117 protein-coding genes and 4 tRNA genes (1 of these 121 running past the window's edge) are annotated in these 111,545 nt (G+C 67.4%); 38 read left to right on the top strand and 83 right to left on the bottom strand.

What is annotated here, in order from left to right:
- Positions 1–302: the 5' portion of a hypothetical protein gene (locus AB0I35_RS27950; RefSeq protein ID WP_357399315.1), read on the bottom strand. 340 nt of this gene lie to the left of the window's left edge; 302 of the gene's 642 nt are visible here — the first part of the coding sequence; it begins with the start codon at positions 300–302; its stop codon lies off the left edge, out of view.
- Between the two features lie 243 nt (positions 303–545).
- Here AB0I35_RS27950 and AB0I35_RS27945 point away from each other — a divergent pair, with 243 nt between their 5' ends.
- Positions 546–1,202 (top strand): hypothetical protein, encoded by a 657-nt coding sequence (locus tag AB0I35_RS27945; RefSeq protein ID WP_357399314.1) that lies wholly within the window; start codon positions 546–548, stop codon positions 1,200–1,202.
- 411 nt (positions 1,203–1,613) lie between these two features.
- Here the strand turns inward: AB0I35_RS27945 and AB0I35_RS27940 are convergent, their stop codons facing one another.
- Positions 1,614–2,183 carry a hypothetical protein gene (locus AB0I35_RS27940; RefSeq protein WP_357399312.1) on the bottom strand — a complete coding sequence of 190 codons (570 nt, stop codon included), beginning with the start codon at positions 2,181–2,183 and terminating at the stop codon, positions 1,614–1,616.
- A 199-nt stretch (positions 2,184–2,382) separates the two neighbouring features.
- On the bottom strand, positions 2,383–2,694 hold the full coding sequence (locus AB0I35_RS27935; RefSeq protein WP_357399323.1) for a suppressor of fused domain protein: 312 nt from the start codon (positions 2,692–2,694) through the stop codon (positions 2,383–2,385).
- A gap of 688 nt (positions 2,695–3,382) precedes the next feature.
- Here AB0I35_RS27935 and AB0I35_RS27930 point away from each other — a divergent pair.
- Positions 3,383–4,153 carry a transcriptional regulator gene (locus tag AB0I35_RS27930; protein ID WP_357399311.1) on the top strand — a complete coding sequence of 257 codons (771 nt, stop codon included), beginning with the start codon at positions 3,383–3,385 and terminating at the stop codon, positions 4,151–4,153.
- Positions 4,154–4,218: 65 nt separating this feature from the next.
- Here AB0I35_RS27930 and fusA (AB0I35_RS27925) read toward each other — a convergent pair whose 3' ends face one another.
- The gene (gene fusA, locus AB0I35_RS27925) at positions 4,219–6,297 is read right to left on the bottom strand and encodes an elongation factor G (RefSeq protein ID WP_357399310.1); all 2,079 of its coding nucleotides are present in this window, start codon (positions 6,295–6,297) and stop codon (positions 4,219–4,221) included.
- Between the two features lie 260 nt (positions 6,298–6,557).
- Here fusA (AB0I35_RS27925) and AB0I35_RS27920 point away from each other — a divergent pair, with 260 nt between their 5' ends.
- Positions 6,558–6,986, top strand: a complete 429-nt coding sequence (locus AB0I35_RS27920) for a PPOX class F420-dependent oxidoreductase (RefSeq protein WP_357399308.1) — start codon at positions 6,558–6,560, stop codon at positions 6,984–6,986.
- 41 nt (positions 6,987–7,027) lie between these two features.
- Here the strand turns inward: AB0I35_RS27920 and AB0I35_RS27915 are convergent, their stop codons facing one another.
- The 8 genes from AB0I35_RS27915 to hppD form a co-directional block, all read right to left on the bottom strand.
- On the bottom strand, positions 7,028–7,837 hold the full coding sequence (locus AB0I35_RS27915) for an alpha/beta hydrolase (protein WP_357399307.1): 810 nt from the start codon (positions 7,835–7,837) through the stop codon (positions 7,028–7,030).
- A gap of 150 nt (positions 7,838–7,987) precedes the next feature.
- Positions 7,988–9,178 carry an elongation factor Tu gene (gene tuf / locus AB0I35_RS27910; RefSeq protein ID WP_357399305.1) on the bottom strand — a complete coding sequence of 397 codons (1,191 nt, stop codon included), beginning with the start codon at positions 9,176–9,178 and terminating at the stop codon, positions 7,988–7,990.
- Between the two features lie 114 nt (positions 9,179–9,292).
- Positions 9,293–11,395: an elongation factor G gene (gene fusA / locus AB0I35_RS27905; protein WP_067485174.1), complete on the bottom strand. Its 2,103-nt coding sequence runs from the start codon at positions 11,393–11,395 to the stop codon at positions 9,293–9,295.
- Between the two features lie 33 nt (positions 11,396–11,428).
- Complete coding sequence (rpsG, locus tag AB0I35_RS27900) at positions 11,429–11,899, bottom strand: 30S ribosomal protein S7 (RefSeq protein ID WP_067485171.1); 471 nt, start codon at positions 11,897–11,899, stop codon at positions 11,429–11,431.
- A gap of 1 nt (position 11,900) precedes the next feature.
- The gene (gene rpsL / locus AB0I35_RS27895; protein WP_056814220.1) at positions 11,901–12,275 is read right to left on the bottom strand and encodes a 30S ribosomal protein S12; all 375 of its coding nucleotides are present in this window, start codon (positions 12,273–12,275) and stop codon (positions 11,901–11,903) included.
- A gap of 272 nt (positions 12,276–12,547) precedes the next feature.
- Positions 12,548–13,105 carry a DUF3558 domain-containing protein gene (locus AB0I35_RS27890; RefSeq protein WP_357399304.1) on the bottom strand — a complete coding sequence of 186 codons (558 nt, stop codon included), beginning with the start codon at positions 13,103–13,105 and terminating at the stop codon, positions 12,548–12,550.
- Positions 13,102–13,629, bottom strand: coding sequence for a DUF3558 domain-containing protein (locus AB0I35_RS27885; RefSeq protein WP_357399303.1), 528 nt, complete (start codon positions 13,627–13,629; stop codon positions 13,102–13,104). The genes AB0I35_RS27890 and AB0I35_RS27885 overlap by 4 nt, the downstream gene beginning before the upstream one ends.
- Positions 13,630–13,660: 31 nt before the next feature.
- The gene (hppD, locus tag AB0I35_RS27880; RefSeq protein WP_357399302.1) at positions 13,661–14,803 is read right to left on the bottom strand and encodes a 4-hydroxyphenylpyruvate dioxygenase; all 1,143 of its coding nucleotides are present in this window, start codon (positions 14,801–14,803) and stop codon (positions 13,661–13,663) included.
- A gap of 131 nt (positions 14,804–14,934) precedes the next feature.
- Here hppD and AB0I35_RS27875 point away from each other — a divergent pair, with 131 nt between their 5' ends.
- Positions 14,935–15,483 (top strand): Lrp/AsnC ligand binding domain-containing protein, encoded by a 549-nt coding sequence (locus AB0I35_RS27875; protein ID WP_357399300.1) that lies wholly within the window; start codon positions 14,935–14,937, stop codon positions 15,481–15,483.
- Positions 15,484–15,527: 44 nt separating this feature from the next.
- On the opposite strand, the gene AB0I35_RS27870 is transcribed toward AB0I35_RS27875, so the two are convergent.
- The 3 genes from AB0I35_RS27870 to AB0I35_RS27860 form a co-directional block, all read right to left on the bottom strand.
- A complete protein-coding gene (locus AB0I35_RS27870; protein WP_357399299.1) occupies positions 15,528–16,634 on the bottom strand; it encodes a winged helix DNA-binding domain-containing protein in 1,107 nt (368 codons plus the stop codon).
- A gap of 67 nt (positions 16,635–16,701) precedes the next feature.
- Positions 16,702–17,676: an NADPH:quinone oxidoreductase family protein gene (locus AB0I35_RS27865; RefSeq protein ID WP_357399298.1), complete on the bottom strand. Its 975-nt coding sequence runs from the start codon at positions 17,674–17,676 to the stop codon at positions 16,702–16,704.
- A gap of 53 nt (positions 17,677–17,729) precedes the next feature.
- Positions 17,730–19,427: a serine/threonine-protein kinase gene (locus AB0I35_RS27860; RefSeq protein WP_357399297.1), complete on the bottom strand. Its 1,698-nt coding sequence runs from the start codon at positions 19,425–19,427 to the stop codon at positions 17,730–17,732.
- A 157-nt stretch (positions 19,428–19,584) separates the two neighbouring features.
- On the opposite strand from AB0I35_RS27860, the gene AB0I35_RS27855 reads away from it, so the two are divergent.
- Positions 19,585–20,355, top strand: a complete 771-nt coding sequence (locus AB0I35_RS27855; protein ID WP_067485874.1) for an acyl-ACP thioesterase domain-containing protein — start codon at positions 19,585–19,587, stop codon at positions 20,353–20,355.
- A 99-nt stretch (positions 20,356–20,454) separates the two neighbouring features.
- Here AB0I35_RS27855 and AB0I35_RS27850 read toward each other — a convergent pair whose 3' ends face one another.
- The gene (locus AB0I35_RS27850) at positions 20,455–22,113 is read right to left on the bottom strand and encodes an FAD-dependent oxidoreductase (protein ID WP_357399296.1); all 1,659 of its coding nucleotides are present in this window, start codon (positions 22,111–22,113) and stop codon (positions 20,455–20,457) included.
- 117 nt (positions 22,114–22,230) lie between these two features.
- Between AB0I35_RS27850 and AB0I35_RS27845 the strand changes: the two genes are divergently transcribed.
- A complete protein-coding gene (locus tag AB0I35_RS27845; RefSeq protein ID WP_357399294.1) occupies positions 22,231–22,722 on the top strand; it encodes a histidine phosphatase family protein in 492 nt (163 codons plus the stop codon).
- A 1-nt stretch (position 22,723) separates the two neighbouring features.
- Here AB0I35_RS27845 and AB0I35_RS27840 read toward each other — a convergent pair whose 3' ends face one another.
- On the bottom strand, positions 22,724–22,924 hold the full coding sequence (locus AB0I35_RS27840) for a hypothetical protein (RefSeq protein ID WP_067485129.1): 201 nt from the start codon (positions 22,922–22,924) through the stop codon (positions 22,724–22,726).
- A 48-nt stretch (positions 22,925–22,972) separates the two neighbouring features.
- Here AB0I35_RS27840 and AB0I35_RS27835 point away from each other — a divergent pair, with 48 nt between their 5' ends.
- The 5 genes from AB0I35_RS27835 to AB0I35_RS27815 all read left to right on the top strand — a co-directional run bounded on the left by AB0I35_RS27835 (position 22,973) and on the right by AB0I35_RS27815 (position 26,297).
- Positions 22,973–23,341, top strand: a complete 369-nt coding sequence (locus AB0I35_RS27835) for a VOC family protein (RefSeq protein WP_067485872.1) — start codon at positions 22,973–22,975, stop codon at positions 23,339–23,341.
- An 86-nt stretch (positions 23,342–23,427) separates the two neighbouring features.
- A complete protein-coding gene (locus AB0I35_RS27830) occupies positions 23,428–23,889 on the top strand; it encodes a MerR family transcriptional regulator (protein WP_357399293.1) in 462 nt (153 codons plus the stop codon).
- Positions 23,886–24,896, top strand: a complete 1,011-nt coding sequence (locus AB0I35_RS27825; protein ID WP_357399292.1) for an aldo/keto reductase — start codon at positions 23,886–23,888, stop codon at positions 24,894–24,896. Before AB0I35_RS27830 ends, AB0I35_RS27825 begins: the two co-directional genes overlap by 4 nt.
- 100 nt (positions 24,897–24,996) lie before the next feature.
- Positions 24,997–25,311 carry a GNAT family N-acetyltransferase gene (locus tag AB0I35_RS27820; RefSeq protein ID WP_357148432.1) on the top strand — a complete coding sequence of 105 codons (315 nt, stop codon included), beginning with the start codon at positions 24,997–24,999 and terminating at the stop codon, positions 25,309–25,311.
- Positions 25,308–26,297 carry a pirin family protein gene (locus AB0I35_RS27815; RefSeq protein ID WP_357399290.1) on the top strand — a complete coding sequence of 330 codons (990 nt, stop codon included), beginning with the start codon at positions 25,308–25,310 and terminating at the stop codon, positions 26,295–26,297. The genes AB0I35_RS27820 and AB0I35_RS27815 overlap by 4 nt, the downstream gene beginning before the upstream one ends.
- Before the next feature lie 33 nt (positions 26,298–26,330).
- Here the strand turns inward: AB0I35_RS27815 and AB0I35_RS27810 are convergent, their stop codons facing one another.
- A complete protein-coding gene (locus AB0I35_RS27810) occupies positions 26,331–26,810 on the bottom strand; it encodes an SRPBCC family protein (protein ID WP_067485115.1) in 480 nt (159 codons plus the stop codon).
- A complete protein-coding gene (locus AB0I35_RS27805; protein WP_067485870.1) occupies positions 26,807–27,139 on the bottom strand; it encodes a metalloregulator ArsR/SmtB family transcription factor in 333 nt (110 codons plus the stop codon). The genes AB0I35_RS27810 and AB0I35_RS27805 overlap by 4 nt, the downstream gene beginning before the upstream one ends.
- Before the next feature lie 125 nt (positions 27,140–27,264).
- On the opposite strand from AB0I35_RS27805, the gene AB0I35_RS27800 reads away from it, so the two are divergent.
- Both AB0I35_RS27800 and AB0I35_RS27795 read left to right on the top strand, forming a co-directional pair.
- Complete coding sequence (locus AB0I35_RS27800) at positions 27,265–28,518, top strand: FAD-dependent oxidoreductase (RefSeq protein WP_357399288.1); 1,254 nt, start codon at positions 27,265–27,267, stop codon at positions 28,516–28,518.
- Positions 28,519–28,687: 169 nt separating this feature from the next.
- Complete coding sequence (locus AB0I35_RS27795; protein WP_357399287.1) at positions 28,688–29,314, top strand: hypothetical protein; 627 nt, start codon at positions 28,688–28,690, stop codon at positions 29,312–29,314.
- Between the two features lie 79 nt (positions 29,315–29,393).
- On the opposite strand, the gene AB0I35_RS27790 is transcribed toward AB0I35_RS27795, so the two are convergent.
- On the bottom strand, positions 29,394–29,924 hold the full coding sequence (locus AB0I35_RS27790) for a CGNR zinc finger domain-containing protein (protein ID WP_357399285.1): 531 nt from the start codon (positions 29,922–29,924) through the stop codon (positions 29,394–29,396).
- Positions 29,925–29,962: 38 nt separating this feature from the next.
- Between AB0I35_RS27790 and AB0I35_RS27785 the strand changes: the two genes are divergently transcribed.
- Positions 29,963–30,946 (top strand): DMT family transporter, encoded by a 984-nt coding sequence (locus AB0I35_RS27785; protein ID WP_357399284.1) that lies wholly within the window; start codon positions 29,963–29,965, stop codon positions 30,944–30,946.
- Positions 30,947–31,156: 210 nt separating this feature from the next.
- Here the strand turns inward: AB0I35_RS27785 and AB0I35_RS27780 are convergent, their stop codons facing one another.
- The 5 genes from AB0I35_RS27780 to rplJ form a co-directional block, all read right to left on the bottom strand.
- Entirely contained in the window at positions 31,157–35,110 is a 3,954-nt protein-coding gene (locus tag AB0I35_RS27780; protein WP_357399283.1) for a DNA-directed RNA polymerase subunit beta', read from the bottom strand.
- A gap of 111 nt (positions 35,111–35,221) precedes the next feature.
- The gene (locus AB0I35_RS27775; RefSeq protein ID WP_357399282.1) at positions 35,222–38,722 is read right to left on the bottom strand and encodes a DNA-directed RNA polymerase subunit beta; all 3,501 of its coding nucleotides are present in this window, start codon (positions 38,720–38,722) and stop codon (positions 35,222–35,224) included.
- Positions 38,723–39,247: 525 nt separating this feature from the next.
- On the bottom strand, positions 39,248–40,327 hold the full coding sequence (locus tag AB0I35_RS27770; protein ID WP_067485076.1) for an ABC transporter ATP-binding protein: 1,080 nt from the start codon (positions 40,325–40,327) through the stop codon (positions 39,248–39,250).
- Positions 40,328–40,556: 229 nt separating this feature from the next.
- Positions 40,557–40,943 (bottom strand): 50S ribosomal protein L7/L12, encoded by a 387-nt coding sequence (gene rplL / locus AB0I35_RS27765; protein ID WP_067485073.1) that lies wholly within the window; start codon positions 40,941–40,943, stop codon positions 40,557–40,559.
- Positions 40,944–41,003: 60 nt separating this feature from the next.
- Entirely contained in the window at positions 41,004–41,534 is a 531-nt protein-coding gene (gene rplJ / locus AB0I35_RS27760) for a 50S ribosomal protein L10 (protein ID WP_357399281.1), read from the bottom strand.
- Between the two features lie 411 nt (positions 41,535–41,945).
- Here rplJ and AB0I35_RS27755 point away from each other — a divergent pair, with 411 nt between their 5' ends.
- On the top strand, positions 41,946–43,556 hold the full coding sequence (locus AB0I35_RS27755) for an MFS transporter (protein WP_357399280.1): 1,611 nt from the start codon (positions 41,946–41,948) through the stop codon (positions 43,554–43,556).
- Between the two features lie 69 nt (positions 43,557–43,625).
- Here the strand turns inward: AB0I35_RS27755 and rplA are convergent, their stop codons facing one another.
- From rplA to AB0I35_RS27705, 10 genes are all read right to left on the bottom strand, one after another.
- Positions 43,626–44,339, bottom strand: a complete 714-nt coding sequence (gene rplA / locus AB0I35_RS27750) for a 50S ribosomal protein L1 (RefSeq protein WP_067485065.1) — start codon at positions 44,337–44,339, stop codon at positions 43,626–43,628.
- A gap of 76 nt (positions 44,340–44,415) precedes the next feature.
- A complete protein-coding gene (gene rplK, locus AB0I35_RS27745; RefSeq protein WP_067485062.1) occupies positions 44,416–44,850 on the bottom strand; it encodes a 50S ribosomal protein L11 in 435 nt (144 codons plus the stop codon).
- A 236-nt stretch (positions 44,851–45,086) separates the two neighbouring features.
- Positions 45,087–45,896: a transcription termination/antitermination protein NusG gene (gene nusG / locus AB0I35_RS27740; protein WP_357399322.1), complete on the bottom strand. Its 810-nt coding sequence runs from the start codon at positions 45,894–45,896 to the stop codon at positions 45,087–45,089.
- A gap of 112 nt (positions 45,897–46,008) precedes the next feature.
- Positions 46,009–46,389, bottom strand: coding sequence for a preprotein translocase subunit SecE (gene secE / locus AB0I35_RS27735; RefSeq protein ID WP_067641871.1), 381 nt, complete (start codon positions 46,387–46,389; stop codon positions 46,009–46,011).
- A gap of 31 nt (positions 46,390–46,420) precedes the next feature.
- Positions 46,421–46,493 (bottom strand) — tRNA-Trp (locus tag AB0I35_RS27730).
- 218 nt (positions 46,494–46,711) lie between these two features.
- Positions 46,712–47,785: a fused (3R)-hydroxyacyl-ACP dehydratase subunits HadA/HadB gene (locus AB0I35_RS27725; RefSeq protein ID WP_357399278.1), complete on the bottom strand. Its 1,074-nt coding sequence runs from the start codon at positions 47,783–47,785 to the stop codon at positions 46,712–46,714.
- A 112-nt stretch (positions 47,786–47,897) separates the two neighbouring features.
- The gene (gene rpmG, locus AB0I35_RS27720; RefSeq protein ID WP_019049401.1) at positions 47,898–48,068 is read right to left on the bottom strand and encodes a 50S ribosomal protein L33; all 171 of its coding nucleotides are present in this window, start codon (positions 48,066–48,068) and stop codon (positions 47,898–47,900) included.
- Positions 48,069–48,104: 36 nt separating this feature from the next.
- A tRNA-Met gene (locus AB0I35_RS27715) sits at positions 48,105–48,180 on the bottom strand.
- A gap of 59 nt (positions 48,181–48,239) precedes the next feature.
- A tRNA-Thr gene (locus AB0I35_RS27710) sits at positions 48,240–48,312 on the bottom strand.
- Between the two features lie 229 nt (positions 48,313–48,541).
- Positions 48,542–48,624: transfer RNA gene (locus AB0I35_RS27705), tRNA-Tyr, on the bottom strand.
- A 177-nt stretch (positions 48,625–48,801) separates the two neighbouring features.
- Between AB0I35_RS27705 and AB0I35_RS27700 the strand changes: the two genes are divergently transcribed.
- On the top strand, positions 48,802–49,293 hold the full coding sequence (locus AB0I35_RS27700) for a YajQ family cyclic di-GMP-binding protein (RefSeq protein ID WP_067485050.1): 492 nt from the start codon (positions 48,802–48,804) through the stop codon (positions 49,291–49,293).
- A gap of 4 nt (positions 49,294–49,297) precedes the next feature.
- Here the strand turns inward: AB0I35_RS27700 and htpX are convergent, their stop codons facing one another.
- Together htpX and AB0I35_RS27690 are read right to left on the bottom strand one after the other, a co-directional pair.
- On the bottom strand, positions 49,298–50,152 hold the full coding sequence (gene htpX, locus AB0I35_RS27695) for a zinc metalloprotease HtpX (RefSeq protein ID WP_357399275.1): 855 nt from the start codon (positions 50,150–50,152) through the stop codon (positions 49,298–49,300).
- 217 nt (positions 50,153–50,369) lie between these two features.
- Positions 50,370–51,392 carry a polyprenyl synthetase family protein gene (locus tag AB0I35_RS27690; protein WP_357399274.1) on the bottom strand — a complete coding sequence of 341 codons (1,023 nt, stop codon included), beginning with the start codon at positions 51,390–51,392 and terminating at the stop codon, positions 50,370–50,372.
- 144 nt (positions 51,393–51,536) lie between these two features.
- Here AB0I35_RS27690 and AB0I35_RS27685 point away from each other — a divergent pair, with 144 nt between their 5' ends.
- Positions 51,537–52,802 (top strand): geranylgeranyl reductase family protein, encoded by a 1,266-nt coding sequence (locus tag AB0I35_RS27685; RefSeq protein WP_357399273.1) that lies wholly within the window; start codon positions 51,537–51,539, stop codon positions 52,800–52,802.
- Here AB0I35_RS27685 and AB0I35_RS27680 read toward each other — a convergent pair.
- Positions 52,795–53,295 carry a DUF2505 domain-containing protein gene (locus AB0I35_RS27680; RefSeq protein ID WP_067641876.1) on the bottom strand — a complete coding sequence of 167 codons (501 nt, stop codon included), beginning with the start codon at positions 53,293–53,295 and terminating at the stop codon, positions 52,795–52,797. The genes AB0I35_RS27685 and AB0I35_RS27680 overlap by 8 nt on opposite strands.
- 40 nt (positions 53,296–53,335) lie before the next feature.
- On the opposite strand from AB0I35_RS27680, the gene AB0I35_RS27675 reads away from it, so the two are divergent.
- The 4 genes from AB0I35_RS27675 (at position 53,336) to AB0I35_RS27660 (ending at position 60,803) form a co-directional block, all read left to right on the top strand.
- Entirely contained in the window at positions 53,336–53,776 is a 441-nt protein-coding gene (locus AB0I35_RS27675; RefSeq protein ID WP_357399272.1) for a DUF3592 domain-containing protein, read from the top strand.
- Positions 53,777–53,849: 73 nt separating this feature from the next.
- The gene (locus tag AB0I35_RS27670; RefSeq protein ID WP_357399271.1) at positions 53,850–54,992 is read left to right on the top strand and encodes a glycosyltransferase family 1 protein; all 1,143 of its coding nucleotides are present in this window, start codon (positions 53,850–53,852) and stop codon (positions 54,990–54,992) included.
- Between the two features lie 27 nt (positions 54,993–55,019).
- Positions 55,020–55,733 (top strand): demethylmenaquinone methyltransferase, encoded by a 714-nt coding sequence (locus AB0I35_RS27665; protein ID WP_067641878.1) that lies wholly within the window; start codon positions 55,020–55,022, stop codon positions 55,731–55,733.
- Between the two features lie 273 nt (positions 55,734–56,006).
- A complete protein-coding gene (locus tag AB0I35_RS27660) occupies positions 56,007–60,803 on the top strand; it encodes a molybdopterin-dependent oxidoreductase (RefSeq protein WP_357399270.1) in 4,797 nt (1,598 codons plus the stop codon).
- Here the strand turns inward: AB0I35_RS27660 and AB0I35_RS27655 are convergent, their stop codons facing one another.
- Positions 60,804–61,847, bottom strand: coding sequence for an aldo/keto reductase (locus tag AB0I35_RS27655; protein ID WP_357399268.1), 1,044 nt, complete (start codon positions 61,845–61,847; stop codon positions 60,804–60,806).
- An 82-nt stretch (positions 61,848–61,929) separates the two neighbouring features.
- On the opposite strand from AB0I35_RS27655, the gene AB0I35_RS27650 reads away from it, so the two are divergent.
- A complete protein-coding gene (locus tag AB0I35_RS27650; protein WP_357399267.1) occupies positions 61,930–62,565 on the top strand; it encodes a TetR/AcrR family transcriptional regulator C-terminal ligand-binding domain-containing protein in 636 nt (211 codons plus the stop codon).
- A gap of 99 nt (positions 62,566–62,664) precedes the next feature.
- Here the strand turns inward: AB0I35_RS27650 and AB0I35_RS27645 are convergent, their stop codons facing one another.
- Entirely contained in the window at positions 62,665–63,246 is a 582-nt protein-coding gene (locus AB0I35_RS27645) for a TIGR03086 family metal-binding protein (RefSeq protein ID WP_357399265.1), read from the bottom strand.
- 135 nt (positions 63,247–63,381) lie between these two features.
- On the opposite strand from AB0I35_RS27645, the gene AB0I35_RS27640 reads away from it, so the two are divergent.
- Positions 63,382–63,636 (top strand): hypothetical protein, encoded by a 255-nt coding sequence (locus tag AB0I35_RS27640; protein ID WP_357399263.1) that lies wholly within the window; start codon positions 63,382–63,384, stop codon positions 63,634–63,636.
- On the opposite strand, the gene menD is transcribed toward AB0I35_RS27640, so the two are convergent.
- The 3 genes from menD to AB0I35_RS27625 all read right to left on the bottom strand — a co-directional run bounded on the left by menD (position 63,633) and on the right by AB0I35_RS27625 (position 66,652).
- Entirely contained in the window at positions 63,633–65,264 is a 1,632-nt protein-coding gene (menD, locus tag AB0I35_RS27635; RefSeq protein WP_357399262.1) for a 2-succinyl-5-enolpyruvyl-6-hydroxy-3-cyclohexene-1-carboxylic-acid synthase, read from the bottom strand. The two genes, AB0I35_RS27640 and menD, sit on opposite strands and share 4 nt — an antisense overlap.
- A 282-nt stretch (positions 65,265–65,546) precedes the next feature.
- Positions 65,547–65,831 (bottom strand): hypothetical protein, encoded by a 285-nt coding sequence (locus tag AB0I35_RS27630; protein WP_357399261.1) that lies wholly within the window; start codon positions 65,829–65,831, stop codon positions 65,547–65,549.
- Positions 65,832–66,205: 374 nt separating this feature from the next.
- Entirely contained in the window at positions 66,206–66,652 is a 447-nt protein-coding gene (locus AB0I35_RS27625) for a hypothetical protein (RefSeq protein ID WP_067485009.1), read from the bottom strand.
- Positions 66,653–66,793: 141 nt separating this feature from the next.
- Here AB0I35_RS27625 and AB0I35_RS27620 point away from each other — a divergent pair, with 141 nt between their 5' ends.
- The 5 genes from AB0I35_RS27620 (at position 66,794) to AB0I35_RS27600 (ending at position 71,345) form a co-directional block, all read left to right on the top strand.
- Positions 66,794–67,687: a 1,4-dihydroxy-2-naphthoyl-CoA synthase gene (locus tag AB0I35_RS27620; protein WP_356985259.1), complete on the top strand. Its 894-nt coding sequence runs from the start codon at positions 66,794–66,796 to the stop codon at positions 67,685–67,687.
- 13 nt (positions 67,688–67,700) lie between these two features.
- Positions 67,701–68,093: a VOC family protein gene (locus AB0I35_RS27615; RefSeq protein ID WP_357399259.1), complete on the top strand. Its 393-nt coding sequence runs from the start codon at positions 67,701–67,703 to the stop codon at positions 68,091–68,093.
- 232 nt (positions 68,094–68,325) lie between these two features.
- Positions 68,326–69,477: an o-succinylbenzoate--CoA ligase gene (gene menE, locus AB0I35_RS27610; protein WP_357399258.1), complete on the top strand. Its 1,152-nt coding sequence runs from the start codon at positions 68,326–68,328 to the stop codon at positions 69,475–69,477.
- A 69-nt stretch (positions 69,478–69,546) separates the two neighbouring features.
- Positions 69,547–70,524: an ATP-binding cassette domain-containing protein gene (locus AB0I35_RS27605; protein ID WP_357399256.1), complete on the top strand. Its 978-nt coding sequence runs from the start codon at positions 69,547–69,549 to the stop codon at positions 70,522–70,524.
- Positions 70,521–71,345, top strand: coding sequence for an ABC transporter permease (locus tag AB0I35_RS27600; RefSeq protein ID WP_357399255.1), 825 nt, complete (start codon positions 70,521–70,523; stop codon positions 71,343–71,345). Before AB0I35_RS27605 ends, AB0I35_RS27600 begins: the two co-directional genes overlap by 4 nt.
- 31 nt (positions 71,346–71,376) lie before the next feature.
- Here AB0I35_RS27600 and AB0I35_RS27595 read toward each other — a convergent pair whose 3' ends face one another.
- The gene (locus AB0I35_RS27595; protein WP_357399254.1) at positions 71,377–74,922 is read right to left on the bottom strand and encodes a BTAD domain-containing putative transcriptional regulator; all 3,546 of its coding nucleotides are present in this window, start codon (positions 74,920–74,922) and stop codon (positions 71,377–71,379) included.
- 113 nt (positions 74,923–75,035) lie between these two features.
- Here AB0I35_RS27595 and AB0I35_RS27590 point away from each other — a divergent pair, with 113 nt between their 5' ends.
- On the top strand, positions 75,036–75,500 hold the full coding sequence (locus AB0I35_RS27590) for an SRPBCC family protein (protein ID WP_357399253.1): 465 nt from the start codon (positions 75,036–75,038) through the stop codon (positions 75,498–75,500).
- Positions 75,501–75,522: 22 nt separating this feature from the next.
- Positions 75,523–76,392, top strand: coding sequence for a 1,4-dihydroxy-2-naphthoate polyprenyltransferase (locus AB0I35_RS27585; RefSeq protein WP_357399252.1), 870 nt, complete (start codon positions 75,523–75,525; stop codon positions 76,390–76,392).
- Here AB0I35_RS27585 and AB0I35_RS27580 read toward each other — a convergent pair.
- The 6 genes from AB0I35_RS27580 to AB0I35_RS27555 are packed head-to-tail and all read right to left on the bottom strand — an operon-like array spanning position 76,389 to position 79,691.
- The gene (locus AB0I35_RS27580) at positions 76,389–76,784 is read right to left on the bottom strand and encodes a phage holin family protein (protein ID WP_067484995.1); all 396 of its coding nucleotides are present in this window, start codon (positions 76,782–76,784) and stop codon (positions 76,389–76,391) included. The genes AB0I35_RS27585 and AB0I35_RS27580 overlap by 4 nt on opposite strands.
- 53 nt (positions 76,785–76,837) lie before the next feature.
- Positions 76,838–77,419, bottom strand: coding sequence for a Clp protease N-terminal domain-containing protein (locus AB0I35_RS27575; protein ID WP_357399251.1), 582 nt, complete (start codon positions 77,417–77,419; stop codon positions 76,838–76,840).
- The gene (locus AB0I35_RS27570; protein ID WP_067484990.1) at positions 77,419–77,640 is read right to left on the bottom strand and encodes a hypothetical protein; all 222 of its coding nucleotides are present in this window, start codon (positions 77,638–77,640) and stop codon (positions 77,419–77,421) included. Before AB0I35_RS27570 ends, AB0I35_RS27575 begins: the two co-directional genes overlap by 1 nt.
- 55 nt (positions 77,641–77,695) lie before the next feature.
- Positions 77,696–78,238, bottom strand: coding sequence for a dihydrofolate reductase family protein (locus AB0I35_RS27565; RefSeq protein ID WP_357399250.1), 543 nt, complete (start codon positions 78,236–78,238; stop codon positions 77,696–77,698).
- A gap of 56 nt (positions 78,239–78,294) precedes the next feature.
- Positions 78,295–79,380, bottom strand: coding sequence for a PLP-dependent cysteine synthase family protein (locus AB0I35_RS27560; protein WP_357399248.1), 1,086 nt, complete (start codon positions 79,378–79,380; stop codon positions 78,295–78,297).
- On the bottom strand, positions 79,377–79,691 hold the full coding sequence (locus tag AB0I35_RS27555) for a DUF4229 domain-containing protein (protein ID WP_067641892.1): 315 nt from the start codon (positions 79,689–79,691) through the stop codon (positions 79,377–79,379). The genes AB0I35_RS27560 and AB0I35_RS27555 overlap by 4 nt, the downstream gene beginning before the upstream one ends.
- A gap of 153 nt (positions 79,692–79,844) precedes the next feature.
- Between AB0I35_RS27555 and AB0I35_RS27550 the strand changes: the two genes are divergently transcribed.
- From AB0I35_RS27550 to AB0I35_RS27535, 4 genes are all read left to right on the top strand, one after another.
- Positions 79,845–80,054 carry a BldC family transcriptional regulator gene (locus AB0I35_RS27550; protein ID WP_019049435.1) on the top strand — a complete coding sequence of 70 codons (210 nt, stop codon included), beginning with the start codon at positions 79,845–79,847 and terminating at the stop codon, positions 80,052–80,054.
- 112 nt (positions 80,055–80,166) lie between these two features.
- Positions 80,167–80,358 carry a hypothetical protein gene (locus tag AB0I35_RS27545; protein WP_356985262.1) on the top strand — a complete coding sequence of 64 codons (192 nt, stop codon included), beginning with the start codon at positions 80,167–80,169 and terminating at the stop codon, positions 80,356–80,358.
- A gap of 56 nt (positions 80,359–80,414) precedes the next feature.
- Positions 80,415–81,065, top strand: a complete 651-nt coding sequence (locus AB0I35_RS27540; RefSeq protein WP_357399247.1) for a hypothetical protein — start codon at positions 80,415–80,417, stop codon at positions 81,063–81,065.
- A gap of 106 nt (positions 81,066–81,171) precedes the next feature.
- On the top strand, positions 81,172–81,612 hold the full coding sequence (locus AB0I35_RS27535) for an SgcJ/EcaC family oxidoreductase (RefSeq protein WP_357399246.1): 441 nt from the start codon (positions 81,172–81,174) through the stop codon (positions 81,610–81,612).
- 9 nt (positions 81,613–81,621) lie between these two features.
- Here the strand turns inward: AB0I35_RS27535 and AB0I35_RS27530 are convergent, their stop codons facing one another.
- The 19 genes from AB0I35_RS27530 to AB0I35_RS27440 form a co-directional block, all read right to left on the bottom strand.
- Positions 81,622–82,056 carry a DUF4189 domain-containing protein gene (locus AB0I35_RS27530; RefSeq protein ID WP_357399245.1) on the bottom strand — a complete coding sequence of 145 codons (435 nt, stop codon included), beginning with the start codon at positions 82,054–82,056 and terminating at the stop codon, positions 81,622–81,624.
- A 103-nt stretch (positions 82,057–82,159) separates the two neighbouring features.
- A complete protein-coding gene (locus AB0I35_RS27525) occupies positions 82,160–82,489 on the bottom strand; it encodes a hypothetical protein (protein ID WP_357399244.1) in 330 nt (109 codons plus the stop codon).
- A gap of 429 nt (positions 82,490–82,918) precedes the next feature.
- Positions 82,919–83,530 (bottom strand): ATP-grasp domain-containing protein, encoded by a 612-nt coding sequence (locus tag AB0I35_RS27520; protein WP_357399243.1) that lies wholly within the window; start codon positions 83,528–83,530, stop codon positions 82,919–82,921.
- Between the two features lie 143 nt (positions 83,531–83,673).
- Positions 83,674–83,886 (bottom strand): hypothetical protein, encoded by a 213-nt coding sequence (locus AB0I35_RS27515; protein WP_357399242.1) that lies wholly within the window; start codon positions 83,884–83,886, stop codon positions 83,674–83,676.
- A 129-nt stretch (positions 83,887–84,015) separates the two neighbouring features.
- Positions 84,016–84,687 carry a cation transporter gene (locus AB0I35_RS27510; protein WP_357399241.1) on the bottom strand — a complete coding sequence of 224 codons (672 nt, stop codon included), beginning with the start codon at positions 84,685–84,687 and terminating at the stop codon, positions 84,016–84,018.
- Entirely contained in the window at positions 84,687–85,016 is a 330-nt protein-coding gene (locus tag AB0I35_RS27505) for a metalloregulator ArsR/SmtB family transcription factor (RefSeq protein WP_067484966.1), read from the bottom strand. Before AB0I35_RS27505 ends, AB0I35_RS27510 begins: the two co-directional genes overlap by 1 nt.
- Before the next feature lie 43 nt (positions 85,017–85,059).
- A complete protein-coding gene (locus AB0I35_RS27500; protein ID WP_357399240.1) occupies positions 85,060–85,407 on the bottom strand; it encodes a hypothetical protein in 348 nt (115 codons plus the stop codon).
- Positions 85,408–85,433: 26 nt separating this feature from the next.
- The gene (ccsB, locus tag AB0I35_RS27495) at positions 85,434–86,393 is read right to left on the bottom strand and encodes a c-type cytochrome biogenesis protein CcsB (protein WP_357399238.1); all 960 of its coding nucleotides are present in this window, start codon (positions 86,391–86,393) and stop codon (positions 85,434–85,436) included.
- Positions 86,393–88,018 carry a cytochrome c biogenesis protein ResB gene (locus tag AB0I35_RS27490; RefSeq protein ID WP_357399237.1) on the bottom strand — a complete coding sequence of 542 codons (1,626 nt, stop codon included), beginning with the start codon at positions 88,016–88,018 and terminating at the stop codon, positions 86,393–86,395. Before AB0I35_RS27490 ends, ccsB begins: the two co-directional genes overlap by 1 nt.
- Positions 88,018–88,830, bottom strand: coding sequence for a cytochrome c biogenesis CcdA family protein (locus AB0I35_RS27485; RefSeq protein ID WP_225278516.1), 813 nt, complete (start codon positions 88,828–88,830; stop codon positions 88,018–88,020). Before AB0I35_RS27485 ends, AB0I35_RS27490 begins: the two co-directional genes overlap by 1 nt.
- Positions 88,830–89,057, bottom strand: a complete 228-nt coding sequence (locus AB0I35_RS27480) for a hypothetical protein (RefSeq protein WP_357399235.1) — start codon at positions 89,055–89,057, stop codon at positions 88,830–88,832. The genes AB0I35_RS27485 and AB0I35_RS27480 overlap by 1 nt, the downstream gene beginning before the upstream one ends.
- Positions 89,054–89,692 carry a TlpA disulfide reductase family protein gene (locus AB0I35_RS27475; protein ID WP_357399234.1) on the bottom strand — a complete coding sequence of 213 codons (639 nt, stop codon included), beginning with the start codon at positions 89,690–89,692 and terminating at the stop codon, positions 89,054–89,056. Before AB0I35_RS27475 ends, AB0I35_RS27480 begins: the two co-directional genes overlap by 4 nt.
- The gene (locus AB0I35_RS27470; protein WP_357148615.1) at positions 89,689–90,315 is read right to left on the bottom strand and encodes a histidine phosphatase family protein; all 627 of its coding nucleotides are present in this window, start codon (positions 90,313–90,315) and stop codon (positions 89,689–89,691) included. Before AB0I35_RS27470 ends, AB0I35_RS27475 begins: the two co-directional genes overlap by 4 nt.
- Before the next feature lie 101 nt (positions 90,316–90,416).
- Complete coding sequence (gene hemL / locus AB0I35_RS27465; protein ID WP_357399232.1) at positions 90,417–91,763, bottom strand: glutamate-1-semialdehyde 2,1-aminomutase; 1,347 nt, start codon at positions 91,761–91,763, stop codon at positions 90,417–90,419.
- A 166-nt stretch (positions 91,764–91,929) separates the two neighbouring features.
- Positions 91,930–92,151: a hypothetical protein gene (locus AB0I35_RS27460; RefSeq protein ID WP_357399231.1), complete on the bottom strand. Its 222-nt coding sequence runs from the start codon at positions 92,149–92,151 to the stop codon at positions 91,930–91,932.
- A gap of 84 nt (positions 92,152–92,235) precedes the next feature.
- On the bottom strand, positions 92,236–92,514 hold the full coding sequence (locus AB0I35_RS27455; RefSeq protein WP_357399230.1) for a hypothetical protein: 279 nt from the start codon (positions 92,512–92,514) through the stop codon (positions 92,236–92,238).
- 256 nt (positions 92,515–92,770) lie between these two features.
- On the bottom strand, positions 92,771–93,283 hold the full coding sequence (locus AB0I35_RS27450; protein WP_357399228.1) for a hypothetical protein: 513 nt from the start codon (positions 93,281–93,283) through the stop codon (positions 92,771–92,773).
- Positions 93,280–94,257: a porphobilinogen synthase gene (gene hemB / locus AB0I35_RS27445; protein WP_357148548.1), complete on the bottom strand. Its 978-nt coding sequence runs from the start codon at positions 94,255–94,257 to the stop codon at positions 93,280–93,282. Before hemB ends, AB0I35_RS27450 begins: the two co-directional genes overlap by 4 nt.
- Before the next feature lie 42 nt (positions 94,258–94,299).
- Positions 94,300–94,542, bottom strand: a complete 243-nt coding sequence (locus tag AB0I35_RS27440; protein ID WP_357399226.1) for a hypothetical protein — start codon at positions 94,540–94,542, stop codon at positions 94,300–94,302.
- Between AB0I35_RS27440 and AB0I35_RS27435 the strand changes: the two genes are divergently transcribed.
- On the top strand, positions 94,532–94,813 hold the full coding sequence (locus AB0I35_RS27435) for a hypothetical protein (RefSeq protein ID WP_067485858.1): 282 nt from the start codon (positions 94,532–94,534) through the stop codon (positions 94,811–94,813). The genes AB0I35_RS27440 and AB0I35_RS27435 overlap by 11 nt on opposite strands.
- 56 nt (positions 94,814–94,869) lie before the next feature.
- Here AB0I35_RS27435 and AB0I35_RS27430 read toward each other — a convergent pair whose 3' ends face one another.
- The 5 genes from AB0I35_RS27430 to AB0I35_RS27410 all read right to left on the bottom strand — a co-directional run bounded on the left by AB0I35_RS27430 (position 94,870) and on the right by AB0I35_RS27410 (position 100,354).
- The gene (locus AB0I35_RS27430) at positions 94,870–96,441 is read right to left on the bottom strand and encodes a bifunctional uroporphyrinogen-III C-methyltransferase/uroporphyrinogen-III synthase (RefSeq protein WP_067641909.1); all 1,572 of its coding nucleotides are present in this window, start codon (positions 96,439–96,441) and stop codon (positions 94,870–94,872) included.
- The gene (gene hemC, locus AB0I35_RS27425; protein ID WP_067484929.1) at positions 96,438–97,472 is read right to left on the bottom strand and encodes a hydroxymethylbilane synthase; all 1,035 of its coding nucleotides are present in this window, start codon (positions 97,470–97,472) and stop codon (positions 96,438–96,440) included. The genes AB0I35_RS27430 and hemC overlap by 4 nt, the downstream gene beginning before the upstream one ends.
- Before the next feature lie 58 nt (positions 97,473–97,530).
- Positions 97,531–98,925, bottom strand: a complete 1,395-nt coding sequence (locus AB0I35_RS27420; protein WP_357399225.1) for a glutamyl-tRNA reductase — start codon at positions 98,923–98,925, stop codon at positions 97,531–97,533.
- A complete protein-coding gene (locus tag AB0I35_RS27415; protein ID WP_357399224.1) occupies positions 98,922–99,866 on the bottom strand; it encodes a redox-sensing transcriptional repressor Rex in 945 nt (314 codons plus the stop codon). Before AB0I35_RS27415 ends, AB0I35_RS27420 begins: the two co-directional genes overlap by 4 nt.
- A 206-nt stretch (positions 99,867–100,072) precedes the next feature.
- Positions 100,073–100,354: a glutaredoxin family protein gene (locus AB0I35_RS27410; protein ID WP_225278504.1), complete on the bottom strand. Its 282-nt coding sequence runs from the start codon at positions 100,352–100,354 to the stop codon at positions 100,073–100,075.
- A gap of 183 nt (positions 100,355–100,537) precedes the next feature.
- Between AB0I35_RS27410 and AB0I35_RS27405 the strand changes: the two genes are divergently transcribed.
- Complete coding sequence (locus AB0I35_RS27405; RefSeq protein ID WP_225279203.1) at positions 100,538–101,467, top strand: HAD-IB family hydrolase; 930 nt, start codon at positions 100,538–100,540, stop codon at positions 101,465–101,467.
- Between the two features lie 137 nt (positions 101,468–101,604).
- On the opposite strand, the gene AB0I35_RS27400 is transcribed toward AB0I35_RS27405, so the two are convergent.
- From AB0I35_RS27400 to AB0I35_RS27360, 9 genes are all read right to left on the bottom strand, one after another.
- Positions 101,605–102,621, bottom strand: a complete 1,017-nt coding sequence (locus AB0I35_RS27400; RefSeq protein WP_357399223.1) for a lysophospholipid acyltransferase family protein — start codon at positions 102,619–102,621, stop codon at positions 101,605–101,607.
- On the bottom strand, positions 102,618–103,703 hold the full coding sequence (locus AB0I35_RS27395; protein WP_357399222.1) for an NAD-dependent epimerase/dehydratase family protein: 1,086 nt from the start codon (positions 103,701–103,703) through the stop codon (positions 102,618–102,620). The genes AB0I35_RS27400 and AB0I35_RS27395 overlap by 4 nt, the downstream gene beginning before the upstream one ends.
- A 186-nt stretch (positions 103,704–103,889) precedes the next feature.
- Positions 103,890–103,991 carry an AURKAIP1/COX24 domain-containing protein gene (locus tag AB0I35_RS27390; protein ID WP_003402602.1) on the bottom strand — a complete coding sequence of 34 codons (102 nt, stop codon included), beginning with the start codon at positions 103,989–103,991 and terminating at the stop codon, positions 103,890–103,892.
- Between the two features lie 201 nt (positions 103,992–104,192).
- The gene (locus AB0I35_RS27385) at positions 104,193–104,456 is read right to left on the bottom strand and encodes a helix-turn-helix domain-containing protein (protein ID WP_225278502.1); all 264 of its coding nucleotides are present in this window, start codon (positions 104,454–104,456) and stop codon (positions 104,193–104,195) included.
- A gap of 162 nt (positions 104,457–104,618) precedes the next feature.
- Positions 104,619–105,437, bottom strand: a complete 819-nt coding sequence (gene proC, locus AB0I35_RS27380; RefSeq protein WP_357399221.1) for a pyrroline-5-carboxylate reductase — start codon at positions 105,435–105,437, stop codon at positions 104,619–104,621.
- A gap of 34 nt (positions 105,438–105,471) precedes the next feature.
- Positions 105,472–106,335, bottom strand: a complete 864-nt coding sequence (locus AB0I35_RS27375) for a thioesterase family protein (protein WP_357399220.1) — start codon at positions 106,333–106,335, stop codon at positions 105,472–105,474.
- 81 nt (positions 106,336–106,416) lie between these two features.
- Positions 106,417–107,274 (bottom strand): sugar phosphate isomerase/epimerase, encoded by an 858-nt coding sequence (locus tag AB0I35_RS27370; protein ID WP_357399321.1) that lies wholly within the window; start codon positions 107,272–107,274, stop codon positions 106,417–106,419.
- Between the two features lie 31 nt (positions 107,275–107,305).
- Positions 107,306–109,033 (bottom strand): hypothetical protein, encoded by a 1,728-nt coding sequence (locus AB0I35_RS27365; protein ID WP_357399218.1) that lies wholly within the window; start codon positions 109,031–109,033, stop codon positions 107,306–107,308.
- Complete coding sequence (locus AB0I35_RS27360; protein ID WP_357399217.1) at positions 109,023–110,009, bottom strand: Ppx/GppA phosphatase family protein; 987 nt, start codon at positions 110,007–110,009, stop codon at positions 109,023–109,025. The genes AB0I35_RS27365 and AB0I35_RS27360 overlap by 11 nt, the downstream gene beginning before the upstream one ends.
- A gap of 120 nt (positions 110,010–110,129) precedes the next feature.
- Here AB0I35_RS27360 and AB0I35_RS27355 point away from each other — a divergent pair, with 120 nt between their 5' ends.
- Together AB0I35_RS27355 and AB0I35_RS27350 are read left to right on the top strand one after the other, a co-directional pair.
- Positions 110,130–110,930, top strand: coding sequence for a hypothetical protein (locus tag AB0I35_RS27355; protein WP_357399320.1), 801 nt, complete (start codon positions 110,130–110,132; stop codon positions 110,928–110,930).
- Positions 110,931–110,985: 55 nt separating this feature from the next.
- Entirely contained in the window at positions 110,986–111,315 is a 330-nt protein-coding gene (locus AB0I35_RS27350) for a hypothetical protein (RefSeq protein WP_357399215.1), read from the top strand.
- Positions 111,316–111,545: the final 230 nt, after the last annotated feature.

The raw sequence follows: 111,545 nt of genomic DNA, 5'->3' as shown, positions 1-111,545 counted from the left end.
GCGCGGTGGCAGGCAGAACAGTCCACCGGACCACTGCCGAGATGGCTTCCGCACTCCTCGCAGACGAGCTGATCAAGGGCGCCGTCGACAATCCGCCAGTCGTGTCGGTCGGGTTCGGCGGCAACGAGTTCGGCGACTTCGAGTTCACTTTCGGTCGGCCAGTCGGTGAGGAACAGGCGCCACTGCTGCTCGACGATACCGTCGACGAGGAGCCTACAGCGACCACAGCCGGGCACTCCGCCGTACTCGTAGCCGCCGCACTCCACGCACCGCGCCAGGGCAGCGCCGACAGCGGGTCTCATCCTCGTATCATCCTGCCGCAGCGCCCACCAGCGCTACTGAATTGATCTCCCGATCGAGATCTGTGGCGCCAAGCCGGTTGAACGGACGTGCAAAGGCGTTCTGAATCGCATCCTTCCAAGCTGACTTCTGCCCGGTAGTGAGCGGCAATGCCGCTGGGCGCGCGGCCACGAACGTCCGGCTTCTGCCGAGGAGCGAGCATCCCAGTACCCGCTCTTGTCGGTGCGCCTTGCAACCATGGGCGCATGGGTAGTCACTTCATCGAGTTGCGTAGCGCCAAACTCGACAACGTTCTTTCGTATTTCGGCGCAACATCATTGACCGCGAATCAGGTGCGCGTCCTTGACGCTATGAAGGAACGAGCAAGCGCCTATCAGGACACGCTCGATCACCAAGACATCTTCTGGGATCTGTCCATACCTGACGCGCTCGATCACCTGGTCCGAGGCCTGGCCGATTCGCCAGGAGAAAACGCAGGCTGCGCATATCACGCCGCGCTGCAGATCATCATCGCCAGCAGTGGTTCCGATCCCGTGGAGGTCGGGTACTTTCGCAACCCCATCTCGTACTTCTTCGAGCTGGACGAGGAACTTCAACGCTGTGGCGTGCCTCAGGAACTGTGTTCGTTCGGGTTCCTGTTTGCCGGGCCGCCGGCCGAAATCCCCTTCCACATACCGGGTTCGTTGGAGGGATACCCCGAAGTCGGCCACCTGGCACTGTCACGAGCGAAAGTTGTCGCCGATGCCTATCGGTCGGTCATCGACAAGATCGATCAAGACTTCGTCGACGATCTCACCACCCTGGTGGAGAAGTTGGAATTCGAGCACGAGACCTGGCTGAGCGGGCAGGGACGAGGTCCCAGTTGGTATGTCGCTGACACCCTCTTCTTTTCGACCGATTGACCATGTCGATCTCGGGACAAACGCACTCTTCTGCCGCTCACCGCGCGACCTGGCCAGGCTCTCCTGCACTGCGATGCCGCTTTAGCAGCCCGGCTGACCGGGTCGGTGATGGAACTGGGCCGACGGATTCTTAGGTGCTATTTGCACTGCTCAGGCGACGTGGAGTACGTAGGGTGCACACCTCACCGGGGTGAGATGTCGGTTACACCCTCCTCAAATGCCCGCCTCCGTGGGGGAAAGTCGATGCCACCTCTCCTTACGGAACATGGGCGTTGCTCTGTCGGATAGTGACGATCTTGTCCTGCAACCCACGACAGTCAGCGACGGTGACCTCTTCTGCCGCTTGTCGAGCGGTCTGAGCTGATGACCGCGCACGGCGATCCCGTGAATGGTTTTGCCATCGGCTTCAAGTCAAAATCCGGTCGCCTCTGGAGTTGCCGGAGTAAAGAGATAGTTGAAACCTCTGTCAGCGCCGGTCAAACCTTCGATCGACGTCCATGCATTCAGTGCCGCTGCGGCTTCGGGCAGGGACCGCGGACGCGGTTCGTTCTGGACGAAAATTCCACTGAACGAAAGCCAAGTCTCTGCCGTGAGTGTGGGGATGCCGAGCTGATCGATGTCCCCGAAGACTGCCACGCGAACTCGGATCTTGTCTTCCGTCTGCTCGAGGACTTTGAGGTAGACCTCGTCAAAGCAATGGTGCTCGTAGTAGTAGACACTCGCTTGAACGGGCTCGCCGAAGGTCGAGCATCTGACTTCCGCGCCAGCGAGGTGCTGCCACGTGAGACCGGCAGGCCAGGGCGCCCATTCGACAGTCAGCCCGAGAGCTGCGCGATCACCGTCGACCTCCACTTCTTCGAAGTCGAAGTCGAAGCTCAGAGTCAGTTGCGTCTCCACCCCGAATGCTCGATTACTGAAGAGCAGGCCGCTCCAAGTTCCTCCCGCAGGAATGAAGTCAGACGCCTCGAGATTTTTCCCCATGCCACCAGCATGTCAGAATCGTGCCCCCAATCGCCCGCAAGTGCCTGCGGTTCAGGCGGTCATCCGACACTCGCTGACGCCCCCTCTCGGGTATGACTCGCCACGAGCGCCGATCCGGTCGCACTATGCTGCCGCGACCCGCGCGATCCCAGGGCTACGGCACCACCCGACGAACGCACTCAACTACCGAATTGTGGGCTTACAGCAGGGAGGCGCGGTGGGGGTCCAAGGTATGCACCGCGTGGGCCTCGAGACGGTGTCCGAGTGCAGGGGTTCCCTCCGTCACGGCGTACCGATGTTCGGCGGGGATGATCGAGACCAGCCAAAGCAGTTGTACACGTTCACCATCGGGAAGTTCGCACCATTCGAGTTGCGGCCACCACGGATAGGGCAGGTTGACCATGAAGCCCTGGGCGATCGAGTCTCTCTTCCAGGGCCCTCCGGGGTTGATCAGACGGCCAGAATGTAGCGGATGACGAGTCGTCGCATGATGGTGGGCGATAACCGCCAGCGATTCAACATGCTAGGTGTTCCTCCGGCGATTGGATGATGATGATGATGATGGATTCCACCGCCCGGTGACCGACAGCGAGCGAGAAGCGGCGTGCACTCCTCCCTATCCGATACCGGCTGTCGTTGTCCCCATTCGTGACCATGTCCTCGAGGAACTCGTCAGCCGCCTCCCAAGTGCGGGAGACGGGCCGCCGACGGTTACTCGCGTGCTGAGCTGGACTCGGGCTACCGAACCGAAGTACAGGAACTCGCTTGCAGCCACGGTCTTCGACTTCGCGGACGCGACTTGCGCATTGATCGCTGTTGGCGCACTGACGTCGGATGAGATGTGACAGCATTGCCCCACATTTGCCCGAGTCATGCGGGTTCCGCCGGCAGCATGTGCTGAACCGGATCGCCGCCGACGATCTGCCCGGCGCTCGTGAGCTCGCCAAGCGAATAGACGACGGATACGGCTGGCGCGCATCGCGACATCGGCTTCGCCCTTGCCGACCCTCTGTTGGCAGCCGCTCTCCGCGAAGCCACTCCGCGCAATCCTGAACGCAACCATCCCCTGCCCGCTACCCGAATGGGCAACCACCAACGCACCGCTCGTGTGAGAGCGCGCCGCAATGCCACCTACCGTACGACCAGCCCCTGCAGTGAGACTGAACGACGAATTCTGCGGTGTTCGCTGTTCAGGCGACATGAAGTACGTAGCGTGCGCCCGTGGCCGGGGTGAGCGCCGGCTACTACACCGGCTCGAACAGGATCAGGCGGGTACTGCGTCGCCGCAGGTCATCGATGCCCTCGCGCGGGTGCTGCGGCTCGATGCCGCCGAAACCGCACACCTGCACAACCTGGCCGGACGGCCTGCGGCGCCACGGCTGACCCGCGACGAACCGGAACACGCCCATCCCCGGGTGCTCGCCCTGCTCGACGCGCTCGGTGACTCCGTGCCCGCCCTCGTTCTCGGCCGACGTGGTGATGTGCTCGCCTGGAACGGCAGCGGGCACGCGCTGTTCGCCGAACACCTCGATTTCGCCGCCCCCGCCGACCCGGTGGACCGCCCCTCGATCCCGCGTCAGTTCTTCCTCGACCCGCTCACCAAGGACCTGCATCGCAACTGGGACGAGCTGGCCCGCACCCACGTCGGTTACCTGCGGCTCACCGCGGGCCGTTACCCCACCGATGCGCGGCTGGCCGAACTCATCGGCGAATTGGCCATGCGCAGTGCGGAATTCGCGACGCTGTGGGCGGAGGGTGACGTCGCCGACTGCACCGTCGGCGCGATGCGGCTGCATCATCCGACGGTCGGCCGCGTCGATGTCGACTATCAGGTGTGGCTACAACCCGACAGCCCCGACCACCGGCTCGAGGTCTACACCGCCCGCGACGGGTCCTCGGCCGACGCACTGCGACTGCTGCGCGGATCGGTCGGCTTCACCGGTTCCGATCGTCGTCGAGGACACGACTGAGTGGACGGTCGGCGCCTTGGCGCCCTGAGTCGGTGGCGCCTGAGGAGACGCCACCGACATCTTGGTCAGCTTCCCGCGATGATCGACTTCGCGACCTCCGGTGGGACCGGGGCGTAGGAGTCGAACGTCATCGAGAAGGTCGCTCGGCCACGGGTTTTCGAGCGAAGATCGCCGATGTAGCCGAACATCTCCGACAGCGGGGTCAGCGCGCGGACGACGTGGGCGCCGCCGCGCTCGGTCAGCTCGGTGATCCGGCCGCGCCGGGTGTTCAGATCACCGATCACCTCGCCGACGTACTGCTCGGGCGTGACGACCTCGACGGCCATCATCGGTTCGAGCAGCACCGGCTTCGCGCGCGCCACCGCCGCACGCACCGCTGCCGCACCGGCCAGCCGGAACGCCAGATCCGAGGAATCCTGCACGTGGGCGGCGCCGTCGAGCAGCGTCACCAGCACGTTCACCAGGGGGAAGCCGGCGAGCGGGCCCACCGCGAGCGCGTCTTGCGCGCCCGCGTCGACCGCGGGGATGTACTCCCTCGGCACCCGCCCGCCGGTGACCTGGTTGCGGAATTCGTAGACGGCCCCGTCGTCGGCCACGTGCGGGGCCAGCGCGATCGCCACCTTCGCGTACTGCCCGCGCCCACCCACCTGTTTGCGGTGGGTGTGCTCGAGCAGATCGACGTGAGCGGTGACGGTCTCGCGGTAGGCCACACGTGGTTCGCCGATGGTCGCGTCCACCCGGAACTGTCGTTTCAGCCGGTCGACCAGGATTTCCAGATGCAGCTCGCCCATGCCGCCGATCACCGTCTGTCCGGTTTCGGCGTCGACGTGCACGGTGAACGTCGGGTCCTCCTCGGCCAGGCGAGCCAGGGCGGTGCCGAGCTTGTCCTGGTCGGCGCGAGTCCTCGGTTCGATCGAGACCGACAGGACCGGGTCGGGGAAGGTCATCGACTCCAGCACGATCGGGTCGTGCCGATCGCACAGAGTGTCGCCGGTGCCGGTGGCTTTGAGGCCGATCACGGCACAGATCTGACCCGCCCGCACCCGATCGATCGCGATCTCGGTGCTCGCGTGCATCTGGAACAGTTTGCCCAGGCGCTCCTTTCGTCCGTTGGTCGAATTCAGCACGGTGGCACCGGGTTCGACGGTGCCGGAGTACACGCGCAGATACACCAGCGTCCCGAAGAACGGATGCGCCGCGACCTTGAACGCCAGGGCCGCGAACGGCTCGGCGATCTCGGGCGCGCGATGCGCGTGCGTTCCTTCCATCGAGAAGCCGTGCACGGCAACCACATCCACCGGTGAAGGCAGGTAGTCGACGATGGCGTCCAGCAGCGGTTGGACGCCGATATTGGCCAGCGCCGAACCACACAGCACCGGGTAGGCCGTGGCGTCGAGCGTCATCCGCCGGATCGCGGCTTTCAGGACGTCGACGGCGATCGGTCTGCCGGACAAGTAGCTTTCGAGCACCTCGTCGTCGGCTTCGGCGACCGTCGCCAGCAGCGCTTCTCGATGCTGGATCGCCCTGGCCCGCAGTTCTTCCGGAATTACAGTGGTTTCGTAGCGGGCACCGTTGCCGGTGTCACCGCGCCAGCGCTTCGCGGTCATGTCGACCAGGTCGATCACGCCCTCGAAGTCGCGTTCGGCACCGATGGGCAGCTGGATCACCAGCGGGCGCACGCCGAGTCGTTCCGCGATGGTCCGCACGGTGAAGGCGAAATCGGCGCCGAGCTTGTCCATCTTGTTCACGAAACAGATCCGGGGCACACCGTAGGTGTCGGCCTGGCGCCACACCTGTTCCGACTGCGCCTCCACGCCCTCCTTGGCGTCGAACACCGCGACCGCGCCGTCGAGCACCCGCAGCGTGCGCTCCACCTCGGCGGTGAAGTCGACGTGGCCGGGGGTGTCGATGACGGTGATCTGGTGCTCGGCCCATTCGCACGTGGTCGCCGCCGAGGTGATGGTGATGCCGTGCTCACGCTCCTGCACCATGTGGTCCATCACGGCGGTGCCGTCGTGCACCTCACCGAGGGTGTGAATCACGCCGGTGTAGAACAGGATTCGTTCGGTGATCGTGGTCTTGCCCGCGTCGATGTGGGCGGCGATGCCGATATTGCGTAGGCGGGCGAGGTCGGTTCTGGTCATGGGAGGCTCCCGGCTGAGTCGGTTTCGACAATCGACGCTCGCCGGTGGGGCGTTCCGGGGGACGGCACGGGCGTCGGGTCACGCGGCGTCGCCTCGGCGCCACACGGACCCGATGCGAACTAGAACCGCGACTGCGGACGTACCGTAAACATGGACTCTTTGTACGCGGCCCGATCCGGGATTGTCGACAGGTTTTCCGCGCGGGCATAAACGCAGGTGCACAACGGTTCGTCAGAACACACCGACAACAGGAGTGGTCCATGTCCGCACAGTTCGATCCGCACGCCCTGCTCGCCGAGGCGAAGATCGGCGTCCTCGCCACTATCAAAGCCGATGGCAGACCCCAGCTTTCGCCGGTCACCCCCTACTACGACCGCGAGGCGGGCGTCATCTACGTCTCGATGACCGAGGGCCGCGCCAAGACCGCGAACCTGCGCCGTGACCCACGCGCCGCCCTCGAAGTGGGCAGCGCCGACGGCTGGTCCTGGGCCACCGCCGAAGGCACCGCCCAACTCACCGGCCCCGGCACCGACCCACACGGCCCCGAGGTGGAAGCCCTCGTCGCCTACTACCGCGCCGCCGCGGGCGAGCACCCGGACTGGGACGAATACCGCGAGGTGATGGTCGCCGACCGCCGCGTCCTGATGAAGATGACGGTCGAACACATCTACGGAGCCAAGGTCCGCTGAGGCCGTCGCGCGTCGCACTGCGCGCGCCCCGGCCTGAACGACTATGTCGCCGAGAGGAATTCGGTGATCTCGGGGGCGAAGCGTTCGTGTTTGATCGCGCCCATATGGGTGGTGTTCGGGTAGATGACGAGGCGGGCGTCGGGGATGCCTTCGGCGGTTCGGCGGAAGGTGGACTGGGGGTAGAACTCGTCGCGTTGGCCGCCGATGACCAGAGTGGGGGCGGTGATGTCGGCGAGGCGGTCGGTGACGTCGAAGGCGTCTTCGGCCAGGACGAAAGCCAGGGTGTCGGCGGGGTTCTTCGGGCGCATCAGCGGGTCGGCCAGCCAGGCCAGCGCGCCGACGAAACCTGCCTTGATCGGTGACTCGATGCCGACTGTCGCCATGTGATGCAGCGCCCGTTTTCCTTCGGCCGCGGCCGTGGCGTACTTCAGCTGCGAAGCGCGTGCGGGATCGGGCAACTTGCACCCCGACGACGCGATCACCAGCCTGCGCACCGCTGACGGGTGATCGGCGGCCAATTGCAACGCCACCGACCCGCCCGAGGAAATCCCGAGCACATCCACCGGCTCACCGAACTCGTCCCGCAGCGCCTCCGCATGATCGCGCGCGATGTCGGCCATCGACGTCCCCTCCGCCATCCCCGGCGCCCGATTCACCGCGTACACCCGGAAATGCTCGGCCAACGGCGCCAACGTCTTCACCTCACTGGCCCGCATCCACCCGCTCGGATTCGTGTGATCCGGGGTGAACCAGCGCAAGAACACCAACGGCCGCCCCTCCCCGAACGCGAAATACGGCAACCCGTGCCCGAGCTCCCCCTCGACAACCTCGAACCCCTTCACCACAACCACGCCGCCTCCATTCACCGGAACACCTGAACCAGGAACGCTACCCACCACCGACCCCCACAGCGATGACCCCAAAGGTAGTGCCCCCGGAAACGCCGAACGGCGCCGCTCCCGGAGGAGCGACGCCGTTGCGGTGTCAGTGAGTCTACAGACTCACTTGATGATCTTCGTGACGCGACCGGCGCCGACGGTGCGGCCACCCTCGCGGATCGCGAAGCGCAGGCCCTCGTCCATGGCGACCGGCTGGATCAGCTTGACGGACATCTCGGTGTTGTCACCGGGCATGACCATCTCGGTGCCCTCGGGGAGGGTCACAACGCCCGTCACGTCCGTGGTACGGAAGTAGAACTGCGGGCGGTAGTTGTTGAAGAACGGGGTGTGGCGACCGCCCTCGTCCTTCGACAGGATGTAGGCCTGGCCCTCGAACTCCGTGTGGGGAGTGGTGGTGCCCGGCTTCACGACGACCTGGCCACGCTCGACATCTTCGCGCTTGATGCCACGAACCAGCAGACCGACGTTGTCGCCGGCCTGGCCCTGGTCGAGCAGCTTGCGGAACATCTCGATACCGGTGACGGTGGTCTTGGTGCTCTTCTCGCGGATGCCGACGATCTCGACTTCCTCGTTCACGTTGATGATGCCGCGCTCGACACGACCGGTGACGACGGTGCCACGACCGGTGATGGTGAACACGTCCTCGACCGGCATCAGGAACGGGAGCTCGGTCTCACGGACCGGGTCCGGGATCGACTCGTCGACGGCAGCCATCAGCTCGAGGACCGAGTCGGCCCACTTCTGATCGCCCTCGAGGGCCTTCAGACCGGAGACACGCACGACCGGCGCGTCCTCGTCGAACTCCTGCGAAGCCAGCAGCTCGCGGACCTCCATCTCGACGAGCTCGAGGATTTCCTCGTCGTCGACCATGTCCGACTTGTTCAGCGCGACCAGGATGTAGGGCACGCCGACCTGACGGGCGAGCAGCACGTGCTCGCGGGTCTGCGGCATCGGGCCGTCGGTGGCGGCGACCACGAGGATGGCGCCGTCCATCTGGGCCGCACCGGTGATCATGTTCTTGATGTAGTCGGCGTGACCCGGGGCGTCGACGTGCGCGTAGTGGCGCTTTTCGGTCTGGTACTCGACGTGGGAGATGTTGATCGTGATACCACGAGCCTTCTCCTCCGGCGCCTTGTCGATCTGGTCGAAAGCGAAGCTCTCGTTCAGGTCCGGGTACTTGTCGGCGAGCACCTTGGTGATGGCCGCAGTCAGCGTGGTCTTGCCATGGTCGACGTGACCGATGGTGCCGATGTTGACGTGGGGCTTCGTCCGCTCGAACTTCGCCTTCGCCACTGTTGTCCTCCTGGACTAGTTAGTGCGTGCTTTTTTGCAGCAGTGCGGTTAATAAGGGGGGTCGTGCTGACGCCCGGTTGCCGCGGCCAAGCGTACAAGGCCGCGGCAAGCGAATTACTCGCCGGTCGCCTTGGCGATGATCTCCTTGGACACGTTGGCCGGAACCTCCGCGTACTGGGCGAACACCATGGAGTAGTTCGCGCGACCCTGGGTCTTCGACCGCAGGTCACCGATGTAGCCGAACATCTCCGAGAGCGGAACCAGCGCCTTGACGACACGGGCACCACTGCGTTCCTCCATGGCCTGGATCTGGCCACGGCGGGAGTTGAGGTCGCCGATCACTTCACCCATGTAATCCTCGGGTGTGATGACCTCCACCGCCATGAGCGGCTCGAGGATCACCGGACCGGCCTTACGGGCCGCTTCCTTCAGGGCCTGCGAACCCGCGATCTTGAACGCCATCTCCGAGGAGTCGACGTCGTGGTACGCGCCGTCGAGCAGGGTGACCTTCAGGTTCACCAGCGGGTAGCCGGCGAGCACGCCGTACTGCATGGCGTCCTGGGCACCCGCGTCGACCGACGGGATGTACTCACGGGGCACGCGACCGCCGGAGACCTTGTTCTCGAACTCGTAGTGCGCACCGTCTTCGCCGACGAAGGGCTCGACCGCGATGATGACCTTCGCGAACTGGCCGGAGCCACCCGTCTGCTTCTTGTGCGTGAACTCGAGCTTCTCGACCGGCTTGGTGATCGTCTCACGGTAGGCCACCTGCGGCTTACCGACGTTCGCCTCGACCTTGAACTCGCGCTTCATGCGGTCGACGAGGATGTCGAGGTGGAGCTCACCCATACCGCCGATGACGGTCTGGCCGGTCTCCTGGTCGAGCTTCACCGAGAACGTCGGATCCTCGCGCGCCAGCTTCTGGATCGCGGTGCCGAGCTTCTCCTGGTCGGACTTGGTCTTGGGCTCGATGGAGACCTCGATGACCGGGTCCGGGAACGTCATCGACTCGAGGACGACCTGGTTCTGCGGATCCGAGAGGGTGTCACCGGTGGTGGTGTCCTTCAGACCGATCACGGCGTAGATGTGACCCGCCGAAGCGGTGGTCACCGGGTTCTCCTTGTTGGAGTGCATCTGGAACAGCTTGCCCAGACGCTCCTTCTTGCCCTTGGTCGAGTTCACGACCTGCGAGCCGGAGTCCACCTTGCCCGAGTACACACGGATGTAGGTGAGCTCACCGAAGAACGGGTGCACCGCGATCTTGAACGCCAGGGCCGAGAACGGCTCGTCGACGTTCGGCTTGCGGGTCAGGATCTCGTCTTCCTTGCCGGGCACGTGGCCGGTGGTGGCCTCGACGTCCAGCGGGGAAGGCAGGTAATCGATGACCGCGTCGAGCATGGGCTGCACGCCCTTGTTCTTGAACGCGGAACCGCACAGCACCGGGTACAGCTCGGAGTTGACGGTCATCTTGCGGATGGCGCCCTTGATCTCCTCGACGGAGAGCTCCTCGCCACCGAAGAACTTCTCGAGCAGCGCCTCGTCGGACTCGGCGACGGTCTCGAGCAGCTCCTGGCGGTACTGCTCGGCCTTGTCCTTGAGGTCGGCCGGGATCTCGACGACTTCGTACTCTTCGCCGAGCTTGGTCTCGCCCTTCCAGACCTTGGCGTTGTTCTCGACCAGGTCGACGATGCCCTCGAAGTCGTTCTCGGCACCGATCGGCAGCTGGATGACCAGCGGCTTGGCGCCGAGACGATCCTTGATGGTCTGCACGGTGAAGTAGAAATCAGCGCCGAGCTTGTCCATCTTGTTCACGAAGCAGATACGCGGCACGTCGTACTTGTCGGCCTGACGCCACACCTGCTCGGACTGGGGCTCGACACCCTCTTTGCCGTCGAACACCGCGACCGCACCATCGAGCACGCGCAGCGAACGCTCCACCTCGACGGTGAAGTCGACGTGCCCGGGGGTGTCGATGATGTTGATCTGGTTGTCTTTCCAGAAGCAGGTGGTAGCGGCGGAGGTGATGGTGATACCACGCTCCTGCTCCTGCTCCATCCAGTCCATCGTGGCCGCGCCGTCGTGAACTTCACCGATCTTGTACGTGATGCCGGTGTAGAACAGGATGCGTTCGGTCGTGGTGGTCTTGCCCGCATCGATGTGGGCCATGATGCCGATGTTGCGGACCTTGTTCAGGTCGGTGAGCACGTCCTGTGCCACGAAATTCTCCCTTTTAAGTGACGGGCCGGACTATCACCAGCGGTAGTGCGCGAAGGCCCGGTTCGACTCGGCCATCTTGTGGGTGTCCTCGCGACGCTTCACCGCGGCACCGAGGCCGTTGCTCGCGTCGAGGAGCTCGTGGGCGAGACGCTCGATCATCGTCTTCTCACGACGGGCGCGGGAGTAGCTGACCAGCCAGCGCAGCGCCAGGGTGTTGGCGCGGCCCGGACGGACCTCGACCGGCACCTGGTAGGTGGCGCCACCGACGCGGCGGGGCTTCACCTCGAGGGCGGGCTTGACGTTGTCGAGCGCGCGCTTGAGGGTGACGACCGGATCGGTGCCGGTCTTCTCGCGCGCCTGCTCGAGGGCACCGTAGACGATGCGCTCGGCGGTCGACTTCTTGCCGTCCAGCAGAATCTTGTTGACCAGCTGAGTGACCAGCGGGGACCCGTAGACCGGGTCGTTGATCAGCGGACGCTTGGGTGCGGGGCCCTTGCGTGGCATATCAGCTCTTCTCCTTCTTGGCGCCGTAGCGGCTGCGGGCCTGCTTGCGGTTCTTCACACCCTGGGTGTCCAGCGAGCCACGGATGATCTTGTAGCGGACACCCGGGAGGTCCTTCACACGACCGCCGCGGACGAGCACCATGGAGTGCTCCTGCAGGTTGTGGCCTTCACCGGGGATGTACGCCGTGACCTCGATCGCGCTGGTCAGGCGAACGCGCGCGACCTTACGGAGCGCGGAGTTCGGCTTCTTGGGGGTGGTGGTGTACACGCGAGTGCACACGCCACGACGCTGCGGGCTCCCCTTCAGGGCCGCAGTCTTGGTCTTGGTGACCTTGTCGCGGCGACCCTTGCGGACCAGCTGGTTGATGGTTGGCATAGACCGGCTTTCCTTATTGGTGATTGCGGTAGCGGAACACGTGTCTTCAGTTCATCGAGCTTTCACTCGCACGTCCGACCGTGTTTCCGTTTACCCGCGGTCGGGCGTGTCGCGCGCAGCTCAGGACCCTTTTTCTGGGCACGCTGGAACGTATCGGCCGCTCTCGCTGGCCTACGTTCACGCACGAACTTGCCCGTAGCAATCCGGGCACAGCGGTCCACGATACGCGCCTGCCCGAACCGGGGTCAAAGCGGGGTCTTACGTCAAGGCTTCTACCTGGCCAGATCCAAGGTCAGCTCGACCAGCTTCTGCGCTCCCGCGCACGGATCCGGGTGGGCCGAGCCCGGCTGATAGTTGATCCACCAGCCGATGACCCCGACATCGGCGGCCGGGGCGGTGACTCCGCAGGAGTCGTTGTCGCCCGGCCTGCGCACCTGCAGGGCCCGGCGACCCTGCACCGTGATGTCACCGGTGAGGTACCCCAACTTCTCGTTGGTGGTCTTCTCGTTGTTCAGCGTACCCATCTCGTACCAGTTGAGGGTGGCCATGGCCGAGCCGCCGGGTGCGTCCTCGATGTCCCACATGCACACCGCACCGCTGAAAGAGGGTTCGACGAGCATGGCGTTGCCGACGATCTCGCCGATCTTCTCGATGGCCACGACCTCGCATTCGCGCATCAGCTTGTCGAAGTCGGTATTCACCGTCTCACCGCTGCCCGGCTCGTCCTCCGGCGCCGGGAGGGCGTTGCCGTCCACCTTCTGGCCGCAGCCGGCGAGAGTGACGGTGAGTAGCACCGTCGCCGCGACGGTCGCGATCCGGGTGGCGTTCATCGCAGCCGTCCTATGGTCAGCTCAGCCAATTTCCGCGCCCGGTCGCATGGGTTGCCCGCCATGGTGAAAGTGCCGGTGCTGATCGACCATTCGAAGAAGTCGTCGTCGAGTTGCACGGCGAAATCGCAGATGTTGCCCTCCGGGGCGAGTGCCTGGAAACCGGGGCGCCCGGCCACCTCGACTGTCTCCGGGTCGCGTCCGACGCTGGACACCCATGCCTTCTCACGGTCGATCGGGCTGCCGCGATAGGACGCGAATGTCACGCTCGGCGCGAACAATCCGGCCGACTCCCAATTGCAGCCGGTCGAGTTCTTGTACACCCGGGTGATCTGGGACAGGCCTGCCAGCTCGCGCACCTCGTCGTCGGTGACGTGCCCGCACTCGCCGACGAAGGGGCCGAGTGAGGCCACCTTCGGTGGTGGCCGTCTCGGCCCGGTCGGCGAATCGGAGTCGCCCCCCGATCCGCACGACGACAGCACGACAGCCAGGGCCATGCCGGTGATGATCGCCGAGGGGATCCGCATGCCTTGAACTGTAGTGCGTGCGCGGACCCGCTCACAGGTTCCCGCGGGCGGCCTGCTCTCGTTCGATGGCCTGGAAAAGGGCTTTGAAATTGCCTTTTCCGAAGCCGAGTGAGCCGTGTCGCTCGATGAGTTCGAAGAACACGGTCGGGCGATCGGTGACGGGTCGGGTGAAGATCTGCAGCAGGTAGCCGTCTTCGTCGCGGTCGACGAGGATGCCGCGCCGCTGCAGTTCCTCGACCGGGACGCGGACGTGACCGATGCGGGCGCGCAGTTCGGGGTCCTCGTAATAGGCGTCGGGGGTGGGCAGGAACTCGACGCCCTCGGCGCGCAGCGCGTCGACCGTGGCGAGGATGTCACCGGTGGCCAGGGCGATGTGCTGGACGCCTGGACCGCGATAGAACTCGAGGTACTCATCGATCTGGGAACGCTTGCGGCCGACCGCCGGTTCGTTGAGCGGGAACTTCACCCGGTGGTTGCCGTTGGCGACGACCTTGCTCATCAGCGCCGAGTACTCGGTGGCGATGTCGTCGCCGACGAACTCGGCCATATTGGTGAAACCCATGACGCGCCGGTAGAAATCGACCCAGCGGTCCATCATGCCCATCTCCACATTGCCGACCACGTGATCGATGGCCTGGAAGATCCGCGGACCCGCGCGGTGGGTCGAGGTACGCGCGATATAGCCGGGCAGATACGGGCCCGCGTAGCCGGAGCGGTCGATCAGGGTGTGCCTGGTTTCGCCGTAGGTGGCCAGGGCCGCGGAGCGGACGGTGCCGAATTCGTCACTCTCGTCGTGAGGTTCGACCAGGATCGTGGCGCCGTGCTCACGCGCCCAGGCGACGCACCGGTCCACGTCGGGGACCTCGAGGGCGATGTCGACCACGCCGTCGCCGTGCCGGTCGTGATGGGCGACCAGCGGACTGTCCGGGTCGACCGCGCCCTTGACCACGAACCGCGCTCCCCCGCTGCGCAGCACGTAGGCCTTGTGGTCGCGGTTGCCGGTCTCGGGGCCGGCGTAGGCCTCGAGCCGCATCCCGAAGGCCGATTGCAGGAAGTGCGCGCACTGGGTGGCGTTGCCGACAATCCACACCAGCGCGTCCCAGCCGGTGACAGGGAACGGATCGACACTGTCGTCGTGCTCGATCAGCCCGACGAGCTGCTGCTCAATGGTCATGACCTAGGAAAACGCGCCACCCGTGAGCTAGGCAACAACATGCCTCGCGCCTGGTCATGCTGACCAAAGTTGATACCTCACGCTGCCGGATGGTGGACAATTTGAATAGCACCCGAGGACGGAGGTCTGGCATGCGCACACCCGCGAAACTGGACGAACTCGACCTGGCGATCCTGTCGGCCATGCACGAGTTCCAGAAGGCCGGAATCCTGGAACTCTCGCGGCGCACGAAGGTGGCCCGTGCGACGGTGCAGGCCAGGATCAACCGGATGGAGGAGGCCGGGGTGATCGCCTCCTACGACCCCCAGATCGATGTCACCGCAGCGGGTTTCGATGTGCAGGCGTTCGTCACCCTGGAGATCGCCCAGGGCGCGCTCGACACCCTCACCGCCGAACTCGACGCGATCCCCGGCGTGCTGGAGGCCTACGCGACCACGGGTTCCGGTGACGTGCTCTGCCGGATCGGTGCCGATTCGCACGCCGGTCTGCAGGCGGTGCTGCTCAGCATCGACCGGACCAGCGCGGTGGTGCGGTCGCACAGCGTGATCGTGCTGTCGACGGTGATCGAACGGCGCACGCTCCCCCTGCTGCGCACGCTGACCCCCGCCGGCACCGCGAAGGCGCCCGCTTATCGGGATCGCCGTGTCAGCCCGCCGGATTCCCGCGCCACGGACCGGTAGGACGGACCCTAGGAATCCGGTATTTCCCCGTCGTGGAAGCCGTGTCACGGGCGGAGGTCGGCCTCCGGGGCGAGGATCTCGACGACCGGGGCGGATTCCGGTTCCAGGAACGCGAGCAGGGCGGTGGCCTCCGATTCGACCTCTGCCGCTTCGGCTTTCGTCCATGCGCGGGTAGGACTCACGCGGAGGCGGGCGATTCCCGACTTCACGAAGACCTTGTAGACCCCTGCCGTGAAGCCGTCGATCAGGACCGGCGAGACATTGGCACCGAAGGAACGCGGGGCGATGGTTTCGCCGATCACGCGGCTGCGGTCCTGATGGGAGAGCAGGGCGTTGTCGTACCAGCCGAGCAGACGCACCGGGGCGGGCAGGTCGGGGTCGGCGAGTTCGAGCTCGGTGGCGTCGTAGAGGGTCCGGCCTCGTTCGTCGGTGTAGGTGCGGACGCGGTCGCCCAGATCGGCGACCACCTGTTTCATGCCGGGCAAGCGCGACCAGGTCTGCATGTCCATGGTCGAGGCCGGGCCGAAAGCGCGCAGGTAGCGCAGGATCAGTTCGGCCACCGGATAGCCCGGGTCGAGCGGGGCGCCCAGCCACGGCTGCACACGTGACCAGACGGGTCGGCTGTTGTCCCGCCAGCGGCCACGCGGCGGGGTCTGCAGGACCGGGAGCTGGTAGAGCCAGGTCTGCGACACCGCGCCCGGATCGCGGTCCGGGTAGCGGATGGCGGCTTCGGCGCGCAGGTCGGCGGCCGACATCGGTTCGTCGCCGAGCACCGCCTCCCCGTCGGCGCGGACCTGCTCGGGGTCGAGCCCGACCATCGCCCCGTAGTTGAAACCCTTACGGAAGGGCACCTTCTCGAGTTCGGGCTGGATGTGCGGGGCGATACGAAGGGCATCGTGCGGGGTGACGAGGTGGATGGTGCCGCGCATCAGGGTGATCCGCACCAGCGTGCGGTCGGCCAATCCGCGCGACACCGTGTCGGGGTCGAAACCGACTGTCCGGCTCCATAAACCGATGAACGGGGGCGGCACATCCTGCGCCTGCAAGCCGACGAGATGCTCGCACATCTGCGGTGCGCTCAGTGTGGACCGCTCGAGCAGGTGCTGGCGCGCGAGCAGCGTCCGGTTCAGTACCCGATTCGACAAATGCACGGCGCGCTCCCTCGATCCCGGCGACGCACCGGACGCTACCCCGGCCGTCCGACAACCTCACACCGAGTCAGCGCAGTTGTACGACGACCTTGCCGGTCGCGGTCCGATTGTCCAGTGCCGCAACGGCTTCGGCGGTGCGCTCCAGGGGGTAGAGCACCGGTTCCGGCGCCGTGACGGCACCGGAGGCGAACAGCGGCTCCAGGTCGGCCCATTGTTCGGCCAGGTAACCGGGGTGGGTCATCACCCATTCACCCCAGGCCGCACCGACGACCTCCACGTTCTTGAGCAGCAGCCGGTTCACCTTCACCGTGGGGATCTCGCCCGCGGTGAACCCCACGACGAGCAACCGGCCACCGCCCGCGAGGCTGCGGATACTGTCGGTGAAACGGTCACCGCCCACCGGGTCGAGAACGATGTCGACGCCCCGCCCGCCGGTGAGGTCCTTGACCGCCGCCAGCCAGCCGTCGGTGAGCACCACGTCGGTGGCGCCGTTGGCCTTGGCGACCTGCGCCTTGGCCTCGGTGCTCACCACCGCGATCACCCGGCCCGCGCCCAGCGCCTTGGCCAGCCGCAGGGTCGAGGTACCGACGCCACCGGCCGCACCGTGCACGAGGACGGTCTCGCCCTCGGCCAGCCTGCCGCGCTTGGTGAGGCAGAAGTGCACGGTCAGGTCGTTGAACAGGATGCCGGCACCCGCCTCGAGCGACACGTTGTCCGGCAGCTTGAAGACCGCGTCGGCAGGCGCCACCGCCACCTCCGCCACGCCGTTGCCGAGCATGGTCAGTGCCGCGACCCGGTCACCGGCACGCAGCCCCGACTCGGCGGGCGCCTCGCGCACCACGCCACCGACCTCACCGCCGACGACGAACGGCAGACCGGGCTTCATCTGGTAGAGACCGCGGGTCATCAGCACATCGGGGAAGGCGATCCCGGCGGCGTGCACATCGATGAGGACACCGCCCGGGTAAGCGACCGGTTCGGGCAGGTCGACGATCTCGATCGACGACGGACCTTCCAACTTGCTCACCTGAGCTGCACGCATCTGGGAAACCTCTCTCGACTGTCAAACCCCTGTCGAACATATCCCGGCCACGGTCAGCGATGGGCGAATTCCAGCATCGCCTCACTGGAGAGCACCGAACCACCCTTGATGATGGTCAGGCCCGCGGGCGTGACCTGGTATTGCGTTCCGTCGCTCGGGTTGGTCGCGGTGAATCCGCCGCCACCGGTCGGGACGGGGTCGTCGAGTTCGATCGCGTTGCCGTTGCGCACCGCGACACCCTTGTAGTAGAAGCGGTCGGCCCCGGTGTGGCAGATGACCACGCGTGAGGTGGTGGTGCGCGCGATCGTCATGGCGGCGTCGTTGTCGTTGCAGCGCGGGCCACCGCTGAGGAAACCCTGCCCGTCGGCGCCGGTGACGGCCGAATTCAGCGGCGGCACCGTGGTTGTGGTCGCTTTCGGCTCCGTCGGCGGTGCCTGCGCAACGCCGGTCGGCACGTCCTGGCTGACCGACGCCACCACCGGCGGCGGCATCTGCAGACTGGACGAGGACACGGGCTGACCTGCGCGATCGGTACCGGAATCGTTGACGCTCAACATCACCCACACCGCCACACCGACCGCGGCCACGACGATCAGCGCGCCGAGCGCACCGGCGAGAATCGGCGTCGCCGAATTCCGCTGCGGAAGGGGCAGCGGTTCCGACGGATGGGCGTAGGCCCCCGAGGAGAACTGGGGGCCGGTGCGCATCCTGGTCTGCTGCCGACCGGACTGCGCGAAACCGGCGATCGGCTGTTGTGGTGCGGACCGGTGCGCCGCGGCGGGTGGCTGAGCCGGCGACGGAGCGGTCGGCGGCGGTGGTTGCGGCCCGGTGACGCGGGTCTGCCCGGTGAACGGGCGCGGCGGCGGCTGCTTCACCAACGGCGTCACCCGCGGGCCGGGAACGGTTGCGGGCGCGTCGCGTTCGGCCTGCACCAGCGCGGCACGGGCGGCGCGAGCCAGGTCGCCCGGCGAGCCGTAGCGCTGCTCGGGCCGCTTGGCCATGCCACGCTCGATCACCGCGTCGAACGCCGACAGCGCCGGATCGGCCGCGCTCGGCCGGGGCGGCGGCGCCATCTGATGCGAACCGATCGCGCCGGCGAGACTGTTCACCGGGAACGGCACCCGCCCCACCAGCGACTCGTAGAGCACACAGGTGAGCGCGTAGGTGTCGACGGCAGGCGTCATCGGCACGTCCTCGAACCGTTCCGGCGCCATGTAGGCCATCGAACCGACGGCGCTGCCCGCGCTGGTGAGCTGCGGATCGGACGCGCCGTGCGCGATACCGAAGTCGACCAGATAGGCGAACAGGTTGGCCGTGAGCAGGATGTTGGCCGGTTTCACGTCGCGATGCACCAGCCCGAGCTCGTGCGCGGCATCGAGCGCCGCCGCGATCTGCTCGACCACCTGCACCGCCTCGCCGGGCGTCAGCTTGCCGTGCTGCTGCAGCCGCTCCTTGAGATCGGAACCGCGTACCAGGCGCATGTCGATGTAGAGCACGCCGTCGACCTCGCCCCAGTCGTGCACCGGGATGACGTGCGGCTCCTGCACACTGGCCATCGCATGGGATTCGCGGCGGAAACGCTGCACATAGGTGGGGTCGGCCGCCAGCTCACGATTGAGCACCTTGAGCGCGACGACGCGATCCTTGGTGGTGTCGAAAGCCTCGTAGACCTCGCCCATACCGCCGACTCCGAGAAGCCGACGCAACTCATAGCGCCCGAACATAGCGCCCGACATCGCCCCGCCGGCCATTCCAGCAGGTTACCGGGCGCCGACAGCACTTGTCATGTACGCCGGTGGGGGCTAGTCCCGGCTCGACGTGAGGGTGTGATCTGCGCACCGTAAAGTCGAGGGCAGAACTACGCAAGAAGTCGCGGCTCACCTGGTGTGGACCGCGCAAGGAGCACACGTGTCACTCGATCAGCCACTGGCCCCGCTACCCCAGGAGGGCACGGGTTTCGCCACGGCGTGGCCCGTCCGGGCCGGCGACGTGGACCCGTACCACCGGCTGCGCTTCGACGGGGTCGCCCGCTATCTGCAGGATATCGCCTACGAGGAACTGCACCAGACCGCGCTGCACCGCACCGATCCCACCTGGATCGTGCGCCGCACCGTCATCGACGTGATCCGCCCGGTCGTCTTTCCCGATCATGTCCACCTCACGCGGTGGTGCGCGAGCATGTCGACCCGGTGGACGAACATGCGGGTGCGCATCACCAGCGAGGGCGGCGGCCTGATCGAGACCGAGGGGTTCTGGATCAACCTCAGCGAGTCGAGCAACCTGCCCGCCCGCATCAGCGACGAAGGCCTGGCCTATCTGGCCCGCACCACCGACGAACACCGGCTGCGGTGGCGGCCCTACCTCACCGATCCGGCGCCGCGCGAATCCGACACCGATGTGCCGTTCCCGGTGCGCGCCACCGACATCGACCAGTACAACCACGTGAACAACGCCTGCTACTGGCAGGCCGTGGAGCAGTTCCTCGTCGACTATCCGAAGCTGCTCGCGGTGCCGCATCGCGCGGTGATCGAGTACGTGGCGCCGGTGCTGGCGCGTGAACACATCACGGTGCGCGGGCGGTACGAGCCGGGCGATGTGAGCGGGCGACCGGTGTTGCGGTTGTGGTTCGTGGTCGGTGGGATCACGACAACCGTCGTCAAGGTCATGCCCCTGCCGTAATTTCGGCGGCCGCCGGCGTGCCCAGCCCAGGGGCTCGCAGTGGTTCTCGGCCTGCTTCCTGGTGAGGATCGAGGCGGCCGAGAACCGTCGCGGGTCGGTCTAGCCTTTCGCGGCTTTGAGGAGGTCGGCGCGGGTGGTGAACTTGACGCGGGGTCGGCCTGCGGCTTTACCCGCTGCCTTTTCCGCCTGGTCGATGGTCTTCCAGGCGGCACGGTCGACGAGGTCGGGCTGACGCTCGGTGAGCAGGGCGCGCAGGGCGGCCCGATCGCGGGTCGGGTTGGTGAGTCTGCCCGCGATGAAGTCGTCGATCAGGGCTTCGACGGTTTCCTCGGCATCGATCCGGTTGGAGCCGATCACGCCGCGCGGACCGCGCTTGATCCAGCCCGCCACGTACACACCGGGCAGCGGCTGGGTATCGGCGAGCACGCGGCCGTGCTCGCTCGGCACCACACCGCGCCGCTCGTCGAACGGCAGGCCCGGCACGGGGACGCCTCGGTAGCCGATCGAGCGGAGCACCAGGCCGGTGTCGAGGCGTTCGGTGCGGTCGGTCGGAGTGGCGACGAGGTCGGCGGTGAGTTCGTTGTGCGCGAACTCGATACCGGTGACGTGATCGTCACCGAGCACCTCGGTGGGGGTCGCCAGGTAGCGGAAGACGATGCGCTTGTTCGCGGGATCGCGACGACCGGTCGAATACTCCTGGGCCAGCTGGTATTTCAGCCGCAGCGAGGGTTCGATGTTCGGATCGTCGACGACCGCGCGGCTGTGCTCGTCCAGATCGAGGTCGGCGGGATCGACGACCACGTCGACGCCCTTGAGATGGGTGAGCGCCAGGAACTCCGGCGAGCTGTAGGCGGCCTGCAGCGGACCGCGGCGGCCGAGAATCACGACCTCGCGGATATTGCTGCGGCGCAGGGCGTCCAGGGCGTGGTCGGCGATATCGGTCTTGGCCAGCTCGTCCGGGTCGACAGTGAGCACGCGCGCCACGTCGAGCGCCACATTGCCGTTGCCGACGATGACCGCGCGCTCACCCGACAGGTCGAACTCGCGCTCGGCGAAATCCGGATGGCCGTTGTACCAGGCGACGAACTCGGTGGCCGAATGGCTGCCGGGCAGGTCCTCACCCGGGACACCGAGCTTGCGGTCGCTCGACGCGCCGACGGCGTAGATCACGGCGTGGTGGTGCTCGAGCAGCTCACGGTGATCGATGTGTTCGCCGATCTCGACATTGAGGTAGTACTGCAGAGTGTCGCGGCGGAAGGCCGACTCGAACATCGTCGCGACGTTCTTGGTGCCCGCGTGATCGGGCGCCACGCCCGCGCGAACCAGACCCCACGGCGTCGGCAGCCGGTCGAACATCTCCACCTCGACATCGCTGCGCCGCAACAGCTCATCGGCGGCGTAGCAGGCCGCCGGGCCGGCACCGACGATCGCGACGCGCAGGGTGCCGAGACTCTTCGGTGGGCGCACGGGGGTGGCGAGTGGGTCGAAATTCGTCTCCAGCGGGTGACGCCGGAAGTACTCGGCATTGATCTCGCGGTACCTGCCGAGCGAGGCGAGGAGGTCGTCCTCGGAGAAGATGGCGTCCACCGGGCACGCATCGACACAGGCGCCGCAGTCGATACAGGTGTCTGGGTCGATGTAGAGCATTTCCGCCGTGGCGAACTCCGGCTGATCCGGGGTCGGACGGATGCAGTCGACCGGGCACTCGGTGACGCAGCTGGCGTCGTTGCAACAACGCTGCGTGATGACGTAGGCCATGGGTGCAGATCCTCGAAATGTGTGGTCGGACGTCACCTCGGGTATGAGTGACGCAGCTTTCAGTGTGCCTCGAGTGTGACTGCGACCTCATCGGTGTGCACGATTACCGTGTAGTACATGGCGGTGACCCTGATCCTGATGCGGCACGGAAAGTCGGCGTACCCGGACGGGGTGGAGGACCACGAACGGCCATTGGCACCGCGCGGCGAACGCGAAGCCGCACTGGCGGGCGACTGGTTGCGCGCCACCCTGCCGTCGATCGACGCGGTGCGCTGCTCCACCGCCCAGCGCACCCGGCTCACCCTCGCCGCCACCGGGATCGACGCTCCCGTCGAGTACCGCGACGACATCTACGAGGCGAACCCGCACACCCTGATCGAGCTGATCCAGCTCACCGACGATGCTGTCTCGACCCTGCTCCTTGTCGGTCATGTTCCCGGAATCCCTTGGACCGCTTGGGATCTCGCGGCCAACCGCGACTCCGACGCGGCCACCGAGCTGAGCCGCAAGTTCCCCACCTCGGCGCTGGCCGTGCTCGAATTCGACCGGACGTGGGCGCGGGTCGACCAGGGAACCGGCGAACTGACGCACTTCCACGTGCCGCGCTGACCTACTTCAGCAGCTTGCCCCCGACCACGATTCCGACGCCGAGCAGCGCGAGCAACACGAAGGCGACCACGCCGTTCGTCAGCCACCAGACCACGCCGAGTACCAGTACCACCGGTGCCACCGCGATGGCGGTGATCACCGGGCTCTCCTTCACCGTTTCCCAAGCCGAGCGGGCCCGGATGCGGTCGATCTCCTTAGCCATGTGATCCACACTACGTTTCTGTCGGTGGGCGGTGGGATGCTTGACCGCATGGACTGGAAAATCGAGCTCGTTGCCATCCCGGTCACCGATATCGATCGGGCCAAGGACTTCTACACCAGCATCGGTTTCAACGCCGACCACGACCACACCCCGAGCCCCGACATCCGCTTCGTGCAGCTCACCCCGCCGGGTTCGGGCTGCTCGATCTGCATCGGCCGCGGCATCACCCAGGCTGCTCCCGGCAGCGTCGAGGGCATGCAGATGGTTGTGCCGAGCGCCCAGCAGGCCTACGAACAACTGGTCGCGGCGGGCGTCGAGGCGACCCCGGTGCAGGATCTGGGCTGGGGCCTGTTCACGTTCTTCGCCGACCCCGACGGAAACCGCTGGGCGGTACAGGAACTGCCGAAGTACAACTGAGATCGGCTCGTCCCGCGAATAGGCTTGCTTGGAGTGCACTCCAGGTGGCTAGCGTCGGTGGGGTTCCACGGAAAGGGACGAGCACGATGGATCCGGAAGCGGTTCGGCACACCGACAGCGCGAACGAGCGGGAGCGCCCGAAATACTCGATCGGCGAGGTCGCCGAGCGGTCGGGCCTCAGTCGCGACACGCTGCGCTGGTACGAGCGGATCGGGCTGATGAACTACATCGGTCGCGACCACACCGGCAACCGCCGCTTCAGCGATCGCGACCTGGAGTGGCTGGAGCTGATCGCGCGGCTGCGTACGACCGGCATGCCGGTGGCCGACATGATCCGGTATGCCGAACTGGTGCGGGCGGGTGAGCAGACCTTCCCGCAACGGCTGGAGATGTTCCGGCAGACCAGGGCCGACGTGCTCGACAAGATCGCGGAACTGCAGAAGACCGTGGCCGTGCTGGACTACAAGATCGCCGTGTACGAAGGCCGATCAGAGTTCGTCCCGCCCGTCACGCTCACCGCGCACACGAGCGAAGGAACCGATACATGAGCACCACTCTGCCGACCACCACCCTCGGCGCCGACGGCCAACGGGTCGGCATCCAGGGTCTGGGCTGCATGGGCATCAGCGAGTTCTACGGCGACTCCGACCTGGCCGAGTCCCGGGCCACCCTCGAGCACGCCCTCGAACTCGGCGTGACCCTGTTCGACACCGCCGATATCTACGGCTCCGGCCACAACGAGGAATTCCTGTCCGATTTCGTCCGCGAGCACCGCGACGAGCTGGTGATCGCCACCAAATTCGGCATCGTGCGCAAGGCCGACGATCCGGCGTTCCGTGGCTTCGACAACTCCCCCGCCTACATTCGCGCCGCCGTGGACGCGAGCCTGCGCAGGCTCGGTGTCGACACCATCGACCTGTACTACATGCACCGCCGCGACCCGGCCGTGCCGATCGAGGACACCGTCGCCACGATGGCCGAGCTGGTCACCGCGGGCAAGGTGCGCGCGCTCGGCCTGTCGGAGGTGACCGGCGAGGAACTGCGCGCCGCGCACGCGGTGCACCCGATCGCGGCCGTGCAGTCGGAGTGGTCGCTGTTCTCCCGCGATGTCGAGCGCACCGCCGTGCCCGCCGCGGCCGAACTCGGCGTGACGTTCGTGCCGTACTCACCACTCGGTCGCGGGTTCCTCACCGGCGCGTTCCGCAATGCGGACAGCCTCGGCGGCGACGACTTCCGGCAGCGGATGCCCCGCTTCACCGGCGCCAACGCCGAACGCAATGCCGAACTCCTCGCACCGCTGGCGGCGATCGCGCGAGCGCGCGGGATCACCAAGGCCCAGGTCGCCCTCGCTTGGGTGCACGCGCGGGCCGAAGCACACGGCCTTCCGGTGGTGCCGATTCCGGGCACCCGCAAGCGCGGCAGGCTCGCCGAGAACGTCGCGGCGGCCGCGGTGCGGCTCGGCGACGACGAACTCGCGACGCTGGAACCGATCGCCGGCCAGGTGGCGGGGCCTCGGTACGCGGACATGTCGTTCACCTCGGCCGGACGGGAATAGCATCGACTCGGGCGCGGCCGGGAATACTCACGCCGCGCCCGGGTTGGTCGGTATACCAAGCCACGAGCGCACCTGTTGGCGGTGCGGAAGGAGCGCAAAGATGTCGGAGACCACCGCGTCGCAGGCCCGTGTCGTCCGCAACCAGGACAAGAACCGCTACGACATCTTCTACGGCGACGAACTCGCGGGCTTCGCCGAGTACATCGAGCGCGGCAACGACACCGACTTCGTGCACACCGAGATCGACGACGCCTTCGGCGGCAAGGGCCTGGGCAGCAAGCTGGCCCGCTACGCCGTCGAGGACGTGATCGCGCGCGGGCGAACCATCACCCCGCACTGCCCGTTCATCCGTGGCTGGCTCGACAAGCACCCCGAGTTCGACGCGCATGTGGTCGGCAAGGGCATCCCCGGATGAGCGACCTCGAGGCCGACCCCACCGAGGTGCTGTGCGAACCGTCGCCGAGCCCCGGCCCGATCACCGAGCTGTACCCGGCCAGGGAGGTCCCGCTCGGCGGCGTGCGCGGGGTGTACGTGGAACGCACGCTGCCGCAACGGGATCTGCCGACCGTCGGCGCGTGGTGTTTCCTCGACCGGTTCGGCTCGCCTACCGTCACCCGCACCGGCGCCTCGCCCGACATCCTGCCCCACCCGCACATCGGTCTGCAGACGGTGACCTGGCCGTTCGACGGGCAGATCCGGCACCGCGATTCGGTGGGTTCGGATGTGCGGATCGAACCGGGTCAGCTGAACCTGATGACCTCCGGTCGCGGTATCGCGCATTCGGAGTTCGGTGTACCGGGCGCGAACGCGGGCAACGGCCTGCAACTGTGGATCGCCCTGCCCGACAACGCCACCGGCGTCGAACCGCACTTCGAGCAGCATCGCGAGCTGCCCGTGTACGAGGAACCGGGACTGCGGGCGACCGTGCTGATCGGCTCGCTGGGCGGCGTCACCTCACCGGCGAAGGCCTATACGCCGATCGTGGGTGCGGACATCGTCCTCGATCCCGGCGCCGACGTGCGATTACCACTGGAACGCGCCTTCGAGCACGCGGTGCTCGTCGTCGAGGGCACGGTCACCGTCGACGGCATCGAGCTCGGTCCCGGACCGCTGCTGTACCTCGGCACCGATCGGGCCGAGGTGCGTTTGACGAGCACCGACCGCGCGCATTTCGCCCTGATCGGTGGTGAGCCGTTCACCGAGGAACTGGTGATGTGGTGGAACTTCGTCGGGCGAAGTCACGAGGAGATCGTCGCGGCGCGCGAGGCGTGGGAAGCCCACGACACCAGCCGGTTCGGGCAAGTGGTCGGCCATCCGGAGCAGGAGCGGATTCCCGCTCCGCCGCTGCCGCCGCTGCGGTTGAAGCCGCGTAAGCGCGCGACCGGCTGCTCGCACAGCTGAGCAGCCGGTCAGGCGTCGTGAGTCCGTGCGCGGTCAGCGGTTTCCGGCGAGCAAGGCGTCGAGGGCGCGGTAGCTGTCGTTGAGACCGGTCTCCATCCCGGAGGCGAGCATGCCCGCGCATTCCTCGGCGGTGTGGAAGATGCTGTCGGTGACCACGCGGGTGCGGCCGTTGCCGAGGTCGACGAAGGTGGTCGTGTCGATCGAGATGTGGGCGGGCATGCCGTCCCATTCGAAGGACTGCACGATCCGCTCCTTCGGGGTGATCTCGCGGAAGCGGCCTTCGAAACCGTAGGACTCGTCGCCCTCGTGCTCGACGAAACGCCAGTGCCCGCCCTTGCGGAACTCCCAGCGCTCGATGTCGACCTCGTGGCCGCGCGCCCACCAGCGCGACAGCTGCTCGACGCGGCTGTAGGCGTCCCACACCCGATCCAGCGGTGCGTCGAAATCGCGTTCGATGTGCACTTCGCGGTCCGAGGTGGAGGTGATGACCGCGTCCTTGGTTGTGGTGCTCATTGCTCTGGCTCCGTTCGTCGCAGGAATTCATCGAGACGGTCCATCCGGGCTTCCAGCATCTGCCGATAACCCTGCATCCAGGCCACCTCCCGATCGAACACGTGCTCGCCGATGCGGCAGTACCGCACCCGACCACGCTTCTCGGTGACCACCATGCCCGCATCCTCGAGCAACCCGATGTGCTTCTTGATGCCGGTCAACGTCATCTCGAACCGCTCGGCCAACTCACTGACGGTGGCGGGCCCACGACCGAGATGCTCGAGGATGCCCCGCCGGGTGGGGTCCGCGAGCGCCCCGAACGAGGCGTCTAGGAAGTCATACTGAACCATCTAGTTCAGTATTGCGCGCGAGTCTCGGCGCGTCAAGGGCCGTCGGAAGTTTGCCGAATTCCCTGTGCCGACAGCGAGATTTGCTACTACGCTTTGTCGTAGATATTCCGGCGGAGGGGAAATCCATGGACAAGACAACGTGCTGCATCGTCGGCGGCGGACCGGCGGGGATGATGGCGGGCCTGCTGCTTGCGCGGGCGGGCGTCGAGGTCACCGTGCTGGAAAAGCACCCCGACTTCCTGCGCGACTTCCGCGGCGACACCGTCCATCCGTCGACGATTCGGCTGCTCGACCAGCTCGGGCTCGGCGCCGAATTCGCCTGTCTCCCCCAGTCCGCGTTGACCACCCTGCGCGTCTACGCGGGCGACCGCATGGTCGTCGCCGCCGACTTCACCAGGCTCCCCGGCCGCTACCGGCACATCGCGATGGTCCCGCAGTGGGATTTCCTCGCCCTGCTGGCCGGGGCCGCCGCTGCCGAACCCGGCTTCACGCTGCGGATGCGCTCGACCGTTACCGGGCTCGTCCAGGAGTCCGGCACGGTCGTCGGCGTGCACTACCTCGACGCGACGGGCGACACGCACACGCTGCGCGCCGACCTCGTCATCGCCTGCGACGGACGCGATTCCGTGGCACGAGAGTCGGCGGGCCTGCTTCAGCGAAGCGAGGACGTGCCGATGGACATGTGGTTCTTCCGCATCCCCAAAGCCGCCGACAGCGCGAGCGGTGCCGTACAGACCCGCTTCACCAGCGGAAACTCGGCCGTGGCGATCGATCGCGGCGACTACTACCAAACCGGATACATCATCGAGAAGGGTTGCGACGCAACGCTGCGCGCCGAGCACGACGTGCAGTGGCTGCGGGATCGGGTCGGCGAGCTGTTCGACTGGCCGGCCGAGGCGCTGGCACACATCCGGTGCTGGGACGACGTCAAGCTGCTCGAGGTGACCGTGGGGATGCTCGAACGCTGGTACGTGCCCGGCCTGCTGTGCATCGGCGACGCGGCGCACACCATGTCACCGGTCGGCGGTGTCGGCGTGAACCTCGCCATCCAGGATGCCGTCGCCGCAGCCCGCCTCCTCGCGCGGCCCCTGCTCGACGGCACCGTCACCACCGCCGACCTCGACAAGGTGCAGCGCAGGCGGATGCTGCCCGCGAGCTTCACCCAGCGCTCGCAGCGCGGCGAACACGATTTGCTCATCGCCCCCGCCCTGCGCGGCGAGCTGGACGCCGCACCGCTGCCGCTGCGGGTGGTCGACGCGATGCCCGCGCTCGCGGGGCTCACCGCGTACCTGGGCGGTATCGGGCTTCGGCCAGAGCACGCACCCGACTTCGCCCGGCGTCCACCGGTCGGTGCGGACCCGCTGAATCCAGCTCACTGAACTGTGGATTCGTACGCCGATCACGACTGTTGGTTGTGGTCTCACCCGACGCCCGAGTCGCGACGGCGGAACCATCCGGCGAGAACTTTCCGAAAAGCCGATCAGCGGCTAAGTTTGCCGCGATGACCGGGCGTGCGTGGCCCGGTGCGGGCAGCAGGAGGATGGCGCGATGAGGTTCGGCAAGATGTTCGGCGCGGCGGTGCTGGCGGTGGGAGTCGGTGTCGCGGGGGTCGGGATCGGACACGCCGAGCCGGCGCCCGCCCCGCAACCCCTCGGCCTGCGTGGGGTCGACAAGGGCGTGAACTACGAGGTCAGCGCGACCGACGATCGGCGCGCGGTGGTCACCAGCATCGACACCGGCCGCTTCCAGCTCGTCCACGACGCAAAAGTCGTTGCCATCACCGACGATTCGGGCGCGGTAGTGGCAGCGCTGCCGATGGTCGTGCGGGTCGGCGAGCACGCGGTGCCGCTCACTCCGAGCATCGACGCCGAGGGCTCGCGACTCACCCTCACCCCGGTCGGCGAATCCGAGACGCCGGTCCGCGACATCAGCGCGCAGGAACGGTTCTTCGCCGAAACCCAACGGCTGCAACCGCAGATCATCCAGGGCGCGGCCATCGGCGCGGCCATCGGATTCGTCCTGGGCTTCCCCCTCGGGCTGTTCGTCCTCGACTTCATCACGGTGCCCGTGGCGACCGTCGCCGGTGCCGCGATCGGCGCGCTCGCGGGGTACGCGATGGCCGGTGGTCAGCCGGCCGTCGACACCGCGATCGCGTACGTCACCGGGGCACCCTGAGTCACGACCCCGCGTCATATCGAGGTAAACGCACCCCCGGCGCTCCCCCCGTTTCGGGTTTCGACCGTAACCGACCGCATCAACGCTGACGTGCGCGATATGCGGCGACTGCGTTGCGGTTGCCGCAGGTGGTGCTGCAGTAGCGCTTCGAGCGGTTGCGGGACAGGTCGAGGACCAGGCCTGCACAGTCGTCGTCGGCGCAAATCGCGAGGCGGCTCAGATCGTCCGCGCGGATGACATCGATCATCGCCATGGCGGTTTCCACGGCGATACGTACCGGGAGCGCGGCCTCGGCGGGGACGGCGTGCACGTGGTAGTCGACGCTGCCGTGGCGAACCAGCTGCGGCACCGCGCGGTGCTCGCGCAGGATCTCGTTCACCAGCGTGACGGCGGTGTCGCGGTCGCTGGTCAGCAACCGGCGGAGCGGACCGCGCAGGGCGCGTACCTCGGAGAGTTCCGCTGCGTCGCTCCGGTGCGCGCCCGTGTAGTCGTGCCGGACGAAGAACTCGTCGAGCTGGGTGATCTCGGTGAGCGTGTCCGGCGCGACGGCGGAATTCACCAGCTCCACAGCCGACAGCAGCGCCGCCTCGGTGTCATGAGCAAAAACCATGTTGACAGATTACGCCATGGTTCCTACCGTCATTAGTCATGGAGACTTTGACCCATGACGCGGCGGCCCGGCGGCTTCGCACCGGCTTGCTCTTCGCCCTCGCCTCGGCCACCGCGTTCGGGCTCTCCGGACCGCTCGCGCGTGGGCTGATGAATGCGGGCTGGAGTGCGGCCGCGGTGGTCGCCGTGCGGGTACTGCTCGCAGGCGTCGTGTTGTTGCCGCTGGCCTGGCCGCATCTGCGCAACAACCGGAAGCTGTTGCGCGACAATGCGAAACTCGTCGTCGCCTACGGCTTGGTCGCCGTAGCGGGTACGCAGCTCGCCTATTTCAACGCGGTCGCACGCATGGAGGTCGGCACCGCCTTGCTCATCGAATTCGCGGCGCCGATCGCGGTGGTCGGCTGGTTGTGGGTGCGGCACCGGCAGCGCCCCGGCGCGGCGACCGTCGCCGGTGCGATTCTCGGTATCACCGGCCTGATGCTGGTGCTCGACGTGGTCTCCGGCGTTTCCACCGACCCCGTCGGCATCGTCTGGGCCCTCGGCTCGATGGTCGGCGCGGCAACCTATTTCGTGCTCTCCGACCAGGGCAGCGACCTACCCGGCACCGTCCTCGCCGCAGGCGGCCTCCTCATCGGCGGCGTGGTGCTGCTCGCGGCCGGAACCGTCGGCATCGTCCCCCTGCGCGCCACCACGAACCCCGTCGTCTTCGACGATTTCACCACCCCCTGGTGGCTGCCCATCCTCCTCATCGGCATCGTCACCGCCGCCATCTCCTATGTCACCGGCATCGCCGCCACCCGCCGCCTCGGCTCCCGCCTGGCCTCCTTCGTAGCCCTCACCGAGGTCCTGGCCGCCCTGGTCTTCGCCTGGCTCCTCCTCGGCGAAGCCCCCGGCCCCATCCAGCTCCTCGGCGGCGTCCTGATCCTCCTGGGCGTCATCGCCGTCCGCCTCGGCGAACCCACCGTCACCACCCTCGGCGACCCCGAGTCCCCCACCGCCGAACCCCAACTCGACCGAACCTGATCTCTTACCTTCTCGCCTTCATCCGCCGTGACAACATCCCGGCGCCGGCGCATACCGCCATCGCCACGCGCAGTTCGAAACGATCCACCCCGTCGCAGACGGCAACGGCACGCCACACTGCGGGCCAAAGACGTCACCGAGCGGTGATCGAAAACGAAATCGGCCCCCGCTCCGGAGAGCGGGGGCCGAAATCTATTGCCTTGCTACTGCTCAGCGGTAGTCGCTGAAGCCGTAGTCGTCCAGCGGCACCGCGGCACCGGTGGAGGAACCGAAGCTGTCCGGCGAGTAGTAGGTGTCGTCGTAGGACGGCACCGCGTACGCGGCGGCACGGGCTTCTTCGGTCGGCTGCACCTGGATGTTGCGGTACCGGTTGATACCGGTACCGGCCGGGATGAGCTTACCGATGATCACGTTCTCCTTCAGGCCGATCAGCTTGTCGGAGCGGCAGTTGATGGCCGCGTCCGTCAGCACTCGGGTGGTCTCCTGGAAGGAGGCCGCCGACAGCCACGAATCGGTGGCCAGCGACGCCTTGGTGATACCCATCAGCACCGGACGGCCGGAGGCGGGCTCGCCACCCTCGGCGACCACGCGACGGTTCGAGGCCTCGAACTCGGCACGCTCGGTGAGCGAACCGGGCAGGAACTCGGTCGCACCCGAATCGATGATCGTCACGCGACGCAGCATCTGGCGCACGATGACCTCGATGTGCTTGTCGTGGATCGACACACCCTGCGAGCGGTAGACCTCCTGGACCTCGTGGACCAGGTGGACCTGCACCTGACGGGGACCCATCACGCGCAGCACCTCGTGCGGATCGGCAGCGCCCTCGAGCAGCTGCTGACCCACCTCCACGTGGTCACCGTCGGCCAGCAGGCGCTCGGAGCCGTCGTCGTGCTTGAACACACGCAGACGCTGACGCTTCGAGAGCTTGTCGTAGACGACTTCCTCCGACCCGTCATCAGGGATGATCGTGATCTTGTAGAAGCGGTCGTCGTCCTCGAGACGCACCCGGCCCGAGACCTCCGCGATCGGCGCCTTGCCCTTGGGGACACGGGCCTCGAAGAGCTCCTGAACACGCGGCAGACCACCGGTGATGTCGTCGCCGGCGACGCCACCCTGGTGGAAGGTACGCATGGTCAGCTGGGTACCGGGCTCACCGATGGACTGGGCGGCGACGATACCGACGGCCTCGCCGATGTCGACCAGCTTGCCGGTGGCCATCGAACGGCCGTAGCAGGTGGCGCAGACGCCGGTGCCGGTGGTGCAGGTCAGCACGGAGCGGACCTTCACCTCGGTGATACCGGCCTCGAGCAGCGCCTCGAGCGCGGGGTCGCCGAGGTCGGCACCCTTCGCCACGATGACGTTGCCGCTCGCGTCGACCGCGTCCTGTGCCAGGGTGCGGGCGAAGGTCGAGGTCTCCACGTGCGCGTCACGGATGATCGTGCCGTCGGCCTGCTTCTCCGCGATCGGCACCACGATGCCGCGCTCGGTGCCACAGTCGTGCTCGCGCACGATGACGTCCTGCGAGACGTCGACCAGACGACGGGTCAGGTAACCCGAGTCGGCGGTACGAAGCGCGGTGTCGGCCAGACCCTTACGAGCACCGTGGGTGTTGATGAAGTACTCGAGCACGGTCAGGCCCTCACGGAACGAGGACTTGATCGGGCGCGGGATGAACTCACCCTTCGGGTTCGTCACCAGGCCCTTCATACCGGCGAGGGTACGAGTCTGGGTGAAGTTACCCGTGGCGCCCGAGTCGACGATCGTGATGATCGGGTTGTCGGCCGGGTAGTGGGTACGCAGCGCCGCACCGACCTCTTCGGTCGCTTCCTGCCAGATCTTGACCAGGGCGTTGTTGCGCTCCTGGTGATCGAGAGCACCACGCTGGTACTTCTTCTCGATCTGGTCGGCCATGCCCTCGTAGCGCTCCATGATGTCGGCCTTCTCCGGCGGAACGAGCACGTCCGACATGGAGACGGTGACACCCGAACGCGTGGCCCAGTAGAAGCCGGCGTCCTTGAGCTTGTCGACGGTCTGGGCGACGACGATCATCGGGTAGCGCTCGGCCAGATCGTTGATGATCGTGGCCTGACGCTTCTTCGGCATCGGCTCGTTGATGAACGCGTAGTCCGCCGGGAGCAGCTCGTTGAAGATCACGCGACCGAGCGTGGTCTCGGCGAGCCAGGCATCGCCACGGTGCCAGCCCTCGGGGAACAGCTCCGCCTCGATCTCCTTCGGCGGGCGCTGCTCGGTGAGCCGCACCTTGATCATCGAACGCACGGTGAGCTCACCGCGGTCGACGGCCATCTGCGCCTCGGCAGGCGAGGAGTACACGCCGAACTCCGGGGTGTCCTTGCCGCCGGCCTGGTAGGTGCCGACGCCCTTCTCGTCGAGACGAGTCAGGTAGAACAGGCCGGTCACCATGTCCAGACGCGGCATCGCCAGCGGGCGACCCGACGCCGGGGACAGGATGTTGTTCGACGACAGCATCAGGATGCGTGCCTCGGCCTGCGCCTCCGCCGACAGCGGCAGGTGCACGGCCATCTGGTCACCGTCGAAGTCGGCGTTGAACGCCTCACACACCAGCGGGTGCAGCTGGATGGCCTTGCCTTCCACCAGCTGCGGCTCGAAGGCCTGGATACCAAGGCGGTGCAGGGTGGGCGCACGGTTCAGCATCACCGGGTGCTCGGCGATGACCTCTTCGAGGACATCCCACACCTGCGGACGCTGCCGCTCGACCATCCGCTTGGCGGACTTGATGTTCTGCGCGTGGTTGAGATCCACCAGGCGCTTCATGACGAACGGCTTGAACAGCTCGAGCGCCATCAGCTTCGGCAGACCACACTGGTGCAGCTTCAGCTGCGGGCCGACCACGATGACCGAACGGCCCGAGTAGTCGACACGCTTGCCGAGCAGGTTCTGACGGAAACGACCCTGCTTGCCCTTGAGTAGATCGCTCAGCGACTTCAGCGGGCGGTTACCCGGACCGGTGACCGGGCGACCACGACGGCCGTTGTCGAACAGCGCGTCGACGGATTCCTGCAGCATCCGCTTCTCGTTGTTGACGATGATCTCGGGCGCGCCCAGATCGATCAGTCGCTTGAGGCGGTTGTTGCGGTTGATCACGCGGCGGTACAGGTCGTTCAGGTCGGAGGTGGCGAAACGGCCACCGTCGAGCTGAACCATCGGGCGCAGCTCCGGCGGGATCACCGGAACGGCGTCGAGCACCATGCCCATGGGCGAGTTGCCGTTGGCCTGGAAGGCCGCGACGACCTTGAGGCGCTTGAGCGCACGCAGCTTCTTCTGGCCCTTACCGCTGCGGATGGTCTCGCGCAGCGACTCGGCCTCGGCGTCGATGTCGAAGTTCTCCATCAGCTTCTGGATGGACTCCGCACCCATGGCACCGGTGAAGTACTCGCCGTAACGGTCGACGAGCTCGCGGTAGAGCACCTCGTCGACGATGAGCTGCTTGACCGACAGCTTGGTGAAGGTGGTCCAGATCTCGTCGAGACGATCCAGCTCGCGCTGGGCGCGGTCGCGCAGCTGACGCATCTCACGCTCGCCGCCGTCCTTGACCTTGCGGCGCACGTCGGACTTGGCGCCCTCGGCCTCCAGCTCGGCCAGGTCGGCCTCGAGCTTCTGCGCGCGGGCCTCGAGATCGGCGTCGCGCTGATCGGCGACAGCCTTCTTCTCGACCTCCATCTCGGCCTCGAGGGTGCTGAGCTCGTTGTGGCGCAGCTCCTCGTCGACACCGACGATGACGTAGGCGGCGAAGTAGATGATCTTCTCGAGATCCTTCGGCGCCAGATCCAGCAGGTAACCCAAGCGCGACGGAACGCCCTTGAAGTACCAGATGTGGGTGACCGGTGCGGCCAGCTCGATGTGGCCCATGCGCTCACGACGCACCTTGGCGCGAGTCACCTCGACGCCACAGCGCTCACAGATGATGCCCTTGAAGCGGACGCGCTTGTACTTGCCGCAGTAGCACTCCCAGTCCCGGGTGGGGCCGAAGATCTTCTCGCAGAAGAGCCCGTCCTTCTCCGGCTTGAGCGTGCGGTAGTTGATGGTCTCCGGCTTCTTGACCTCGCCGTAGGACCAGTTGCGAATGTCTTCGGCAGAGGCCAGGCCGATCCGGAGTTCATCGAAGAAGTTGACGTCTAGCACGTAACTTCCTTTCCCCTGTTCGGGTCGAATTCGAGCAAAAGTTCACTAGTTGTCGAGCGCGGTGCGCGATGCGGGCGTCTTTTCCGGAGACGCCCGCACCGCGCTTACCACCTAGTTCGCCAAATCGTCGACAGTGGCCGCTTCGTTCCTGGACAGGTTGATGCCCAGGTTCGCCGCGGCGCGCTCCAGATCCTCGTCGTCACCGTCACGCATCTCGATCGCGGCGCCGTCCGAAGACAGGACCTCCACGTTGAGGCACAGCGACTGGAGTTCCTTGAGGAGCACCTTGAACGACTCCGGAATGCCCGGCTCCGGAATGTTCTCGCCCTTGACGATGGCCTCGTAGACCTTCACGCGGCCGACCACGTCGTCGGACTTGATGGTCAGGAGCTCCTGCAGCGTGTACGCCGCACCGTAGGCCTGCATGGCCCAGCACTCCATCTCACCGAAACGCTGACCACCGAACTGCGCCTTACCACCCAGCGGCTGCTGCGTGATCATCGAGTACGGACCGGTCGAACGCGCGTGGATCTTGTCGTCGACCAGGTGGTGCAGCTTCAGGATGTACATGTAACCGACCGCGACCGGGTACGGGAACGGCTCGCCGGAACGACCGTCGAACAGGGTCGCCTTGCCGTCGGCGTCGACCATCCGCTCGCCGTCACGGTTGGGCAGCGTCGAGCCGAGCAGACCGGTGAGCTCGTTGTCCTTCGCGCCGTCGAAGACGGGCGTCGCGATGTTCGAGTCGGCCGGTGCGGCCAGCATCTCCTCGGGCAGCGTGGCCGCCCACTCGGGGCGAGTGCCGTCCGAGGCCACGTCGATGTTCCAGCCGGCCTTACCGATCCACCCGAGATGGGTTTCCAGGATCTGGCCGATGTTCATACGACGCGGCACACCGTGGGTGTTGAGGATGATGTCGACCGGGGTGCCGTCGGGCATGAACGGCATATCCTCCACGGGGAGGATCTTGCCGATGACGCCCTTGTTGCCGTGGCGGCCGGCGAGCTTGTCGCCGTCCTGGATCTTGCGCTTCTGCGCCACGTAGACACGGACCAGCTCGTTCACGCCGGGAGGCAGATCGTCGTCGTCCTCGCGCGAGAACACGCGGATGCCGATGACCTTGCCGGACTCACCGTGGGGCACCTTCAGCGAGGTGTCGCGCACTTCGCGCGCCTTCTCACCGAAGATGGCACGCAGCAGGCGCTCTTCCGGGGTGAGCTCGGTCTCGCCCTTGGGCGTGACCTTGCCGACCAGGATGTCGCCGTCGCGGACCTCGGCACCGATGCGGATGATGCCGCGCTCGTCCAGGTCGGCCAGCACCTCGTCGGAGACGTTCGGGATGTCCCGGGTGATCTCCTCGGCGCCCAGCTTCGTGTCGCGGGCGTCGATCTCGTGCTCTTCGATGTGGATCGAGGTGAGAACGTCCTCTTCCACAAGGCGCTGCGACAGGATGATCGCGTCCTCGTAGTTGTGGCCTTCCCACGGCATGATCGCGACGAGCAGGTTCTTGCCAAGCGCCATCTCACCGTTCTCGGTGCACGGCCCGTCGGCCAGCACCTGGCCGGCCTCGACCCGCTGACCCTCGTCCACGATCGGACGCTGGTTGGAGCAGGTGCCCTGGTTGGAGCGGTTGAACTTGCGCATCCGGTAGGACTTGCGGCTGCCGTCGTCGGCCATCACGGTGACGTAGTCGGCCGAGACCTCCTCGACCACACCCGACTTCTCGTTCACCACGACATCACCGGCGTCGACCGCGGCGCGCAGCTCCATGCCGGTGCCAACGATGGGGGCCTCGGAACGGATCAGCGGCACGGCCTGACGCTGCATGTTCGCACCCATGAGGGCACGGTTGGCGTCGTCGTGCTCGAGGAACGGGATCATGGCCGTCGCGACCGACACCATCTGGCGCGGCGAGATGTCCATGTAGTCGACCTGCGTGGGCGAGACGAACTCGACCTCTTCACCGGCGCGCCGCACGAGGACCTTCTCCTCGATGAAGCGACCCTCGGCGTCGACCGGCGAGTTGGCCTGCGCGCGGACGTAACGGTCTTCCTCGTCGGCCGTGAGGTACTTGACCTCGTCGGTGACCTTGCCGTCGACGACCTTGCGGTACGGCGTCTCGATGAAGCCGAACGGGTTGACCCGCGCGTACACCGACAGCGAACCGATCAGGCCGATGTTCGGGCCTTCCGGGGTCTCGATCGGGCACATGCGGCCGTAGTGCGACGGGTGGACGTCACGAACTTCCAGACCGGCACGCTCACGCGACAGACCACCCGGGCCGAGCGCCGACAGACGGCGCTTGTGGGTGAGACCCGACAGCGGGTTGTTCTGGTCCATGAACTGCGACAGCTGGGAGGTTCCGAAGAACTCCTTGATCGCCGCGACCACAGGCCGGATGTTGATCAGGGTCTGCGGCGTGATCGCCTCGACGTCCTGAGTCGTCATCCGCTCGCGGACCACGCGCTCCATGCGGGAAAGACCCACGCGGATCTGGTTCTGGATCAGCTCGCCGACGGTGCGCAGACGACGGTTACCGAAGTGGTCGATGTCGTCGATCTCGACGGGGACCTCTTCGCCGCCGGGCGCGGTCATCGAGCGGTCACCGGCGTGCAGACGCACCAGGTACTCGATGGTGTCGACGATGTCTTCCTTGGTGAGCACCGAGGAAGTGACCGGCTTGTCGAGGTTGATGCCGAGCTTCTTGTTGATCTTGTAGCGACCGACGCGCGCCAGGTCGTAGCGCTTCTCCTTGAAGAACAGGTTCTCCAGCAGAGTCTGCGCGGACTCCTTGGTCGGCGGCTCGCCCGGACGCAGCTTGCGGTAGATGTCGAGCAGCGCCTCGTCCTGGCCGGGCGTGCTGTCCTTCTCCAGGGTCGACATCATGATCTCGGAGAAGCCGAAACGCTCGACGATCTCCTCGGTGGTCATGCCGAGCGCCTTGAGCAGCACGGTGACCGGCTGACGGCGCTTGCGGTCGATGCGGACACCGACGGTGTCGCGCTTGTCGACGTCGAATTCCAGCCAGGCGCCGCGCGACGGGATCACGCGCACGCTGTGCAGGTCCTTCTCGGTGGCCTTGTCGATGCTGTGATCGAAGTACACGCCGGGGGAACGCACGAGCTGGGAGACGACGACACGCTCGGTGCCGTTGATGATGAAGGTGCCCTTGTCGGTCATCATGGGGAAATCACCCATGAAGACGGTCTGGCTCTTGATCTCGCCGGTGTTGTTGTTGATGAACTCCGCGGTGACGAACAACGGCGCCGCGTAGGTCATGTCCTTCTCTTTGCACTCATCGATGGAGGCCTTGACCTCTTCGAAGCGCGGGTCGGAGAACGACAGGGACATCGAACCGGAGAAATCCTCGATCGGCGAGAGCTCTTCGAGCACCTCTTCGAGGCCGCCTGCGAGACCGACGTCGCCGCGTGCGGCCGCCTTCTCACGCCAGTCGGGAGAACCGACCAACCAGGCGAACGAGTCCGTTTGTAGGTCGAGAAGTCCGGGCACCTCCAAGGGCTCTCGGATCTTCGCGAACGAAACCCTCAACGGGGCTCCGGGGATACCAGCCTTGGTCTGGGTGGAGACTGCCAAGATGCGTCCTTCCAGCACCTCACGCGCGTCGCGTGGTGGTCCGCGACCGTCGCTTGTCTGCTACGAATTCCGCTGGTTACAACCCGAACGAAACCCGAACAGGCAGCAGCGGAAGTAACACCGGAAGGGTGGAACTTACGTGTGCGAATCAAGGTGTGGACAGGAGGCAGCCAGCGCAACGTCCAAACTTACACCCCTATGCAAGGGGGTGTCAACATACCATCCGAGTCATCACTCGGACGGCAAACGCGCCGAAGTCCCGAGACGCTGGCCGCGTCGGAAACTCGGGCGCCGAAGCCCCTGTAACAGCAGACGCTGTTGTGAATAGGGTGACGGTTCGCGACCGGCTCGTCAAGTGGCGCGGCGGCTCCGTGTCCGAGATCGAGATCGCCTGGCGCGCTGGGCATCCCCGCCCGAACCGCGGTTATTTTACCCGCGACACGCCGTGTGCGCCATCCCGCAAAACGCCAGGTCAGAGCGCTTTCTGGCAACAGCAACGCGAAAGGCCCCGGGCGAACCCGGGGCCTTTCGAGGCGAAACTTGTCAGCCGTTGGTCTGGCCGTGCGGCATCGCTTTGAACGATTCGGTGGGGTGATCGTTGCCCCCGTAGGCGGCCATCACCTGGGTGTCGTCGGACTCGGCCAGCGACTCGCGGATGGCGGCCTGGGCCGCGGCGGGCAGGGTGTGCATGATCTCGCGCACCCGGGCCTGGCGACGGTAGACCGCCTGGCGGGCGGGCATGCCCGGCTCGGCCTTCATCTGCGGGATGATGCCCTCGATCTCCTCGGCGCCACCGTGGTGGTGGCCGGCGTCGACGAGCGCCTGCTCGCGCGCCATCTGCGCCTCGTCCTTCTCCTCGGACATACCGATCGGGCCGATCATGCGACCGTTGAGGAACTGCTTGACCACCGGCTCCTCGCTGGTGAGCAGCACCTCACGCGGGCCGAACATCACCAGCTGACGGCGGAACAGCATGCCGATGTTGTCGGGCACGGTACGGGCCAGGTTGATGTTGTGCGTCACGATGAGGATCGTGGCGTCGATCTGGGCGTTGATGTTGAGCAGCAGCTGCGCCAGGTACGAGGTACGTACCGGATCGAGGCCGGAGTCGGGCTCGTCGACGAGGATGATCTGCGGGTCGAGTACCAGCGCGCGGGCCAGACCGGCGCGCTTGCGCATACCACCGGAGATCTCACCGGGCAGTTTGTTCTCCGCGCCGAGCAGACCGGTGAGCTCGAGCTTCTCCATCACGATGCGACGGATCTCGGTTTCCGACTTCTTGGTGTGCTCACGCAGCGGGAACGCGATGTTGTCGAACAGATTCATCGAGCCGAACAGCGCGCCGTCCTGGAAAAGGACGCCGAACAGTTTGCGGATCTCGTAGAGCTCCTTGTTGGAGCAGGTGGTGATATCGGTGCCATCGATGAAGATGGACCCGCGCTCGGGCCGCAGCAGACCGATGAGCGATTTCAGGAACACCGACTTACCCGTACCCGAGGGGCCGAGCAGCGCGCTCACCTCACCCGAAGGGAGCGTGATCGACACGTCCTGCCAAATTCGCTGTGAACCGAAGGACTTGGTTACACCCTCGGTCCTGACCTCGACGCCCACGCCTACCTCCATTGATCCTGCGAGCACCCCACCCGCTCACCGCGCGCTCACATCTCGGCGGTGCGTCACGACACTGTGGGTCCGGTCACTGTAACCCATGAGTGAGACGGGGCACACCTCTACATGACTGAAGAGTAACCCCGCCCATGCGCTACAGCGCGTATCACTTTCCCATGTCCGTATATATAACAAACGGGCGGCCCCCTGAGGGACCGCCCGTTCGTCTACGCGAAGCGCTGAATTACTTGACCGAGACCTTGGCGCCGGCCTCTTCCAGCTTCGCCTTGGCAGCCTCGGCGGCGTCCTTGGCGACCTTCTCCAGGATCGGCTTCGGGGCACCCTCGACCAGGTCCTTGGCTTCCTTCAGGCCCAGGCCCGAGACGATCTCACGGACCACCTTGATGACCTGGATCTTCTTGTCGCCCGCACCCTCGAGGATGACGTCGAACTCGTCCTGCTCCTCAGCGGCCTCGGCCGGAGCAGCGGCGCCACCGGCGGCGGCGACGGCGACGGGAGCAGCAGCGGTGACCTCGAACTTCTCCTCGAACGCCTTCACGAAGCCCGAGAGCTCCAGCAGGGTCATCTCCGAGAAAACGTCGAGCAGCTCTTCGGTGGACAGCTTGGCCATGATTGTTCCTTTCGGTGGTGAATGTCTTTGTGCGCGGGCGTAATACCCGAGCGGGGGGTATTACTCGGCAGCGCCTTCGGCCTGCTTCTTCTCCTGCAGCGCGGCGGCCAGACGGGCCACCTGACCGGCAGGAGCCGAGAACAGCCCGGCAGCCTTGGACATGTTGCCCTTCATCGCGCCTGCCAGCTTGGCCAGCAGGACCTCGCGGGACTCGAGGTCGGCGATCTTCTCGACCTCGGACACGGACAGCGCAGCGCCGTCCATGTAGCCGCCCTTGATGACGAGCGCCTTGTTCTCCTTGGCGAAGGTCTTGATCGCCTTCGCGGCGTCGACCGGCTCACCCTGGATGAAGGTGATGGCGGTCGGTCCGACGAACAAGTCGTCCAGGCCCTCGACGCCCGCTTCCGCGGCCGCACGCTTGACCAGGGTGTTCTTGGCGACGGAGTACGTGGCACCGGCGCCGAGCGCGCGACGCAGCTCGGTGAGCTTGCCGACCGACAGGCCACGGTATTCCGTGACAACAGTGGCCGTGGAGTTCTTGAACTGCTCCGCGATCTCCGCGACAGCGGTGACCTTTTCAGGCTTCGCCATACTTCGCCTCCTCTCTGATGTCGGTTCGTGAACGCGCACTACCGAATCAGGGGCCGGCGACAAAACTAACGCCCCGGACGCAAGGCGTACCGGGGCGCGAAAGAATAAACTTCTTCTGCCTCAGCTCTCCCTGCGTGGGCCGCCGGCAATGTCGCCGGACCTTCGATCGAATACCGCGCAAGCGGCATCGACGACCAACGGTCTTCGGTAGAACGAATGGGTAGTCGCCGAACAGGTCGACGACCGGATTCCACTGTACCTGCACCTACCCTCATCTGCCAAAACGGGTCGGTGGTGCCCGGAACGCCCGAATATCTTGTGAGCCAGGCCACTTTGGTTCCCGCATTGTGGTAGCAATCGCATCGAAAAGGTGTTACGCAGGGTGACAGTAACCTGGTTCACTCCTGGCCTATGACAACCTCCGTAGTCGCTCCACCAGTGTTGCTGGACCGGCGTTCCCGGCGATTCCTCGCACTCGCCGTGATCTGCCTGGCAGAACTGCTGGTCGTCCTCGACAACACCATCGTCAACGTCGCCCTCCCCTCTATCGGCGTCCAACTCGCCACCGGCGTCTCCGGCCTGCAGTGGGTCGTCGACGCCTACACCCTCACCTTCGCCGGACTACTGCTCGCCGCGGGCAACCTCGGCGACCGGTACGGCCGCAGGCGGATCATGACGATCGGCCTGGTCGGCATCGCCGTCATGTCGATCGGCGGCGCATTCGCCGAGTCGATGACGCAGGTCATCGTGGCCCGCGCGGCGATGGGCGTCTTCGCCGCCGCCGTCTTCCCCGCCACCCTCGCCCTGATCATCAACATCTTCACCGACCGGCGCGAACGCGCGCTCGCCATCGCCGCCTGGACTGCGATGGCGGGCTTCGCCATCGCCATCGGCCCGATCTCGGGCGGCTGGCTGCTCGAACACTTCAGCTGGCACTCGGTGTTCTGGATCAATGTGCCGGTGGCCCTCGCCGCGTTGATCGCGACGCTGATCTGGGTGCCGGAATCACGAGCCGACCAGGTCGGCAGGCTGGATCTGCCCGGGATCGGACTCTCGATCGCCGGCATCACGCTGGTGGTGTGGGCGATCATCGAGGCACCGCACAACGGCTGGCTCTCGCTCACCACCCTGTGCACCGCCGCACTGGGAGCGGCCCTGCTCGCCGGCTTCGTCATCTGGGAATTGCGCACGGCCGCACCGATTCTCGACATGCGACTGTTCCGCAATCGGCGATTCTCGTTGCCCGCCTTGGCCATCGCCATCGGCTACTTCTCGATGTTCGGGTTCCTGTTCCTCATCACCCAGTACTTCCAGGGCGTCCGGGAGTACACGCCGCTCGAATTCGGCATCGCCTCACTGCCGTTCGCGTTCTCGGTGGCGATCGGCGCCCCGGTCGCGACCCTGCTGGCGCAGCGGGTCGGGACCACGGCGGTCCTGGTCACCGGCCTGACGCTCATCGGCCTCGGGCTCTACCTGGGCGGACAGGTCACCGTGGACAGCAGCTATCTGATCGGCGTGCTGCCGTCGATGGTGTCGATGGCGCTCGGCCTCGGCATCGTGCAGGGCCCGGCCACCGAATCGATCATGTCGGCGCTACCGCTGGAGGAGGCAGGCGCCGGATCGGCGGTCAACGACACCACCCGCGAGATCGGCGGCACCCTCGGCGTCGCGGTGCTCGGCTCGATCGTCGCCTCGTACTACACCAGCCGGATCGGCGCCAGGATCGACGCCATCCCGGTCGGCATCATGAACGACAACGAGAAGAGCCTGGTCAAAGCCAGCCCACTCAGCGTCCTGGAGCTGCGCAAACGCGAATTGACCCCATTCCTGGAAACCCAGCGCGAGAACCTCATCGTCGCCATGAAGACGGCAACCCTGCAGGGCGCACACGCCGCCTCCCTCGTCGCGACCGGCGCGGTTCTCGTCTGCGCGGTGATCGTGGCGATCTTCCTGCCCTGGAAACCACACAGCGGCGAGTCCGTCCTGCTCGCCTGGCGCGACACCGACGACACCGAGCGCTGAAACGACGTGAGGGTGGGAACGCAGTGCGTTCCCACCCTCACGGTTGATCAGGAGCTACCTGTCAGAAGCTCACGCGTCCTCGTCGAGGAGGTTGCGGGTGCGGTTCGGGTCCACCGGGATGCCCGGGCCGGTGTTGGTCGAAACCGTGATCTTCTTGACGTAGCGACCCTTGGCGGTCGACGGCTTCACACGCAGGATCTCGTCCAGCGCGGCACCGTAGTTCTCCACCAGCTTCGAGTCGTCGAACGACGCCTTGCCGATGACGAAGTGCAGGTTGGCCTGCTTGTCGACGCGGAAGTTGATCTTGCCGCCCTTGATGTCGTTGACGGCCTTGGTCACATCGTTGGTGACGGTGCCCGTCTTCGGGTTCGGCATCAGACCACGCGGGCCGAGGACACGCGCGATGCGGCCGACCTTGGCCATCTGGTCCGGGGTGGCGATCGCGGCGTCGAAGTCGAGCCAGCCGCCCTGGATCCGCTCGATCAGGTCCTCGGCGCCAACGGCGTCGGCACCGGCGGCCTCGGCCTCGGCGGCCTTCTCGCCGGCGGCGAACACGATGACGCGGGCGGTCTTACCGGTGCCGTGCGGCAGGTTGACGGTGCCACGGACCATCTGGTCGGCCTTGCGGGGATCAACGCCGAGACGGACGGCGACCTCGACGGTCGCGTCGGTCTTGGTGGTCGCGGTCTCCTTCGCCAGGCGCGCGGCGGCCAGCGGGGAGTACAGCTTGTCGCGATCGACCTTCTCAGCAGCGGCGAGATACGCCTTGCTTCGCTTTGCCATGTTTCTCTGTCCTTAATGTTCGAGTTCAGATGTGGTGTTACGGGCCTGGCCGGCCCTCCCACAGTGAGCGAGTCGCTCAGCCTTCGACGGTGATACCCATCGAACGAGCGGTACCGGCGATGATCTTCGCGGCCTGCTCGATGTCGTTGGCGTTCAGGTCTTCCTGCTTGGTCTTGGCGATCTCGCGGACCTGGTCCATGGTGACCTTGGCGACCTTGGTCTTGTGCGGCTCGGCCGAGCCCTTCTGCACACCGGCGGCCTTGAGCAGCAGCTTGGCGGCGGGCGGGGTCTTCAGCTTGAAGTCGAACGACCGGTCCTCGTACACCGAGATCTCGACCGGGATGACGTTGCCACGCTGCGACTCGGTCGCGGCGTTGTACGCCTTGCAGAACTCCATGATGTTGACGCCGTGCTGACCGAGCGCGGGGCCGACCGGAGGGGCCGGGTTCGCGGCGCCGGCCTGGATCTGCAGCTTGATGATCCCGGCGAGCTTCTTCTTCTTGGGGGGCATCTTTCTTCCTTGGGTTTCGGTTCCTTACGGTTGCCGTAAGCCTGTTGCGGGATCGCTCCCACGCCGGGTCCAAGCCCGGCATTCGCGCACGACCGTCACACCGGGCGGAAAACGCCTGGGGGGGTCTACACACGAACTGTCACACTCTACCGAACCGCGTCGCGGGCGCCGCAGCCGGGAGGGTCGGGAAACGACAACGGCACCGCCGAGGCGGTGCCGTCGCGAAGCTGTTCGAGCTAGATCTTGGAAACCTGGGTGAAGTTCAGCTCCACCGGGGTTTCGCGACCGAAGATCGACACGAGCACCTTGAGCTTCTGCTGCTCGGCGTTGACCTCGCTGATGCTGGCGGGCAGCGTCGCGAACGGGCCGTCCATCACGGTGACCGACTCGCCGACCTCGAAGTCGACCTCGATGGTCGGCTTGCCCGCGGCGGCGGCGCCGGTGTCGGCACCACCCGAAGCGGCGGCAGCGGCCGCCTTCTTCTGGGCCTGCGCACCGGCCGGAACCAGGAACTTCACGACCTCGTTGATGGTCAGCGGGGTGGGCTTGGCGCCCGGTCCGCCGCCGGTCATACCGACGAAACCGGTGACGCCGGGGGTGTTGCGCACCGCGCCCCACGACTCGTTGTTCAGTTCCATCCGGACCAGGATGTAGCCGGGCAGCACCTTGCGGTTGACGTTCTTCTTCTGCCCGTTCTTGATCTCGGTGACCTCTTCGGTCGGTACCTCGACCTGGAAGATGTAGTCCTCGAGGCCGAGGTTCTGCACGCGGGTCTCGAGGTTGGTCTTCACCTTGTTCTCGTAACCGGCGTAGGAGTGCACGACGTACCAGTCGCCGGGGACGCGGCGCAGCTTGGCCTTCATCGACTCGACGGGGTCGGCTTCGGGGTCTTCCTCGGTGGGAACCGTGGTGTCCTCGACGACGGCGTCGGCGGCCTCGTCAGCGAGCTCGGTGGTGGCCTCGACCTCGTCGGTGGCGTTATCGTCCGCCGCGACAGTGTCGTCAACCGGGAACTCGTCGTTGGTGTCGTTCTCCGGGGTGCTCACTGAGGCACTCGCTTCCTGTGTCGTCACGTACATCCTCTGGGCCGGGTCGGGTGCGCGGAGGCACACTCCGCCGTTCCGGCCCGCGATCGGCTACCGGCGTGGGTGTCGGCGATCAGCCGAACAGCCAGTCGACACCCTTGACGAACGCTACGTCGATCCCGGCGATGAACGCGACCATGAAGACCACGAACACCAGAACGACGGTCGTATAGGTGACCATCTGCTTCCGGTTGGGCCAGATCACCTTGCGCAGTTCCGCGATGACCTCTCGCAGGAACTTGAGCAGCCGCTTGAACGGGTTGCCCGTCTTGGCCTTACCGGCAGTCTTGTCCGCCTTGCGCGAGTTCGACGGCCGGTCGAGCATGGCCACCGAACCGGTGGTCGCCGGAGAGTCCGACGTGCGCGCACGACGAGCAGTCCGCTTGCCGCTCGGCCGAGTGGCAGCGGCGGTATCGTCGCCGTCTTCGGCGCGAGTATCCCGCTCGTCCGTCACGTCGATCCTCTCTCGTCGCTGGCATTCAGGGCAGGGGCGACAGGACTTGAACCTGCAACCTGCGGTTTTGGAGACCGCTGCTCTGCCAATTGAGCTACGCCCCTTCGGTTGGACCGGCCTGGGCCGATACGTCCAACCACAATCGATATTCGATTATCGGCTCTTGCGAGCCGTCTTTTCCAGGGTCGGCATCACACACAACACGCGCGCCGCTTCCGTGGGAGCAGGCTCCCGGGAAGTCAGCGCGCAGCAGCCGGTGACCCCAGAGTCCCGAGTGTACGTTACCGCGTGGGCAATGTGCCAATCGGGACGCTCGACCAGGTCAGGCCAGCTGAACTGTTGCCGTGGCGCGGCCGAAGATCTTCTTGCCCGCCGATTTCGCCGTGATGGCGACGACGGCCGTTCGGGTCTCCGGGTCGACCGACTTCACCTTACCCGTGAAATCCACCTCGGCCGGGGCATCGGCACGCACGTAGACGGGGCTGGTGAAGCGCACGTTGTATTCCTTCACCGCGCCGGGGTCGCCGAGCCAGGAGGTGACGAATCCGCCGCCGAGGCCCATGGTGAGCATGCCGTGGGCCACCACGTTGTCGAGGCCGACGAGTTTGACGATCTCGTCACTCCAGTGAATGGGATTGGCGTCACCGGAGACGCCTGCGTAGTTCACCAGGTCGCCGCGGGTGAGCCGGACGGTCCGGGCGGGCAGTTCGTCGCCGACAGCGATGCTTTCGAAGGCGAGCGCGTGCGTGCTGACGTGCGGCTCCGGGTTCTTGGTCACCGGGTCAGGGGTGATCTCGGCGAAGGCTTCGCTCGGGGCGTGGTGAGCCGGTTCGTCGTCGCCGAGACCGTGCATGAGCACATTGCGGACCGCGGCCGACATATTCGGATCGATATCGCCACCACTGCGCCCGATGAGCGTGGTGTAGGTGGTGAGCACCAATTCGTCGTCGGCGTCGGTGACGATGTTCTTGGTCACGATGATGTCGCCGCCGAATGCCTGCCGGAACGAATGCAGATAAACGTCACAGGTGAGCCGATCGCCGACCCGGATCGGCCGGTGGAATTCCAGGATCTGATCGGTCTGCATGATCTGGCTGAGGTCGTATCCGGTGACGATCTCCTCGAACAACCGGCGCTGGGCCAGGATGCCGACCAGGGAGATGAAGGTGAGCGGGGCGAGCAGACCGGAGTGGCCGTATTCGCGCGCGATGTCCTCGTCCCAGTGCACCGGGTGGTAGTCCTGCACGGCGCGGGCGTATTCACGCACCTTTTCGCGACCGACCTCGTAATAGTCGTCGACCCGGTAGTGGTGGCCGACCATCGAGGCCGCGTGGGCGGCGGGATCGAATGGTTCGGCGGCTGCGGCCGAGACCGCTTCGTCAGTTCCGGTGTTCACTGTCACAGCGTGGCACATTACCGACTTGTGCGCGCGCACCCCTGGCGACCGGTCTGGAAAACGCACGAAGGCCGGACTTTCGTCCGGCCTTCGGCAGATGTTTTTGTTCGAATCAGCGCGATTCGCGGTGCGCCCGGTGGGTGCCGCAGTTCGGGCAGAACTTCTTCAGCTCGAGGCGGTCCGGGTCGTTGCGCCGGTTCTTCTTGGTGATGTAGTTGCGGTGCTTGCACTCTTCGCAGGCCAAGGTGATCTTTGGCCGGACATCGGTGGACTTCGCGGCCACGATATGCCTTCTTTCCGGTCTGGGCTGAGTCGTTATTGGTAGCGATGGCCGGACTTGAACCGGCGACACAACGATTATGAGTCGTTTGCTCTACCGACTGAGCTACACCGCCACGGCGGACCTATTACGGTGGGGCCGGCGGGAAAGTCGGTCACCACCGGCAATCCGGCGAGCCCCCTAACGGAATCGAACCGTTGACCTTTTCCTTACCATGGAAACGCTCTGCCGACTGAGCTAAGGGGGCATGACTACGTGGCACAGAGTCTTGGTCGGCGAACCGATCAGAGCGACCCCGTGCTCCGGCGTCCTGAAAGAGATTACACACTCTTCACGATCACCACCAAATCGCCTGATCAGGGCGCATTTTTCACCGCATCTCAACCTGCTGGACACCCAGCGGAACCGGGAGAGTGGTGGACTCACCGCAACAACCAAAGAACCCCGCCGATCTTGATGATCGACGGGGTTCGATGTGGCAGATGTAGGATTCGAACCTACGTAGGCTTGCGCCGACAGATTTACAGTCTGCTCCCATTGGCCGCTCGGGCAATCTGCCTTGTGCGCCGTTTCCGGTGCGCTGAGCAGCTTACAACGAACCCACCCCGGGGATGCAAACCGCCTGCACAGACCCCCTGCGGGCGCGCGCTACGGCGCGTTGCGGGTACAACTGTCTCGGCGGTGAGGCAGTCTTGCCGCGGAGTTTTACGGACCTTCCGAAGAACAGGAGCGCAGTGTGGCTGATTCGTCATTCGACGTGGTGAGCAAGGTCGACCGGCAGGAGGTCGACAATGCGCTGCATCAGGCGGAGAAGGAGCTGAACTCCCGCTACGACTTCAAGGGCACCGACGCCTCGATCGCCTGGTCCGGTGAGGAGGCGATCGTGCTCACCGCCAATGCCGAGGAGCGGGTGAAGGCGGCGCTCGAGGTGTTCAAGGAGAAGCTGATCCGGCGCGACATCTCGCTCAAGGCGTTCGACGCAGGCGAGCCGCAGGCCTCGGGCAAGGTGTTCAAGATCACCGGCACGCTGGTGCAGGGCATCGACACCGAGAAGGCCAAGAAGATCTCCAAGAAGATTCGCGACGAGGGCCCCAAGGGCGTGAAGGCGCAGATCCAGGGCGACGAGCTGCGGGTGAGCAGCAAGAAGCGCGACGATCTGCAGGCCGTGATCTCGCTGCTCAAGGGCGAGGACTTCGGTATCGCGCTGCAGTTCGTGAACTACCGCTAGTTCCTCAGTACCGGTGCGTTCCGCCCGCCATTTCCTCGAGCCGCTTGATGCGATCGGCGGTCGGGGGGTGGGTGGAGTACCAGCGGGCGATGCGGTCGCCCGCGCGGAACGGGTTGGCGATCATCAGGTGCGATTCGCTGGTGATCTTCGGGTCCGGCGGCAGGGGGGCCGCCTGGACACCCCGTTCGATCTTGCGCAGTGCCGAGGCGAGGGCGAGTGGGTCGCCGGTGAGTTCGGCGCCGGATCGGTCGGCCTGGTACTCGCGGGAACGGGACACCGCCATCTTGATCAGCCCGGCCGCGATCGGGCCGAGCAGCGAGACCAGCAACACACCGATGACATTGGGGCCCTGCCCGTCGCGGTTGCCGAACGAACTGGCCAGGAACGCGAAGTTGGCCAGGCCGGTGATGACCGAGGCCATCGCGCCCGCCACCGACGAGATGAGAATGTCGCGGTTGTAGACGTGCGACAGTTCGTGGCCGAGCACCGCGCGCAGCTCTCGTTCGTCGAGTAACTGCAAGATGCCGCTGGTACAGCACACCGCCGCATGCCGGGGGTTGCGCCCGGTGGCGAAGGCGTTGGGCGCGTTGGTCGGGCTGATGTAGAGGCGCGGCATCGGCTGTCGCGCCGTGGTCGCCAGCTCCCGCACGATGCGGTACACGACCGGGGCTTCCAGCTCGCTCACCGGTTGGGCGTGCATGGCCTTCAACGCCAGCTTGTCGCTGTTGAAATAGGCGTAGGCGTTCATCGCCACGGCCAGCACGATCGAGATGACGAGGATGGTCGGGCTGCGGAACATCGCGCCGATGGCGACGATGAGCGCCGACATGGCGACCATCAACCCGCAGGTCCTCAACATGCAGTTCCGCCTCTCTGTTCCGCCTCTCCGGGATTCTGGCCAGACTGAGGTGCGTGCAGGCTCGTGTGGGCGGCCAGACGGACGTGGTGGTCTGGCCAGCCCGTTCCCGGTGAGTTACCCATGTTCGTGCGAAACCCGGTGTTGCGTTCGCACACGCAGGGGTGCGCTACGGCAACTCGCGTTTGTTGAACGGGTGCGGGGGGCGAGAAGTTCCGGGTCAGCCGACTCGTTCGATGGTGTAGCGGACGAGTCGGGTGAGGGCGTCGTTGGCGGGGCCTGCGGGCAGGGCGGCCAGCTCGGCGTCGGCCAGGTCGGCGTATTCCTGCAGCTTGTCCTTGGCCATCGCCATGCCGGGTGAGCGGCGCAGCAGCTCGAGGGCCTCGTCGACCTCGGCGTCGGTGGTGAGGGGATGGTCGAGCAGGGAGCGCAGCCGGTCGCCGTCGGCGCCGGACTCGCGCAGGGCGTAGAGCACGGGCAGGGTGTGCACGCCTTCGCGCAGGTCGGTGCCTGGCGTCTTGCCGGACTGTTCCGACGACGAGGAGATGTCGATGATGTCATCGGAGATCTGGAACGCGGTGCCGACCGCGTCACCGAGGCGGGCCAGGCGTTCGACGTGCTCGTTGTCGGCGCCGGAGAAGGTGCCACCGAAGCGGCCCGCGGCGGCGATGAGCGAACCGGTCTTCTCCCACACCACCTTTAGGTAGTGCTCGACGGGGTCCTGGGTCTGCTTGGCACCCATGGTTTCCCGCATCTGACCGGTGACCAGCTCGGCGAACGTCTCGGCGATGATGCGCACCGCGTCGGGGCCGAGGGTCGAGGTGAGGCGGGAGGCGTGGGCGAACAGGTAGTCGCCCGCGAGGATGGCGATGTTGTTGCCCCAGCGCGAGTTCACACTCTCGGCGCCGCGTCGCTGGGTGGCCTCGTCCATCACGTCGTCGTGGTAGAGGGTGGCCAAGTGCACGAGTTCGACGACCGTACCCGCGGTGACCAGCGCCGGATCGGTGGGATTGGGGCCGAGCTGACCGGTGAGCAGCGTGAACAGTGGCCGGAACCGCTTGCCGCCCGCCCTGGCCAGATGCAGCGCGGCCTCCTGCAGGAATTCCTCGCCGTCGGAGAGTTCGTCGACGAGCAGTTTCTCGACTGCGGCCAACCCGTCGCGCACGGTGGCGGCGAGTTCCGGATCGACGAGATCGACCCCGGCAACCACGGTGCTCTCGTCGCTCACAGCCGATGTGCTCATTAGTTTCTCCCAGCGATGCGTCCGACCCCGACGGGTAGCAACCTAGCGTGTTCCTGCGCTACAGCCGATGAACCCCGTCACACGTGAGATTTCCCGGTGCACCCGACACTCTCGCACAACCGCGCGAGGTGCCAGTATTGAGCCATGGGTTCACCGGATGTCGTCCCCGCCGACCACGCGACGCTGCCCGACACCGTAGAGGTGCTCGTGGTGGGCGCCGGACCTGCGGGTTCCGCCTCGGCGGCGTGGGCGGCCCGCGCCGGACGCGATGTGCTGCTGCTCGATTCGGCCGTCTTCCCGCGCGACAAGACCTGCGGTGACGGTCTCACCCCGCGCGCCACCGCCGAATTGGAACATCTCGGGCTCGGCGAGTGGTTGCGTGCGCACACGGTGAACCATGGTTTACGGATGGCCGGGTTCGGGCGTGAGGCACTGCTGCCCTGGCCGGGCGGGTCGTTTCCCACCTACGGAAGTGCCGTTCCGCGAACCGAACTCGACAACACGTTGCGGGAAACGGCGATCAAGTCCGGTGCCCGGATGGTCGACGGCGCGAAGGTCACCGAGGTGCTGCGCGACGGCGACCGGGTCACCGGGGTGACCGTGCGTATCGGCGACACCACGCACACCGTGAACTGCCGGGTGCTCGTCGTCGCCGACGGGGTTCGCTCCCCCGTCGGCAAACAGCTCGGCCGCACCTGGCATCGCCGCTACGCCTACGGCACCGCCGCGCGCGCCTACATCACCTCCGGCCGCAGCGACGACCAGTGGATCTCCTCGCACCTGGAATTGCGCAATGCCGACGACCAGCTCGTCCCCGGTTACGGCTGGATCTTCCCGCTCGGCAACGGTGAGGTGAATATCGGTGTCGGATCGCTGGCCACCGAGGCACGGCCGTCGCATATCGCGCTGAAACCGCTGCTCGAGCACTACACCCGGCTGCGCCGCGAGGAATGGGAGTTCGAGGGCCAACTGCGCGCGGTGGCCTCGGCGCTGCTGCCGATGGGCGGGGCCGTGTCGAATGTGGCCGGACGCAACTGGGTGCTGGTCGGTGACGCCGCGGGCTGTGTGAATCCGCTCAACGGCGAAGGCATCGACTACGGGCTCGAAGGCGGTCATCTGCTCGCCGACCTGCTCGATGAACCGGACCTGACGCGGGTGTGGCCGCAACTGCTGCGCGAGCGCTACGGGCGCACGTTCTCCGTGGCCCGCAGGCTGGCCGGGCTGGCCACGCACCCGAAGATGGTCCCCCTCGGCGGCCCGCCGGTGATGCGCTCGAAGTACTTGCAGCGCACCGCCGTTCGCGTGATGGGCAACCTGGTGACCGACGAGGACGACGACCTGACCGCCCGCCTGTGGCGAACGGCCGGTCGCGCTTCCCTACGCGCCGACGAACTGGCGCCGTTCAGCTGAGCTTCGCGAACCAGCCCTCGATGAACTTACGTTCGCTGTTGAGGACGCGCTGGTGCAGTTGTTCGGCCAAGGGTTCGATGGCGCCGCCGACCAGGGGCACCTTGACGGTGACGGTGCCGACGACCTCGATCTCGCTGCCCTCGGCGGTGGGACGCAACTCGTAGGTGCCCGACATCTCGGTGGTGATGCCGCCGGTGCGCCCGGTGAAGCTGCCCTTGGCGACCTCGCCGTCCAGCGGCTGCCAGACATCGGTGCGGGCGAGCACGAGATCGCTCTTGAGAACCTTGCGGACCAGTGCGGGAACCTTGTCCCGGCCGGGTGTTTCGGTCATCTCGATGCGGATCGAATCCGGTCCGTCGGGATGGGAGAGTTCCAGCGTCGCGGTCTCGGCGGCGGCGAACCGCTCCTGCCAGATCGCGTCGTCGACGAGTGCCCGGTGAAGATCTTCGACCGGGACGGCATAAGGCACGGTGAAGCTGAATTTTCGGGACATGGTGGCACACGCTAGTGCAGCCCACCGCTAGGGTGGCGTGGTGTCGGAAACCAGCCAGTCGGATAGGTACTCCGATCGCCTGCGGCGGGTTCGTACCGGAATCCTCGGTACCGCGACGGTGATCAGCGTGCTCATGGTGCTGCTGGTACTCGCGGCGTGGCGCAACGATTACGAGATCGAGCACAACCGCGGGGTCACCTCCGGTGAAGTGCTCTCGGCCGGGCGGCTGCGTTCGGCGGTGATGTATGTGACGCCCGACAGCGTCACCCACAATCCGAAGGTCGGGATCCTCTACCCCACCAATCTCACCGCCGGTCAGCGCATCAACGTGGAGTACAGCACCCGCGACCCAGACCTGGTCCGGGTGGCCGGACGCGACGCGCGGGTGGCGATCGTGCCGGCCGCGTCGGTGATCGTGGTGGTGTGGGCGCTCGCGCTGCCCGCCTTGTGGCTGGTGCGACGCAAGCAGCGCGCGAAGTAACTTTCCCCTGCTGTTCGTCCTGGCTTCATGTCGGTGTGGGCGTGGCGCGCGGTGTGGCGGTCACTCTTGGAGTGTGCGCGTAGCCATCGTCTCGGAGTCTTTCCTGCCGAACATGAACGGCGTCGTCAATTCCGTGCTCCGGGTGCTCGATCACCTGGACCAGCACGGGCACGATGCCATGATCGTGGCGCCCGATACGCTGCGCGGCGCACCGCCCGCCCCGCGCCTGCACGGCCGGTTCCCGGTGCATCGGGTGCCCGCGATGATGGTGCCGAAGGTGAGTTCACTGCCCGTCGGCCTGCCACAACCCGGGATCACCGCCGCGATCGCCGAGTTCGACCCGGACGTGGTGCATTTGGCCTCGCCGTTTCTGCTGGGCGCGGGCGGGCTCGCCGCTGCCACCCGCCTCGACCTGCCCTCCATCGCGGTGTACCAGACCGATGTGGCCGGTTTCGCCAAGAGCTACGGGCTCGGACTGGCCGCGCGGGCGGCCTGGGCATGGACGCGCCGGATCCACGAGGGAGCGACGCGCACGCTCGCCCCCTCGTCGGCGGCCGCGGCCGACCTCGCTGAACACGGAATTCCCCGGGTGCACCGGTGGGGGCGCGGCGTCGATATCGACCGGTTCGACCCAGCCGCGCGCAGTGCCGAATTGCGGGCGAGCTGGCTGGGATCTAGCGAGCGGTTGGTGGTCGGGTTCGTCGGCAGGCTCGCGCCGGAGAAGCACGTGCACAGGTTGTCCGCGCTCGCCGACGACCCCTCCATTCAGCTCGTCGTGGTCGGTGACGGGCCGGAGCGGGCGCGGCTGAGCAGGCTGATGCCACGCGCGGTGTTCACCGGCGAACTCGGCGGGTCCGAACTGGCCACCCATTACGCCAGCCTCGATGTGATGGTGCATCCGGGCGACCACGAGACGTTCTGCCAGGGCGTGCAGGAAGCGTTGTCGTCGGGGGTGCCGGTGATCGGGCCCGACGCCGGCGGCCCGCGTGACCTGATCGCGCACTGCCGCAACGGTTATCTGCTGCCGGTGGACCGGTTCGCCGAACTGCTGCCGAGCGCGGTGTCGGCGCTGCGCGACGCCGATCAGCGTGCCCGGTTCGCGGCCGCGGCCCGCAAGTCGGTGCTGCACCGCACCTGGCCCGCCATCTGCACCGAACTGATGGGCCACTACGCCGATGTCACCGGGATGCGGCAGCGGTTGCCGCGCTCGGCCTAGCCCGAAGCGGGCGGATAAGCTCGAATCGTGGCGACAACAGAGCAGCGGGAACCGATTCGGGCTTCGCTGGACAAGCAACCCCACGAGGTCGCGTCGATGTTCGACGGTGTGGCGAAACGCTACGACCTCACCAACACGGTCATCTCCGGTGGTCAGGACCGGTACTGGCGGTGGGCGACACGACGCGCGCTCGCCCTTCGCCCCGGTGAGCGGGTGCTCGACCTGGCCGCGGGCACCGGTGTGTCCACCGTGGAACTCGGCAAGTCCGGCGCCTGGTGTGTGGCCGCCGACTTCTCCCAGGGCATGCTCGCCGCGGGCCGGTTCCGGCAGGTGCCGATGGTGGCGGGCGACGCGATGGCGCTGCCGTTCGCCGACGACTCGTTCGATGCGGTGACCATCTCCTTCGGTCTGCGCAATGTGGCCGATATCGACCTGGCGTTGCGCGAGATGCTGCGCGTCACCAAGCCGGGCGGTCGGCTCGTGGTGTGCGAGTTCTCGACCCCGGTGTTCGGGCCGTTCCGCACCGTCTACATGGAGTACCTCATGAAGGCGCTGCCCCGGGTGGCGCGCGCGGTGAGCTCCAACCCGGATGCCTACGTGTACCTGGCCGAGTCGATCCGGGCGTGGCCCAACCAGCGCAGGCTGGCCAGGCGCATCGCCGACGCGGGCTGGGACTCGGTGCAGTGGCGTGACCTCACCGGCGGCGTCGTCGCCCTGCATCGCGGCTACAAAATGGGCTGACCTGGGCCGATTTCACCGGGTGAGTCCGGTCACGCCGGTCACCCGCTCGGATCTGCGGCAAACCTCGAAAGATCCCCTGATCAGGGACTATATTTCGGCGGCAACCTCACAGCCGGAATTTCGACCGGTGAGGTCGATTGTCACCTGGACATAACGTTCGTTAAATCGAGCGCAACGCCGGGTGCGGATGATCGGTGCCATGACAGGTCAGCGCCCGGACACGCCTACCCGCGTCACCACGCAGGGCGCCCGAGCATGCCGAGGGGGACGCGCATGACCGGCGACGACTCTGTGCGCACGCAGTGCTCGTACTGCGGCGTCGGCTGCGGCATCTGCGTTCGGACCACGATCGACCAGTCCGGCGCACCGGTGATCGCCAAGGTGAGCGGCGACAAATTGCACCCCGCCAACGCGGGCAGGCTCTGCACCAAGGGCGCGACGCACGCGGAGATGATGGCGGCGCCCGGCCGGATGACCACGGCCTACCGCCGCCCCGAACGTGGACAGGCCCCCGTCGCGCTGCCGGTGGACGACGCGGTGCGCGAAATCGCCGACCGGTTGCGGGCGATCCTCGACGAACACGGGCCCGACGCCATCGCGCTCTACGTGTCCGGGCAGATGTCGCTGGAGGCCCAATACCTGGCGACCAAACTCGCCAAGGGGTACCTGCGCACCAAACACATCGAAGCCAACTCGCGGCTGTGCATGGCCAGCGCGGGCACCGGCTACAAACAGTCGCTCGGTGCGGACGGGCCCCCCGGTTCCTACGACGACTTCGAGCACGCCGACCTGTTCTTCGTCACCGGCGCGAACATGGCCGACTGCCATCCGATCCTGTTCCTTCGCATGGCCGACCAGCTCAAAGCCGGCGCCAAACTGATCGTGGTCGACCCACGGCGCACCGAAACGGCCGCGCGCGCCGACCTGTTCCTGCAGATCGCGCCGGGCACCGACCTCGCCCTGCTCAACGGCCTGCTGCACCTGCTCGTCGCCGACGGCGCCATCGACACCGACTTCATCGCCGAACACACCGAGGGCTGGGAGGCGATGCCCGAGTTCCTCGCCGACTACCCGCCGGAACGGGTCGCCGAACTCACCGGGCTCGCCGAAGCCGACATCAGGACCGCGGCGACCATGATCGGCGAGGCGGGCGAGTGGATGTCGCTGTGGACGATGGGGCTCAACCAGTCCACGCACGGCACCTGGAACACCAATGCCCTGATCAACCTGCACCTGGCCACCGGTGCGATCTGCCGACCCGGCAGTGGGCCGTTCTCGCTCACCGGCCAGCCCAACGCGATGGGCGGGCGCGAGATGGGTTACATGGGGCCGGGGCTGCCCGGTCAGCGCAGCCTGCTCTCCCCCGCCGACCGCGCCTTCGTCGAGACCGCGTGGGACCTGCCCGAGGGCACGCTGCGCACCGAAGCGGGGCCGGGAACCATCGACATGTTCGCCGGTCTCGCCGACGGTGAGATCAAGGCGGCGTGGATCATCTGCACCAATCCCGTTGCCACCGTTGCCAACCGGAAGACGGTGATCGCCGGGCTCGAGGCGGCCGAACTCGTGGTGGTGCAGGACGCCTACACCGAGACCGCGACCAACTCCTATGCCGATCTGCTGCTGCCCGCGACGCTGTGGGCGGAAAGCGATGCGGTGATGGTGAATTCGGAACGCAATGTCACCTTGTTGCGCCGATCCGTCGACCCGGTCGGTGAAGCCCGGCCCGATTGGCTGCTCATCGCCCAGGTGGCCACCACCATGGGTTTCCCCGGTTTCGACTTCACGTCCAGCGCCGAGGTTTTCGACGAGTTGCGCCGGTTCACCAATCCCACCACCGGCTACGACCTGAGCGGTATGAGTTACGACCGCCTGCGTGCGGGCCCGATGCAGTGGCCGTGCAACGACAGTGACAGCCCACGCAACCCGATCCGCTACCGCAACGATGGCATCCACCAGCCGCTGCACGTAGACGCCGACGGTCACACCCCCGCGCTGGCCTTCGCCACGCCGAGCAGGCGCGCGGTGTTCTTCCCACGCCCCCACCTGCCCGCTGCCGAACTCCCTGATGACGACTACCCCTTCCTGCTCAATACCGGTCGGCTGCAACATCAGTGGCACACCATGACCAAAACCGGCAAGGTCACCAAATTGACCAAACTCAACCCGGAACCGTTCGTCGAGGTGCACCCCGACGATGCCGCCCGCCTCGATCTGAAACCTGGCGATCAGCTCGAAATCACCTCCCGTCGTGGGCGGGCCGTTCTCCCGGTCCGCATCAGCGACCGGGTCCGTCCCGGCGACTGCTTCGCTCCTTTCCACTGGAATGACGAACAGGGCGAATACCTGACGATCAACGCCGTCACCAACGACGCCGTCGACCCCACCTCCCTGCAACCGGAGTTCAAAGCGTGCGCGGTCGCGCTGCGCCGTGTGGGTCCGGCGCCGGAATCCTCGACGGGAGTTCCGATGCAGCAAGGTCCCCCACAGGCCGGCGAGCTGCCTCAACACGCCATGCCGGCCGGGCAACCCGCACCGCCGGGCGCGCACACTGGTCAGCCGTCAGCCGACACCGGTCAACCGGTTGGGCTCGCCCCGGAGAGCCCGTGGGTCCCGGGGCCCGGTCACGGTGGTCCGCATCCGTTGGCTGTGATGCTCGGGCTCGATGCGGGGATCTCGCCGTTACTCAGCGAGGCCGAGCGCATCTATCTCGGTGGGTATCTCGCTGCGCTGCAATCTCTTCCGGTTTCCGGTCAGCCCGTGCTGCCTGCCACCGCCCCGCTGTCACCGCACGCCCGCTTGTGGATCGACGGCATGTTGGCCGGCATGTACTCCCGGGGCCCCGGCACTGCCGGGGAATCCGCCGGTAGCCCTGGCACCGGAATGCCCGTCGGTGGGCAGCCGTTCGGTAACCCTCCCTTCGGAGACTTCAGCTCAGGCGGTGCGGTAGCCGACGGCGGACCCACCGGCGATGGGGTTCGCGGCCGACCGGGTGCCGTAGGCGTCTCGGCGGGCGGAGCCGAGGCGGGAGCGGGTGGTGCGTTATCCACAACTGTGACGGTGTTGTGGGCTTCGCAAACCGGCAACGCTGAGGAGCTGGCCGCCTCGGTGGCGGCGCGGCTCGCCGATGGCGGGTTCACGCCCAGGCTGCTCGACATGGACTCCTGCGAGCCCACCGCGCTGGAAGGCGATGTTCTCGTCGTCACCAGCACCTTCGGTGACGGTGGTCCACCGGACAACGGTGCCGACTTCCTCGCCCGGCTCGAGGACACCGCCGTCCGCCTCCCCCGAGTCCGCTACGCGGTCTTCGCCCTCGGCGACTCCTCCTACGACGACTTCTGCGGGCACGGCCGCACCCTCGACACCCTTCTCGCCGCGCGCGGCGCCGACCGCCTACTCCCCCGCGTCGACAGCGAACCCGATTTCGACGACGCCGCCGACCAGTGGCTCACCGATGTCCTCGCCGCCCTCACCCCGAACCTGGACACGTCACCCGGTTCGTCACCGTCCGGCCCCGGTTCGCCCTCCGGCGTCGGTTCACCGTCCGGCGTCGGTTCACCGGCCGGCACTCCCACAACATTCGGCACGAGTTCAGCCGAATCTCCGCTGACCGGCATCCCCTCAACCGCGGGCACGCCCCGATTCGGCTCCGTCCCGCCCGCAACCACTTTCCCGCCCGCAGCGCCACTCGTCGGTTCCCCCTCGGCCGGCGCAGGCAACCACTTCGGCACGGCCCTACCCGGGTCGACGGCCCCTGCCATGCCGGGATCCGGACCTGTACCAACAGGGACATGGCCCCCTGGATTCACGGCGACGACCCAGCACTCCGCCATGCAGGGGGCCGCGCCCCAGCCTTATCCCGCGCAGGCCGCGAGTCGACCGAGCGGTCGAGGCGGCGCCTCCGTCCTCGATCGCCCGCAGACCACACCTTCGCGGCGAGCACCCGCCGCACCCTTCACCCGTCAGTCCCCCGTACTCGCCACCCTCATGCGCAACGACGTGCTGAGCGCGCCGGGATCACCGAAAGAGGTGCGCCGCTTCGGCTTCGACCTGCACAACCTCGATGCCACCTACGAGGTGGGCGATTCCCTGGGTGTGCTGCCGACCAACGGTGACGACCTCGTGGCGGAATGGCTCGAGACCACCGGCCTCGACGGACGACGGGCGGTGGAGGTCGACGGGCGGGAGCTGCCGCTCGCCGACGCACTGCGCACGCAGTACGACATCACCAAGGTGAGCAACGATCTGCTGGGTTTCATCGCCGAACGGAACCCGCACCCCCAGCTGGCCAAACTGCTGCGCCGGGACAACCGCAACGAGTTGGCGAGTTACCTGTGGGACCGCCAAGCCGTGGACGTGTTGCGGGACTTCCCGGTGCGGACCGACCTGGTCGACTGGCTCGGTGCACTGAAAAAGCTGCAGCCGCGCCAGTATTCGATCTCCTCCAGCCCGCTGACCACGCCCGACGAGGTGCAGCTGACGGTAGGTGTGTTGCGCTACGGCGACCCGGTGGGTGATTCGGTGCGCCGAGGCGGGGTGTGCTCGACCTTCCTGGCCGACCGCGCCGGTGCCGAGGTGCCGATCTTCCTCCAGCGGGCACCGCATTTCCGTCCACCGCTCGACCCGACCGTGCCGATGATCATGGTCGGCCCCGGTACCGGTATCGCTCCTTTCCGTGGGTTCCTGCACGAACGCCGGGCCGTCGGCGCGACCGGGCGCAACTGGTTGTTCTTCGGCGACCAGCACGCGGCACACAACTTCTACTACCGCACCGAGCTGGAGGACATGTTCCGCTCGGGCTTCCTCACCCGACTCGACCTGGCTTTTTCTCGTGATCAGCGCGAGCGGATCTATGTGCAGCACAGGATGATCGAGCACGGTGCCGAGTTGTGGTCGTGGCTGTGCGAGGGCGCCCACTTCTACGTGTGCGGCGACGCCGCTCGCATGGCCAAAGACGTCGACGACACCCTGCTGCGGATCGCCCGCATCCACGGCAAGCTCGACGAGGCGGGCGCGCTGGCCTTCAAGAAGCAACTGGTCGCAGAGAAGCGCTACGTGCGCGACGTGTACTGATCACGCGGCGCGGACCACGGGCGGGTTGAGCCGGGCGAAGTCCGGTAAGCGGTGGTACGGGTAGTAGGGGTACGGCGGTGTGGTCGCGCTCGCCGCGTCGAGGGCGGCGAGGTGTTCGGGGTCGAGTTGCCAGCCGACGGCGGCGAGGTTCTGCCGCAGCTGTTCCTCGTTGCGGGCGCCGATCAGGACGGTGGCGACGGTGGGACGGGTGAGCAGCCAGTTCAGGGCGATCTGTGGGACGCTGCGGCCGGTCTCGGCGGCGATGGTGTCGAGGACGTCGACGATGTCGTAGAGGTGCTCGTTGTCGACGGGTGGGCCGGCTTGCGCCGTGTCGTGCAGTCGGCTGCCTGCCGGAAGCGGCTGGCCACGGCGGACTTTCCCGGTGAGACGACCCCAGCCGAGCGGGCTCCACACCACCGCGCCGACACCCTGATCCGCGCCGAGCGGCATGAGCTCCCACTCGTAGTCGCGTCCGACGAGCGAGTAGTAGACCTGGTGCGCAACGGGTTTCGGTAGGCCGTGCGCCTCGGCGGTAGCCAGGGTCTTCATCAGTTCCCAACCGGCGAAGTTGGAGACACCGACATAGCGGATCTTGCCCGCCTGCACGAGATCGCCCAGTGCCGAGAGTGTTTCGAGCAGCGGCGTGCCCGCGTCGAAGGCGTGCAGCTGGAACAGGTCGAGGTAGTCGGTGCCGAGGCGGTGCAGCGACGCATCGACCGCTCGGATGAGCCTGGCCCGGCCCGCACCGGCGTCGTCGGCGCCGGGCCCGATGGGTAGCGCCGACTTGGTGGACAGCAACACCTTGTCGCGCCTGCCCTTGATCGCGGCACCGAGCACCTCCTCGGACGCACCGTCGGAATAGACATCTGCCGTGTCGAACAGGGTGACTCCGGCCTCGAGGCTGACGTCGATCAACCGCCTGGCCTGGGCCGCGTCGGTATCGCCCCACGCGCTGAACAGGGGACCACGCCCGCCGAAGGTGCCTGCCCCGAAACCGAGCGCGGGAACGTGCAGACCCGAAGCGCCGAGCCGCCGATACTCCATGAGAACTCCTAAGGGGTCTATAGTTTCGTTAACGCTTCGGACAGTACACCCGATTCGCCGTAAATGAAACAGGAGTTCCGTTATGCAGCACGATATCGCTTGGCCCGGGTCTGTTCGCCCAGGTGGGCGCACCGCACGGGTCCGGGAAGCCGTCCTGCAGGTGACCGGCGATCTGCTCGCCGAACGCGGCTTGGCCGGGCTCGATCTGACCGAAGTCGCCGCGACGGCGGGCGTCGGGAAGACCACCGTCTACCGGCGCTGGCGCACACCCGCGGGCCTGGTCGCGGACCTCCTGATCGACATGGCCGAGCAGTCTCTGCCCCGCACCGACACCGGCGCCCTGCTCGACGACCTGACCGCGAACGCCCGCCTGGTCGCCGAGACCCTCACCGACCCGCGCCAAGGCAACCTGTTCCGGGCCGTGATCGCCGCCGCTACCGTCGACGCCGACACCGCGAACGCGCTGCACGCCTTCTACGACACCCGCCTCGACGAGTGGGCGCCCTGCGTCCACGACGCGGTCGCTCGCGGCGAAGCACCCGCGGGCACGGATGCCCGCGCTGTGCTGTCAGCGGTCTCCGCACCGCTCTACTACCGCCTCCTGGCCAGCGGCGATCCGATCGATCGGGAGGCAGCCGACCGGGCCGCGCGCGCCGCGACCGTGGCGACGAAGGCAGGCACCTTCGTCGACGCGGCCTACGCCGACCAACGGTCGTAGGACGATGTTCGACCCGCGAATTCGGGCAAACAGGCCCGCAGCGCCAGCCCCACAGCTTCCACCCAGCAGCACCAGGCCCACGGCTTCCACCTCGCAGCGCTAGGCCGGAGGCTTCCATCCCGCATCACGACCGGTGAGCCCCAGCACTCGGTCGAAGGCGGGCGCGTCCTCGGCGACGGCGACGACCGGCCCGAACAACCCTGGTGTCCCCTCCGGATCGGTCTCCCCGAGAAAATCGAGCAGAACCTCCAGATGACCGGAGTCGACCTCGAGTACCTGACCGGTCGACACCGCCAGATCCCACCCGTGGACGACGAGTTCGTCGAGCGCGACCATCGCCATCACCGCAGCCGGCATCACCACTCCACCGGCTTCGCTCTCACCGTCCCAGGCCTCGGGCACCCGCCATGCCTCGACGAGCGCGTCGAGCTGGGAGGGAATCCTGGTGCGCCAATCGGCGGACAGCTCGTCGTCGACCACGCCGGGTGGCGTGGACCGACCGACGGACTCCTTGGTCGCGGCCTGGCGGAACGCTTCGGTGAGCTCGACGACATGGCGGATCAGATCGCGAACGTCGAGGCCGACGCACGGGGTGGGGGCGGTGAACCGGTCGTCGGTGATCCCGGCGACGACGGTGGCCAGCGAACGGGCGGCCGGGGCGAAATCGAATTGCGGCTCCATACAGAACGAGACGACCCGACGGTGCCGGAATCATCGGTGCGGGTTGCCGAGAACCGGCGAACGGCGCACTCTGGACAGCGCACGACCCGATCAGCGACACCCGTCCGAGGCAACGACGACGACAGAGGAGTACCGATGATCGACTACGACACCGCCCGCCCGCTGGACGAGGTCCCCGAGGCCGATCGCGTGGAGCAGGAGCAGTCGGCCTTCCACGACGATGTCCCCGACGACCCGGCCTTCGTCGACAGCGCCGACTACACCGAGGAGATGGCGGCCCGGGTCGATCAGGACGCCGACCGGGCCAACCCGGCCGATGTGATCGAGCAGAGTATCGAGGTGCCGCTCGACGACGGTGACGTGTTCGTCGACGAGGAGGACGACCTCTAGCCGGCGATCTTGGCGCGCACGGTGGCGTGCAGCTCGCGCAAGCTGGACCGTTCGGTGGCCACCTCGAGCACCCGCATACCGTGCGCGTCGGCGGCGAGTTCCTCCGCGAGTTCGGCGGGGTCGACGCCACGATGCGGAATACGGTAGGCGGCGCACAGCGCGGCCAGGTCCATGCCGTGCGGTGTGCCGAAGACCCGCTCGAACACGCCCGCGTACTGCGGGTCGCCCTGTTCGAGCAGCTCGAAGATGCCGCCACCGTCGTCGTTGGCGACCACGATGGTCAGGTTGCCGGGGCGCGGTTCGCCGCGGCCGATGAGCAGGCCGGACGCGTCGTGCAGGAACGTCAGATCGCCCATGAGGGCGATCGTGCGGCCGGGGTGGGCGAGTGCGGCGCCCACCGCGCCGGAGACGGTGCCATCGATGCCAGCGACGCCACGGTTGGACAGCACCCGCACACCTCGGCGCGGGCTCGACACCAGTGCGGCGTCGCGCACCGGGTTCGATGCGCCGAGCAGCAGCTGATCGCCCTCGCGCAGAGCGTCCATGACCACGGCGGCGACGTGCAGGCCGGTGGCCTTGGGGTGGCTCGCCAGCTCGGCGCGGACCACCGCTTCGGCCTGCTTGTTCAAGTCGGCACAGCGGGCCAGCCATGCCGGGTCCGGGGTTCCGGTGGTCACCGCGCGGGTGCCGGTGCCGACGACATTGCCGGACACATCAGGCCAGCGCGGACCCGTGGTGAGCGCGTACACGGTGACGTTCGGATCGGCGAGCACCCGCGACACCTGCCGGTGCAGGGTGGGCCGGCCGGTGATGATCGCCTGCTTCGGCGCCAGCAGCGACAGCGCGAGCGGATGCAGGGCCGGGCCGTGCATGGGCGCGGTCGGCTCGGCGACCGTCGGCAGCGCCGCGAGTTCGGGGCGCAGACCGGCACCGTGGCCGGAAATGACCACCGTGTCGGGGGTGAGGTCGATGTCCAGCGGCACGTCGAGGGTCGCGTACTGGGTGGCCGTCCACGGCTTGTCGCCCTCGCGGCCGACGGGAATCACGTCGTCGGACAGCTCAGGGACCAGTGGCTCGCGCAGCGGGATGTCGAACTGCACCGGTCCCGCGTTGCCGGAGCGGGTGCCGCGCGCGGCGGCGAGCACCCGGCACACGGCCGAGCGCCACACGCTGTTCTGTCTCGGATAGTTCGCCTCACCGGCCTCGGCTTCGGCCAGTCCGAGGCTGATGGTCGCGCGCACCTGGCTGCCGAACAGGCCGAGCTGCTCGACGGTCTGGTTGGCGCCGGTGCCGAGCATCTCGTAGGGCCGGTTCGCGCTGACCACGATCAACGGCACCCGCGCGTAGTTCGCCTCGAGTACGGCGGGGGCCAGGTTGGCGACGGCGGTACCGGAGGTCATCACCACCGGGACGGGCCGCCCCGACGACACCGCCAGGCCGATCGCGAGGAATCCCGCGGTGCGCTCATCGATGCGCATGTGCAGCCGCAGCCGACCGGCCGCGTCGGCGGCCTGCAGGGCGAAGGCGAGCGGGGCGTTGCGCGATCCGGGGCACAGCACCACCTCGCGGACGCCGCCGCGCACGAACTCGTCGACGACCACTCGTGCCTGCGCAGTTGACGGATTCACAATCACCAGCCTGTCAGACGGGGCGGGGCACGTCTGCCTCCGGCCCACGTTGGATACGTCACCGCCGGAGCCCCTCGGCACCGTCATGGTGCCGGAGACCAGTTCCCCGGCGGTTCCGGTCGATTAGCTGCCGATGACCCGAAAGGTATAGCTATTACTATGTTTATAAGTTCGAGATACATCGGTTCGCAAACAAGTCGTCAAGACAAAGAAATCCGGCGACGAGGCCGTGGCCCGGTCGCCGGATTTCGTTTCGGCACAAGGGCCGACGGTGGGATCAGCTCACTCGGCGGGGGCGGTGAGGTCCTTGATGCCGGTGACGGCATCGACGATGTTGAGGACGGCGGAGGTGAGGCCGTCGATGGCGCCACTGCCCGACTCGAGCACGCTGGAGCCGACGGCGGGGCCTTCGAGCAGGCCGGCCGAGCCGGTGGACAGCTCGAGCAGCTCGGCGGAACCGCTGGCGGAGCCGCTGTCCTCAGCGTTCGCCATAGCGGCCGGACCGAAGAACATGACGGCGGCGGTGGCGGCGGCACCGGTGGCGGCGAGGGCCTTACGAGAGATCATGTGACCGGACTTCCTTTCGACCTGCGCAATGCAGTCATTTCATCTGTACCCAGCGGAAGATGCGATTTCCGCAGCAAGCAATTCCTCTTTCCGAACCGCTCGAGAGGCACGGTAATCGATTCCGGTCGGCAGTAGCCAATCGTTCGCGGCATCCTCGCGCGCGTCATAATTCACGGCAACCCGCAATTTTCCCGCCGTTTACCGGCGCGGTTATCTCGCTCACAGCCGCGGCGGCGGAATTTACCCGCGACCGGGCGTGGCCGCGGCGGAGGGTGTCCGCGAAACCTTCGGGGTGACAGTGGTCACAGGACATGCGAAAGGCCGGTGCGGTTCGCGTACGAACCACACCGGCCTTCGGTGTGTGCGGGAGAAACTCAGCCCGCGTGCTTCTGCACCAGATCACCGACGCGCGGCAGCGCCTCGATGACGTGCTTCTTGGCCGAACCGCGCATCGAGGAGTACACCTTCTGCAGCGCGGGACGGGTCGACGCCTCGGCGCGGGCATCGGTAACGGCCAGCAGCGACTCGGCGACCTCGTCGGACTTGGCGCTCAGCAGATCGGCGAAGGTGCCGGTGCCCGAGGCGGTGAATTCGGCCCAGTACGGCTGGAGCTGATCGAGCAGCTTCGGCGCCAGCGAGGCCAGCGCGTCGGGAACGATGGTGGGGCTGATCTTCTTGACCGCCGCGTAACCACCCTTCACGGCCAGGCCGGACGCACCACCTTTGTCCGAGACCTCGGCGTCGAGAACCTCGACGGCGTCAGCAAGGAAAGCCGGACGCTTGGCGTCGTCGAGCAGGGATTCAGACAGTGCTGCAACCACTTTCAGGTTCCTCCGGATCGGTTCGATGAACGAGCAGGCGCAACTATACGCACCCGCGCGCTCGATGCTCGCGCGACCGCTCGACCTGCGGTGTTACCGCCTCGTAGGCTCACCCCACTCGGTAGGGCAATAATCGGTGTCGTGACTTTCGATCCGAAGCTGTGGCGGCCCGTCCCCGGGTTCGAAGACCTGACCGACATCACCTATCACCGGCACGTCGAACAGGGCACCGTGCGCGTGGCCTTCGACCGGCCCGAGGTGCGCAATGCCTTCCGCCCGCACACCGTCGACGAGCTGTATCGCGCGCTCGACCACGCGCGCATGTCGCCGGACGTGGGTGCGGTGCTGCTCACCGGCAACGGGCCGAGCCCGAAAGACGGTGGCTGGGCGTTCTGTTCCGGTGGCGACCAGCGCATCCGCGGCCGCAGCGGCTACCAGTACGCCGAGGGCGAGACCGCCGACACCGTCGACAAGGCGCGCGCGGGCCGGTTGCACATCCTCGAGGTGCAACGGCTGATCCGCTTCATGCCCAAGGTGGTGATCGCCCTGGTGAACGGGTGGGCGGCCGGTGGTGGACACAGCCTGCACGTGGTGTGCGACCTGACGCTCGCTTCGCGCGAGCACGCGCGCTTCAAGCAGACCGATGCCGATGTCGGTTCGTTCGACGGTGGTTACGGCAGCGCGTATCTGGCGAAGATGGTCGGCCAGAAGTTCGCGCGCGAGATCTTCTTCCTCGGCAGGCCCTACACGGCCGAGGAGATGCATCAGATGGGTGCGGTGAACAAGGTCGTCGACCACGACGAGCTCGAGAACGTGGCGCTGGAGTGGACCGCCGACATCAACGGCAAATCGCCACAGGCCCAGCGCATGCTGAAGTACGCGTTCAACCTGCTCGACGACGGTCTGGTCGGTCAGCAGCTGTTCGCCGGTGAGGCGACCAGGCTGGCGTACATGACCGACGAGGCGGTGGAGGGGCGCGACGCCTTCCTGGAGAAGCGCGAGCCCGACTGGACGCCCTACCCCTGGTACTTCTGAGAACGGACGGGCGATGGAAATTCTCAACAGCCGGATCATCGTGCGGCCCAGCGACTATGCGGCCACCCTCGCGTTCTACCGTGACGGGCTCGGTCTCGCGATCGCCAGGGAATACCCGGGCGGCACGGTGTTCTTCGCCGGGCAGTCGCTGGTGGAGGTCGCCGCGCACGGTGGCAGCGGGCAGCCGGGCACCTTCGACGGTGCGCTGTGGCTGCAGGTGCGCGACGTGTCCGACGCGGCGGCGGAGCTGGCGCTGAAGGGAATTACCATCGTCCGTGAACCCGTGCTCGAGCCGTGGGGGCTGTGGGAGATGTGGGTGGCCGACCCCGACGGTGTACCGATCGTGCTGGTCGAGGTGCCCGCCGAACATCCCATCCGGCGGGACCAGCGCTGGTCGCCGGAGTGAGCCGCGTCGCCCGATTTGCCGATGCGCGCGTGCCCGAGCACGATGGCTGGGAGCAAGCGCCCGACCGCCGACGTCCGGACCGCGCAGCGAGTTCTGTCCATCTACTGAATCGCAGACGCTATGCCTGGCTTTTTCCCGCAGAGCAAACCGACCCGTTGGCCGGGTCTTGTCGCACGCATGACACGATCGAAGTCGTGAGGTCGCACAGCTTGCTGTATCCGGAGGTGGTGGCATGAGCAGAACCCTTCGGACGCTGCAGATGCCCACCGGTTCCGGTGTCGGCGAAGTACTTCCCCATCTGCGGCAAGCCCTCGACGGCAGCGGACCGGCGTGGTTGCCGATCCCGACGACCGATCGTCGCGAGGCACGCCGCCTCTCCGACGCGCTCAAGCCGGGCGACCCGATCGACGACGACGTCGCGCTCGTCGTGACGACCTCGGGCACCACCGGCATCCCCAAGGGCGCGTTGCTCGGCGCCGAGGCACTGCGGGCCAGTGGAAACGCCACCCACGCGCGCCTCGGCGGACCCGGCAGCTGGCTGCTTGCCCTGCCGACCCATCACATCGCGGGCATCCAGGTGCTGTTGCGCAGCATCCTCGCGGGCACCGAGCCGACAGTGCTCGACGTGTCGGGCGGATTCCTGCCGGAGGCGCTGGCCGGCGCGGTCGGTGCGATGCGCGGACCGCGCCGCTACACCGCGCTCGTCCCGACCCAGCTCATCAAGTCGCTGGACTCGCCGATCGCGGCCAAGGCGCTCAGCGAGCTCGACGCCGTGCTGGTCGGCGGGGCGGCCACCCCGCCACCGGTGTACGAGCGGGCCCGCGACGCCGGGATCAATGTGGTCCGCACCTACGGCATGAGCGAGACGTGCGGCGGCTGCGTGTACGACGGCGTACCGCTCGACGGCACCCGCGTACGCATCGAGGACGGCCGGGTGGTGCTCGGCGGCGCGATGATCGCGCGCGGGTACCGCAATCTGCCCGATCACCCCGCCTTCGCCGAACCCGGCTGGTTCCGCACCGAGGACGCGGGTTCGTTCGAAGACGGCAAGCTCTCGATCAGCGGACGGCTCGACGAGGCCATCATGACCGGTGGCCTGCTGGTGATCCCGCAGGTGGTGGAGGCCGTGCTGGCCACCCATCCGGGGATCCGGGAGTGCATCGTGCTCGGGTTGCCCGACGAACGGCTCGGTCAGCGGGTGGCCGTGGCGATCGTGCCGAATTCCGGAGCGGTCCCCACGCTGGAGGAGATCCGGGCGCATGTCGTCGCCGAGCTCGACTCGATCGCGGCGCCGAGGGAACTCGTAGTGCTCGAGGAGATTCCGCTGCGTGGGCCGGGCAAGCCCGATCGCGCGGCGGTTCGTGCCCGGCTGCTGACCGGATAGCCGACCGCCGCAAGGGCGGCGACAGCTCCCCGCAAGGGTGGTGCAAGCCGGGCGCCGCACGGTGGGTTCATGACATTCACACCCACTTCAGCGCCCGCCCTCGAGGCGGACGGCCTGGTCAAGGTGTTCGGCACCCAGCGCGCGGTCGACGGGGTGAGCCTCGTGGTGCCGCGCGGCTCGGTCTACGGCGTGCTCGGACCCAACGGGGCGGGCAAGACCACAACCATCAAGATGCTGGCCACCCTGCTGCGACCCGACGGCGGCAGTGCGCGGATCTTCGGTCACGACGTCGTGGCGCGCCCGACGGCGGTGCGCTCGCTGATCGGCGTCACCGGGCAGTACGCCTCGGTCGACGAAGGTCTCACCGCCACCGAGAACCTGATGATCTTCGCCCGGTTGCTCGGTCTGAGCCGACCTCGGGCCCGGCGCAGGACCGCCGAGCTGCTCGAGGAGTTCTCCCTCACGGAGGCGGCCGACAAGCCGTTGAAGAATTTCTCCGGCGGCATGCGCCGTCGCCTCGACCTGGCCGCGAGCCTGATCGCCACGCCACCGCTGCTGTTCCTCGACGAACCGACCACCGGCCTCGACCCACGAACCCGCGCGCAGATGTGGGACACCATCCGCCGGCTGGTCGACAACGGCGCAACCGTGCTGCTCACCACCCAGTACCTCGACGAGGCCGATCAACTGGCCGACCGGATCGCGGTGATCGATCGCGGCCGGGTGATCGCCGACGGCACCGCCGACGAGCTCAAGGCCTCCGTCGGCGGCGCCTCGGTGCACCTGACTCTGGTCGAGCGCGACCAGCTCGACGAGGCCCGCCGCATCGTGAGTGATTTCCTCGGTGAGAGCGCCCAGATCAGCCCCGAGGCGGGCCGGCTCACCGCCGCGCTGCCCGATCCCACGCTCACCGCCGAACTGCTGATCCGCTTGCGCGACCGGGAGATCGGGGTCGACGAGATCACGGTGAGCAAACCGACCCTCGACGAGGTCTTCCTGACGATCACCGGCCACCCGGCCGACGACACCGAACGGAGCGCGGCATGACCGCAGTTCTCACCGCTCCCGCAGCCATCCACGACTCCCTCGAGGTGAGCGACCGGGTGGGGTTGCGCGAGACCGTCTCGACGTCGCTCACCATGGCCTATCGTGGCCTGCTCAAGATCAAACACAATCCGGAACAGCTCTTCGACGTCACCATCCAGCCGATCCTGTTCACGGCGCTGTTCACCTACATTTTCGGTGGGGCCATCTCGGGCAGCGTGGCGGGGTACCTGCCCGTCCTGATTCCCGGAATTCTCGTGCAGACGGTGGTGCTCACCTCCGTGGTCACCGGCACCCAACTGCGCGAGGACATGGACAAGGGCGTGTTCGATCGCTTCAAATCGCTGCCCATCGCGAGAGTGTCGGCGCTGGCCGGTGCGCTGCTCGCCGGCATGGTCCGCTACGGCATCGCCTCCACTTTGACCGTGCTGGTCGGGCTCGTCCTCGGCTACCGGCCCGCGGGCGGGTTCACCGGCGTGCTGGCGGCGTGCCTGGTCGTGGTGGTCTGTTCGTTCGCGATCAGCTGGATCTGGGCGCTCGTCGGGGTCACCGGCAAGAGCGCGTCGGCGGTGCAGGGCGTGTCCACGATGGTGATGTTCCCCCTGACCTTCATGTCCGGCGCGTTCGCACCCGTCTCGACGATGCCCGGCTGGATGCAGGCGATCAACCACGCCAATCCGGTGTACTACATGGTCGACGCGTGCCGTGAGCTGATGAACGCGGGCGATTACGGCACCGATGTGCTGTGGTCGCTGCTCGGTGCCCTGGCGGTGGTCGCGATCTTCGCGCCCCTCACCGTGCGGGCCTACATGCGCCGCGCCTGAAATCGAAGCTCCACCGACGGCACCCGACTCCTCAGGGTCGGGTGCCGTCGGTGGCCGCGGCCAGCACGGCGATGATCTCGAGAACGCGGGTCGCGGCGTCCATCCGGCGGGTTCCTGCGGCCCGGCCGAGGGCAGCCGACATCGCCGACTCGCCCACCGTCGCACGGTGCAGCCGCACGTGCCGGGCCAGTTCCATCGACGGATAGTCCTGTCTTGCGGCGGAAGTCGCGGCCAGTGCTAGTAGTTCGAGCCCTTCCGGCCGCAGTGGCGCAGTCGCCAGCCGGTGGGAACCGATGGCGCACGCGACAGCACCGATCTGCGGCAGATCGAAATACTGCGACCAGCGTCCCCCGGTGACGACGAGGATCTGGGCGACCAACTCGTCGGCATCGATGGCCCGGCCTTGCAGCACGTGTGCGTCGACCGTCGCGGCCGCCACCATCATCGCGCCCGGGCCGGGATTCATCTCGTAGGCCGGCCAGCCGAGCAGCGCGAGGGCGCGGCGGTAGTGCCCGAGCCCGTCGCCGGTCGCACCGTCGGCCAATTCCAGTTCCGCCAGCGCCGTCGCGACGGTGGCGAGGCGGTGGTTGCGGCGCACGAGCGGATCGTCGACTCGATGCCTGCCCGACGCGTCGGCCCCGGTGACGGCCGATACTTCGACTCGCGCTTCCTCGCGACGGCCGTCGCCGAGCAGTGCGGCCGCCAGGTAGCACCGGGTTTCCAGCATCTCGTCGTGCAGCCGCAGCGGGCGCATGAGCTCGAGCGCACGCCGGTAGTAGATCGACGCCTCGGCGTAGCGGGCGGATTGACCGCACAGCTGGGCAACATGCTGACACATCATCGATGTGCCCCAGGCGCCACCGGCTTCCGGGTCCGCGAGCGTGCGAAGGGCATCGCGGGTCGAGCCCGTCACATTCCCGGTGTTCTCCCAGAAGTGCGCCCGCGCGGTGAGCGCGGCCGCGCGCGCGGTCGGTGCGTTCGAACGGGCGCCGTCGGCCAGCAGCCTGCCGATGCGTCGACCGTCGGGCCGCGCGGTGATCAGCCGGCCGAGCAGCCGCAGACCGGGATCGAGGCCGGGATGCGCGAGCAGGCGCCGGGCGTGCAGGCGGGCGAGCATCACCGGGCGCACACCCTCGCCGCTGTCGAACATCAGGTGCGCGCAGATCAGCAGGTGGGTCAGCATCTGCAGGTCGGCGTGCGCGCTGGAGGCCGGCTCCGGCGGGATGACGGTGAGCAGCCGCGGCACCCAACCGACCAGTTCGAGGTGCGCACCGCGCATCATCCACACCGTCGCCGCCACCGGGAACACGGTGTAGACCGTCTCGGCGTCGGCGCGGGCGATGGCCGTGCGCAGAATGACGATCAGGTTGTCGAGTTCGGCGGTCACCGCGAGCACCGCCGCGATCTCCTCGCCGTCGCGGTAGCGCCGCGCCGACGCGAGCGCGAATTCCCGCGCCCAGTGGGCCATCCGGTCGGCGACCAGCGCCGTTTCGGCGCCTCCTGTCGTGGCGTCGACGGCGGCGAGCTGTTCGGCACCGAACTCGCGGACGGTCTCGAGCATGCGGTAGCGGATTCCGGGGCCGTCGGGGTCGTCGAGGACAGTGAGCAGCGACTGTCCGGCCAGGCCGTCCACGGCCGCGGTCACCTCCGCGCCCGCGGCGACGATCTCGGCGGCGGACAGGTCGAAGCCGCCGGGAAAGCGGCTGAGCCTGCGCAGAGCGACCTGCTGATCGTCGTCGAGCAGGTTCCAGCTCCAGGCGATCACCGCGTGCAGCGTCCGATGCCGGTGCGGCGCCGTGCGATCCCCGCTGCGCAGCAGGGCGAAGCGCTGATCGAGTCTGGCCTCTATCTCGGCCACGCTCATGGTGCGCACCCGCGCGGCGGCCAGTTCGATCGCCAGCGGCAAACCGTCGAGGGTGCGGCACAGCCGGGCGACGGTTTCCGGGTCGAGCCGCACATCGGGGCGTACCGCGCGGGCACGCGCCGAGAACAGTTCGGTAGCGGGGGACCCCGCCGCATCGATGGCCAACGGTGCCAGCGGATAGACCGATTCGGCCGTGATCTCGAGCGGAGAACGGCTCGTCGTGAGCACTGTGAGGGTGGCGCACCCTGCGACGAGATCGGCGACGAGCTCCGCGGCCGCATCGATCACGTGCTCGCAGTTGTCCAGGATCAGCACGGTCGGCCGCTCGGCCAGTGCCTCTCGCAGGCGCCCGCTCGCATCGACCGGTCGAGCCGCCCGGATCACGGCCGTCTCGCGGATGAGCTCTCCCAGCCCGAGCACGTGCCCGATCGCGGCCTCGATATCGGCTCGCGAATCGGCGTGCACAGGAGCCAGTTCGACGAACACCACCGGCATCTCCCGCGCCAGCCGTTGCCCGACTGCGGTGGCGACCCGAGTCTTGCCGGTCCCGCCCGGGCCGAGGACGGTGGTTACGCGGGAACGACGGGACAACGCGATGACGGCATCCAGATCCGGCGCGCGACCGAGTAACTCGTTCGGCTCGGCGCGCAAGCCCACAGCGCTCAGTGCTGTGGAGTCTTCGGCCGTCGGCGATTGTCTCGCGACCGGCTCGGACGACGAGGAATCCGCCTGGACCGATCCCGGTTCCGGCGCAGGCGGTCCAGGCGGTGTCGCACCGGACGGCAGCGTGCCTGGCCACCCGGCCGCGCGGATGAGCGGATTCACGCGAGGCGCTTCGGCTTTCGACGAAGTCCTGGCGAACTCGGCGGCTGGTTCGCTCGGATCGCCGGAGCTCGGTCTCCGGGTGGTGGCGGGATGTCCGGCGCCGGGGAGTGCGATCGGGTCACCGCGAAGGACAGCGGTGTTGAGGGCGAGCAGAGCCGGACCCGGGTCGGCGCCGAGTTCCTCGATGAGACGGAGCCGGTAGGCGGCGAAGGTCTCGAGGGCCTCGTTGGGGCGGCCGGTGTTGGCGAGCAGGCGGATCAGGGTGGCGTGGGCGGGCTCGTCGAGTGGGTCGGTCTCGGCGGCGCGGCGGGCGAGTGTGGTGGCGGTGGTGAGGTCGCCGTAAGCGATGCGCGCCGGGAGTTCGATGCGGTCGAGGCGGCGGCGGACGGTCTCGGCGGCGGCGCGGAGGTCGTCGGCGGGGACGGAGGCGGGCAGATCGGCGGCCGGTTCGCCACGCCAGAGTTCGCGGGCACAGGCGATGGCGGCGAGGCATTCCGCCGTCTGCCCGGCCGTGTGGTGTTCGTCGGCGCGGCGGGCCAGCCTGGTCGCGGCGGTGAGGTCGACGGCGTCGTCGGGCAATCGCAGCCGGTAACCGGCGGGGCCCGCCTCCAGCGCGCCGTCCGGCAGGAGCGCACGCAGCCGGGAGACCTGTGTGTGCAGGGCATTCATCGGTGCGCGGGGTGGTTGTTCGCCCCAGATCTCCTCGATCAGTGTCGCCGCGCCGCGGGCTCGACCGTGGTGCACCGCCAGCGCGGCGAGCAACAACCTGGCCCGCGGACCGGGCAGCGCGGTCAGGGCATGATCGCGGCGGACCGCGAGTTCGCCGAGTACCCCGACGACGACGCGGGCGGTCGCCGACTCGTCGAGGCCGGGAGAATTTTCGGACATGCCGAATGTCATCGTAGGCCAGTACCACCCTGGTCGGCGCGCGTCATCGCCCCCGTGGTGACACCGTCGCGCATGTCACGAAATTGTCGGTGCCGCGTTCTAGGCTCACACCCATGGGCGACTTCGAGGTGAGCAGGCGCGCGACCATCGCCGCCGAGCCGGCACGCATCCGTGGTTTCATCAACGACTTCCGGCAGTGGCGGCTGTGGTCGCCCTGGGAGGATTCCGACCCGCAGCTGGCCCGCACCTACAGCGGCCCCGAATCCGGTGTGGGCGCGCGGTACGCGTGGCGCGGCAACCGCAAGGCCGGTGCCGGTGTGATGGAGATCAAAGCCGATGCCGAGCGCGAGATCGGCGTGCAACTCGAGTTCGAGAAACCGTTCAAGGCAACCAATACGGTCACCTTCACCCTCGATCCGGTGCCCGACGGCACCGAGGTGACCTGGCGGATGACCGGCACCCACTCGGGCCTGATGGGTGTGCTCGGCAAGGTGTTCCCGATCGACAACATGATCGGCAAGGACTTCGACAAGGGCCTGGCCAGATTGAAGACGGTCGCCGAATCAGCCGGGTCCTGAACGCGGGACTAGGCTTCGATTCATGGCTACAGCTGCGGAATGGATCGAAGGCGCCCGGCCGCGGACGCTGCCCAACGCGATCGCCCCGGTCCTGGCGGGCACCGGCGCCGCCGCCTCGATCGACGGCGCCGTCTGGTGGAAAGCGCTACTGGCCCTGCTCGTTTCGCTCGCCCTGATCGTCGGGGTGAACTACGCCAACGACTACTCCGACGGAATCCGTGGCACCGACGACGAGCGGGTGGGGCCGCTGCGGCTGGTCGGGTCGAAACTGGCCTCCCCTACCGCTGTTCGCACCGCCGCCGTGGTGAGCCTCGCGGTGGGGGCCGTCGCCGGCCTCGTGCTCGCCGCGACGACCGCCTGGTGGCTGGTGCTCCTCGGCGCGCTGTGCCTGGCCGGTGCCTGGTTCTACACCGGTGGCAGCAAGCCCTACGGCTACAGCGGTTTCGGTGAGATCGCGGTGTTCGTGTTCTTCGGGTTGATCGCCGTACTCGGCACCCAGTTCGTGCAGGCGGAGCGGGTCGACTGGGTGGGGCTACTGCTCGCGATCGGTGTCGGCGCGTTCTCCAGTGCCGTGCTGGTGGCCAACAACCTGCGTGACATTCCCACCGACACCGAGTCCGGGAAGGTCACCCTCGCCGTGAAACTCGGTGACGCGCGCACCCGCACACTGCACCTGGTGCTGCTGGCCGTACCGTTCGTCATCAGTCTCGCGCTGATCGCCCGCACACCGCTGGCGCTGGTCGGACTGCTCGCGATTCCGCTCGCGGTCCGGGCCAACGCCCCGGTGCGTACAGGCAAGGGCGGGCTGGAACTGATTCCCGCCCTACGTGATTCCGGGCTGGCGCTGCTGGCCTGGTCGGCGCTGAGCGCGCTGGCCGTCGGTCTCGGCTAGTCGCCGTCGGGCACGATGATGCCGAGTACCCAGTTGACCAGCATGATGATGACACCGCCGAGCACCGCTGCCCAGAAACCGTCCACCCGCAGGCCGTAGTCGGTGAGTTCGGTGATCTTGGCGGTGAGCCACAGCATGGCCGCGTTCACCACCAGCAGGAACAGTCCGAGCGTGAGAATCACGAACGGCAGGGACAGAAGTTTCACGATCGGTTTGATGACGGCGTTCACGGCGGTGAACACGATCGCGACGATGAGGATGACCAGGGCCTTGCCCCAGTTGCCCCACTCGTCGGACCATTCCGGCGGCACGGAAATAGTGATCTTGTCGATCCACGCCGCCGCGGCCCAGATGGCTATGGCGTTGATGACCAACCGTATGGCTAGCTGCATAGACCCATGCTAGGCCCGAAATCGGACATCGCGGTGTGTCCGGCGCGGCAAGTTCAGGCGGCGCGGTCGAGCATCCGGTGGATGTCCGCGCGCAGCGTCGCGATGCCGTCGCTGCCGCCGAGCAGATCGGCCTGCCCCGGATCGACGCTGCGGAGAATGCCGAGCAACAGGTGGGCGGTGCCGATCTCGCGGTCCTTGCGATGCAGTGCTTCGCGCAGAGCGAGCTCGAGCGACTTCTTGGCGGGTGCCGAGAACGGGATGTGGCCCCAGTTGGCGCCCTTCACGCGGCCGAAGATTCCGCGCTTGGGTTGGGGTTCGGCCTGGTCCCAGGCCTGCGGGCCGAAGTTCTCGACAATGCTGGCCCGCACCGCGTCGAGGTCGATGCCGATGGAGCGCAGCGCCTCCGCGTCGTCGGCGCCGAGCGGGGTTTCGTTCGCCCGTGCGGCGAGCGTCGAGCGCACGTTCTCGGCGGTGATGCCGTCGGCGTCGAGAACCGCGCGCAGCGGCGGCTCGGCGTTGGTCAGCACGCCGAGCAGGACGTGTTCGGGCCCGATTCGCTCGGCCCCCAGTTCCTTGGCTTCTTCCTGAGCCAGGACAACGGCCACCTTGGCGCCTTTGGTGAATTTCTCGAACATCAGCGGGTGCCACCCTTCCGGTTGTGTTTCTGATGCACCGCTTGCTTGCTCACCTCGAGCGCGTCGGCAATCGCCTGCCACGACCAGCCGTTGGCGCGGGCGTTGGCCACCTGGATGGTTTCGAGCCGGTCGGCCAGCCTGCGCAGGGCGAGCACCGCGCGCAGACCGACCGAGGGATCGGGATTGCCCGCCGCGGCGGCGAGCGTGGTCGCATCGGTCATGCTGTCAATTTTGATTGACGACCCGAATGTTGTCAACGAAAATTGACGACCGGTGTCAGCTCAATCGGTAGACGAGCTTGGCGAACTGCCCCAGGCGCTCCACGTCGACGAGCCGCATCCGGTCGGCCAGAATGCGGCGTGGGAGTACGGGCGCGCCGCCACCGAGAGTCACCGGGGCGACGCCGACGATCACCTCGTCGAGCAGCCCGGCATCGGCGAACTGTCCGGCGAGGTCGCCACCACCCATCACCCAGATGTCGCGACCCCCGGCCGCCTCGGCCATCTGCTCGTGGACCGGACCCACCTCACCCGCGACGAAACGCACGTTCGCACCGGGCAGCCGGGGCAGCTCACGGTGGGTGAACACCCAAGTCGGCAGGTCGCCGTATTCGTCGTGCCAGGTCTCGGGCGGGTTGTTGTTCGCCATCCACTCGTAGGTGGTCGACCCGAGACACATGGCGCCGACGCCTCGCAGAAACACGCCGACATCCCCGGTGGCCGGATCGGCATCGGCCACAGCCATCAGCCAATCCAGCGAGTTGTCGGGGTCGGCGATGTAGCCGTCGAGACTGGAAGCCGTGTAATAGGTGGTCGTCATGAACACCGATCCTGACAGCGAAACCTGCCATCCACTGTCAAGGTTCGGCGGGGAAATCAGCCGGTCCAGCGACCCGTCGCGGCGAATTCGGCGAGAACGGCGCTCGGGCCGGTGAGGTCCAGACGCTGACCCTCGACCCAGGCATCGTCGAAGTAGGTACCGGCGTAGCGGTCACCGCCGTCGCACAGCAGGGTGACGACACTGTCGCTGCGTCCGGCCGCGAGCAGTTCGGCGACCAGGTGGAACGCGCCCCACAGATTGGTCCCCGTCGAGCCGCCCACGCGTCGGCCGAGGGCGGTGCTCGCGTGCCGGGTGGCCGCGATCGAGGCCGCGTCGGGCACCACGATCATCCGGTCCACGACCTGACCGATGAACGACGGCTCCACCCGTGGACGGCCGATTCCCTCGATGCGCGAAGGCATTCCGGTCTCGTACCCGGCGTCGCCGGTCTCATAGCCGCCGTAGAACGCGGAGTTCTCCGGGTCGACCACAGCCAGGCGCGTGGGGTGCCTGCGGTAGCGGATGTAGCGGCCGATCGTCGCGCTCGTGCCACCGGTTCCGGCGCCGACCACGATCCACTCCGGGATCGGATGCTGTTCCAAAGCCAGCTGCTGGAAGATGGATTCGGCGATGTTGTTGTTGCCGCGCCAGTCCGTCGCCCGTTCGGCGTGGGTGAACTGGTCCATGAAGTGCCCGCCCGATTCGGCGGCCAACCGCTTGGCCTCGGAGTACATCTCCGGTGGCCGCTCGACGAAATGGCAACGGCCACCCTGGGCTTCGATCAGCGCGATCTTCTGCGGCGACGTACTCGCCGGCATCACCGCCACGAAATCGAGCCCGAGCAGCTTGGCGAAGTATGCCTCGCTCACCGCCGTCGACCCCGACGACGCCTCGACCACCGTCGTCCCCTCGGTGACCCAGCCGTTGCAGATCGCGTACAGGAACAGCGATCTGGCCAGGCGGTGCTTGAGACTGCCCGTGATGTGGGTGGATTCGTCCTTGAGATACAGCTGCACCGGCCAGTCGGCGGGCAGCGGATAGCGCAACAGGTGGGTGTCGGCGGAACGCTGGGCGTCGGCGTCGATCAGCCGCACCGCGTTGTCGACCCAGTCACGCGGTGCGCTGCGGTCGAGGTACTTCACGCGTCGTCGTCACCCCGCAGACGAGCCCGCAGCTGCGCCTTGTCCTGGCGGCGGCGCTCGTCGACGACGGCGATGTCCTCGTTCACTTTCATGCGCAGTTTCTTGAACAGGGTCAGCGACAGCGGCATCGCGACGATCAGCGCGAACAGAGCCGCTACGATGATCGGCACCTCGACCCCGATGAGCTTGGCGACGCCGACGATCAACGCGGCGATCACCACGACAAGCCCGAGCCGGGCCAGCGTGTAGAGGGCAAGGTTGCGGGCCAGCCGCTTCCCCGCAGAACCTTGCTGACCAGTTGCTTCACTCACCTTGACAGGGTAACCCCGGCGCGCGCGGCCCCGTTCGCGGCATTTGTCTATTACTTCCCCTTTACCAACTGTAGGTGGTTCGACTACGTGGGGGTCGCAGTGCGACGATGGCGCCATCTGATGAGGGAACTGTCGAGAACGGAGAGGTTAGCTATGACTGCGATCACCGTCGGCGGCCAGGACACTCTGCTGACACCAGGCCAAGTGGCCGCAATGTTCCACGTAGACCCGAAGACCGTTACTCGGTGGGCCCATGCGGGCAGGCTCGGTTCGCTGCGCACGCCGGGCGGACACCGCCGATTCCGCGAGTCCGAGGTTCTGCAGCTGCTCAAATCGCTCACCACCGAGGCAGCGCCCCGCTGACCTCACCGGCGGCGCGAGCCGATTCGGCTCGCGTTTGCCGGGAATTTCCCTTCCGTTGCCGATGTGCACACGGTGCGGACACGGCTACCCTCGATAGCAGGAGGTGAGCGACGTGACGTACCTGTTGGCACTCATCGCGATCGTGGCCATCGCGGTGCTGTGCTGGAAGGCGTTCGGCCCCGAACGCCCGAGCCCGAACCCCGGCCCGGCCGCACGCAGGCCGATCCTCGGTCCGGACGACGACCCGGAATTCCTGTGGCGGCTCGGCAAGCAACCTCGCGACGATTCCGGTCCCGAGGCGTGAGCTGACCCACATACCCCCCATTGCGCACGAAACAGCTGGGTAGATAACGTATTCCGGTGATCGATGTGCAGCAGGCTTCCATCCCGACCACTTGGCGCGCGGCCGACGGCAGCGCCGTGACGTTCACCGAGGCACGGTCGGCGTGGACGCGCGCGGCACACGACGTGCTCGCCGCCACCGCGTCGCGCTTCAACAACTTCATCGTCAATACCGAGCTGGCCGAGTTGGTGCAGGAAGAGTCCGGTATCCGCACCCAGGTGAAGTGGCAGCACTGGCTGCCGGTCGTGCTCGACCGGGTCGCCGAATACTGTCACAACAACAACGAGCCGCCGCTGAGCGCGTTGTGTGTGCGCCGCAACCAGACCGTCGGCACCGGCTACCGCTACATCCTCGAACTCGCGGGCCTGCCCATCCCCGACGACCTCGAGATGCACGCGGCCGCTGCCCGCTGGCAGTGCTACCAGCACTACGCCACCGACCTCCCCGCCGACGGCGGTCTCCCCACCCTCCCCCCGAAGGTCGCCGCCATCCGCCAACGCACCTCTCAGGACCTGGCGACCACCGAGGCCGCGGAAGCCGCCGAAGCCAAGCGCACCGCCGCCTCCCGCCCCAGCGTCACCACCCCCAAGCCCGAACCCGTCCGCAAGCCGGTCTGCCTGAACTGCCACGTCGAACTCCCGGCCAACAAGATCTGCTACTACTGCTGATCTCACCCGACCACTGCCCGGATGCTCACCCGAGCACCCGGGCACAGTTGTCTTCGGCCCGCCACGCTTGACCTCAACCGAAGTTGAGCAAATAGCGTCCGGACCTATGAACACGACGCAACCACCGGTGGTCGAGGACGACGCCGTCGATCACACCGCCGATATCGCCGCCATCCGTCAGATCGTCGCCGACACTCAGACCGCGTTCAACACCAACGATGCCGAGTTGATGACGGCGCCGTTCGCCGAGAACGCCGTCGTGGGTAATGCGGTCGGCACGGTGCTGCGTGGGCGCGGTGCGCTGCTCGATGCCAATCGGCGGGGCTTGGCGGGATTTCTCGCCGACGAGTACGTCCGGTACGACGTCACCGACATCACCTTCCTGCGATCCGACGTCGCCATCGCCCACAAGGAGGCCAGGACCACCACCGCCGACGGCACGCTGATCGACACCAACCCGGCCATGGTCGCCCTGTACGTGCTGGTCAAGGAGAACGACCGGTGGTGGGTGTCGGCCCGCCAGAACACCCTCGTTCCAGCTTCCTGATCGGCGGCGCTACACGCCGCTGCAGACCGTCTTCATCACCATCACCGGACCCGGCCCGATCTTCGCGGCAGCGGCGATCGCGGCCGCTTCGGCCTCCTCGGCCGTCGGGGCGACGCGGGCGCGGAAGTCCCCGGCGCGCCCGGACCCGCCCGGATTCACAGTGTTCATCGCCAACGACACGCATTCGTCGACGAACCGTGCGACCACCTCGCAGTTCGGCCGATCACACAGCTCCCGCGCGGCCTCCTCCGCAGCCTCCCAGCTCGGATAATTCACCGCCGAGATCAGATGCGACGAATCCGCCCGGTCCATCGTGACGACCCCGAAGTACCGCCCGCCCTCCCCAGGTTCGGCCGCCGCCACTCCGGCACCCGCGACAACCATCGCCGCAGCGGCCGCCACCATCGAAATCTGCTTCCCCACGGGGGTCCTCCAGTCGATCATCGACTCCTGCCGAGCCGAACCGAACAGCATGACCCGCCCGGCGATCGACGTCAACTCGATTGCGGCACAAGGGGCTTCAAGCACGCACGGTGCCCTACCGACCTCAGGACAGACCGGGTTCGCTGCCGGTGACAGTGCCCAACCACGAGTTCGCGTCAGCGCCCAGCCATTCGACCGTCAGGCGGCGACGAGTGAAGAATTCGGCCGATGCGACGGCGGCCGCTTGCGCGCGCTCCGGCACGCAATCCAGGGGCTCACCCACCGACCCGCACACCGGCCCACCGCCGCCTTCGAGATGGATCGCCAACACCCAGCGGTTGGCACCCCGGATCAGCTGCAACCCGGTGGGCGTTGCGCGACGAGGATCATTCGACCGCCGATTGCGTCCCATCCCCTGCCCCTCCGAAGTGGGCCGCCGCTCGTTGGCATTCATGGGCAACGCCCCAGTCAGCCGTCACGAACAACATAGTGCCCGCACGGCCCGATAACGGCTCGCCACCGAGACGCCGGGGACGTACAGGGGCCTTGCCTGAAAGTCAGACGCAGGTCGGCATCCCCATGAGCATGCTTGTGCCGGTGGACAGGCATCGCAGCAGCAGGCCGGGAAGGGCCGCAGAACCCGAATCCGGGTCTGCGGAGGCTGTCAGCGGGCCGGCCGATCCCGAATCGGTGGCCACTGGGCTCGGAGTTGCGACGGGCGACGCTGTCGCAGTTCCGCCCAGCCCAACCCCCAACGAAATCACAACAGCAGCAACCACACTCAGACGACGCATTTTCCTCAACCTCTCGAACCACCGATAGATACCGCAGACGGTAATGCCGATGAGCAAAAGTGAAACGCCCCCACTTCCGTGGGCTCGCGTCATACCTTGGCTTCGACGATTGCCCAACCACGTCCCTCGATCAGACCGACATCGATGACGATCGACGGTGGAACGGGTACTTCGGCGGCCAACTTTTCGATAAACGCCTGGACTGCGGTCACTTCCGATGGCGCAGCAGGCCAGCTGCCGTTCTCGGCGCGGACGGGCTCTCCGTTGCGGAGGTAAGGAGACATGGTCAGTACCGCGCCGTCTTTGACGAAGCAGCGGAATTCCGAGCGCCATTCGACTGGCTCCGCCATGAATACCAGCGTGTCGTCGGGGCACGCTTGCGGCGATGGCAGACCGATCTCGTTGCGATATACCGCGCCCGCGAATCCTTTGCGGCCGTCTGCGGGTTTGACGAATACCGGGTCGGCATGGCGCCGAGCCTCACCAAGGGTGGAGATCTGAATCTGTCGCTGCAGTAGGGGCTTCGGCAGATTCGGTAGCCAGTCGTCCGGGGCGTCGAGCAAGGTGATGCTGAGCTGTGCTGCGATCACCTCGGCGAACATCGTCTCGCCGTAGATGGCTGTCGCGACCGTGTCCTCGGGAACGCGCCAATTCGTCAGCCGGACGACATTCCACCCTGCGCGAATTGCGGCGCCCCGCATGACCTGCGAATCCTCGGAGTAGCGAGGCGAGAGGATTAGAGTCGACACTTCTACATCATCCACTGCAGGCGTTCAGGAACAGACCGGATCCGGAATGGACAGGCGGCGAAATCCTGCGGCTACGGGATGTCGGCCGATTCGATTCAGGATGCTGTCGGGCCGGCACTCAGCGTGGACGAGCCGAGGCTCAGCAATTGCAGGATGTTCTGGATGAAGTCGCATCCGCCCGGTGCTCCGATCGGGTACTCGACGCACGCGGCAACGGGGGCAACGGGCTGAGTCGCAGCTTGGGCGGGGCCGACCGGTACCAGCATCAGCGCACCGACCAACGTAGCCACCGCGAACGATCTTTTCATCGAGAATCCTTATTGCGCCGAGTTTCGAACTTCCCACTGCCGAGCAGGCTATTGGGGTGCCTGCGCAACCACGAGCCCCCGCTTCCGTGGTCTGTAGCTCGAAGCATTCGTATGAGCGGAATTCTCGGATCAATCGCAGCAAGCGCAGTCGTGATCGCTCGTACTCGCGACAACGGGTGCCGGACAGCAGGTGTCGCCCCTCCACGCGTCGAGACCTTCCTTGACCGCGATCGCGGCGATGACAAGGCCGGCGATCGGGTCGGCCCACGACCACCCGAACAGGCTGTTGAGCAACAGTCCCACCAGCAGCACCGCCGAGAGATAGGTGCACAGCAGGGTTTGCTTGGAATCGGCGACCGCCGAAGCCGATCCGAGCTCGCGGCCGGCACGGCGCTGGGCCCACGACAGCACCGGCATCACCGCCAAGCTCACCGCCGCCAGGGTGATTCCGATCGGGGAAGGCCGGGCTTCGCCGGCACCGAGCAACCCACGGATCGAATCGACGGTGACATAGAGAGCCAGGGCGAAGAACGAGAACGCGATGATCCGCAGCGCGATCTTCTCTCGCTTCTCCGGGTCCCGACCTGCGAACTGCCATGCGACGGCGGCAGCCGAGGACACCTCGATGATCGAGTCCAAACCGAATCCGATCAGCGCGGTCGACGAAGCGCGAGCGCCCTCGGTCAAGGCGATGATCGCTTCGATGACGTTGTAGGTGATGGTGGCCGCGACGAACCAGCGGATCCGGCGCGCCAGTAAGGCGCGACGCTGCGTCGAACCCGCGGACACCGAGGAAGACATCAGCAGCACTCCTGCGTCGCCGAGTCCGGGCAGCAGGCCGGATCCACGGCCAGCACCAGTCCGGTCAGGTCGTCCAGGGCCCGCCCGATGCGCGCGTCGGCCAGCTCATAACGCGAGCGCCGTCCCTCCGGCACCGCGACCACGAGCCCACAACCGCGCAGGCAGGCCAGGTGATTGGACAGGATCTGACGCGACACCCCTATACGTTCGGCCAGGTCAGAGGGGTACGCGGGCGCTTCACGCAGGCTCAGCAAGATCTGCGTGCGAGTGGCATCGGAGAGCGCGTGCCCGAAGCGTGCCAGTGCATCGCGACGAATCAAAGTATCCACACGTCGACAGTACATTGTAATCTGTATTCAGAAAATGATGAATCTAGGTCGCGATGCGCACGACGGCTACAGTCTTGTCATCGTGGCGTTTGGCCCGAGGAAGTGCCTGGCCGTCCGGGTCCGTCTCGGCCTCCCAGATGTGCACATCACGAAGCAGTCGCTCGAGCTGGGGCGTGGACATGTTCGCGACTTCGGGCCAGGTCACGCCGAGCGCGGGAACGAGGTCGAAGGCACCGTCGGTGGCCGCGATGATCCACGCGACCTCATCACGCGGATACCGAAAGCGCAGCGCGTGTGCGGCCGCGCCGCGATCAGCTTCGGCGATCCCGTAGCCGTCCGTACGGTCTAGCGGACAATTGCGCGGATTCGACGATGATCCCCATGCGGCCACAGCGTACGGCCGCCGACCGAGGACGCTCAGTTCAACCCGGCGTAGCTGTGCAGACCCGAGATCACCATGTTGATGATGAAAAGGTTGAACAGCATCGCCACGAACCCGGCGATGTTGATCCACGCCGCCTTGGTGTCTCGCCAGCCCGACGTCGCGCGGGCGTGGAGGTAGGCGGCGTAGAGGACCCAGGCGATGAAGGAGCAGGTTTCCTTCGGGTCCCAGCCCCAGAAGCGGCCCCAGGCGGCTTCGGCCCAGATGGCACCCAGGATGACGCCCGCGCCGAAGAGGGGGAAGCCGATGATGGTGGTTTTGTAGGCGAGCTGGTCGAGCGTGCGGGCGTCGGGGAGGCGGCGGGCGATGGTGCCGAAGATGTTCGAGGACTCTTCGCCTGCTGGTTGGCGCATGCGGAACAGGTAGAGGAGGCTGGCGACGCCCGAGACCAGGAAGACGCCGCTGCCGACGCTCACGATGGTGACGTGGATGGGCAGCCAGAACGAGCGAAGGGCGGGGACGACGGGGGCGGCGTCGGCGTAGAGGACGGTGCCCGCGAGGAACATCAGGATCAGCACGGGCACGAGCAGGAACGCCCACATCGCGCGGAAACGCTGATCGCGCAGGAAGATCAGGCCGATCACCACGGCGGCCGCGGTGGCCATGGTGGTGAACTCGTACATGTTGCCCAGTGGGAACCGGTGGGTGGCGAAACCGCGCAGCACGATCGAGGCGATGTGCAGGACCGCGCCCACCGAGAGCACGGAGAACGCCATGTCGCCGAAGCGTTCGGCGCGCGACTTCCCCTCGGGCGTCTCGATCCGGCCGGGCAGGGACGGGTCGACGATCGTCGTGCCGTGTTCGCGCGCCGCGACCTGCTTGGCGCGGGCCGAGGCGTACTGCACGATCAGCAGGACCGTCGCCAAGGTGTAGACGGCGATCGCCGACATGAACGAATAGTCGCTGTAGCGCGCCAGCGTATCGTCGATCTGCATCAGTTCTCCGCTCCCAGCAACCGTGCCCGCAGTCGATCGAATTCGCCGCCCCAGCCCGCTTGATCGCTTCTGGCGAGGCCGCCCATCTCTACTACGGTTCGTCGTTGATCCACGGTACCTGCCCCGGTGTCGGCGGGGTACGCCCGGATCCAGATCCGGCGTCGTTTCACCAGCAGCGAAACCAGCAGACCGGCCATCATGGTCAGCGCGCTCACCAGCACCCACTGCTGGGCGGGGTCGTGGGAGACCTGCAGGTTCACGAACTCCTCGGCACCGTCGAAGGTCACCTTGGTGCCGTTGGGCAAGGTGGTCGACTCGCCGGGCCGCAGGTTCACGCGAGCTTCCTTGGTGAGCCGCCCTTGCTTCACCATCTCCGGGTCCAGGGCGAACAGCGACTGCGAACGGCCGGTGTCGAGGCCGGTGTTGCCTCGGTAGATGTCGACGGCGACGGCCGGATCGTCCATCTTCGGGAACGACGAGGTGAGCAGACTGCCGTGGAACATCGCGGTCGGCGCGAAGAGACCTTCGATGGCGATCTGGTTCTGGCGGCGTTCCTCCTCGGTGGCGTACATGCCGCCGGGCGGGTCGATGCGCAGCACACCGCTGGACAGGAAGGTCTGGGCGTCGTCGGGACGCCACTGGATGGTCTCGGTGCGGGTCTGCCCGTTCGGGAAGGTGACGGTGAACGTCGGCGCGAAACCGTGTCCCTGCAGGTAGACGCGATCACCGGCGACGCGCAACGGGTGATTCACCCGCAGCTCGGTGCTGCGCCACGTATCGGTGGTCAGGTCCTCGCCCGCCTGGTAGTCGATGTTCGAGGTGAACATCTCGGCCTGCCCGGTGGGCAGGTAATCGGCCTTGAAGTCCTTGACCTTCACACACAGCGGGGTCATCCCGGTGCCGTCGTTGACATTGCCCGCCCGGAACGAGTCGAACACCGCGGGCGAGGTGGTGCAGAAACCGGGACCACCGTTGGCGATCACGATGACATTGCCCTCGTACCCGAACAACTTGCCGAGCGCGATCGCGACCAACAGCCCCACCAGCGACAGATGGAACACGAGGTTGCCGAATTCGCGCAGGTAGCCCTTCTCGGCGGAGATCGTGATCTCGCCGTCGCGCTTGCCCGGCCGGACCTCGGTGCGCCAGCCGCGCAACTGTTCACGGGCTTGCTCGATCACGGCCTCGGCATCACGGTCGACGGTCTCGTCGAAGTGATGCGGCAGTCGCCCGAGGTTGCGTGGGGCGGCCACCGGCGGGGTGCGCAGGGCTTTGTAGTGGTCCCAGCAGCGGGGCAGGATGCAGCCGACCAGCGAGATGAACAGCAGTACGTAGATGGCGGTGAACCAGAAACTGCCGAACACGTCGAACAGTTCGAACCGGTCCATCCACGGGCCGAGCGTCGGCCGGTCGGCGATGTACTGGTCGACCTTCTGCGCGTTCAGGCTGCGCTGCGGCAGCAGCGCGCCGGGGATGGCGGCCAGGGCGAGCAGGAACAGCAGAACCAGCGCCGTGCGCATGCTGGTCAGGCCACGCCACGTGTTGCGGACCAGCGCCCAGGCGCGGCCGGGTAGCGACTGGCGAGGCGGGGCGGAGGCAGCGGGGGGAGTCAGTGTGTCAGTCATCAGATCGGCAGGGTCACCTCGGAGACGAACCCGTCACGCACCCAGCCGACGAACTGATCCCAAGCCCCCGTGACCAGCGCGACGCCGACGGCGACGAGCAGAACACCCCCGATTACCTGAATGGTGCGCGAATTACGCCGCAGCCAGCCCACCCCGCGCAGCGCACCCGCCGACCCGAAAGCCAGCACCACGAACGGCAAGCCGAGGCCGAGGCAGTACGCCACGATCAACACCACACCGCGTGCGGCGGTGGTGCCCTCGGTACCGGCGGACACCGCCATCACCCCCGACAGCGTCGGGCCGAGACACGGCGTCCAGCCGAGCGCGAACACCCCGCCGAGCAGGGGCGCACCGACGATGCTGGTGAACCGGCGCGGTTCCATCCGCGTATCGCGCTGCAATGCGGGCACCAGGCCGATGAAGACCAGACCCATCAGAATCGTCACCACACCGCCGATGCGCTGCAGCAGTTCGCGGTTGACGTTGAGCGTCTGGATCACACCGAAAACGGTGGCCGTGGCCAGCACGAACACCACCGTGAACCCGGCGACGAACAGCCCGGCGGCACCGGCGACCCGCAGCTTCGCGCTACGGCGCTGCTCGGTGAGCGTGGCGACCTGGGCGGTCGAGGCGGGCGGCGCCTCGGCACCGACCAGGCCGGCCAGATACGACAGGTAGCCGGGCACGAGCGGCACGACACACGGTGAAGCGAACGACACCAGGCCCGCCAGCAGGCAGGCACCAAGCGCCAACAGCAACGGTCCCGATGCCGCGGTCTGCTGGAAGGAATCCCCGACTGCGGCGAGCACCATCACTCGCTGGTGTCCTCGTCACGCTGCTCGTCGCGGGGCAACGACAGGGTGCGCTCGGTCTCGGCCGGTTCGGCCGGACCGAACTCGAACAAGCCCGCACCGGCGACGCTGCGCGGGACGGTGGCGATGCCCGCCCAACGATCATCGACGGTCCACCCCGCTCCCATGCGGCGGGCACCCTGGCGGGGGCGACACGCGGTCAGATTTCCGGGACGACGACGACTCACTGCTTCTCCTCGAGGGCGAGTTGCTCGACCACGGGCTGCAGGTCTTCGGCCAGTAGCGAGCGAAGGAAGACCGCGGCGACCCGGTGTTGACGATCCAGGATCAACGTGGTCGGGATAACACTGGTTGGGAAATTTCCGCCGAGGGCGAGCAAGGTTCGCATCGACGGGTCGTAGATGGACGGATACTCGATCTTGTTGTCCACTACGAAGTCCTGGGCTTTGTCACGCTGGTGGTCGCGCACATTGATGCCCAGGAATGCGACGCCCTTGTCCTTGGTCGCCGCGTACACCTTCTCGAGCGCGGGCGACTCGGCGCGGCACGGGCCGCACCACTGTCCCCACAGATTCACGACCACGACCTGACCGGGGAAATCGTCGACCGAAACGGTCTTTCCCTCGTTCATCAAATCGGGCCCCGCGAGCGTACCGATCGTGCCGCGCGTGGCGGGCGGATCGTATCTGATGTCAGTCTTACCACCGGGCGAGACGAATTCGAACGTGCCGCCGCCGGTGGCCACCGCATCGGTACCGGTCGAACAACCCGCCGCGGCCACGACGACCAGCAGGGCGGACAGGACGGCGGTCAGCGCCCGCAGCCGATGGCCACGGGTACCCGACGCGGTGCGTAGCTTCATGCGCCGTGGACCGACGGATCCGACGCGCCGGCGGGCTCGGAGTAGACGATGTCGACCAGCGTGTCGCCGTGGTAGACCAGCGAGGTCAGCGAGGCGAGTGAGCACTGGCGGTTGCGCGGGTCGTGCCAGAGGCGCTGACCCTGCAGGAAACGGCGAAGCGTCCACACGGGCAGCTGATGCGACACCAGCACCACCTCGTGGCCCGCTGCCTCGACGCGCGCCTTGTTCACGGCGGCGAGCATGCGATGCGCGATCTGCAGGTACGGCTCACCCCACGACGGGGTGAACGGGTCGCGCAGCTTCCACCAGTGCCTCGGCTTGCGCAGCGCGCCGTCGCCGACCGACACGCGCAGACCCTCGAAGGTGTTGCCCGCTTCGATCAGGTTCTCGTCGGTGCGCACGATCAGGTCGTGGGCGGCCGCGATCGGGGCGGCGGTCTCCTGCGCGCGCTGCAACGGCGACGCGATCACCAGGGAGATGTCGTGGTCGGACAGCGATCGGGCCACCGCGGCGGCCTGCGAACGACCGGTCACCGACAGGCTGAAACCGGGCAGGCGGCCGTAGAGGATGCCGTTGGGGTTGTGCACCTCACCGTGGCGCAGCACGTGGACGATGGTTTCCACGCTCGACGGATCGTGGTCGAGACCGGGCGGGGCGGCGGCGGGCGCCGGGTTCGGCGCCTCGTCGGCGACGGGGGTGGGGAGTGCGTCGGGCTGGTCGGAGCTCACGCTTGCGATCCTTCGGGGGTGGCGGCCGCGGCCGCGTGGGCGGCGGCGGGCAGAGCGGCGGCGATACGGTCGAACGCGTCCTCGTCGAGCGCCGCGGAGACGAACCATGCCTCGAACGCGCTCGGCGGCGCGTACACACCCGCGTCGAGCAGGGCGTGGAAGAAGGCGGGGTAACGCCAGGTCTGACTCGCCTTGGCGGCGGCATAGTCGGTGACCGGGCGATCGGCGAAGAACACGCTCACCATATTGCCTGCGAACTGCACCTGATGCTCCACCCCGGCTTCGGTGAGCGCTTTCGCGAACAGGCCGCCGAGCCGATCGGCGTTGCGGTCCAGCGCCGCGTACACCTCGTCGTCGGCCGCGCGCAGCGTCGCCAGGCCCGCCGCGACGGCGACGGGGTTACCCGACAGCGTGCCGGCCTGATAGACCGGGCCGAGGGGGGCGAGGTTGTTCATGATCTCGGCGCGGCCACCGAACGCGGCGGCGGGCAGGCCACCGCTCATCACCTTGCCGAACGTGTAGAGGTCACCGGCCACGCCTTCGCGGCCGTACCAACCCGAGGCGCTCACCCGGAAGCCGGTCATGACCTCGTCCATGACGAGCAGAGCGCCGTTGTCGTGTGCCAGCGTGCGCAGACCCTCGTTGAAACCGGGCAGCGGGGCGACGGCACCCATGTTGCCCGCGGCGGCTTCGGTGATGACACAGGCGATCTGGCCGGAGTGCGCTTCGAAGGCGGCGGCGACGGCGGCGAGGTCGTTGTAGGGCAGCACGATGGTGTCGGCGGCCTGAGCGCCGGTGACGCCCGGCGAGGTCGGCAGGCCGAGCGTCGCCACGCCCGAGCCCGCGTCGGCCAGCAAGGCGTCGACGTGGCCGTGGTAGCAGCCGGCGAACTTGATGATCTTGGAGCGCCCGGTGAAGCCACGCGCCAGCCGGACCGCGCTCATCGTCGCCTCGGTGCCGGAGTTGACCAGGCGCACCCGTTCCACGGGTTCCACGCGGGCGGCGATGGCCTCGGCCAGTTCGATCTCGGCCTCGGTGGGCGCGCCGAACGACAGACCGCCGGTAGCGGCCCGCTGCACCGCCTCGACGACGGCGGGGTGAGCGTGCCCGAGGATCATCGGACCCCACGAACACACCAGGTCGACGTACTCCTTGCCGTCGGCGTCGACGAGGGTGTAACCGCTGGCCGAGGAGATGAAGCGGGGCGTGCCGCCGACCGAATTGAACGCACGGACCGGGGAATTGACACCACCCGGGATCACAGAGGCCGCCCGCTCGAAGAGCTGGGCGGAAATCGGTACCTGCGACGAGCCGGCCGTGGTCGCGCGCGGAGAAGAACTCACGAATTCCAGTGTCTCAGCTCGCCTCGGCACGCCGGACGACAGGGTGGAGCACAGTGACCCAGACCGCAGCGACCCACCGACGACACGCCCGACACGCCGCGATGCGCCGACGGCTACCGCGCCCGGCTGTCGCAGGTCGCGGCGCACGTCGGCGTCGGGAGAAGTACTAGGTGTACATGCAGGGCACGTCGGCCGAGATGGTGTGCAGCTGACACATGATGCCGTTGTAGATCCCGCTCGAACCGGTCTCCGGGGCGAAGCCGCCCGCTGCGGGGTCCGCGACCATCGGGGTGAGCGGCAGACCGGCCCCGGCCTGAGCGGGCGCGGCGAGCGCGATCGTGGCGACTGCGGCGCCGACGGCGAATATCCCTGCGGTGAACTTGGTCATCGAGTTTCCTCCTGGTCGGCCCGCCTCGACGGACCCGGCATCGGGTGTTCGAATCCCAACGCGCACATCGGAATTCGACTTCCCTCAGACCATCGGACCCGCGGCGCGCAACGCTACACGTCGTTCGCGAGCCGAAAGGATTCGCGCGACCGCGTCGATCAGGAACAACCCGGCGAGGATCACGAGCCCGGTCGACAACGCCAGCATCGGCGGCACGTACCGCACGGCCTCGAAACCGGAATGCTCATCGCTGCCGACGAATTCGGTACCGCGCCGGGCGTTGCCCCAACTGGCGACGGCACCGGCAAGGCAAACGGCGGCCAGGCCGAGTTCGACCGACACCGTGACGATCCAGCGTTTCATGCGTGCGATCCTGCCAGGACCGCGAGCGAGCGCGGGGCCTCGGGTCAGACGACGCTGGGTAGCAGCACGAGGGCGATGGTGGTCAACCCGAGCAGCACGAGCAGCCCGATCACCAAACAATCGCGCCGCAGACTGTGGGGTTGCTCGATCACCACGCGCATCGTTGCCTCCGCTCCCCTGGCAGCACCATTACTGCCACTGTGTGACAATCCTCACCATACACGGCGGCGCGTCAGCGGCCAATGGGGCCTGTTGTTCATCTCCGGTTCGTCTGGAAGTACCCGGCGGAGTCGGGTCGGAAACACAGGTACGCCGCGCCGACGGCGAGCACACCCTGCACGATCGACGTGCCACCACTCACCATCGCGGCCACACCGGTGTCGCCGGAGAAGCTGAACATGGTGGCGACGGCACCGATCCCCAGCCACACCGCGACCACCGTCAGCACTGTGCGCGCCCAGTTCTTACCGCGCCCCAGCTGATGGGCGACAGCGACGGTGACGCCCGCCAGCAGCACCCCGACGATCGCGGTGAGCACGAAGGCCGCCGTCACCATCAGATCGACGGTCGAGGCGGGGATATTCGGGTCGCTCTTGTGCATTTCGTCGAGAAACTGCTTGCTGAGCTCGTCGCGCTGCCCGCTCATGGCGGCCACGCTCGCGGCCGTGTACACCACGCCGAGGCCGGCGACGGCGAACCACAGCTGCTTGGCGGTGCCCACGTCCTCGGGCATCGGACGGGATTCCGGTTTGTTCGGTGGAACGATCACGACAGCCAGTGTGCGGCCTCGGTCGCCCAGTAGGTGAGCACGATGTCCGCGCCCGCCCGCCGGATGCCGACCAGCGATTCCAGCGCGGCGGCACGGCGGTCGATCCAGCCGCGCTCGGCGGCGGCGGTGATCATCGCGTACTCGCCCGAGATCTGGTAGGCCGCGACCGGGACGGTCGAACGGTCGGCGACGTCGCGCAGGATGTCGAGGTAGGACATCGCGGGCTTCACCATCACGATGTCGGCGCCCTCGGCGAGGTCGAGATCGAGCTCGCGCAACGACTCACGGCGGTTGGCCGGGTCCTGCTGGTAAGTGCGCCGGTCGCCCTCGAGCGACGAACCGACCGCCTCACGGAACGGGCCGTAGAACGCCGACGCGTACTTGGCGGCATAGGCCAGGATCGCGGTGTCGGTGCGGCCGACGGCGTCGAGGCCGCGCCGGATCGCGCCGACCTGGCCGTCCATCATGCCGCTGGTACCGAGCAGGTCGGCCCCCGCCTCGGCCTGGGCGAGTGCCATTTCCACGTAGCGGTGCAGGGTGGCGTCGTTGTCCACGGCGCCGTCGGTGCCGATCACGCCGCAGTGGCCGTGATCGGTGAACTCGTCGAGGCAGGTGTCGGCCATGACGACGGTCGAGTCACCGACCTCCTCGGCCAACGCGCGCAACCCGCGGTTGAGGATGCCGTCGGGGTCGCTGGCCTGGCTGCCGGTGGCGTCCTTGTCCTCGGGCAGCGGCACACCGAACAGCATGAGACCGCCCACGCCGGCGGTCACCGCCTCGACGGCGGCCTTGCGCAGCGAGTCGAGCGAGTGTTGGTACACACCGGGCATCGAGCTGATCGCGCGCGGTTCGTCGATCCCGTCGGCCACGAACATCGGCAGCACCAGGTGGCGCGGCTCGAGCGTGGTTTCGGCGACGAGCCGACGCAATGCGGGTGTCCTGCGCAACCGCCGCGGGCGGTCGAAAGCGGTCATAGCCCGCAGAATACGCCTGCGTCATACGGCCCGCACCGGCGCCTACACCCCGCCGGACGGGCGGCTGCGTTCGCCGAGAATCTGCTCGAAGGTCGCGAACACCGGTAGCGGTCCGGCCGAATTCCCCATCTGGTCGGTGAGCAGGATCGCGGTCACCGGCCCGTCGTTGGTCCTGCTCGCGCGACAAAACTTGTCGGTGCCTCCCGATACAATCGAAAGCGTGTTCGAGGATCGCGCCGCACACAGCGCGATCCGTTCGCGAGGGAGGACGCCGATGAACGCCATTGCCGCACAACGAAAGACCTTCATCACCGAGCCCTACGTCCCGCTGGAGAAGAAGCGGCTGCCCGCCGGCCGTCCGCGCCGCTGGTACATCGCGCACAACCGCAGGCTCAAGGCCATGCGGCTGACCATCGCCCTGCTCGATTCCGGTGTGTACCTGCCGAATCAAGCGACCAACGACACGATCCGGCGCACCGCCGAGAAGATCGACCTGCGCGCGCCGTCGGATGCCACCTGCCGGCTCGTGCGCACGCTGCTGCGCTACAGCCGATGACCCTGATACGCCGAAAGCCCGCCGTGACGGGCGGGCTTTCGGGGTATCCGCGACGGCTAGCGGCTGCTGCTGCGGCGGCTCTTCTTACGCGGCGGCGGCAACAGACCCTCGGCGCGCAGGCGCGACGCGTGCTCGGCCAGCGCCTCCACCAGTGGGCCGACCTGCGCGGTCTCGGGCTGTACGTCCACGCGCAGACCGAACTCGATCGCCGTCTCGGCGGTCTTCGGGCCGATACACGCCACGATGGTGCGCGCGTGCGGCTTACCCGCGATACCGACGAGATTGCGGACCGTCGAGGACGAGGTGAACAGCACCGCGTCGAAACCGCCGGTCTTGATCATCTCGCGGGTCTCGGCGGGCGGCGGCGACGCACGCACCGTGCGGTAGGCGGTGACGTCGTCGATCTCCCAGCCGCGTTCGCGCAGGCCCTCGGCGAGGGTCTCGGTGGCGATGTCGGCACGGGGCAGCAGCACCCGGTTCACCGGGTCGAACACGTCGTCGTAGGGCGGGAAGTCGGCGAGCAGGCCCTCGGAGGACTGTTCACCGCTCGGCACCAGTTCGGGGTTGATGCCGAAGGAGCGCACCTTCTCGGCGGTCGCCTCGCCCACACAGGCGATCTTCACACCGGAGAACGCCCGCGCGTCGAGACCGAACTCGGCGAACTTCTCCCACACCGCGCGCACCGCGTTGGTGGAGGTGAACACCACCCACTGATAGCGGCCGTCGACCAGGCCCTTCACCGCGCGTTCCATCTGCGCGGGGCTGCGCGGCGGCTCGACCGCGATGGTCGGCACCTCCATCGGAATGGCGCCGTGGGTGACGAGCCGTTCGCTCATCTCACCGGCCTGATCCTTGGTTCGCGGCACGAGCACGGTCCAGCCGTACAGCGCCCGCGACTCCCACCACGACATCTTCGAGCGCTTCTCGACCTCTTTACCGACCGTGACGACCAGCGGGCCGACCAGCTCGGAAGCGGCATTGTTCAGCGAGGCGAGCGTGGCCTCGATGGTGCGCTGCTGACGGGTGGTGCCGCGCACGGTCACCGCGACCGGGGTCTGCGGGGCCAGCCCGTGCTCCACCAGCGCGCTCGCGGTCTCGGCCAGGTGGCCGGAGGTGGCGTGCAGCACCAGCGGGCCGGGAGCGGCGGCCAGTGCGGCCCAGTCCACTTCCCCACGCACATCGGCCTCGGTGTGCCCGGAGCCGAGCGCGATACCGGCGTAGCTCGGCACCGCCGAACCGTTGGGCAGGCCGGGCAGCACCTCGAACACCATGTGCGAGCGGGTGACCGCGTTCACCTCGTTGATCACCGAATCGGTCGTCAGCGGGTCGCCGGTGACGATGCGGACCACGTCGTGGCCGTTGCGGGCCTCGGCGATCAGTGTCTTGGCCACCTCGGCGGGTTCGCCGAGCGCCGGACGCACGTCCACCGGACGTTCACCGTCCTCGCCCGGTTCCACGGCCACGCCGATGAGGGCGAGCACACCCTTGTCCACATCGGGATCGGTGAACGCCAGCGTCGCCCGCTCGAGCACCTCGCGGGCGCGCACGGTCAGCAGGGCCGGGTCGCCGGGGCCGGATCCGACGAAAAGGATCCGCCCGGGTTGCTTCTTGGTGGCTCGGCTGCTCATCGGTTGTTCTCCATCGGGCTGGAATTAGGGAAGTCTGTGGCGGGCGCGGGCTCATCGGCGACGCTCAGCAGGGCGCGGGCACCCAGGTCGAGCAGTTCGCGGGCCAGCGTGCGCCCGAGTTCGGCGGCGTCCTCCGGCGCGCCGACTATCGAAGCCCGCAACACATCGGAACCGTCGATCGCGGCGGCGCAGGCACGCAGCGACAGTTCCTCGAAGATCCGGCCGTCCTCGTCGATCGACTCGACGACCTCGGCGAGCGCCCCGATCGGCGCGGTGCAACCGGCCTCCAATTCGCCGAGCAGCGCCCGTTCGGCTTCCACCGCGTATCGGGTCGGTGCGTCGTCCAGACCGGACAGCACCTCGATCAGCTGCGGGTCGTCGCTGCGGCACTCCACCGCGAGCGCGCCCTGGGAGGGAGCGGGCAGCATCTGCACCGGCTCCAGTGATTCGGTGATGGCCTCGGTGCGCCCGATCCGGCACAGGCCGGCGCGGGCGATGACGATGGCGTCGAGTTCACCCTCGCTCACCTTGCGCAGCCGGGAGTCGATGTTGCCGCGCAGCGGGAGGATGTCGAGACCGAGTCCGAGCGCACGCAGCTGCGCGGCACGGCGCGGCGCGGAGGTGCCGACCTTCGCGCCCGCGGGCAGCTCACCGAGCACGAGTCCGTCGCGGGCGACCAGCGCGTCACGCGGGTCCTCACGGGGCGGGATAGCGGCGATGGTGAAACGCGGGTCCTGCGCGGTCGGCAGATCCTTGTACGAGTGCACCGCGATATCGATACCGCCGAGAGCGAGCTCGTCGCGCAGTGCGGAGGTGAACACGCCGACGCCGATCTTCTGGACCGGGTCCGACGACAGATCGCCGGGAGTTTTGATCACGACCAGTTCGGCGGGCTGGCCCGCCGCGATCAGGGCGTCGCGCACGGTGCCCGCCTGGGTCAGCGCCAACAGGCTGCCGCGCGTGCCGATCCGCCAGGGCGCACGAGTGCTTCCTGCGGTCACGGTGTCCTCTTCCTGCACTGTCGTGGTCATGATGTGCCCTTCTTCGCACGTCCGGGCTTCGTCTGGTTGTGTGTTACGGCGCGGGCGGTCATGCCGACTGCCCATCGCCGAGGTGTCCCGCGGTGAAGTCGTCGGCCAGCGCGGGCTCGGCCGCGGCGACCTCCATGGGCGCGGCAACCGCTTGCACCGCACCGGGTTTCAGTTCGAACAGCTCGCGCAGCGCCTCGGCGTAGCTGTCACCGCCCGGCGTGGACGCCAGCTGCTTCACCCGCACCGTCGGCGCGTGCAGCAGCTTGTCGACGACGCGGCGCACGGTGCGCGCCACTTCGTCGCGAGCCGGATCGGCCAGGTCGGGCAGCCGCGAGTCGAGGCGGAGCAACTCGGCCTCGACCACTTCGGCGGCACGCTGACGCAGCGCGGCCACCGTGGGGGTGACCTCGGCCATGCGTTGCCCGGCAAGGTATTTGGTGAGTTCGTCGGCGACGATCGCGCGGGCGGCGGCGGTGTCGTCGGCCGCGGCGCCCGCGGCCGGATCGCGCTGCAGCGACTCGATGTCGATCACGACGACACCCGGCAGCCCGGCCACGGCGTGTTCCACGTCGCGGGGCAGGCCGAGGTCGCAGAACACCAGCGGCCGTTCGGCCGCACCGGCGTTCGCCCGGCCCGCGAGGGCCCGGTGGGTATCGGCCAGGGTCACCACGGCCCCGACCGCGCCGGTACAGGTGATGACGACGTCGGCGCCGGCCATGGCGTCGATGAGCCCACCCGTCTCCACCGCGACGGCGTCGACACCGTGCATGGTGCGCCCGGTCTCCGCGAGCCGCTGCGCACGATCGAGCGTGCGGTTCACCACCACGATGCGGCCGATGCCCGCACGCGAAAGATGCGCCACGGCAAGGCCACCCATGGCACCCGCGCCGAGGACCACAGCGGTGCGCCCGGTGAGGTCGCCGATCACGCCGCGCGCCCGGTCGAGCGCGACCGAAACAACGGAGGCGCCTGCTCGGTCGATCCCGGTTTCGGCATGCACACGTTTGCCGACGCGCAACCCGTGCTGGGCCAGTTCGTGCAGGGTGCGGCCGACGGCCTGCTGGTTGTCGGCGCTGGCGTAGGCGCTGCGGATCTGGCTGAGCACCTGCTGCTCGCCCACGACCATCGAGTCGAGCCCGCTGGCCACCGCGAACAGGTGCTCGGCGGCGGCCTCGCTGTAGCGCACGTAGGCGTGCCTGGTGAGGTCGGCGAAGGCCATCCCGGAGTGTTCGGTGAGCAACTCGCCCACCACGTCGAGGCCGCCGTGGAAGGCGTCGACCACCGCGTACACCTCTACGCGGTTGCAGGTGGAGACGATCATCGCCTCGGACACGTGACTCGACTCGAGCAAGCGGTCGACCAGTTTGGGCCGGTCGGCCTCGCTGACAGCCACCTTCTCCAGCACCGAAACGGGGGCGCTGCGATGGGAGATCCCGACAAGCAGAATGCTCATGACTGCACCTCGCCCGGTTCGGTCACGCGCGCACGCGCGCCTGCCTGTTGGTTCGCTCGCTGACGCTCGCTCATGGGGTGATCACCGATCCCTGGGTGCTTGGCTGGCGTTGCCGCATGCGGGTTGGCCGAATGCGGCGCGGTGCGACGCGGCGGCCTGCCGCGCGCCGGTTCGACCGGCGCGGGGTGATTGAGGGCGGGATGGTTCTGCGGCGGCACCCGGCGCGCGACCCGTCCCGAGCTCGCGTGGGCGACCTCGGGCAGCGGCGGCGCGTCGTTGCGGGCGGCGTCGAAGGACAGCATCTGCAGTTCCATCGCCAGATCCACCCGGCGGATCTGCACGTGCGCGGGCGCGCGCAGCTCGCACGGGGCGAAACTCAGGATCGAGAGCACCCCGGCGTCGACGAGCCGGTCACACACGTCCTGCGCGGCTTCGTCGGGGACCGCGAGCAATGCGATCGTGGGGGCGAGCGCGGGAATCTGGGCGACGAGCAGCTCGACATCGCGCACGACGAGACCGGCGTACGACTGACCGACCACCGCCGGATCGTTGTCGAAGATGCCGACCACGGTGAAGCCGCGTACCCCGAAACCGCCATAGCCGACCAGGGCGCGGCCGAGGTTGCCCGCACCGATCAGCACCACCCGATGTCCCTGCGACAGACCGAGCACGTCTTCGATCCTGGTGCGCAACTTGGCTACGTCATAGCCGACACCCCGCACACCGTTGGGTCCGAGGAAGGAAAGATCCTTGCGCAGCTTCGCCGAATTGACACCCGCCGCGACAGCGAGTTCCTCACTCGATACGATGGCAACACCGGAGTCGGCCATGCCGGCCAGAACTCGGAGATAGGTAGCAAGACGAGTCACCGTGGCCTGCGGGATATCCCGCGCGAGAGCCTTGCCGGAGGCGCCTGTCGGCGTCTCGTGCTGCTCTGTCACGTCGTCGGCTCCTCGTTCCGGGCCTGATCGCGGTCCGGTACCTGTCGTTGCTTCACCGGTTGTGGGCCGCTGCGTCTCGAGGCAGCGACCGGTGCCATGGGGGGCGTACAAACCCGATCACCACCGCTGCTGAAGGCGGCGGTGCGGATTGCGTGCCCCCACCGTAACCGCTTGTGCAGGCGTTCACAAAGTCGGTGAATTTGGCCTCATTTTCGCTCGCGACCAGCGAAACGGCTCAGATCGGCCCGCAAACGTGGCTCGTCGACGTCGAAATAGCTGTGTTCACGGCCGTCCAACAGCACAACGGGGAGCCGATCGCCGTATTCGGCACGCAATGCCGGGTCGGTTGCCGCGGCTTCGTCGACGTCGACGGTCTGTACCGGGAGACCGAAATCACCACAGATGGTCTCCAACTGGGCGAGTGCGATGCTGCACATTCCGCAACCGGCGCGCGTCAACAGGGTCACGGTTGGTGTGGGATTCGTCATGGCTCTTATTTAATCCCCGGGCTCGCCGCGGCATGTCGGCGAATCCGGTTACTGTGGACATGTTCGCGCGACTAGCGGAGGGTACTGGTGCCGGAACGTTCGAAGGTGACTAGGGCCGGATTCGTCGCAGGGCGATTCGGCGAGTTCCCTGCGCGGTGGCAGCCCAGCCGCCTGGGCCAGGAACTGCAGGAACAGTTCGCGCGGCTGCCGCGCAGCCCGTTCGGACCGAGCGAGGAGGAGCTGCGCGCGAATCTGGCCGGTGAGGCCAGTGCCGATGCCGCTCTCACCCTGCACGACGCCGAACTGGCCGAACAGGGCACCGACGCGGGCCCCGAGGTGCCGCGCGACCTCACCGCCGCCGCGTTCTTCGACGTCGACAACACCCTCGTGCAGGGCGCCTCGATCGTGCATTTCGCGCGTGGACTGGCGGCCCGCAAGTATTTCAAGACTTCCGATCTTGTCGATGTCGCCTGGAAACAGGTGAAATTCCGGGTCACCGGCAAGGAGAACTCCTCCGATATGGCCTCGGGCCGGGAGAAGGCGCTCAGCTTCATCGCCGGTCGGCCCACCGCCGAGCTGGCGATGCTCGGTGAGGAGATCTACGACGAGATCATCGCCGACAAGATCTGGCCGGGCACCCGCGCGCTCGCGCAGATGCACCTGGACGCGGGTCAGCAGGTGTGGCTGGTGACCGCGACTCCGGTGGAGCTGGCGAATGTGATCGCCAAGCGGCTGGGCCTCACCGGTGCCCTCGGCACCGTCGCCGAGAGCGTCGACGGCAAGTTCACCGGTCGCCTGGTCGGCGACATCCTGCACGGTCTCGGCAAGGCCCACGCCGTGCGCACCCTCGCGATTCGTGAGGGCTTGAATCTCAAGCGGTGCACCGCGTACTCCGACAGCCACAACGACGTGCCCATGCTGTCGCTGGTCGGCACGGCCGTGGCCATCAACCCCGATTCCGACCTGCGTGAGGTGGCCAAGAACCGGGGCTGGGAGATTCGCGACTTCCGCACCGGGCGCAAGGCCGCCAAGATCGGCGTACCGACCGCGCTCGCGCTGGGTGCGGCGGGCGGCGCGGTCGCGGCGGCGGTCGCCCGCCACCGCGAGAAATAGCTTGCCCGCCTCTCCGAGAACTCAGGCCAGACTCGGGTGCGGGGCAATCTGCGTCGGCGGCCAGACCAGGGTGGCCGTTTGGTCGGCCCGTCCCCGGTGAGTTACCCATGTACTCACTTGCTACCCGAGGACCCTTGCTACCCGAGGACCGGGTTGCGGCGTTTCGCCAGGAGCTTGTACAGCGTTTGCTGGATGGTCTCGCGCACTTGGTCGGTGACGTCGAACATGGTCATCGGATCGTCGGCTTCCTCCGGTTCGAACGCCGTAGTCGCGATCGGCTCGCCGAACTCGATGTACCACTTCGACGGGACGGGGATCGCGCCGAGCAGACCGAGGTGGGGGAACAGCGGGGTCACCGGGAAGTACGGCAGGCCGAGCAGCCGGGCCAGCGGCTTGATGTCGGCCAGCTTCGGGTAGATCTCCTCGGAGCCGACGATCGAGACCGGGATGATCGGCACACCGGTGCGCACCGCCGCCGACACGAATCCACCGCGCCCGAAACGCTGCAGCTTGTACCGGTCGGCGTAGTTCTTGCCGACACCCTTGAAGCCCTCCGGGAACACCCCGGCGATGTGCCCGGAGCGCAGCAGCCGTTCGGCGTCGGGATGGCAGGCGAGGGTGTGCCCGGCCTTGCGGGCGAGCGCACCGAACACGGGCAGCTCGAACACCAGGTCGGCGGCCAGCAGGCGCAGCGCGCGGTGGGCGGGATGCTTGTCGTGCACGGCCAGCTGCAGCATGAGTCCGTCGAGCGGAACCGTGCCCGCGTGGTTGGCGACGAGCAGCGCGCCGCCGGTGGCGGGAATGTTCTCGATCCCGGACACCTCCACCCGGAACCAGTACTCCGACAGCGGCCGCAGCGCGGGCAGGATCACCGATTCGAGCAGGTGCTTGTCGTAGCCGAATTCGTCGATCTGGTAGTCACCGGTGAGCCTGCGCCGCGCGAATTCCGCGGTGCTCTCGATCTGCTTGCCGAGTGCGTCACGCAGGGTTTCCGACAGCGACCGCGGCGGCCGGGTCGGCATGCCCGGCCGATGATCGCTCAGGGCGGTGACGGGGGTGGGTTGGACCGGAACGTCCGGTTTACGCCGGGACGACGGCCGGTGCCGGGTCTCGACATTCACGTCGAGACGAATGACTTTCGCTCCTTCGTTCATGTGTGCGCTCCTGAACCGGCCCCGATGAGGCCGAGCAGTTTGTGTTCCGCGGCGTCGATCCATGCCGGATCGAAGACGGGCCGCAACGCTGCGCCCGCGATGAAGTCGTCGAATGCCTGGACCGTCGTCCAGCGCGGGGTGAAGCCGAGTTCGGTTCGCATGCGGGTGGTGTCGAGACCGCAACCGAAGTAGAAGTAGTCGGGTTGTTCCCCGCTGAAACCGCGCATGACCGGGCCCATCAGGCTCCGGCCGACGGTGCGGAAGACAAAGAGGGGTACCGGGGCGGCGATGCGCCCGGCCCGGCGGATGGCCTGCGACATCGCCAGCGCGCCGTCTCCGGCCACGTTGACGGTGCCACCGTGGGCGCGGGAGGCGGCGTGCACGAGTACCGCCACCGCGTCCTCCTCGTGCAGCAACTGCATCCGGGCTTCGCGCCCGAGCACGGTCGGGGTGATCGGCGACCGCAGGTATTGCACGCCGCTGTCGGCCAGCCGGGGACCGACGATCGGGGCGAGCCGCAGAATCGACGCCGACATATCGGGCCTGCGCCGCGCCATCGCGCGCACGAGCGCCTCGATATCGATCATGTCGCGGGCGAACCATCCGGCCGGTGGCGTGCGCGCACTCATTTCCTCGGTGAACTTCGCCGGGTCCTTGGCGCTGCAGCCGTACACGGCCGACGACGAACGCACGACGACGCGGCGCACCGATTGCGCCTTCTGGCACACCGCGAGCAGTTGCATCGACCCGAGCACATTCAGGTCTTTCATCACCGGGCGACCGCCGCGCGCCGGTGGGCGGGTGAGCAGGGCCGCGTGGACGACGGTATCGACGTTGTTGTTCTCGACGACCTTGCGGATCAGCGGATTCCTGATGTCGGCACGCACGAACTCGGTGCGGCCCAGGCGGCGGCGCACCTCGCGGCCGGGGGGCATGGTGTCCACCGCGATGACCCGTTCGACACCGGGATCGGCGGCGAATCGGGACGCGATCCGGCTACCGAAGTAGCGGCTGGCACCGGTGACCAGCACGACTTTCGGTTCGTGGCGTTCCCGCGTATCGGAACCCTGACCTGACCCCACTCAAAGCCCCCTGCTTCTCATGATTTCCGCGTACCAGAGTAGCCGCATTCGCGCCACCCGCCGACACGATCTACCAGCTTTTAACGAGGACGACCCGTTATCGCACAGCGAGATTTACAAACCGGGGCATTTCACAGCGAGAGCCCGTCACCTCGAAAGGTGACGGGCTCTCGCGGGCACGCAGGCTTACTTGCCGAGTTTGCGCCGCTGAACACGTGTGCGGCGAAGCAGCTTACGGTGCTTCTTCTTCGACATACGCTTGCGGCGCTTCTTGATCACAGAACCCATAGGGTTTCCTCGCGTTCTCTCTACTCGGCATGCACACGCGGTGTCGCGTGCGTCGTCTGGTGCCCGCGCCGCCGGGGCGCACCGGACACCACGAAGCGGTGCCACCGGCAGGCGGACACGAACCGATTGTCCATGCTACCGGGACACCAGAGCAGCGACGAAACCGCAGTACCCTTGGCGGCTGTCGCCGCGGGTTTCAGCTCATCCGGCGTCGAAGTACGACGTCTCCAGGTAGTCGTGCACCGCCTTCGCGTGCACCCGGAACGAGCGTCCGACCCGCACCGCGGGCAGTTCGCCCGAATGCACGAGCCGGTACACCGTCATCTTCGACACCCGCATGAGATCGGCGACTTCGGCGACGGTGAGAAACTGTGTGCCACCGCCGATCACCGGTTGCGGAGTGGCACCGACTCGTGGAGCGGGTGACCCCGATCCACCGCCGGACGCCGGTGAATTACTGGACATTCTGTTCGCAGACATCATGGCACCATTGACCTCCGGCACGTCCGCGCCGCCGGCTTCCCCACCGGCGGAACAGACACGCACGTGCTTCTACGAGCTTAGCGGTGCCAGTGGGATTACTGCGACGGGTGTGAGAAATCGGTTATCGCGCCGGGCGCCCGCGTGTCATTCGCTGGACGTGCCCTGTTCCACGGATCGACGCTTGGCGGCCTGCAATGCCTCGATGAAAGTCGACCGAATCGCGCCACGTTCGAGTTCGCGCAATGCCGCGGCCGTCGTGCCGCCGGGCGAGGTGACCGCCGCGCGCAGATCGACGGCGTTCTGCCCGCTCTCGTCGATGAGCGCGGCCGAGCCGATCATGGTCTGTACGACCAGTTCGGTGGCGACCTCACGAGTGAGGCCGAGGCCCACACCGGCGTCGATCATGGCCTCGACGACGAGGAAGAAATACGCCGGACCCGACCCGGAGACCGCGGTGACGGCGTCCATCTGCGTCTCCGGCACCGTGACGACCTTGCCGACGGCCTCGAGCATCTCCCCGACCAGTTCCAACTGCTCGGGATCGGCGTAGCGGCCAGGCGCCTGCACGGACATGCCCTGCCCCACCAGCATCGGGGTGTTCGGCATGACCCGGACCACAGGGAACCCGGCCGGTAGCTTCGATTCCAGGTGGCTGGTCGTGATGCCCGCGGCCAGCGAAACCAGCACCTGCTCGCGGCCGCTGTCGAGGTCGGCTTTGGACAGGTCGGCGAGTACCGAGTCGACCACGGTCGGCTTCACCGCGAGGACGACGATGTCCGCCCCTACGACGGCATCGGAGGTCGATGCGCTGACTCGCACCTTGAACCGCTCGGCCAGCTGCGCGGCGCGGGGGGCGTGCGTCTCGACGACGACCAGATCCTTGGGCGCCCGACCGGCTTCCAGCAATCCGGCGACCAGCGCCTCACCGATCCGCCCACCACCGACAACAGCAATTCTCGTCATGTGGCCAAGGTTAGTGGTGGCGTGGCCGCGATTGTTACTTGGCGGGGATCAGTGCCAGTTGGCGGCTCTGGGCGACCACCGCACCGGTGGAGTCGAGGACCAGTTGGTCCTCGTCGAACATGCGCTCGCCGACTTCGCGGGAGGTGGCGATGACGCGCAGCCATCCGGGTGCCGGGACGCGACGCAGGTAGGTGGTCATCTGGACCGTCGGCGACCAGCCGAAGTGGCCGAGGTTCATCGGCACCGGCGGGCTGATATCGGCGGCCATCATCGCGAAGGCGGCGCGGACCAGGGGGTCGGCTTCGTCGCCGTCGAAGGGGCGGATCCACAGTCGCAGCCGGGGATCGCCGGTCTCACCGCGCAGGAATTCGCCCCAGGTGGGGTCGAGCAGGACGTGCGCGCCCTGGCTGACGTGGACGATCTTGCCCATCGGCGAGTCCGGGGTGTAGCGGAGCGCGGTGTCGGTGGGTTCGGCGGGCATATCGGTGTCGGGGCCGCTCCAGCGGGTGGCGGTGGCGTCGAGGTGGCCGAAGGTGAACGCGGTGCGCACCAGCGTGCGGTCGTTCTGGATCAGCTCGGCGTCGACCAGGCAGATCTGGCGGCCCTTCTTGCGGATGTGCACCACGTACTCGACCTTGCCGGGATCGGGGGCGCCGAGGAAGTCGGAGCTGGCCGCGATGGGCGCCATCCGGGCGTAGGAGGCATCGGCCTCGGTGAGCCATCGAGTCGCCGCGGCGGCGCTGGCGGCCACCATGGTGCCGCCGTGCACCTTGGGGCCGATGGTCCAGGTGGGTTCGATGACACCGGCGTAGCGGCCGGTTTCGGCATCGGTGGTGGTGAGCTCGGTCAGGTCGATGACCTGACTGAACGGCGCGTCGGTCGCGAGTTCTCGCGTCATCGTCACTCCTGGTCGCGGTGCACTTTCGTACAGCGTACAAGCATGGTGCCGCTCGGCATATTCCCGAGTTCGCCGCGATGGTTACGGCAGGTCGGCGTGGCGGGGCTGCGGGTCGGGCGTGGCGCCGGTGAGGTGACGGCGCGCGAATTCGAGCGTGCGCGCCAGCAGGACCGAACGGGCGGCCGTGGTCCGCGCGTTCTGGGTGTTGATCTCGGCGACGGCGTGACCGCGAAAACCCGTGTCCACCAGGTATTCACACAGTTGCGCGCACGGCTGGGTGCCGTCGCCGGGGACCAGGTGCTCGTCGTGGGCGGCGCCGCGCCCGTCGGCCAGATGCAGGTGCACCAGGCCCTCACCCATCCGCCGGGCCAGCTCGAGCGCGTCGGTTCCCGCCGTCGCGGTGTGCGACAGGTCGAGGGTGTAGTGGTCGAAACCGGTATCGGTCGGGTCGTAGGACGGGCTGAACGCGCTCACCGCGCGCCCGGGCCCGGCGCGGCGTTCCAGCCTGCGCACCGCGCCCTCACGGAACAGGGTGTCGGCCCGCATCGGGAACATGTTCTCCACCGCCACCTTCACCGGGTGGTGCGCCTCGAGCTCACCGACCTGCTCGGCGAACCCCCTGGCGTAGCGGCGCTGCCAGCGAAACGGCGGATGCACGACCACGGTGTCGGCACCGAGCGCCTCGGCCGCGCGCACACTGCGTTCCAGCTTCGCCACGGGGTCCGCGCCCCAGACCCGTTGGGAGATCAGCAGACACGGCGCGTGCACCGCGAGCACCCGGACGCCGTAGCGCTTGGCATAGGACTGCACGGTGTCGATGTTCTGGCTGGCCGGTTCGGCCCACACCATCAATTCGATTCCGTCGTAACCCAATTCGGCGGCATAACGGAACGCCGCCTGGGTGTTCTCCGGATAAACCGACGCCGTCGACAGCCCGATCTCGATGTTCCCCACGGCCCACTCCCTGTATTCAGCTGGTACTGAGGAGGAAGGCTAGCGGTCCGAGCGTCACGAAGACGCCGACGATGACGGCGATCACCGTGCTGAAGATGTCGTCGGTGCGGCGCAGCACCCGAACCAGCGCGACCAGACCCAGGATCACCACCATCGCCAGCGCCAGCGCCACCCAGGGCAGCGTCTCCCACATCGTCTCGAAACCCTTGAACAGCAACATGCCGGCAACGGCCGCACCGGCGCTCTGCGCGCCGAGCATCATCCACTCGCGGCGATGATCGTCTGCGGGCGCTTTGGCCGTGAACCGGGAGATCCTGCCACCCGCCGCCGACCGATTGCGCGACGACGCGACCCGGCTCTTGGCACGGGACCTCGCGCGGCCCGCCACCTTGGCCGCGGCGGCCTTGGTCGCGGCCCGCCTGCTCGCCCGGCTCGGTTTCGGCTCGGGCTCGTAGTCGTCGTCCTCGTACTCGTCGTAGTCGCCGTAGTCGGTGTCGGAGTAGTCGTTGTCGGCGTAATCGCGGTCGGTGTAGTCGGATTCGGCGTAATCGTCGGTCGCCGGTTCGACACCGCCGAGGCGATACACCTCGGTGCGCGCGTCGGCGGTGGCGTCGATCTCGGCGCGCTGACGCAGCAGATCGGCGGCCACCGAGTCACCGGCGAGCAGCGGTTGTTCCTGGCTGATCGGCGACCAGGCCGCCGTCGGGAGACCGCCGCTTTCGGGCGCCTGATCCTGCGCGGGGCGATGCCTGCGGGCCGACCACGACGGCAGACCGCCGCCCTTGCCCGCATCGCGTCTGCGCTCGAGCGACGGACGCGGGTCGGCGGGGGCTTCGGGTGCGGGGCTGTAGGCCTGCGTCGGCGGCGGGTAACCGTTCGGCGCCGGGTACCCACTGTCCCTGCCGTTGAAAGCCTGCGGTTCGTAAGCGGGCGGTTCGTAGGGCGTCGGCTCGACGCTCGGGTGGTTCTCGAATCCGAGATCCGGGAAGGCGTTGAAGCCGGGGGTCTGGCCGGGACGACCCATGAACGCGCGCGGCGCGTCGATCCCCGACTCGTGCAGCGAGGCCGCGTACCCGCTCGCGGCGGGCGGTTCGGCGGCTTCCTCCGCGGCCTCGGCGGCACGGCGACGCGCGGCCCGGCCCCCGGTGACCGGCGGTGCGGAGGGTGCGGCCGGTTCCGGAGACTGGGGTTCGTCGTCGGCCTTGCGGCGACGGCCACCGCCGACGGCGGGCAACGCACCGGAACCGAACATCTCGGCGATACCGGGGTCGACGGGTTGCGCGGTCCCGCCGGGCACACCGAGCCTGCCGTTCTGGCGGGTGTCGCGGGCTTCGGCACGGAAGGGGCCGAACGGATCGGAGCCGGACCGGGACGCGGTGGGCGCGAGGGGGTCCGCGGTCGGATCGAGGCGGGTGATCGGGCCGGAGATCGGTGAGTACGCCGGTTCGGCGGGGCCGGGCGGCGGATACGGCGCGGGCTGTTGGCTCGCGGGCGGTTCGTAGCTGGGCGGTTCGTAGCTCGGTGGTTCGTAGCTGGGCGGTTCGGGCGGGGTCTCGGTGGGCGCGGCGTGTGAGCGGCCGCCCGTCCGGACCACCGCGTTCTCACCGGTCAGGTCGGTGACCGAGACCCCACGACCGCTGCGGCGGCGCCTGCCGCCACCGGAGGACGGCGGCGAACCGCCCTGCGCACCGTTGCGCGCGAGCAGTTCGGCTACCGAGAGCTGTTTGGAATCCTCACCACTCATGCTGTCTCCCTACCGGTTCCACCGGCGGCATCGCCACCGGGCCACCCCCGTTGGGTTCGGTATCGAGTTTGCGCAGGATCAGCCCTTCGCGCAGCGCCCAAGGACAGATCTCGATGCTGTCGAGCGATAACGCCCGCATACTCGCCTCCGCGACCAAAGCCCCGGCCACCAATTGCTGGGACCGGTCCGAACTCACACCTTCCAGTTCCGCGCGATCCGAGGCGGTCATCCGGGAGATGAACGCGATCAGCTGGCGCAGACCGGAGCTGGTCAGTGTACGGCGCACCCGTGGGCCCGCGGCCGAGGGTGCCGCTCCCGTGAGCCTGGCCAGCGAACGGAACGTCTTCGACGTGCCGACGGCGAGGTCGGGTTTTCCCGCTTCGATCAGGGTCTTGGACGGGACGACGAGTTCGGCCTCCAGCCAGTCGCGCAGGACAGCGACCTTGCGCTTGCCCGGCGGATCGTCGCCTAACCATTCTCTGGTCAGCCTGCCCGCGCCGAGCTGCAGCGACAGCGCGACATCGGGCTCCTCGTCGCCGCCGTTGGACATCTCGAGCGAGCCGCCGCCGATGTCGAGGTTGAGGATGCGCCCGGCGCTCCAGCCGAACCAGCGGCGCACCGCGAGGAACGTCAGCCTCGCCTCGTCCTCGCCGGAAAGCACCCGCAGATCGACCCCCGTGCTCGCCCGCACCCGGGTGAGCACTTCCTCGGAATTGGTGGCCTCACGCAGGGCGGACGTGGCGAACGGCATCAGTTCCACGCACTTGGCCTTGCGGGCCAGGTCGGCGAATTCGGTGATGGTCGTGATGAGACGCGCCTCGCCCGCCTCGGTGATCCGCCCGTCGCCGTCCATGTTCTCCGACAGGCGCAAGGCCGCCTTCGACGAGCTCATGGGCATCGGGTGTCCACCACGATGCGCGTCCACCACCAGCAGGTGAACGGTATTGCTTCCGACATCGAGAACACCTAGCCGCACTCCGAATACGGTACTTGGTGATCCGGGAGTACAGGGCAGGCGACTGAACTGTTAGCGTCAGAACTTGTGACCGAAGGCGAAGGCCCCATCGCGCAGACCGGGCTCCGACCTGGGCGGAAGATCGATCCGGCCCCGGAAGTCGAGCTGGATTTCCCGCGCGAGTGGATCGAGTTCACCGACCCAGCAAACGACGAGCACCAGATCGTCGCCGACCTCACGTGGCTGCTGTCGCGCTGGTCGTGCGTGTTCGGCACCCCGGCCTGCCAGGGGATCATCGCCGATCGTCCCGACGACGGGTGCTGTTCGCACGGCGCGTTCCTCGCCGACAAGGACGACCGCAAGCGCCTCGCGGGTGCCGTGAAACAGCTCACACCGCAGGACTGGCAGCTGATGGGCGAGGCCACCGAAAAAGGCAAAGTCGTCAAGAAGGGTTATCTCGAGCTCGACGAACTCGAGGACGAACCCGCCCTGCGCACCCGCCGTTTCGACGGTGCCTGCATCTTCCTCAACCGTCCCGGTTTCGCCGCCGGCGCCGGCTGCGCACTGCACATCATGGCCGTGCGCAAGGGCATCGAACCGCTCGAGGTGAAACCGGACGTGTGCTGGCAGCTGCCGATCCGGCGCACCCAGGACTGGGTGGAGCGCCCCGACGGCGAGCAGATCCTGCGCACCGTCGTCACCGAGTACGACCGCCGCGGCTGGGGTCCCGGCGGCCTCGACCTCGACTGGTACTGCACCGGCTCCCCCGACGCACACGTCGGCGCGAAACCGGTCTGGCAGTCCTACGCCCCCGAACTGCGCGAACTCCTCGGCGCCCCCGCCTACGAGGAACTGGCCAAGCTGTGCCGCCGCCGCGAGGGGCTCGGTCTGATCGCGGTGCATCCCGCGACCGTGGAAGCCGAACGCCTGCACGGCGACTGAGCGGTTCATCTGCGCGACATCACCGCGTCATCGCCGTGCGGTTGGATCGCTGCTCATGTCCAAGAAAGCGCTCTACCTGGCCACCCTGGCGCTCGGCGCCACCCTGACCACGACCGGCCTCGCCCACGCCGAACCCAACGGCGATCCGGCCGCGTACGCCGACTTCACCTCGAGTTTCGTGAGCTACACCGATCCGGCGGCCATCGACGCCGCCAAGAACGGCAAGTACATCATCGCAAGCACCCAGGGGACGTCGACGACTATCGCGTGCCGGGGCAACGGTGCGGACGTGGAGATCTACGACTGCATGCAGGAAGACGCGTATGGGTGGGTTCCGTTGAAGAAGATGGATACTCCGCTCGGGGTGGTCTGGAGCGCTATTTAGCCGTCGGGGATGGCGTCACCGGGGTGGCGCCATTCGGGGGTTGGTCGGGGTGTTTGCGGGTGCACGGCACCACTCGCGTCCGCCGGCCAGCCGCACGGCACCATCTCGGCGTTTTGTGCACCACAAAAGGTATTGGGCTGTGTTTTTGGAGCGCTGGCGCGCTCGAGCGCGGCCCCTGGAGGGCCGCGAGTTAGGCGCCGTTGCTCGCGCTTCGCGCATGCGCAACGGCG

Origin of the sequence: Nocardia sp. NPDC050378, assembly GCF_040655675.1 — a bacterium.
Classification (GTDB): Bacteria; Actinomycetota; Actinomycetes; order Mycobacteriales; family Mycobacteriaceae; genus Nocardia; species Nocardia coubleae.
The sequence above is the reverse complement of the archived record's forward strand: the minus strand, read 5'-3'. Positions and strand labels throughout refer to the sequence as shown.

What these genes read in the sequence shown, in the direction of transcription:
- AB0I35_RS27945 (WP_357399314.1), top strand. Translation starts at nt 546, where the DNA reads ATGGGTAGTCACTTCATCGAGTTGCGTAGCGCCAAACTCGACAACGTT.
- AB0I35_RS27940 (WP_357399312.1), bottom strand. Translation starts at nt 2,183, where the DNA reads ATGGGGAAAAATCTCGAGGCGTCTGACTTCATTCCTGCGGGAGGAACT.
- AB0I35_RS27930 (WP_357399311.1), top strand. Translation starts at nt 3,383, where the DNA reads ATGAAGTACGTAGCGTGCGCCCGTGGCCGGGGTGAGCGCCGGCTACTA.
- fusA (WP_357399310.1), bottom strand. Translation starts at nt 6,297, where the DNA reads ATGACCAGAACCGACCTCGCCCGCCTACGCAATATCGGCATCGCCGCC.
- AB0I35_RS27920 (WP_357399308.1), top strand. Translation starts at nt 6,558, where the DNA reads ATGTCCGCACAGTTCGATCCGCACGCCCTGCTCGCCGAGGCGAAGATC.
- rpsG (WP_067485171.1), bottom strand. Translation starts at nt 11,899, where the DNA reads ATGCCACGCAAGGGCCCCGCACCCAAGCGTCCGCTGATCAACGACCCG.
- rpsL (WP_056814220.1), bottom strand. Translation starts at nt 12,275, where the DNA reads ATGCCAACCATCAACCAGCTGGTCCGCAAGGGTCGCCGCGACAAGGTC.
- AB0I35_RS27890 (WP_357399304.1), bottom strand. Translation starts at nt 13,105, where the DNA reads ATGAACGCCACCCGGATCGCGACCGTCGCGGCGACGGTGCTACTCACC.
- AB0I35_RS27885 (WP_357399303.1), bottom strand. Translation starts at nt 13,629, where the DNA reads ATGCGGATCCCCTCGGCGATCATCACCGGCATGGCCCTGGCTGTCGTG.
- hppD (WP_357399302.1), bottom strand. Translation starts at nt 14,803, where the DNA reads ATGACCATTGAGCAGCAGCTCGTCGGGCTGATCGAGCACGACGACAGT.
- AB0I35_RS27875 (WP_357399300.1), top strand. Translation starts at nt 14,935, where the DNA reads ATGCGCACACCCGCGAAACTGGACGAACTCGACCTGGCGATCCTGTCG.
- AB0I35_RS27865 (WP_357399298.1), bottom strand. Translation starts at nt 17,676, where the DNA reads ATGCGTGCAGCTCAGGTGAGCAAGTTGGAAGGTCCGTCGTCGATCGAG.
- AB0I35_RS27860 (WP_357399297.1), bottom strand. Translation starts at nt 19,427, where the DNA reads ATGGCCGGCGGGGCGATGTCGGGCGCTATGTTCGGGCGCTATGAGTTG.
- AB0I35_RS27850 (WP_357399296.1), bottom strand. Translation starts at nt 22,113, where the DNA reads ATGGCCTACGTCATCACGCAGCGTTGTTGCAACGACGCCAGCTGCGTC.
- AB0I35_RS27845 (WP_357399294.1), top strand. Translation starts at nt 22,231, where the DNA reads ATGGCGGTGACCCTGATCCTGATGCGGCACGGAAAGTCGGCGTACCCG.
- AB0I35_RS27840 (WP_067485129.1), bottom strand. Translation starts at nt 22,924, where the DNA reads ATGGCTAAGGAGATCGACCGCATCCGGGCCCGCTCGGCTTGGGAAACG.
- AB0I35_RS27835 (WP_067485872.1), top strand. Translation starts at nt 22,973, where the DNA reads ATGGACTGGAAAATCGAGCTCGTTGCCATCCCGGTCACCGATATCGAT.
- AB0I35_RS27830 (WP_357399293.1), top strand. Translation starts at nt 23,428, where the DNA reads ATGGATCCGGAAGCGGTTCGGCACACCGACAGCGCGAACGAGCGGGAG.
- AB0I35_RS27825 (WP_357399292.1), top strand. Translation starts at nt 23,886, where the DNA reads ATGAGCACCACTCTGCCGACCACCACCCTCGGCGCCGACGGCCAACGG.
- AB0I35_RS27820 (WP_357148432.1), top strand. Translation starts at nt 24,997, where the DNA reads ATGTCGGAGACCACCGCGTCGCAGGCCCGTGTCGTCCGCAACCAGGAC.
- AB0I35_RS27815 (WP_357399290.1), top strand. Translation starts at nt 25,308, where the DNA reads ATGAGCGACCTCGAGGCCGACCCCACCGAGGTGCTGTGCGAACCGTCG.
- AB0I35_RS27810 (WP_067485115.1), bottom strand. Translation starts at nt 26,810, where the DNA reads ATGAGCACCACAACCAAGGACGCGGTCATCACCTCCACCTCGGACCGC.
- AB0I35_RS27805 (WP_067485870.1), bottom strand. Translation starts at nt 27,139, where the DNA reads ATGGTTCAGTATGACTTCCTAGACGCCTCGTTCGGGGCGCTCGCGGAC.
- AB0I35_RS27800 (WP_357399288.1), top strand. Translation starts at nt 27,265, where the DNA reads ATGGACAAGACAACGTGCTGCATCGTCGGCGGCGGACCGGCGGGGATG.
- AB0I35_RS27795 (WP_357399287.1), top strand. Translation starts at nt 28,688, where the DNA reads ATGAGGTTCGGCAAGATGTTCGGCGCGGCGGTGCTGGCGGTGGGAGTC.
- AB0I35_RS27790 (WP_357399285.1), bottom strand. Translation starts at nt 29,924, where the DNA reads ATGGTTTTTGCTCATGACACCGAGGCGGCGCTGCTGTCGGCTGTGGAG.
- AB0I35_RS27785 (WP_357399284.1), top strand. Translation starts at nt 29,963, where the DNA reads ATGGAGACTTTGACCCATGACGCGGCGGCCCGGCGGCTTCGCACCGGC.
- AB0I35_RS27770 (WP_067485076.1), bottom strand. Translation starts at nt 40,327, where the DNA reads ATGGAGGTAGGCGTGGGCGTCGAGGTCAGGACCGAGGGTGTAACCAAG.
- rplL (WP_067485073.1), bottom strand. Translation starts at nt 40,943, where the DNA reads ATGGCCAAGCTGTCCACCGAAGAGCTGCTCGACGTTTTCTCGGAGATG.
- rplJ (WP_357399281.1), bottom strand. Translation starts at nt 41,534, where the DNA reads ATGGCGAAGCCTGAAAAGGTCACCGCTGTCGCGGAGATCGCGGAGCAG.
- AB0I35_RS27755 (WP_357399280.1), top strand. Translation starts at nt 41,946, where the DNA reads ATGACAACCTCCGTAGTCGCTCCACCAGTGTTGCTGGACCGGCGTTCC.
- rplA (WP_067485065.1), bottom strand. Translation starts at nt 44,339, where the DNA reads ATGGCAAAGCGAAGCAAGGCGTATCTCGCCGCTGCTGAGAAGGTCGAT.
- rplK (WP_067485062.1), bottom strand. Translation starts at nt 44,850, where the DNA reads ATGCCCCCCAAGAAGAAGAAGCTCGCCGGGATCATCAAGCTGCAGATC.
- htpX (WP_357399275.1), bottom strand. Translation starts at nt 50,152, where the DNA reads ATGTTGAGGACCTGCGGGTTGATGGTCGCCATGTCGGCGCTCATCGTC.
- AB0I35_RS27690 (WP_357399274.1), bottom strand. Translation starts at nt 51,392, where the DNA reads ATGAGCACATCGGCTGTGAGCGACGAGAGCACCGTGGTTGCCGGGGTC.
- AB0I35_RS27685 (WP_357399273.1), top strand. Translation starts at nt 51,537, where the DNA reads ATGGGTTCACCGGATGTCGTCCCCGCCGACCACGCGACGCTGCCCGAC.
- AB0I35_RS27680 (WP_067641876.1), bottom strand. Translation starts at nt 53,295, where the DNA reads ATGTCCCGAAAATTCAGCTTCACCGTGCCTTATGCCGTCCCGGTCGAA.
- AB0I35_RS27660 (WP_357399270.1), top strand. Translation starts at nt 56,007, where the DNA reads ATGACCGGCGACGACTCTGTGCGCACGCAGTGCTCGTACTGCGGCGTC.
- AB0I35_RS27655 (WP_357399268.1), bottom strand. Translation starts at nt 61,847, where the DNA reads ATGGAGTATCGGCGGCTCGGCGCTTCGGGTCTGCACGTTCCCGCGCTC.
- AB0I35_RS27650 (WP_357399267.1), top strand. Translation starts at nt 61,930, where the DNA reads ATGCAGCACGATATCGCTTGGCCCGGGTCTGTTCGCCCAGGTGGGCGC.
- AB0I35_RS27645 (WP_357399265.1), bottom strand. Translation starts at nt 63,246, where the DNA reads ATGGAGCCGCAATTCGATTTCGCCCCGGCCGCCCGTTCGCTGGCCACC.
- AB0I35_RS27640 (WP_357399263.1), top strand. Translation starts at nt 63,382, where the DNA reads ATGATCGACTACGACACCGCCCGCCCGCTGGACGAGGTCCCCGAGGCC.
- AB0I35_RS27630 (WP_357399261.1), bottom strand. Translation starts at nt 65,831, where the DNA reads ATGATCTCTCGTAAGGCCCTCGCCGCCACCGGTGCCGCCGCCACCGCC.
- AB0I35_RS27615 (WP_357399259.1), top strand. Translation starts at nt 67,701, where the DNA reads ATGGAAATTCTCAACAGCCGGATCATCGTGCGGCCCAGCGACTATGCG.
- menE (WP_357399258.1), top strand. Translation starts at nt 68,326, where the DNA reads ATGAGCAGAACCCTTCGGACGCTGCAGATGCCCACCGGTTCCGGTGTC.
- AB0I35_RS27605 (WP_357399256.1), top strand. Translation starts at nt 69,547, where the DNA reads ATGACATTCACACCCACTTCAGCGCCCGCCCTCGAGGCGGACGGCCTG.
- AB0I35_RS27600 (WP_357399255.1), top strand. Translation starts at nt 70,521, where the DNA reads ATGACCGCAGTTCTCACCGCTCCCGCAGCCATCCACGACTCCCTCGAG.
- AB0I35_RS27595 (WP_357399254.1), bottom strand. Translation starts at nt 74,922, where the DNA reads ATGTCCGAAAATTCTCCCGGCCTCGACGAGTCGGCGACCGCCCGCGTC.
- AB0I35_RS27590 (WP_357399253.1), top strand. Translation starts at nt 75,036, where the DNA reads ATGGGCGACTTCGAGGTGAGCAGGCGCGCGACCATCGCCGCCGAGCCG.
- AB0I35_RS27585 (WP_357399252.1), top strand. Translation starts at nt 75,523, where the DNA reads ATGGCTACAGCTGCGGAATGGATCGAAGGCGCCCGGCCGCGGACGCTG.
- AB0I35_RS27580 (WP_067484995.1), bottom strand. Translation starts at nt 76,784, where the DNA reads ATGCAGCTAGCCATACGGTTGGTCATCAACGCCATAGCCATCTGGGCC.
- AB0I35_RS27575 (WP_357399251.1), bottom strand. Translation starts at nt 77,419, where the DNA reads ATGTTCGAGAAATTCACCAAAGGCGCCAAGGTGGCCGTTGTCCTGGCT.
- AB0I35_RS27570 (WP_067484990.1), bottom strand. Translation starts at nt 77,640, where the DNA reads ATGACCGATGCGACCACGCTCGCCGCCGCGGCGGGCAATCCCGATCCC.
- AB0I35_RS27565 (WP_357399250.1), bottom strand. Translation starts at nt 78,238, where the DNA reads ATGACGACCACCTATTACACGGCTTCCAGTCTCGACGGCTACATCGCC.
- AB0I35_RS27550 (WP_019049435.1), top strand. Translation starts at nt 79,845, where the DNA reads ATGACTGCGATCACCGTCGGCGGCCAGGACACTCTGCTGACACCAGGC.
- AB0I35_RS27535 (WP_357399246.1), top strand. Translation starts at nt 81,172, where the DNA reads ATGAACACGACGCAACCACCGGTGGTCGAGGACGACGCCGTCGATCAC.
- AB0I35_RS27530 (WP_357399245.1), bottom strand. Translation starts at nt 82,056, where the DNA reads ATGATCGACTGGAGGACCCCCGTGGGGAAGCAGATTTCGATGGTGGCG.
- AB0I35_RS27525 (WP_357399244.1), bottom strand. Translation starts at nt 82,489, where the DNA reads ATGAATGCCAACGAGCGGCGGCCCACTTCGGAGGGGCAGGGGATGGGA.
- AB0I35_RS27520 (WP_357399243.1), bottom strand. Translation starts at nt 83,530, where the DNA reads ATGCGGGGCGCCGCAATTCGCGCAGGGTGGAATGTCGTCCGGCTGACG.
- AB0I35_RS27515 (WP_357399242.1), bottom strand. Translation starts at nt 83,886, where the DNA reads ATGAAAAGATCGTTCGCGGTGGCTACGTTGGTCGGTGCGCTGATGCTG.
- AB0I35_RS27510 (WP_357399241.1), bottom strand. Translation starts at nt 84,687, where the DNA reads ATGTCTTCCTCGGTGTCCGCGGGTTCGACGCAGCGTCGCGCCTTACTG.
- ccsB (WP_357399238.1), bottom strand. Translation starts at nt 86,393, where the DNA reads ATGCAGATCGACGATACGCTGGCGCGCTACAGCGACTATTCGTTCATG.
- AB0I35_RS27490 (WP_357399237.1), bottom strand. Translation starts at nt 88,018, where the DNA reads ATGACTGACACACTGACTCCCCCCGCTGCCTCCGCCCCGCCTCGCCAG.
- AB0I35_RS27485 (WP_225278516.1), bottom strand. Translation starts at nt 88,830, where the DNA reads ATGGTGCTCGCCGCAGTCGGGGATTCCTTCCAGCAGACCGCGGCATCG.
- AB0I35_RS27475 (WP_357399234.1), bottom strand. Translation starts at nt 89,692, where the DNA reads ATGAAGCTACGCACCGCGTCGGGTACCCGTGGCCATCGGCTGCGGGCG.
- AB0I35_RS27460 (WP_357399231.1), bottom strand. Translation starts at nt 92,151, where the DNA reads ATGACCAAGTTCACCGCAGGGATATTCGCCGTCGGCGCCGCAGTCGCC.
- AB0I35_RS27455 (WP_357399230.1), bottom strand. Translation starts at nt 92,514, where the DNA reads ATGAAACGCTGGATCGTCACGGTGTCGGTCGAACTCGGCCTGGCCGCC.
- hemB (WP_357148548.1), bottom strand. Translation starts at nt 94,257, where the DNA reads ATGACCGCTTTCGACCGCCCGCGGCGGTTGCGCAGGACACCCGCATTG.
- AB0I35_RS27435 (WP_067485858.1), top strand. Translation starts at nt 94,532, where the DNA reads ATGAACGCCATTGCCGCACAACGAAAGACCTTCATCACCGAGCCCTAC.
- AB0I35_RS27440 (WP_357399226.1), bottom strand. Translation starts at nt 94,542, where the DNA reads ATGGCGTTCATCGGCGTCCTCCCTCGCGAACGGATCGCGCTGTGTGCG.
- AB0I35_RS27430 (WP_067641909.1), bottom strand. Translation starts at nt 96,441, where the DNA reads ATGAGCAGCCGAGCCACCAAGAAGCAACCCGGGCGGATCCTTTTCGTC.
- hemC (WP_067484929.1), bottom strand. Translation starts at nt 97,472, where the DNA reads ATGACCACGACAGTGCAGGAAGAGGACACCGTGACCGCAGGAAGCACT.
- AB0I35_RS27420 (WP_357399225.1), bottom strand. Translation starts at nt 98,925, where the DNA reads ATGAGCATTCTGCTTGTCGGGATCTCCCATCGCAGCGCCCCCGTTTCG.
- AB0I35_RS27410 (WP_225278504.1), bottom strand. Translation starts at nt 100,354, where the DNA reads ATGACGAATCCCACACCAACCGTGACCCTGTTGACGCGCGCCGGTTGC.
- AB0I35_RS27400 (WP_357399223.1), bottom strand. Translation starts at nt 102,621, where the DNA reads ATGAACGAAGGAGCGAAAGTCATTCGTCTCGACGTGAATGTCGAGACC.
- AB0I35_RS27390 (WP_003402602.1), bottom strand. Translation starts at nt 103,991, where the DNA reads ATGGGTTCTGTGATCAAGAAGCGCCGCAAGCGTATGTCGAAGAAGAAG.
- AB0I35_RS27385 (WP_225278502.1), bottom strand. Translation starts at nt 104,456, where the DNA reads ATGTCCAGTAATTCACCGGCGTCCGGCGGTGGATCGGGGTCACCCGCT.
- proC (WP_357399221.1), bottom strand. Translation starts at nt 105,437, where the DNA reads ATGACGAGAATTGCTGTTGTCGGTGGTGGGCGGATCGGTGAGGCGCTG.
- AB0I35_RS27375 (WP_357399220.1), bottom strand. Translation starts at nt 106,335, where the DNA reads ATGACGCGAGAACTCGCGACCGACGCGCCGTTCAGTCAGGTCATCGAC.
- AB0I35_RS27365 (WP_357399218.1), bottom strand. Translation starts at nt 109,033, where the DNA reads ATGAGTGGTGAGGATTCCAAACAGCTCTCGGTAGCCGAACTGCTCGCG.
- AB0I35_RS27350 (WP_357399215.1), top strand. Translation starts at nt 110,986, where the DNA reads ATGTCCAAGAAAGCGCTCTACCTGGCCACCCTGGCGCTCGGCGCCACC.